106 protein-coding genes (1 of these 106 running past the window's edge) are annotated in these 114,647 nt (G+C 70.1%); 52 read left to right on the top strand and 54 right to left on the bottom strand.

Annotated features, from left to right (window positions below):
* Window positions 1-224, top strand: partial view of a hypothetical protein gene (locus ON26_RS12965; RefSeq protein WP_040796326.1) — the 3' portion only. The gene continues 106 nt to the left of window position 1, outside the view; the window shows 224 of its 330 coding nt (coding positions 107-330); its start codon lies off the left edge, out of view; it ends in the stop codon at window positions 222-224.
* Between the two features lie 16 nt (window positions 225-240).
* On the opposite strand, the gene ON26_RS12960 is transcribed toward ON26_RS12965, so the two are convergent.
* The gene (locus tag ON26_RS12960) at window positions 241-1,794 is read right to left on the bottom strand and encodes a succinic semialdehyde dehydrogenase (RefSeq protein ID WP_040796500.1); all 1,554 of its coding nucleotides are present in this window, start codon (window positions 1,792-1,794) and stop codon (window positions 241-243) included.
* Between the two features lie 109 nt (window positions 1,795-1,903).
* Here ON26_RS12960 and ON26_RS12955 point away from each other — a divergent pair, with 109 nt between their 5' ends.
* The 4 genes from ON26_RS12955 to ON26_RS12940 are packed head-to-tail and all read left to right on the top strand — an operon-like array spanning window position 1,904 to window position 5,508.
* On the top strand, window positions 1,904-4,156 hold the full coding sequence (locus tag ON26_RS12955; RefSeq protein ID WP_040796499.1) for a sensor histidine kinase: 2,253 nt from the start codon (window positions 1,904-1,906) through the stop codon (window positions 4,154-4,156).
* Window positions 4,153-4,548, top strand: a complete 396-nt coding sequence (locus ON26_RS12950) for a roadblock/LC7 domain-containing protein (RefSeq protein WP_040796325.1) — start codon at window positions 4,153-4,155, stop codon at window positions 4,546-4,548. The genes ON26_RS12955 and ON26_RS12950 overlap by 4 nt, the downstream gene beginning before the upstream one ends.
* On the top strand, window positions 4,545-4,919 hold the full coding sequence (locus ON26_RS12945) for a DUF742 domain-containing protein (protein ID WP_040796324.1): 375 nt from the start codon (window positions 4,545-4,547) through the stop codon (window positions 4,917-4,919). Before ON26_RS12950 ends, ON26_RS12945 begins: the two co-directional genes overlap by 4 nt.
* Window positions 4,900-5,508: a GTP-binding protein gene (locus ON26_RS12940; protein ID WP_040796323.1), complete on the top strand. Its 609-nt coding sequence runs from the start codon at window positions 4,900-4,902 to the stop codon at window positions 5,506-5,508. Before ON26_RS12945 ends, ON26_RS12940 begins: the two co-directional genes overlap by 20 nt.
* Window positions 5,509-5,629: 121 nt before the next feature.
* Here ON26_RS12940 and ON26_RS12935 read toward each other — a convergent pair whose 3' ends face one another.
* The 3 genes from ON26_RS12935 to ON26_RS12925 all read right to left on the bottom strand — a co-directional run bounded on the left by ON26_RS12935 (window position 5,630) and on the right by ON26_RS12925 (window position 8,132).
* Window positions 5,630-6,490, bottom strand: a complete 861-nt coding sequence (locus ON26_RS12935; RefSeq protein ID WP_040796322.1) for a TIGR03619 family F420-dependent LLM class oxidoreductase — start codon at window positions 6,488-6,490, stop codon at window positions 5,630-5,632.
* Window positions 6,491-6,590: 100 nt separating this feature from the next.
* The gene (locus ON26_RS12930) at window positions 6,591-7,010 is read right to left on the bottom strand and encodes an NUDIX hydrolase (protein WP_040796321.1); all 420 of its coding nucleotides are present in this window, start codon (window positions 7,008-7,010) and stop codon (window positions 6,591-6,593) included.
* Window positions 7,011-7,019: 9 nt separating this feature from the next.
* Window positions 7,020-8,132 carry a winged helix DNA-binding domain-containing protein gene (locus ON26_RS12925; RefSeq protein WP_040796320.1) on the bottom strand — a complete coding sequence of 371 codons (1,113 nt, stop codon included), beginning with the start codon at window positions 8,130-8,132 and terminating at the stop codon, window positions 7,020-7,022.
* 178 nt (window positions 8,133-8,310) lie between these two features.
* Here ON26_RS12925 and ON26_RS12920 point away from each other — a divergent pair, with 178 nt between their 5' ends.
* Window positions 8,311-8,949, top strand: coding sequence for a TetR/AcrR family transcriptional regulator (locus tag ON26_RS12920; RefSeq protein ID WP_040796319.1), 639 nt, complete (start codon window positions 8,311-8,313; stop codon window positions 8,947-8,949).
* Window positions 8,950-9,016: 67 nt separating this feature from the next.
* Here the strand turns inward: ON26_RS12920 and ON26_RS12915 are convergent, their stop codons facing one another.
* A complete protein-coding gene (locus tag ON26_RS12915) occupies window positions 9,017-9,700 on the bottom strand; it encodes a MerR family transcriptional regulator (RefSeq protein WP_245545835.1) in 684 nt (227 codons plus the stop codon).
* Between the two features lie 97 nt (window positions 9,701-9,797).
* Here ON26_RS12915 and ON26_RS12910 point away from each other — a divergent pair, with 97 nt between their 5' ends.
* Both ON26_RS12910 and ON26_RS12905 read left to right on the top strand, forming a co-directional pair.
* On the top strand, window positions 9,798-11,528 hold the full coding sequence (locus ON26_RS12910) for a GMC oxidoreductase (RefSeq protein WP_040796317.1): 1,731 nt from the start codon (window positions 9,798-9,800) through the stop codon (window positions 11,526-11,528).
* Between the two features lie 106 nt (window positions 11,529-11,634).
* Window positions 11,635-13,221, top strand: coding sequence for a GMC family oxidoreductase (locus ON26_RS12905; RefSeq protein ID WP_040796316.1), 1,587 nt, complete (start codon window positions 11,635-11,637; stop codon window positions 13,219-13,221).
* Between the two features lie 63 nt (window positions 13,222-13,284).
* On the opposite strand, the gene ON26_RS12900 is transcribed toward ON26_RS12905, so the two are convergent.
* Window positions 13,285-13,761, bottom strand: coding sequence for an HAD-IIIC family phosphatase (locus ON26_RS12900; RefSeq protein ID WP_040796315.1), 477 nt, complete (start codon window positions 13,759-13,761; stop codon window positions 13,285-13,287).
* Between the two features lie 248 nt (window positions 13,762-14,009).
* On the opposite strand from ON26_RS12900, the gene ON26_RS12895 reads away from it, so the two are divergent.
* Both ON26_RS12895 and ON26_RS12890 read left to right on the top strand, forming a co-directional pair.
* The gene (locus tag ON26_RS12895; RefSeq protein WP_040796314.1) at window positions 14,010-15,560 is read left to right on the top strand and encodes an acyl-CoA carboxylase subunit beta; all 1,551 of its coding nucleotides are present in this window, start codon (window positions 14,010-14,012) and stop codon (window positions 15,558-15,560) included.
* A gap of 297 nt (window positions 15,561-15,857) precedes the next feature.
* Window positions 15,858-17,954 (top strand): AMP-binding protein, encoded by a 2,097-nt coding sequence (locus ON26_RS12890; RefSeq protein WP_051027010.1) that lies wholly within the window; start codon window positions 15,858-15,860, stop codon window positions 17,952-17,954.
* A gap of 8 nt (window positions 17,955-17,962) precedes the next feature.
* Here the strand turns inward: ON26_RS12890 and ON26_RS12885 are convergent, their stop codons facing one another.
* Window positions 17,963-18,826, bottom strand: coding sequence for a Sco1979 family transcriptional regulator (locus ON26_RS12885; RefSeq protein WP_505769718.1), 864 nt, complete (start codon window positions 18,824-18,826; stop codon window positions 17,963-17,965).
* Between the two features lie 260 nt (window positions 18,827-19,086).
* Here ON26_RS12885 and ON26_RS12880 point away from each other — a divergent pair, with 260 nt between their 5' ends.
* The 3 genes from ON26_RS12880 (at window position 19,087) to ON26_RS12870 (ending at window position 21,242) form a co-directional block, all read left to right on the top strand.
* Window positions 19,087-19,614, top strand: a complete 528-nt coding sequence (locus ON26_RS12880; protein ID WP_040796313.1) for a DUF2599 domain-containing protein — start codon at window positions 19,087-19,089, stop codon at window positions 19,612-19,614.
* A gap of 65 nt (window positions 19,615-19,679) precedes the next feature.
* On the top strand, window positions 19,680-20,339 hold the full coding sequence (locus tag ON26_RS12875) for an NAD(P)H-binding protein (protein ID WP_040796496.1): 660 nt from the start codon (window positions 19,680-19,682) through the stop codon (window positions 20,337-20,339).
* A gap of 675 nt (window positions 20,340-21,014) precedes the next feature.
* Window positions 21,015-21,242 (top strand): hypothetical protein, encoded by a 228-nt coding sequence (locus tag ON26_RS12870; RefSeq protein ID WP_051027008.1) that lies wholly within the window; start codon window positions 21,015-21,017, stop codon window positions 21,240-21,242.
* 195 nt (window positions 21,243-21,437) lie between these two features.
* Here ON26_RS12870 and ON26_RS12865 read toward each other — a convergent pair whose 3' ends face one another.
* Both ON26_RS12865 and ON26_RS12860 read right to left on the bottom strand, forming a co-directional pair.
* The gene (locus ON26_RS12865; protein WP_040796311.1) at window positions 21,438-22,337 is read right to left on the bottom strand and encodes a Sco1979 family transcriptional regulator; all 900 of its coding nucleotides are present in this window, start codon (window positions 22,335-22,337) and stop codon (window positions 21,438-21,440) included.
* A gap of 133 nt (window positions 22,338-22,470) precedes the next feature.
* A complete protein-coding gene (locus ON26_RS12860; protein WP_373280940.1) occupies window positions 22,471-22,770 on the bottom strand; it encodes a DUF397 domain-containing protein in 300 nt (99 codons plus the stop codon).
* Between the two features lie 287 nt (window positions 22,771-23,057).
* Between ON26_RS12860 and ON26_RS12855 the strand changes: the two genes are divergently transcribed.
* Window positions 23,058-23,855: an SAM-dependent methyltransferase gene (locus ON26_RS12855; protein WP_040796309.1), complete on the top strand. Its 798-nt coding sequence runs from the start codon at window positions 23,058-23,060 to the stop codon at window positions 23,853-23,855.
* Window positions 23,856-24,163: 308 nt separating this feature from the next.
* Window positions 24,164-24,427, top strand: a complete 264-nt coding sequence (locus ON26_RS12850) for a hypothetical protein (protein ID WP_157171878.1) — start codon at window positions 24,164-24,166, stop codon at window positions 24,425-24,427.
* Window positions 24,428-24,477: 50 nt separating this feature from the next.
* On the opposite strand, the gene ON26_RS12845 is transcribed toward ON26_RS12850, so the two are convergent.
* Both ON26_RS12845 and ON26_RS12840 read right to left on the bottom strand, forming a co-directional pair.
* Window positions 24,478-25,566 carry an NAD(P)-dependent alcohol dehydrogenase gene (locus ON26_RS12845; protein ID WP_373280939.1) on the bottom strand — a complete coding sequence of 363 codons (1,089 nt, stop codon included), beginning with the start codon at window positions 25,564-25,566 and terminating at the stop codon, window positions 24,478-24,480.
* A 5-nt stretch (window positions 25,567-25,571) separates the two neighbouring features.
* Entirely contained in the window at window positions 25,572-26,063 is a 492-nt protein-coding gene (locus tag ON26_RS12840; RefSeq protein ID WP_051027046.1) for a DUF4334 domain-containing protein, read from the bottom strand.
* A 140-nt stretch (window positions 26,064-26,203) separates the two neighbouring features.
* On the opposite strand from ON26_RS12840, the gene ON26_RS12835 reads away from it, so the two are divergent.
* Window positions 26,204-26,767 (top strand): TetR family transcriptional regulator, encoded by a 564-nt coding sequence (locus tag ON26_RS12835; protein WP_040796306.1) that lies wholly within the window; start codon window positions 26,204-26,206, stop codon window positions 26,765-26,767.
* 88 nt (window positions 26,768-26,855) lie between these two features.
* Here ON26_RS12835 and ON26_RS12830 read toward each other — a convergent pair whose 3' ends face one another.
* A complete protein-coding gene (locus tag ON26_RS12830) occupies window positions 26,856-27,500 on the bottom strand; it encodes a TetR/AcrR family transcriptional regulator (RefSeq protein WP_040796305.1) in 645 nt (214 codons plus the stop codon).
* Window positions 27,501-27,662: 162 nt separating this feature from the next.
* On the opposite strand from ON26_RS12830, the gene ON26_RS12825 reads away from it, so the two are divergent.
* Window positions 27,663-29,078 carry an NAD(P)/FAD-dependent oxidoreductase gene (locus ON26_RS12825; protein WP_040796494.1) on the top strand — a complete coding sequence of 472 codons (1,416 nt, stop codon included), beginning with the start codon at window positions 27,663-27,665 and terminating at the stop codon, window positions 29,076-29,078.
* Entirely contained in the window at window positions 29,071-30,858 is a 1,788-nt protein-coding gene (locus ON26_RS12820) for a hydroxysqualene dehydroxylase (protein WP_040796304.1), read from the top strand. The genes ON26_RS12825 and ON26_RS12820 overlap by 8 nt, the downstream gene beginning before the upstream one ends.
* A gap of 72 nt (window positions 30,859-30,930) precedes the next feature.
* Here the strand turns inward: ON26_RS12820 and ON26_RS34530 are convergent, their stop codons facing one another.
* The 4 genes from ON26_RS34530 to ON26_RS12800 form a co-directional block, all read right to left on the bottom strand.
* Window positions 30,931-32,163: a phosphotransferase gene (locus tag ON26_RS34530; protein WP_083884040.1), complete on the bottom strand. Its 1,233-nt coding sequence runs from the start codon at window positions 32,161-32,163 to the stop codon at window positions 30,931-30,933.
* Window positions 32,160-33,260, bottom strand: a complete 1,101-nt coding sequence (locus ON26_RS12810) for a TIGR03857 family LLM class F420-dependent oxidoreductase (protein WP_245545834.1) — start codon at window positions 33,258-33,260, stop codon at window positions 32,160-32,162. Before ON26_RS12810 ends, ON26_RS34530 begins: the two co-directional genes overlap by 4 nt.
* Window positions 33,261-33,331: 71 nt before the next feature.
* Window positions 33,332-34,216: an SDR family NAD(P)-dependent oxidoreductase gene (locus tag ON26_RS12805; protein WP_085999000.1), complete on the bottom strand. Its 885-nt coding sequence runs from the start codon at window positions 34,214-34,216 to the stop codon at window positions 33,332-33,334.
* A gap of 117 nt (window positions 34,217-34,333) precedes the next feature.
* Complete coding sequence (locus ON26_RS12800; protein ID WP_040796490.1) at window positions 34,334-35,398, bottom strand: MCE family protein; 1,065 nt, start codon at window positions 35,396-35,398, stop codon at window positions 34,334-34,336.
* A gap of 180 nt (window positions 35,399-35,578) precedes the next feature.
* Between ON26_RS12800 and cyp51 the strand changes: the two genes are divergently transcribed.
* From cyp51 to ribA, 10 genes are all read left to right on the top strand, one after another.
* The gene (cyp51, locus tag ON26_RS12795; RefSeq protein ID WP_040796303.1) at window positions 35,579-36,937 is read left to right on the top strand and encodes a lanosterol 14-alpha demethylase; all 1,359 of its coding nucleotides are present in this window, start codon (window positions 35,579-35,581) and stop codon (window positions 36,935-36,937) included.
* 47 nt (window positions 36,938-36,984) lie between these two features.
* Window positions 36,985-38,010 carry a LacI family DNA-binding transcriptional regulator gene (locus tag ON26_RS12790; RefSeq protein WP_040796302.1) on the top strand — a complete coding sequence of 342 codons (1,026 nt, stop codon included), beginning with the start codon at window positions 36,985-36,987 and terminating at the stop codon, window positions 38,008-38,010.
* 134 nt (window positions 38,011-38,144) lie between these two features.
* Window positions 38,145-39,227 carry a pyrimidine utilization protein A gene (rutA, locus tag ON26_RS12785; protein ID WP_040796301.1) on the top strand — a complete coding sequence of 361 codons (1,083 nt, stop codon included), beginning with the start codon at window positions 38,145-38,147 and terminating at the stop codon, window positions 39,225-39,227.
* Between the two features lie 71 nt (window positions 39,228-39,298).
* Window positions 39,299-40,231: a carbon-nitrogen hydrolase family protein gene (locus tag ON26_RS12780; protein WP_040796300.1), complete on the top strand. Its 933-nt coding sequence runs from the start codon at window positions 39,299-39,301 to the stop codon at window positions 40,229-40,231.
* On the top strand, window positions 40,228-41,877 hold the full coding sequence (locus tag ON26_RS12775; RefSeq protein ID WP_040796299.1) for an amidase: 1,650 nt from the start codon (window positions 40,228-40,230) through the stop codon (window positions 41,875-41,877). The genes ON26_RS12780 and ON26_RS12775 overlap by 4 nt, the downstream gene beginning before the upstream one ends.
* Window positions 41,870-43,360: an MFS transporter gene (locus ON26_RS12770; protein WP_051027007.1), complete on the top strand. Its 1,491-nt coding sequence runs from the start codon at window positions 41,870-41,872 to the stop codon at window positions 43,358-43,360. The genes ON26_RS12775 and ON26_RS12770 overlap by 8 nt, the downstream gene beginning before the upstream one ends.
* A gap of 11 nt (window positions 43,361-43,371) precedes the next feature.
* Window positions 43,372-44,094, top strand: a complete 723-nt coding sequence (locus ON26_RS12765; RefSeq protein WP_051027006.1) for an isochorismatase family protein — start codon at window positions 43,372-43,374, stop codon at window positions 44,092-44,094.
* The gene (locus ON26_RS12760; protein ID WP_040796298.1) at window positions 44,091-44,612 is read left to right on the top strand and encodes an NADPH-dependent FMN reductase; all 522 of its coding nucleotides are present in this window, start codon (window positions 44,091-44,093) and stop codon (window positions 44,610-44,612) included. The genes ON26_RS12765 and ON26_RS12760 overlap by 4 nt, the downstream gene beginning before the upstream one ends.
* Window positions 44,609-45,094, top strand: a complete 486-nt coding sequence (locus ON26_RS12755; RefSeq protein WP_040796297.1) for a flavin reductase family protein — start codon at window positions 44,609-44,611, stop codon at window positions 45,092-45,094. Before ON26_RS12760 ends, ON26_RS12755 begins: the two co-directional genes overlap by 4 nt.
* On the top strand, window positions 45,091-46,371 hold the full coding sequence (gene ribA / locus ON26_RS12750) for a GTP cyclohydrolase II (protein WP_051027005.1): 1,281 nt from the start codon (window positions 45,091-45,093) through the stop codon (window positions 46,369-46,371). Before ON26_RS12755 ends, ribA begins: the two co-directional genes overlap by 4 nt.
* On the opposite strand, the gene ON26_RS12745 is transcribed toward ribA, so the two are convergent.
* The 6 genes from ON26_RS12745 to ON26_RS12720 are packed head-to-tail and all read right to left on the bottom strand — an operon-like array spanning window position 46,362 to window position 52,172.
* The gene (locus tag ON26_RS12745) at window positions 46,362-47,588 is read right to left on the bottom strand and encodes a cytochrome P450 (protein WP_040796296.1); all 1,227 of its coding nucleotides are present in this window, start codon (window positions 47,586-47,588) and stop codon (window positions 46,362-46,364) included. The genes ribA and ON26_RS12745 overlap by 10 nt on opposite strands.
* A gap of 11 nt (window positions 47,589-47,599) precedes the next feature.
* Complete coding sequence (locus ON26_RS12740; protein WP_040796295.1) at window positions 47,600-48,691, bottom strand: NAD(P)H-dependent amine dehydrogenase family protein; 1,092 nt, start codon at window positions 48,689-48,691, stop codon at window positions 47,600-47,602.
* A gap of 21 nt (window positions 48,692-48,712) precedes the next feature.
* Complete coding sequence (locus ON26_RS12735) at window positions 48,713-49,945, bottom strand: hypothetical protein (RefSeq protein ID WP_040796294.1); 1,233 nt, start codon at window positions 49,943-49,945, stop codon at window positions 48,713-48,715.
* A complete protein-coding gene (locus ON26_RS12730; RefSeq protein ID WP_040796293.1) occupies window positions 49,945-50,169 on the bottom strand; it encodes a ferredoxin in 225 nt (74 codons plus the stop codon). The genes ON26_RS12735 and ON26_RS12730 overlap by 1 nt, the downstream gene beginning before the upstream one ends.
* Window positions 50,166-50,966 (bottom strand): SDR family oxidoreductase, encoded by an 801-nt coding sequence (locus ON26_RS12725; RefSeq protein ID WP_040796292.1) that lies wholly within the window; start codon window positions 50,964-50,966, stop codon window positions 50,166-50,168. The genes ON26_RS12730 and ON26_RS12725 overlap by 4 nt, the downstream gene beginning before the upstream one ends.
* Window positions 50,967-52,172 (bottom strand): cytochrome P450, encoded by a 1,206-nt coding sequence (locus ON26_RS12720; RefSeq protein ID WP_040796291.1) that lies wholly within the window; start codon window positions 52,170-52,172, stop codon window positions 50,967-50,969.
* Between the two features lie 386 nt (window positions 52,173-52,558).
* Here ON26_RS12720 and ON26_RS12715 point away from each other — a divergent pair, with 386 nt between their 5' ends.
* The 6 genes from ON26_RS12715 to ON26_RS12690 all read left to right on the top strand — a co-directional run bounded on the left by ON26_RS12715 (window position 52,559) and on the right by ON26_RS12690 (window position 58,645).
* Window positions 52,559-54,022 carry a dihydrolipoyl dehydrogenase family protein gene (locus tag ON26_RS12715; RefSeq protein WP_040796290.1) on the top strand — a complete coding sequence of 488 codons (1,464 nt, stop codon included), beginning with the start codon at window positions 52,559-52,561 and terminating at the stop codon, window positions 54,020-54,022.
* Between the two features lie 243 nt (window positions 54,023-54,265).
* Entirely contained in the window at window positions 54,266-54,640 is a 375-nt protein-coding gene (locus tag ON26_RS12710) for a carboxymuconolactone decarboxylase family protein (protein WP_040796289.1), read from the top strand.
* 73 nt (window positions 54,641-54,713) lie between these two features.
* Complete coding sequence (locus tag ON26_RS12705) at window positions 54,714-55,574, top strand: TIGR03619 family F420-dependent LLM class oxidoreductase (protein ID WP_040796288.1); 861 nt, start codon at window positions 54,714-54,716, stop codon at window positions 55,572-55,574.
* Window positions 55,575-55,577: 3 nt separating this feature from the next.
* Window positions 55,578-56,816, top strand: coding sequence for a glycosyltransferase family 4 protein (locus ON26_RS12700; protein WP_040796287.1), 1,239 nt, complete (start codon window positions 55,578-55,580; stop codon window positions 56,814-56,816).
* 67 nt (window positions 56,817-56,883) lie between these two features.
* Window positions 56,884-57,615 carry a class I SAM-dependent methyltransferase gene (locus ON26_RS12695; RefSeq protein ID WP_040796286.1) on the top strand — a complete coding sequence of 244 codons (732 nt, stop codon included), beginning with the start codon at window positions 56,884-56,886 and terminating at the stop codon, window positions 57,613-57,615.
* A complete protein-coding gene (locus tag ON26_RS12690; protein ID WP_040796285.1) occupies window positions 57,602-58,645 on the top strand; it encodes a prenyltransferase in 1,044 nt (347 codons plus the stop codon). The genes ON26_RS12695 and ON26_RS12690 overlap by 14 nt, the downstream gene beginning before the upstream one ends.
* Before the next feature lie 51 nt (window positions 58,646-58,696).
* On the opposite strand, the gene ON26_RS12685 is transcribed toward ON26_RS12690, so the two are convergent.
* The gene (locus ON26_RS12685) at window positions 58,697-59,377 is read right to left on the bottom strand and encodes a class I SAM-dependent methyltransferase (RefSeq protein ID WP_051027004.1); all 681 of its coding nucleotides are present in this window, start codon (window positions 59,375-59,377) and stop codon (window positions 58,697-58,699) included.
* A 61-nt stretch (window positions 59,378-59,438) separates the two neighbouring features.
* Between ON26_RS12685 and ON26_RS12680 the strand changes: the two genes are divergently transcribed.
* Window positions 59,439-60,017: a TetR/AcrR family transcriptional regulator gene (locus tag ON26_RS12680; protein ID WP_040796284.1), complete on the top strand. Its 579-nt coding sequence runs from the start codon at window positions 59,439-59,441 to the stop codon at window positions 60,015-60,017.
* A 90-nt stretch (window positions 60,018-60,107) separates the two neighbouring features.
* Here the strand turns inward: ON26_RS12680 and ON26_RS12675 are convergent, their stop codons facing one another.
* Genes ON26_RS12675 through ON26_RS12625 form a run of 11 tightly spaced genes read right to left on the bottom strand, consistent with a single transcriptional unit; the run spans window position 60,108 to window position 73,021 of the window.
* Window positions 60,108-60,950, bottom strand: coding sequence for a sulfurtransferase (locus ON26_RS12675; RefSeq protein WP_040796485.1), 843 nt, complete (start codon window positions 60,948-60,950; stop codon window positions 60,108-60,110).
* Window positions 60,951-60,988: 38 nt separating this feature from the next.
* Window positions 60,989-62,362 (bottom strand): FAD-binding oxidoreductase, encoded by a 1,374-nt coding sequence (locus ON26_RS12670; protein WP_040796283.1) that lies wholly within the window; start codon window positions 62,360-62,362, stop codon window positions 60,989-60,991.
* Window positions 62,359-63,096, bottom strand: a complete 738-nt coding sequence (locus ON26_RS12665) for an alpha/beta hydrolase (protein ID WP_040796282.1) — start codon at window positions 63,094-63,096, stop codon at window positions 62,359-62,361. Before ON26_RS12665 ends, ON26_RS12670 begins: the two co-directional genes overlap by 4 nt.
* Window positions 63,093-64,112: a ketopantoate reductase family protein gene (locus tag ON26_RS12660; RefSeq protein ID WP_051027003.1), complete on the bottom strand. Its 1,020-nt coding sequence runs from the start codon at window positions 64,110-64,112 to the stop codon at window positions 63,093-63,095. Before ON26_RS12660 ends, ON26_RS12665 begins: the two co-directional genes overlap by 4 nt.
* Window positions 64,109-65,317, bottom strand: a complete 1,209-nt coding sequence (locus ON26_RS12655; protein ID WP_083884038.1) for an acyl-CoA dehydrogenase family protein — start codon at window positions 65,315-65,317, stop codon at window positions 64,109-64,111. Before ON26_RS12655 ends, ON26_RS12660 begins: the two co-directional genes overlap by 4 nt.
* Window positions 65,314-66,981: a dipeptide ABC transporter ATP-binding protein gene (locus ON26_RS12650; protein WP_040796281.1), complete on the bottom strand. Its 1,668-nt coding sequence runs from the start codon at window positions 66,979-66,981 to the stop codon at window positions 65,314-65,316. Before ON26_RS12650 ends, ON26_RS12655 begins: the two co-directional genes overlap by 4 nt.
* 1 nt (window position 66,982) lies before the next feature.
* Entirely contained in the window at window positions 66,983-67,870 is an 888-nt protein-coding gene (locus tag ON26_RS12645) for an ABC transporter permease (RefSeq protein ID WP_051027002.1), read from the bottom strand.
* On the bottom strand, window positions 67,867-68,946 hold the full coding sequence (locus ON26_RS12640) for an ABC transporter permease (protein WP_051027001.1): 1,080 nt from the start codon (window positions 68,944-68,946) through the stop codon (window positions 67,867-67,869). The genes ON26_RS12645 and ON26_RS12640 overlap by 4 nt, the downstream gene beginning before the upstream one ends.
* Window positions 68,947-68,979: 33 nt before the next feature.
* Window positions 68,980-70,587 (bottom strand): ABC transporter substrate-binding protein, encoded by a 1,608-nt coding sequence (locus ON26_RS12635; protein WP_040796280.1) that lies wholly within the window; start codon window positions 70,585-70,587, stop codon window positions 68,980-68,982.
* A gap of 32 nt (window positions 70,588-70,619) precedes the next feature.
* Complete coding sequence (locus ON26_RS12630; protein WP_040796279.1) at window positions 70,620-71,924, bottom strand: NtaA/DmoA family FMN-dependent monooxygenase; 1,305 nt, start codon at window positions 71,922-71,924, stop codon at window positions 70,620-70,622.
* A gap of 23 nt (window positions 71,925-71,947) precedes the next feature.
* Window positions 71,948-73,021, bottom strand: coding sequence for an LLM class flavin-dependent oxidoreductase (locus tag ON26_RS12625; RefSeq protein WP_040796278.1), 1,074 nt, complete (start codon window positions 73,019-73,021; stop codon window positions 71,948-71,950).
* Window positions 73,022-73,464: 443 nt separating this feature from the next.
* Between ON26_RS12625 and ON26_RS12620 the strand changes: the two genes are divergently transcribed.
* The gene (locus ON26_RS12620) at window positions 73,465-74,025 is read left to right on the top strand and encodes a CGNR zinc finger domain-containing protein (protein WP_040796277.1); all 561 of its coding nucleotides are present in this window, start codon (window positions 73,465-73,467) and stop codon (window positions 74,023-74,025) included.
* Window positions 74,026-74,097: 72 nt separating this feature from the next.
* Here the strand turns inward: ON26_RS12620 and ON26_RS12615 are convergent, their stop codons facing one another.
* On the bottom strand, window positions 74,098-76,116 hold the full coding sequence (locus ON26_RS12615) for an MMPL family transporter (RefSeq protein WP_051027044.1): 2,019 nt from the start codon (window positions 76,114-76,116) through the stop codon (window positions 74,098-74,100).
* Between the two features lie 282 nt (window positions 76,117-76,398).
* Here ON26_RS12615 and ON26_RS12610 point away from each other — a divergent pair, with 282 nt between their 5' ends.
* The 3 genes from ON26_RS12610 (at window position 76,399) to ON26_RS12600 (ending at window position 78,515) form a co-directional block, all read left to right on the top strand.
* Entirely contained in the window at window positions 76,399-76,590 is a 192-nt protein-coding gene (locus ON26_RS12610; RefSeq protein ID WP_040796276.1) for a hypothetical protein, read from the top strand.
* Between the two features lie 136 nt (window positions 76,591-76,726).
* A complete protein-coding gene (locus ON26_RS12605) occupies window positions 76,727-77,998 on the top strand; it encodes a PucR family transcriptional regulator (protein WP_051026999.1) in 1,272 nt (423 codons plus the stop codon).
* 82 nt (window positions 77,999-78,080) lie between these two features.
* A complete protein-coding gene (locus ON26_RS12600) occupies window positions 78,081-78,515 on the top strand; it encodes a CBS domain-containing protein (protein ID WP_040796478.1) in 435 nt (144 codons plus the stop codon).
* Between the two features lie 18 nt (window positions 78,516-78,533).
* Here ON26_RS12600 and ON26_RS12595 read toward each other — a convergent pair whose 3' ends face one another.
* From ON26_RS12595 to ON26_RS12540, 13 genes are all read right to left on the bottom strand, one after another.
* Window positions 78,534-80,288 carry a hypothetical protein gene (locus tag ON26_RS12595; RefSeq protein ID WP_169333715.1) on the bottom strand — a complete coding sequence of 585 codons (1,755 nt, stop codon included), beginning with the start codon at window positions 80,286-80,288 and terminating at the stop codon, window positions 78,534-78,536.
* A 192-nt stretch (window positions 80,289-80,480) separates the two neighbouring features.
* Entirely contained in the window at window positions 80,481-80,909 is a 429-nt protein-coding gene (locus tag ON26_RS12590) for a pyridoxamine 5'-phosphate oxidase family protein (RefSeq protein WP_040796275.1), read from the bottom strand.
* A 57-nt stretch (window positions 80,910-80,966) separates the two neighbouring features.
* The gene (locus ON26_RS12585; protein WP_040796274.1) at window positions 80,967-82,220 is read right to left on the bottom strand and encodes a bifunctional 3,4-dihydroxy-2-butanone-4-phosphate synthase/GTP cyclohydrolase II; all 1,254 of its coding nucleotides are present in this window, start codon (window positions 82,218-82,220) and stop codon (window positions 80,967-80,969) included.
* Window positions 82,217-82,714, bottom strand: a complete 498-nt coding sequence (locus tag ON26_RS12580) for a flavin reductase family protein (RefSeq protein WP_373280937.1) — start codon at window positions 82,712-82,714, stop codon at window positions 82,217-82,219. Before ON26_RS12580 ends, ON26_RS12585 begins: the two co-directional genes overlap by 4 nt.
* A complete protein-coding gene (locus ON26_RS12575) occupies window positions 82,711-84,012 on the bottom strand; it encodes an LLM class flavin-dependent oxidoreductase (RefSeq protein ID WP_245545833.1) in 1,302 nt (433 codons plus the stop codon). The genes ON26_RS12580 and ON26_RS12575 overlap by 4 nt, the downstream gene beginning before the upstream one ends.
* A complete protein-coding gene (locus tag ON26_RS12570) occupies window positions 84,009-84,923 on the bottom strand; it encodes an LLM class flavin-dependent oxidoreductase (protein ID WP_040796272.1) in 915 nt (304 codons plus the stop codon). The genes ON26_RS12575 and ON26_RS12570 overlap by 4 nt, the downstream gene beginning before the upstream one ends.
* 9 nt (window positions 84,924-84,932) lie before the next feature.
* The gene (locus tag ON26_RS34525; RefSeq protein ID WP_245545832.1) at window positions 84,933-85,385 is read right to left on the bottom strand and encodes an alpha/beta fold hydrolase; all 453 of its coding nucleotides are present in this window, start codon (window positions 85,383-85,385) and stop codon (window positions 84,933-84,935) included.
* A complete protein-coding gene (locus tag ON26_RS34520) occupies window positions 85,367-85,735 on the bottom strand; it encodes an alpha/beta fold hydrolase (protein WP_245545831.1) in 369 nt (122 codons plus the stop codon). Before ON26_RS34520 ends, ON26_RS34525 begins: the two co-directional genes overlap by 19 nt.
* Window positions 85,736-85,740: 5 nt before the next feature.
* Complete coding sequence (locus tag ON26_RS12560) at window positions 85,741-87,054, bottom strand: NtaA/DmoA family FMN-dependent monooxygenase (protein ID WP_040796271.1); 1,314 nt, start codon at window positions 87,052-87,054, stop codon at window positions 85,741-85,743.
* A 51-nt stretch (window positions 87,055-87,105) separates the two neighbouring features.
* The gene (locus ON26_RS12555) at window positions 87,106-88,650 is read right to left on the bottom strand and encodes a sugar ABC transporter ATP-binding protein (protein WP_040796270.1); all 1,545 of its coding nucleotides are present in this window, start codon (window positions 88,648-88,650) and stop codon (window positions 87,106-87,108) included.
* Window positions 88,647-89,672 (bottom strand): ABC transporter permease, encoded by a 1,026-nt coding sequence (locus ON26_RS12550; protein ID WP_040796269.1) that lies wholly within the window; start codon window positions 89,670-89,672, stop codon window positions 88,647-88,649. The genes ON26_RS12555 and ON26_RS12550 overlap by 4 nt, the downstream gene beginning before the upstream one ends.
* 23 nt (window positions 89,673-89,695) lie before the next feature.
* Complete coding sequence (locus tag ON26_RS12545) at window positions 89,696-90,841, bottom strand: substrate-binding domain-containing protein (RefSeq protein ID WP_040796268.1); 1,146 nt, start codon at window positions 90,839-90,841, stop codon at window positions 89,696-89,698.
* A 367-nt stretch (window positions 90,842-91,208) separates the two neighbouring features.
* Complete coding sequence (locus ON26_RS12540; RefSeq protein WP_245545830.1) at window positions 91,209-91,967, bottom strand: GntR family transcriptional regulator; 759 nt, start codon at window positions 91,965-91,967, stop codon at window positions 91,209-91,211.
* A 232-nt stretch (window positions 91,968-92,199) separates the two neighbouring features.
* Between ON26_RS12540 and ON26_RS12535 the strand changes: the two genes are divergently transcribed.
* The 8 genes from ON26_RS12535 (at window position 92,200) to ligD (ending at window position 101,087) form a co-directional block, all read left to right on the top strand.
* Window positions 92,200-93,564: an aminotransferase class V-fold PLP-dependent enzyme gene (locus tag ON26_RS12535; protein ID WP_245545829.1), complete on the top strand. Its 1,365-nt coding sequence runs from the start codon at window positions 92,200-92,202 to the stop codon at window positions 93,562-93,564.
* Entirely contained in the window at window positions 93,561-94,898 is a 1,338-nt protein-coding gene (locus ON26_RS12530) for a heavy-metal-associated domain-containing protein (protein ID WP_245545828.1), read from the top strand. The genes ON26_RS12535 and ON26_RS12530 overlap by 4 nt, the downstream gene beginning before the upstream one ends.
* Window positions 94,895-96,367: a type III PLP-dependent enzyme domain-containing protein gene (locus ON26_RS12525; protein WP_040796266.1), complete on the top strand. Its 1,473-nt coding sequence runs from the start codon at window positions 94,895-94,897 to the stop codon at window positions 96,365-96,367. The genes ON26_RS12530 and ON26_RS12525 overlap by 4 nt, the downstream gene beginning before the upstream one ends.
* Entirely contained in the window at window positions 96,367-97,695 is a 1,329-nt protein-coding gene (locus tag ON26_RS12520; RefSeq protein ID WP_040796265.1) for a pyridoxal-phosphate dependent enzyme, read from the top strand. The genes ON26_RS12525 and ON26_RS12520 overlap by 1 nt, the downstream gene beginning before the upstream one ends.
* A gap of 24 nt (window positions 97,696-97,719) precedes the next feature.
* Window positions 97,720-98,343, top strand: a complete 624-nt coding sequence (locus tag ON26_RS12515) for a TetR/AcrR family transcriptional regulator (protein ID WP_051026997.1) — start codon at window positions 97,720-97,722, stop codon at window positions 98,341-98,343.
* A 119-nt stretch (window positions 98,344-98,462) separates the two neighbouring features.
* Complete coding sequence (locus ON26_RS12510; protein WP_051026996.1) at window positions 98,463-98,864, top strand: cold-shock protein; 402 nt, start codon at window positions 98,463-98,465, stop codon at window positions 98,862-98,864.
* Between the two features lie 121 nt (window positions 98,865-98,985).
* Window positions 98,986-100,086 (top strand): ATP-dependent DNA ligase, encoded by a 1,101-nt coding sequence (locus ON26_RS12505; protein WP_218000572.1) that lies wholly within the window; start codon window positions 98,986-98,988, stop codon window positions 100,084-100,086.
* Window positions 100,083-101,087, top strand: coding sequence for a non-homologous end-joining DNA ligase (gene ligD, locus ON26_RS12500; protein ID WP_040796264.1), 1,005 nt, complete (start codon window positions 100,083-100,085; stop codon window positions 101,085-101,087). Before ON26_RS12505 ends, ligD begins: the two co-directional genes overlap by 4 nt.
* A gap of 25 nt (window positions 101,088-101,112) precedes the next feature.
* On the opposite strand, the gene ON26_RS12495 is transcribed toward ligD, so the two are convergent.
* The 3 genes from ON26_RS12495 to ON26_RS12485 all read right to left on the bottom strand — a co-directional run bounded on the left by ON26_RS12495 (window position 101,113) and on the right by ON26_RS12485 (window position 103,939).
* Window positions 101,113-101,814 (bottom strand): hypothetical protein, encoded by a 702-nt coding sequence (locus ON26_RS12495; protein ID WP_040796263.1) that lies wholly within the window; start codon window positions 101,812-101,814, stop codon window positions 101,113-101,115.
* Window positions 101,815-102,138: 324 nt separating this feature from the next.
* Entirely contained in the window at window positions 102,139-102,768 is a 630-nt protein-coding gene (locus tag ON26_RS12490) for a TetR/AcrR family transcriptional regulator (protein ID WP_040796470.1), read from the bottom strand.
* 25 nt (window positions 102,769-102,793) lie between these two features.
* Complete coding sequence (locus ON26_RS12485; protein WP_040796262.1) at window positions 102,794-103,939, bottom strand: acyl-CoA dehydrogenase family protein; 1,146 nt, start codon at window positions 103,937-103,939, stop codon at window positions 102,794-102,796.
* A gap of 211 nt (window positions 103,940-104,150) precedes the next feature.
* Here ON26_RS12485 and ON26_RS12480 point away from each other — a divergent pair, with 211 nt between their 5' ends.
* Window positions 104,151-105,599, top strand: a complete 1,449-nt coding sequence (locus ON26_RS12480) for an SDR family NAD(P)-dependent oxidoreductase (protein WP_040796469.1) — start codon at window positions 104,151-104,153, stop codon at window positions 105,597-105,599.
* 19 nt (window positions 105,600-105,618) lie between these two features.
* On the top strand, window positions 105,619-106,002 hold the full coding sequence (locus ON26_RS12475; protein WP_040796261.1) for a DUF2784 domain-containing protein: 384 nt from the start codon (window positions 105,619-105,621) through the stop codon (window positions 106,000-106,002).
* A 100-nt stretch (window positions 106,003-106,102) separates the two neighbouring features.
* Here ON26_RS12475 and ON26_RS12470 read toward each other — a convergent pair whose 3' ends face one another.
* Window positions 106,103-106,858 carry a thioesterase II family protein gene (locus ON26_RS12470; protein ID WP_040796468.1) on the bottom strand — a complete coding sequence of 252 codons (756 nt, stop codon included), beginning with the start codon at window positions 106,856-106,858 and terminating at the stop codon, window positions 106,103-106,105.
* A gap of 39 nt (window positions 106,859-106,897) precedes the next feature.
* On the opposite strand from ON26_RS12470, the gene ON26_RS12465 reads away from it, so the two are divergent.
* From ON26_RS12465 to ON26_RS12455, 3 genes are all read left to right on the top strand, one after another.
* Complete coding sequence (locus ON26_RS12465) at window positions 106,898-108,244, top strand: CoA transferase (RefSeq protein ID WP_083884035.1); 1,347 nt, start codon at window positions 106,898-106,900, stop codon at window positions 108,242-108,244.
* A 128-nt stretch (window positions 108,245-108,372) separates the two neighbouring features.
* Window positions 108,373-109,446 (top strand): nucleoside hydrolase, encoded by a 1,074-nt coding sequence (locus ON26_RS12460; protein ID WP_040796260.1) that lies wholly within the window; start codon window positions 108,373-108,375, stop codon window positions 109,444-109,446.
* Complete coding sequence (locus tag ON26_RS12455) at window positions 109,443-110,366, top strand: amidohydrolase family protein (protein WP_083884034.1); 924 nt, start codon at window positions 109,443-109,445, stop codon at window positions 110,364-110,366. The genes ON26_RS12460 and ON26_RS12455 overlap by 4 nt, the downstream gene beginning before the upstream one ends.
* Before the next feature lie 8 nt (window positions 110,367-110,374).
* On the opposite strand, the gene recD is transcribed toward ON26_RS12455, so the two are convergent.
* Together recD and ON26_RS12445 are read right to left on the bottom strand one after the other, a co-directional pair.
* Window positions 110,375-112,273, bottom strand: a complete 1,899-nt coding sequence (gene recD / locus ON26_RS12450) for an exodeoxyribonuclease V subunit alpha (RefSeq protein WP_040796259.1) — start codon at window positions 112,271-112,273, stop codon at window positions 110,375-110,377.
* Window positions 112,270-114,647 (bottom strand): 3'-5' exonuclease (locus ON26_RS12445; RefSeq protein WP_040796258.1); only part of this gene is annotated, 2,378 nt, incomplete at its 5' end. The genes ON26_RS12445 and recD, both read right to left, overlap by 4 nt.

Genomic DNA, 114,647 nt, shown 5'->3' with positions numbered 1-114,647 from the left:
GCGGCGGCGACACCCCGTGCGGCGAGTACGTCACCCAGGACGCCGACACCAAGCGCATCACGATCACCAAGTTCGTCAAGGAGCGCGACAACCTCTCCACCGAACCGTCCGGCACCGCGGTCGATCTCACGATCATGGCCGTCGACGTGTTGTGCTCGGGTCAGCGCAATGCCGAGACCCCGATCAAGAACGCCGATGTGGCGGGCATGATCATCAACAAGTGAGCCGCGGCGGCCGGGTTCAGCGACCCGGTAGGAAGCGCAGCGAGCGGGCGAGCGTCATGAGCATCCGCTGCCAGAGATCCGGCGGCACCAGCGGCGGGGCGTCGAGATTCAGCCACCGGGTGACCACGACGTTCTGCGGTTCGGTGTATTTCAACAGCCCCTCGGGTCCGTGCCTGCGCCCGACACCGGACTGGCCCATCCCGCCCATCGGCGCGGCCGTGGTGCCCCAGGCGGGCGCGTACCCCTCGTCGACACAGACGGTGCCCGTGCGCAGTCGCCGGGCGATCGCCTCGCCGTCGGCCGGGCTCGCGGCCCATACGCTCGCGTTGAGTCCGTACTCGGTGTCGTTGGCGCGTCGGATCGCCTCCTCCACATCGGCGACCGGGTAGATCGAGACCAGTGGCCCGAAGGTCTCCTCGCGCGCGCAGGTCATGTCGTCGCCGACTCCGTCGAGCACGGTCGGCTCGAAGAACAGCGGCCCCAGATCCGGGCGGGCCCGTCCACCCACGAGGATCCGCGCGCCCTTCGCGGTGGCGTCGGCCAGATGCGCGGTGACGGTCTCCAGCTGTGCCGCGGAGATGAGACTGCCGATGTCGGTGGAGAAGTCGTATGCCGCGCCGAGACGAGCAGCGCGGACCGCGGCGACGAACTTCTCGGTGAACTCCGCGGCCACCGGCTGCTCGACATAGATCCGTTCGATGGAGATGCACAGCTGCCCGGCATTGGAGAAACAGGCGCGTACCGCCGCGCGGGCGACGCGATCGAGATTCGCGCCCGCGGCGACGATCATCGGATTCTTGCCACCCAGTTCCGCGGAGAAGCCGACGAGCCTGCGTCCGCACTGCTGCCCGAGCGCGCGACCGGTGGCGGTGGACCCGGTGAACATCAGATAGTCGCAGCAGTCCACGATCGCGGCGCCTACCACCGTGCCGCGTCCCGGCACCACGGCGAGCAGATCGCGCGGCAGGCCGGCGCGATAGAGCAGGTCGGCGGCGGCCAGCGCGGAGTAGGGGGTGGTGCTGTCGGGTTTGACGACCACCGCATTGCCCGCGAGCAATGCGGGCAGCGCGTCGCCGATGGACAGCAGCATCGGATAGTTCCACGGCGCGATCACCCCGACCACGCCTTTGGGCTGGTGATACACCGCAGCGCGGTTCAGCAGCGGGAACGCCCCCGGCACGGGCTGCGGCGACAGCAGTTTCGGCGCGACGCGGGAAAAGTAGCGCGCGGCGAAGATCAGGCCCATGATTTCTTCCTGGGCCGCCCATCGGGCTTTTCCGGACTCGGCCTGGATCAGGTCCATCAGTTCCGCGCGATGTGCGACGACCAGCGCGCGGAAACGCTCGATCACCGTGGATCGAGCGCGGACCGGCCGGGTGGCCCACCGGGACGCGGCGGCGCGGGCCCGGCCGAAGGCCACGTCCACATCGGCGGCGGTGCCCACCGGGACTTCGCCGAGCGTCTTGCCCGTGAAGGTTTCGGTGATCGCGACGCGCTCGCGCTGGTCAGGGCTGTGCACGGCGGCGAGCGCGCCCAATCGGGCGAACTCGGCGACGGTCGGCGCGGGCATGGTGCCTCCTCGAGTGTCGCACAGCACAGTGATCATGACATGTCAATAGTAGTCTCGCTCACCGGGACCGGAATGACAGCCGTGTAGTGCGCTCAACTACGTTGTGCGGATGTTCAAGGCGAGACTCGGTGTGCGAGGCCGGATCCTTGCAATCGCGTTGGTCCCGAGTCTGACACTGCTGGTGATCGGCGTCGGAACCGCGGGCTATCTGGTCGATCAAGGAAGCGCGGCCCGCGATTGGGCCGACGAAATTCAAGCGGCGACGCCCGCCACCCGCGAATTCGTCGAGGCGTTGCAGCAAGAACGGCACTACACGGTCGCGAGTCTGACCGGCGACGCGGCAGCCGGGCCTGCCCTCACCGCCGCGCGGGTCCGCTTGGACGGCGCGGTGCGCGGCATGCTGGAAGCGACCGCCGACCTGAAAGTCGGCAACTCCAACGACGAGGAAATGGCGGCCTTCACCTCGATCATCGATCACCTCGGCCAGCTGCGCCAGGGCGTGGATGTCCGGCAGGTCCCGGTCCTCGACGCCTACGGGTTCTTCAGTCAGATCCTCGACCGGATCTCCACGGGCACGCGCACCGCGCAGGAGCAGGCGCCGGACGCCGAGATCGGCGTCGAGCTCAGCCGAGGGGTGCGGCTGCTCTACGCCGCCGAAGGCATGTCCCGCTCGAACGCGCTGGCGCTGGCGCTTGCGGCCACCGATGCGAAACTCGCCGATCTCCCCATGGAGGAGCTGGTCTACCAGATCGGCTACTACCACACCGAGATCAACCTGTTGGCCGCCGATACCAGCAGCGACCAGCAGGCGCAGGCGGCCGCCCTGCTGGCCTCGCCGGCCTGGCAGCAGGTGACCGCGGTCGAGAGTGCGATGCTGCGCGGCGACGATCTACCCGGAAGCGTGGTCGACTGGCAGGAAGCCGCCAACCAGCTCAACCGGGGGCTGCTCGACCTGTGGATCGGCCACAGCCTGCGGACCGAGAAACTGGCCGAGGAAACCTACGGTGCGGCCGCGCGCAATTCGTTGCTCACCGGCGGCGGCGTGCTCGCGATCAGCATCTCGGCCTTCCTCATCGCCCTGGCGCTGGCCAACCGGATCATCCGCAGGCTCAAGAAGCTGCGTGGGGAAACCCTCGCGCTCGCCGACGTCAGCCTGCCCGAGACCATGCGCAAGCTGCGCGACGGCGAAATCGTCGACGCCTCCGGCGAGACCCCGCACCTGGACTACGGCGACGACGAGATCGGTCAGGTGGCACAGGCTTTCGAGCACGCGCACGCGGCGGCCGTCACCGCCGCCGTCGACGAGGCCCGCACCCGGGAAGGCGTGAAGGCGGTGTTCCTCAACATCGCCCATCGCAGCCAGATCGTCGTGCACCGCCAGCTGGAGATCCTCGACGAGGCCGAAGCCAAGCAGGAAGACCCGTCGATGCTGGAGACGCTGTTCCGGCTCGATCACCTCGCCACCCGGGAGCGGCGCAACGCCGAGAACCTCATCGTCCTGGGCGGCGGCCTGCCGGGCAGGCAGTGGCGCAACCCGATTCCGCTGGTCGACCTGGTGCGCGCGGCGGTCGGTGAGACCCTCGACTACGCCCGGGTCCAGGTGCTGCGTATTCCGGATGTCAAGGTGCTCGGCTCCGCGGTAGCCGACCTCGGGCACCTCATCGCCGAACTGGTCGACAACGCGATCTCCTACTCGCCGCCGCAGTCGAAGGTGGAGCTGTCGGGCAGCGTCGTCGGACGCGGCGTGGTCGTCGAGATCGCCGACCAGGGCATGGGCATGCCCGCGGACGAGCTGACCAGGGTCAACGAGATGCTGCGCAACCCACCGGACTTCGGTGTCGCGCGTCTGTCCTCGGATTCCCGCCTCGGCCTGTTCGTGGTCGCGCGACTGGCGGTCCGGCACGGCGTGTCGGTGCGGCTGTCGGAGTCCAACTACGGCGGCGTCCGCGCGGTCGTGCTCATCCCGTCCGCACTGCTCGCCCCGGAGCCCTCCGCCGAGATCATCGACGAGCAGGCCCTGCCGGTGTCTCAGCCGCGCTACGAGCCCGCCCCCGATCTGCCCTCGGCCGAGCGCCCCGAAGCGTCGGTGGCCACGCTCGCGCCGCCGGCCGCTATCCCGCCGCGGACCGCGCCCGAGCGCCCGGTACCGTCGGCCTACACCCCCAACGGCAGGCCGGAGCTGCCCCGACGCAGGCGGCAGGAGAATCTGGCGCCGGAACTGACCCACACACCCACCACGGAGCCGTCCGCCGAGCGCGAACGTTCTCCCGAACAAGCCCGCGATCTGATGTCGGCCATAGAGAATGGAACCCGGCAGGGCCGCCGTGAGCGGCTCAACGATGGACAGGAAGGCCAACAGTGAGCACTGCCAAATCCGGCGACCTCGACTGGCTGCTCGACGACTTGGTGGACCGACTGGCCGGCGTGCGTTACGCGGTGGTGTTGTCCACCGACGGACTGCTGCTGGGCAGGTCGACCAAGATGAGCCGCGAGGACGCCGAACATTTCGCGGCGATGTCCTCGACGCTGTACGGACTCTCCCGCAGTGCGGGCAGCCGTTTCGGCGGCGGCGGCGTCCGTCAGGCGGTCATCGAACTCGACCGCGCGGTTCTGTTCGTCACCGCGGCGGGTGACAACGCCTGCCTGGCGCTGCAGGCCGCGGAGAACGCCAACCTCGGCATGGTGGCCTACGAGATGAACGTGACCGTCCAGCGCGTCGGCAACTATCTGTCCACCCCCGCCAGATTGTCATGACACGCGAGAGCGGGGCGTTCTTCGACGACGCGGCCGGACCGGTGGTCCGTCCCTACGCGTTGATCCGCGGCCGCACCATGGGCGCCGCCCATGATCTGGACATGCTGACGGTGGTCGTCACCACCGGAAAGGCTCCGGCCCTGCGCAGGCCGGAGCCGGAATACGGCATCATCGTCCGGCTCTGCGCACAGCCCCAATCTGTCGCGGAGGTAGCTGCACACTTGCAACTTCCTCTTGCGGTGACGAAGATTCTCGTCGGCGACCTGATCGGCGAGGGACAACTGATCTTCCGGGCCCCGATGCAATCGGAAACCGGCCCCGGCGATCTCGATGTATTGCGAGCGGTTTTGGATGGCATCAGAAAACTTTGACCCACGGGTCGATTCCGGATCTCAGCGTTTGGCCGCGTCGGTCAAAATTCTCATCGCTGGTGGTTTCGGCGTCGGCAAGACCACAATGGTTTCGGCGATCAGCGAGATCACGCCGCTACGCACCGAGGAACTCATCACCGAGGTCAGCACCGGTGTCGACGACCTCTCCGGTGTCGAGTCCAAGGAAACCACCACGGTGGCCCTGGATTTCGGTCGAATCACCATCGACCGCGATCTCGTTCTCTACCTCTTCGGCACGCCCGGCCAGGACCGCTTCTGGTTCCTCTGGGACGAGTTGTCCCGTGGCGCGCTCGGCGCGGTGGTTCTCGCCGATACCCGTCGGCTCAGCAATTCCTTCGCCGCGGTCGATTTCTTCGAGCGCCGTGGGCTGCCGTTCATCATCGGCGTGAACTGCTTCGACGGCGCGCCGCGCTACACCGTGGACGAGGTGCGCGACGCGCTGGATCTCGATCCGCACACCCCGGTCCTGCTGTGCGATGCCCGCAGCCGCGATTCCGCCAAGACCGTGCTGCTCACCCTCGTGCAACACCTCATCGAATTGGCGGGCCGCGCACCGGTCACCACCTGATCGCCGATCCGGCATCCGCTTTCACCTCTCGTGCGGATGCCGGTCGGCGCTCCTGTTTCCGGCTCGGAAAGCCGGATCACCTCCAGCCCGTCACCCGATCAGTAGGGTCGCGATTCCGGGATCACGATCGGCCCAGGCCGAATCGTTCGGCGAATGCCGACAGTTGGTCGTGTTGTTCGGCGGGGTCCTCGGCGGTCGCGCTCACCACCACACGGGTCACCCCCTGCGAGGCGAAGGCATCGAGCTGCTCGTCGGTCATATCGATGCCACTCCAGCGGGTGTATTCCAGTTCCTCCGGTTCCCGCCCCGCTTCTTTCGCGGTCGCCCGCACCAGATCCCATTGCGCGGCGCGATCCCACGGCATCAACGCACCACCCGCGAAATATCCGTCACCGCGTAGTCCGGCGCGACGGGCGGCCGCATTGCTCGAACCGCCGACGTGAATGGGCAGTGTCGTCGCCCGATACGGTTTGGGGAACTGCACGAGGTTGTCGAACGAGAAGAACTCGCCGTGGAAACTCACGCCTTCGGCGCCGCCGGCCCACAGCAGACGCAGCACATCGATCGCTTCGTCGGCGCGGCGACCGCGTGCGCGGAAGTCGACGCCGGTCGCGGCGGCCTCTTCCGGTAACGCTCCGAGTCCGACGGTCAGCAGTCGCATGCGCCCCTTCGACAGCACGTCGATGGTCGCCAGTTGTTTGGCGAGCACCACCGGATGCCGATACGGCAACAGCAGCACACCGGTGCCCAGCAGGAGACGTTCGGTGGCCGAGGCGATGTAGGCGAGCGTGTCGAGCGGATCGAGGAACGACAGGTCCGGTGGAACTTGGTTGCCGTGTAACTGCGCGCCAGGGAACAGCAGCAGATGCTCGGGTAGATACAGACCTTCGAAGCCGCAGTGCTCGGCGTGGCGCGCGTAGGCCACCAGCCGATCCGGATCGGCGCCGAAATGGGCACTGCTGTAACTGACGGAGAACTGCATCTGTGGTCCTCTCCGCGGATTCTGCCGCGCTGTCGGATGTCGACTGAGGGGAGAACCTCGTTGCGCGCCCGTCGATTCCCCGGACCATGCCGCGCCCGGCTCAGCGCAATTGCCCCGCCGCGTGCAAATCGTCGAACAGCAATCGGTCGACCGGCGGAACGAGTTCCCGGTCGGCGTAACCGAACCAGGTCAGTTCCTCGATCTCGCTGCTGGCGGCGAGGGTGCCGCGGTACTCGGCGGTGTAGCAGGCCATCCGAACCAGCGGCCCGCTTTCCGGCCCGTGCGCATATGCCTCGTAGCAGCCGGCCGGTGCGACGGTTTCGGGGACCAGCTCGATCGTCAGTTCTTCGCGGATCTCGCGCACCAGCGTCTGCAGATCCGATTCGGCCCCTTCGCGTTTGCCGCCGGGAATGAAGAAGACGTCCTTTCCGCGGGGGCGGCCGCACAGGATCCTGCCGTGCTCGATGTGCACCCACGCGACCGTGTCGATCAATGTCGCCGTCACCGGACTCTCCGCCATCGCCGCAGCCTATCGCGCCCCGACCCGCAGATCGGCGCGGCCCGTGGCACGAGCCAGCCGTTCGAGCGCGTCGTCGAAGCCCTTCGGCAAGGGCGCGTCGCCGAACATGGACACGATCACCTCGTCGCCATCGAATTCCCAGGTGCCGGTGATGCGCCCCGCGTCCACGACCAGCGGGGCGATCCAGCCCGCCGTGCGGCTGACCCCGCCACGATGGGCTTTCGGGAGCAGCTCGGTGTCGGCGGTTCCGGGACCGAGCACGTACTGGTCGAACGGTCCGAGGAGATGGACCTCGCGTGACGGCTCGACGGCGGCGAGTTCGCCGGCGTGCTCGGTGAGCAGGTAGGCGGCGCGTCCCTCGACCTCGACCGGAGTGAGCGCATCGCCGAGCGCGGTGAACCACGAGCGCACCACGGTCTTGCGCAGGCTGTTACGGGTCAGCCAGGCATCGAAGACCTCCGGCCCGGCGGGACCGTAGGCGCCGAGGTAGCCCCGGATCGCGACAGGTGCGGCGATCTCCGGCGCTACCGGATCCGACCAGCCGGGGATCAGCGCGTGCGGGCTGGTGAACGTCACCCGGTTGCCTTCGGCGGGGCCGTGACAGAGCACCCCCTGCCAGGCCAGCGGTTTGAGCAGCGCGCCCCAGCCGGACTTCAGCTCGGTTCCGAGATCGTGGAAGCCGGAGTCGGCCAGCAGCGCGTCGACGAGTTCGGCTCGGGTGAGCACGGCGCCCGCGAGAATCCGCCCGACCGCCTCGGCCAGCGCCGCCACCGTCTCCGGGCTCGCACCGAAGGTCTTCTGCCAGGACGGTTTCTCCCACGTCCGCGCCGAGGCGATCAGCGGAAGCACGGCCGCGGCGGTGGCGGGAGTCATCGCGTGCAGGGTGCCGCGCATCGCCCAGGTCTTCACCAGAGCCCCGCTCGCCAGCGCGGATTCGACCGCCCCGGCCACCGGCCGCGTGCTCCGCACCGCGACCGCCGTCTCCGCCGCCGACGCCACCTGCGCCTGCACCCCCGACAACCGGTCCGCCACCGCCACCGCGGCCCCCTCCCCCGCAACGGGTTCGGCCACGAACTGCCTACGCAATCGCCAGGCGAACACCTGATCCCACGTGACCCGCACCGCTCCTCCTGTCCCCGGCGTACAGCGCCCTCACGCTACCCGTGCGGACCGACAGATCCAGGGCGGCCGAAACGACCACGAACTCCGGAGCATCGACAGCCACAGCAGGCCGAACGACTAAGTGGTATCGGCGTACCATCGCTCTTCGTTCACGCAGCGACGAGAGAAGGGACAGCCGGTGCCACGCTTGGCCGACCACGACGCACGGCGACGCCAGATCACCGATGCGGCACGCCGGGTCATCGTGCGCGGCGGCCTGGACGCGGCGACCTTCCAGGCCGTCGCCGCCGAAGCCGGGATCTCGGTGCGCCTGGTGCAGTACTACTTCGGGACGAAGAGGGATTTCCTGCTGGGGACGCTGAAGTCCGTCATCGACGCGATGGCGTTGCGGTTCCTCGGACAGTTCGAGAGCCTCGGCACCGAGCCCGATCCCCGTTTCGCATTGCAGATGATCGGGCGCGCACTCCTGCCTCTCGACGACATACGCCGCGACGAGGCCCAGATCCTCGCCGCCTACCAGGCCGCCCGCCTGACCGGCTCCCCGACGCTCCCCGGCGAAACGCTCGCGCCTGCCCGGCTGCTGGAGCAGACGCTGGCCGAACACATTCGCCGCGCTCGCGGCCTCGCCCCCGGCTCGGACAGCCCCGAAGGCTCGGCCGCGGCCGATCGCGACGCCGAACTGCTCACCGTGGTGATCGCCGGGCTGTCGCAGGCGGTGCTCAGCGACTTCTACTCCCCCGAACGAGCCGCCGAACTGCTCGACCACACCATCGACCGGGTGCTCGACTCGGAGCGCCCGAGACCACGGGAGGACTGACCCGCCCCGGCATCGGCATCGGCATCGGACCCGCGCCCGTGTCCCTCCCGGTCTCGGCGCCGAGCGATCAGCTCTCCGATTCGCACACCGCGCGGTCGATCTCGTCGGCCAGCGTCGCGCCGGCGACTTCGCAGGCGGCGGCGCGGAAGCGTTCCCGGAACCGCTGGTGATCCGCGCCGATGCCCTCACCGCCGTAACCGGCGGGCAGGGCGTGGCGGAAGGTCGCGACGATCTCGTCGGCCAGTTCGGCGAGCCGGGCGCGGATCAGTTTGCGCAGCGCGCCGCTCAGGGCGATATCGGTGCCGAGGTCGTAGAGGATCAGCGCGCCCTTGAGCATGGGCTGATCGGGGATGCGCCAGCCCCCCTCACAGGGGGCGATGTACTGGGCGGCGACGAGTTCGTCCAGTATCTCGGCGCGCCGATCACCGAGCAGGGCCGTGAGCTGGTCGTCGTCGAGCACCACCGTCTGGTCGCGCGCGCCGGGATAGCGGGGATCGAGCACGGCACGCCAGTCGGCGGGAGCGCCCTGCTGACTCTGGGCATCGAACACTTCACGGATCGCCCCGAGCCGCAGGCCACGCGCCTGCATATCGGCGATCTCACCCAGCCGGGTCAGGTGCTCGTCACCGTAGACGACTTCCTTGCCCGCGCGAGCGGGCCTGGGCAGTACGCCGAGCGAGTGGTAATAGCGGATCGTCCGCGCCGGAACACCGCTGAGGTCGGCGAGCTGCGAGCGGCTGTAGCGGGACACGCTCGACAGCATAGAGGCAGCGACCGGCTTTCGTTGACAGTTGCAGCTGTCGGCGTTAGCGTAACGCGCGTCACTGCCGACCGATCGAGGAGAGCCCATGTCCCAGCGTGAAACCGACTTCGACGTGCTCATCGTCGGGTCCGGATTCGGTGGCAGCGTCACCGCGCTGCGCCTGGTCGAGAAGGGCTACAAGGTCGGCGTCCTCGAGGCGGGCGCGCGCTATGCCGACGACGAACTGCCCAAGACGAGCTGGGACATCCGCAAGTTCCTCTGGGCGCCCGCGCTCGGCTGTTTCGGCATCCAGCGCATCCACCTGCTGCGTGATGTCCTCATCCTCGGCGGCGCGGGCGTCGGGGGCGGCTCGCTCAACTACGCCAACACCCTCTACGTGCCGCCGGAGCCGTTCTTCCGCGACGCACAGTGGCGTGACATCACCGACTGGCGTGCGGAGCTCAGCCCGTACTACGAGCAGGCGAAGAAGATGCTCGGCGTGGTGCAGAACCCGCACATGACCCAGGTCGACGAGATCTTCAAGAAGGTCGCCGACGATCTGGGTTGCGGCGACACCTTCGTGCAGACCCCGGTCGGCGTGTTCTTCGGCGAACCGGGCGAGAAGGCGCCGGACCCCTACTTCGGCGGCGTCGGCCCGGAGCGCACCGGCTGCGTGGAGTGCGGCGACTGCATGGTGGGCTGCAAATACGGCGCCAAGAACACCCTGGTCAAGAACTACCTCTACCTCGCCGAGCAGGCAGGCGCGCAGGTCGTGCCGATGACGACGGTCACCGCGGTGCTCCCGCTGCCGGACGGCACGTGGACCGTCGAGACCAAGCGTACGGGCAAGATCATCGGCAAGCAGCCGAAGGCCTACACCGCCCGCCACGTGGTCATGGCCGCGGGCACCAGGGGCACCCAGCAACTGCTGTTCAAGATGCGCGACAAGGGCGTGCTGCCGGGGCTCTCGAACCGGCTCGGCGTGCTCACCCGCACCAATTCCGAGGCGATCGTCGGCGCCGCGACCAAGAAGCTGAACCCGGGCCAGGATTTCACCCAGGGCGTCGCGATCACCTCGTCGATCCACCCCACGCCCGACACCCACATCGAACCGGTGCGTTACGGCAAGGGCTCGAACTTCATGGCCCTGCTGCAGACCCTGATGGTCGACGGCGGCGGCAAGCTGCCGCGCTGGCTGAAGTTCGTGCTGCTGGTGCTGCGCAAGCCGCTCGACACGCTGAGCTTCCTGAGCACCAAGAACTGGAGCGAGCGCACCGTCATCTCGCTGGTGATGCAGAACCTCGACAACTCCATCACCACCTACACCAAGCGCGGCCTGTTCGGGCGCCGGTTGACCTCCAAACAGGGTCACGGCGAACCCAACCCGACCTGGATTCCGGTCGGCAACCAGGTGACGCGCAAGGTCGCCGAGGAGATCGGCGGCATCGCGGGCGGCACCTGGGGCGAGATCTTCAACATCCCGCTCACCGCGCACTTCCTGGGCGGCGCCGCGATCGGCGCCGATGCCGAGCACGGGGTCATCGATCCCTACCACCGCGTCTACGGCTACCCGACGATGAGCATCGTCGACGGTGCGGCGGTCTCTGCCAACCTGGGCGTGAACCCGTCGCTGACCATCACCGCGCAGGCCGAACGGGCCGCCGCCTACTGGCCGAACAAGGGCGAGCAGGATCAGCGCCCGGCGCAGGGCGAGCCGTACCGCCGGATCGCGCCCATCCCGCCGGTCCATCCGGTGGTGCCCGAAAGCGCGCCCGCCGCACTGGTTTTGCCTGTTTTCCCGGTGAAGCGCACCGAGCAGGACACTAGGCTGGCCTGAGGACTCACCGCGGCCCGGTTCCACGCCCCCCGCTGCGGCGAAACCCGCCGGGGGCGACCCCGGGTGCTCGTATCTTTGCCCCAAGCAGAAGATCGGAGTGGGAAACGTGGCCTCAGAACAGATCACCGCCGACTACGTCGTCGTCGGGACCGGATCCGCGGGCGCGGTCGTCGCCGATCGGCTCAGCGAGGACCCCGGCGTGGAGGTGGTCGCGCTCGAGGCCGGGCCCGCGGACAAGAACAAGTTCGTCCACATTCCGGCCGGGTTCTCCAAGCTCTTCCGCTCCGATCTGGACTGGGACTATCTGACCGAGCCCCAGCCGAATCTCGGTGACCGCCGGATCTACTGGCCGCGCGGGCGGATGTTCGGTGGCTCCTCGTCGATGAACGCGATGATGTGGGTGCGCGGCTTCCGCGCCGATTACGACGAGTGGGCGCTGCTGGCCGGCGAGCAGTGGGGCTTCGCCGCCGCGGTCGAGCAGTTCCGGCGCATCGAGAACGTCCAGGACGCCCAGTACCCCGATGAGGGCACCGGCGGCCCGCTGCACATCCAGCACCAGCGCAGCCCCCGCACGTCGACCGCGGCCTTTCTGACCGCCGTGCGGGAAGCCGGGTTCACCGTCGAGCCGCCGAATCGGCCGCAGCCCGAGGGCTTCACCCGGACCATGGTCACCCAACGTGACGGCCGGCGCTGGAGCACCGCCGACGGATATCTCCGCCCCGCGATGCGCCGCCGCAATGTGACCGTGCTCAGCGAGTCGCAGGCCACCAGGATCCTCTTCGACGGAACCAAGGCCATCGGCGTCGAATACCGCCGCGGCCCGGCCACTTTCGTGGTGCTGGCCCGCCGCGAGGTGGTGCTGTGCGGCGGCGCGATCAACAGCCCGCAACTGCTCATGCTCTCGGGCATCGGCGACTCCGACGAGCTGGCGCGCCAGGGTATCCCGGTCGTGCATCACGCTCCCGAGGTCGGCGCGAATCTGCAGGACCACCTGGTGGCCGGCATCGGCTACTCCTGCGAGGACACGCTCTTCGCGGCCGAGAAGCCGCTGGAACTGGTGAACTACCTGCTGCGCCATCGCGGCATGCTCACCTCCAATGTCGGTGAGGCCTACGGATTCGTGAAGAGCAGGCCCGAGCTCGACCAGCCCGATCTGGAGCTGGTCTACGCCCCCGCGCCGTTCTACAACGAGGGCCTGATCGAGCCCGCCGAGCACGGCAACATCCTGGCCACGGTGCTGCTGCGCCCTCGCAGCCGGGGCCGCATCAGTCTTGCCTCGTCCGACCCGCTGGCCAAGCCGATCATCGATCCGCGCTACCTGTCCGACAGCGGCGGCGTCGACCGGGCAGCCATCCTCGCCGGGCTGCGCACCTGCGCCGCGATCGCCGAAACGCCCGCGATGAAAGCGATTCTCGGCGATCTGATCTACCCGCCGAACGCCCCCGCCGACCTCGAAGCGACCCTCGAGCACACCCTCACCCACTACGCCCACACGCTTTACCACCCGATCGGCACCTGCCGGATGGGCAGCGATCCGGTCAGCGTGGTCGACCCCGACCTGCGGGTGCGTGGCGTCGAGAACCTGCGCGTGGCCGACGCCTCGGTGATGCCGCTGCAGGTGCGCGGGCACACCCACGCGCCGAGCGTCTTCATCGGCGAGCAGGCGGCCCGCTTCATTCGGTCGGCGAGCTAGAACCGATCGGCGAGCCGGGGCAGGACGAGCCGGGACGCGAACCGTGTCCCCGCTCGTGGGCGCTCAGATGGCCGGGATGCGATCGAAGCCGAGCGGCGGAGTCGGGTGCGGCCCCGAGCGGCCCACCGCCCGGAAATCCGGCAGCGCGGCGAGCACGTCCACATTGCGGGCGGCATAACAGCGCACCTGCGGCAGTGCGCGCAGCACCTCCGCGCGTTCCACCGGCTCGTCGTCGATGAAGGCGATGGTGTCCAGGCTCAGCCCCAGCGTGCGGGCGATCCGCACGATCGACGCCGATTTGCGGCCCCAGCCGATCTCCAGCGCGGAGAACATCTCGTAGAGGCCGTGCCGGTGGAGCTGGTCGAGGGTCATGTCGCGGTCGCTGCGGCTGGCCGCTGCGTGCCAGATGCCGCGTTCGCTCAGCGTCCGCAGGGTCCGCATGGCCGCGGGCCGCGGCGCGGTATTCGTCGCGTCGCTGACCACGCCGTCCCACAGCGTGTTGTCCAGTTCCCAGACCAGGCACCTCAGAGCCGGTCGCATCGCCTGCCCCCATCCGTCGTGAACACTGCAGCACCTGCCGTGGCGGGTGTGGCCGATGATACCGGCCGGTCCCTCGTCTCGGCGCCCTCCAGTCCCCACCCCGGGACCGGGTTCGTTGTGACGCCCCCCATGACAATCGATCCCGGGGTGTGCCAGGCGTCTCATCACAGATAGAGTCGAGCGCCGCACCTCCGTTCGGCCACTCGACGGATCGGGCGCCACGGCGAGTTCGAAGGACAAGACAACATATGAGCGGAACGCGAGACAAGCTGGATCAGCTGCTGGGGATCCTGGAGCTCGCCGAGGAACCTGCCGGCGAGGCCGGAATCGCGAAGCGCAAGGCCAAGGAGATACCCAGCGCTCGCGAGCGCGTGCGGCTGCTCTTGGACAAGGGCACCTTCGTCGAGATCGGCAAGCTGGTGCGCCAGCCCGGCGGCGGCGACGCCATGTACGGCGACGGCGTGGTCACCGGGCGCGGCGAGATCAACGGCAGGCCCGTGGTGGTGATCGCCCACGACCAGACCGTGCACGGCGGCTCGGTCGGCGAGATGTTCGGCCGCAAGGTCGCCAAGGCCATGGACTTCGCGTATCAGAACGCCTGCCCGGTCATCGCCATCAACGACTCCGGCGGCGCCCGCATCCAGGACGCGGTGACCTCGCTGGCCTGGTACGCCATGATGTGCCGCAGGCAGGAGGACCTGTCGGGCTTCGTGCCGCAGGTCGCCATCATGCTCGGCAAGTGCGCGGCCGGCTCGGTGTACGGACCGGTGAACATGGACGTGCTCGTCGCCACCGAGAAGTCCTACATGTTCGTGACCGGGCCCGAGGTGATCAAGGCGGTCACCGGCGAGACGGTCAGCGCCGAGGAACTCGGTGGTGCGGCGGTGCAGGCGCAGAACGGCACCGTGCACCATGTGGCGCCGACCGAGCAGGCGGCCTTCGACTGGGTCCGCGACTACCTGAGCTACCTGCCGTCGAGCTGCCTCGAGCAGGCCCCGGTGATCAATCCAGGCCTCGAGCCGGAGATCACCGCGCACGATCGCGAACTCGACTCGATCATCCCGGACTCGGACAAGGTCGGCTACGACATGCACGAGGTCCTGCTGCGGATCTTCGACGACGGTCAGCTGCACGAGGTCGCCGCGGCCACCGCGCCCAACCTCATCACGGCCTTCGCCCGCGTCGACGGCCGCAGCGTCGGCGTGGTCGCCAACCAGCCGCAGGTCCTCGGCGGCGCCCTGGACGCCCAGTGCTCGGACAAGGCCACCCACTTCATCCGGCTCTGCGACGCCTTCGGCCTGCCGCTGATCTTCGTGGTGGACACCCCGGGCGTGCTGCCCGGCGTCGAGGAGGAGCGCAACGGCGTCATCAAGCGCGGCGGCCGCTTCTTCCGCGCGGTGATCGAGGCGACGGTCCCGATCGTCACCATCGTCACCCGCAAGGCCTACGGCGGCGGATACGCGGTCATGGGATGCAAGCCGCTCGGCGCCGACATCAGCTTCGCCTGGCCGACCGCGCGCATCGCGGTCATGGGCGCGGAGAGCATGGTCGGCATCATCGGCCGCAAACGCCTGGCCGAGACGCCCGAGGAGCAGCGCCCGGTGGTGCGTCAGCAGATGATCGACTTCTACAACGCCACGATGGCGACCCCGTGGATCGCCGCCGAGCGCGGATACATCGACGGCGTGATCGAGCCGTCGCAGACCCGGCTGGAGATCCGCAAGGCGCTGCGGATGCTGCGCGACAAGAACCCCCGCCCGCGCAACAACCCGCGCAAGCACAGCCTGTTCCCGGTGTAGGAAGAACTACCGCGGCGTGGGCGATTTCCCCCTCGAGACTATGACTCGTCACAGATTTCCGGGAAGTCGCCCACGACAGTGGACCAACCGCTCACGGCAATGCCCGCCGGACCGGAGCGCATCACCTTGACCAGCGCGTTGTGCTGTCCCACAGACGATTCCGGCACCTCGATGGGCGACCGGACAAGGTGTGCGCGGAAATAACCGAAAACGCTTGACCGGATCGCCAACTGCCGGTTACAAATAGGTTTCCGCCGACCCGAACTGTTCGAACCGGCCGACGAGAATTGCACGCCGATGGTTACCGACGTCTTCGATGTGACCGCGGAACTTCCCGTTTCCCGCCAGTCGGTGTGGGACCTGCTCCGCGAACCGCAGACCTACCCGCGCGTCTTCTCCGGCATCGGCGCGTGCGATCCGCTGGAGCCGGTGGGCGGCCACGCCATGCTCCGCATGCGGGTGGGCACCGCGCACAGCGGGATACGCGTGCACACCGTGCAGCTGCGCATCCGACGGTGGTTCGAGAGCCTGGAACTGGTCTGCCCGGCGCAGGGCAGCTTCGCCTCGGTCCAGCTGCTCGGCGACGAACGGCGCACCCGCGTGGTGGTCACCCTCTTCGCGCCCGGACGTATGCATCCGGCCGTCGAGCAGGCCACCAACGCGGTGATCGTCGCCTGGGCCGAGCGCGGCCTGCGCAGGCTGGCCGACCTGGTGCGCGGCGCGCCCACCTCGGTGCTCGTCAACGGGGAGAACGCGCCGCTGCGCAGGCGCGCGGAGATTTTGCGGCATGTCGTCGGCGCCGGGGTGGTGCCCAGCCGCCCGGATGTCGGTATCAAGCAGTTGCGCACCCTCACCGCCTGGGGTTTCAATCTCGCGGGCGGATACGCGGCGGGATCGATCGCCGAGCCGGGCCGCACCGCGCTGGTCGACGCCGACGGCGAGCTGACCTACGGTGAGATGCACCGCCGCACCACCGCGATCGCGGCCGCGCTGGCCGAACTGGGCATGCGGGCGGGCGACTCGGTCGGGCTGCTGGCGCGCAACCATCGCGGCATGGTCGAAACCATGGTGGCCGCAGGCAAACTCGGCATCGATGTCGCGCTGATCAACACCGGCCTGCCCGCCCGCCAGATCGAGGACGTCGTCCAGCGCGACAAGCTCTCGGCGCTGTTCGTCGACGACGAATTCGACCCTCTGGTCCGGTATCTGCACTCCGATCTGCCGCGCTACAGCACCAAGGGGAATACCTTCCCCGGCAGACTCACCCTCGACGACCTGGCGGGCATGGGCCACACCCGCTTCCGCAAGCCGGCCAACCCGGGCAAGTTCATCGTGCTGACCTCCGGCACCTCCGGCACTCCCAAGGGCGCGCGCAGGCCCCAGCCCAAAGGTTTCGGCACCATCGCGGCACTGCTCTCGCGCATCCCGCTGGAGACGGGCGAGACCATGCTCATCCCCGCTCCCCTGTTCCACACCTGGGGACTGGCGGCCCTGCAGCTCAGCACCGCCCTGCGCGCGCGGGTGGTGCTGCCCAGCCAATTCGACGCCGAGGAATGCCTGCGCCTGATCGCCGAGCACAAAGTGCACACCATGATCGTGGTGCCGATCATGGTGCACCGCATCCTGGAACTGCCCAAGCACGTGCGATCCCGTTACGACACCTCCAGTCTCCGGGTGGTCGCGAGCTGCGGTGCGCCGCTGGCGGCGGGCACGGTGCTGGACTTCATCGACACCTACGGTGAAATTCTCTACAACGTCTACGGTTCCACCGAGGTCTCCTGGGCCACCGTCGCCGATCCGGCCGACCTGCTCGCCTCACCCGCCACCGCGGGCCGGCCGCCGCTGGGCACCAGGGTGGCGGTGCTCGGCCCCGACTTCGAGCCGGTTCCCGTCGGCGCCACCGGGCACGTGTTCGTCGGCAATCACATGCTCTTCGACGGCTATGTCAACGCCGCGCCGCCCGACGAGGCCGACGGCATGCTCGACACCGGCGATCTCGGCTATCTCGACGCCTCCGGCAGACTGCACATCGCCGGCCGCGACGACGAGATGATCATCTCCGGCGGGGAGAACGTCTTCCCGCGTCCGGTCGAGGAAGCGCTGTCGTTCCTGCCGCAGGTCCGCGAGGTGGCGGTGGTCGGCGTCCCCGACCGCGAGTACGGCCAACGACTGGCCGCGTTCGTGGTGAAAAGAGAAGGGGCCGGGCTGGATTCGGACATGGTGCGCACCTACATCCGCAACCGGCTGAGCCGCTTCTCGGTGCCGCGCGATGTCACCTTCCTCAGCGCGTTGCCGCGCGGGGACACCGGCAAGATCCTCAAGCGGCTGCTGGCCGGGCCCGGCGGCGAGCCCGCACAGCATCCGATCATCGGCACCATCGCGCCCAATCCCTGACGCTGCGCTCACCGCGCCCGGGGCTGGTCCACCGTCTCGGGCCCGCGGTGCCGCAGCGCGTCGAGCAGGCCGCGCGTGTACTGCGGCGGCGAGGCGTGCACCGAGAGCATATTGGCCACCGCCCGGTAGGCCGACAGGTCGGATTCCTTGTCCAGGTAGAGCGCGCCGGTCAGCTGTTGCAGGTACACGATGTCGGGCAGGTCGGACTCGGTGAAGCGCAGCATGGTGAAGCCGCCGTCGGTCAACGCGGGCCCGCCGACGTGATCGGCGAGTACCTGCAGAGTGATGTTCGGCCGCGAGATCGCCTCGATCAACCGGTCGAGCTGGCCGCGCCAGACCGCGGATCCGCCGATCGGCCTGCGCAGCGCCGACTCCTCCACGATCAGCCACACCTGCGGCGGGTCGGCGCGCTCCAGGATGTGCTGCCTGCGCATCCGCAGGGCCACCCGGCGTTCGATCGCATCGGCGGGCTCCTCCGGGTGGGCGAGGGTGAGCAGGGCGCGCGCGTAATCGGCGGTCTGGAGCAGTTCGGGCACCGCCCTGGGCTCGTAGCAGCGGATCAGCCGGGCGCCCTGCTCCAGGCCCAGGTAGGTGTCGAACCATTTGGGCAGCCAGTCCGAGTCACGATGCCACCAGCCCGAGGCATTCGCGCGGCGGGCGAGCTCGAGGAACTCGTCGCGTTCGGCCTCGTCGGATACCCCGTAGAGGGCGAGCAGATCGATCAGGTCCCGCTCGCGGAATCCGGTGCGCCCCAGCTCGAGTCGGCTGATCTTCGAGTGTGAGCCGCGAATCGCCTCGCCCGCCTGTTCTCTGGTGACGCCGCACCCCTCACGCAGTCGCCGCAGCTTGCCGCCGAGGATCATCCGAAGCACGGTTGGACCACCTTCGTGCGCGTTTTGTGTTGCCGGGAAACGGGATTCGTGACGGGACATGCCGAAGAGCCGACCTTCCGTGGAACGCATCCATAGAGTCTGCCATGCACGAGAGGCATGACTCCACAACTAAACCGGAGTGTCTTCCGTCATATTCCCCAACGCGAACGCCGCTCCCCCAGCCGATTCCGGGTTTGGCTACTCTGGGTTCGACGCGGTCGGGCGGCCGCCGTCCGGCGCGACGCGAGGAGGGACACACGGTGACACTCCGGCAGCGCATCAGCGGCCGGGCGCCACGGGCCCGGCTCGCGACACTCGGCCTCTGCGCCGCACTGGGACTCGCGGGATGCGGTGCGGATACGCCCTCCGCGCCCGCCCCACCGCCGACCACCACGACGCCGAGCACTCCACCGTCGGCCGCGCCGACACCGACCCGGTCCACGACGCCCCTCGCCCTACCGACCGTCGACCCCTACGCCGGTCAACCCCTGATCGAGCGCGTCGAGTGGACGACGGGGGAAGACGGCCCCAGGCTGCTGGTCTTCCCGACCCGGGCCGGCCGCGACACCACTTTTCCTGGCGCCGAGCAGCGCGCGTGGGCGGAGGTGCGCAGCTACTCCCCCGACGCCGATTCGCCGGGGATGTACGACCAGTTCGTCTGCCACTGGCACTGGGCACGGCTGGTGCAGCCCGACAAGCCCAGCTGGAACCTCGAGCCGTGGCGACCCGCCGTCGGGTATGAAGGAACGGTAGCGGCCTCCTGCAATCCGGGCGGTCCCGAGCGTTGAAGCACGCGGACCTTCCGCGCCGCGAGATCCTGCCCTACCACGAGCGCGACAGGAAGGAATCGACCATGGATGTGGCGATCGCGGGTGGACACGGCAAAATTGCCCTGCACCTGGCCGAGCAGTTGAGCGGTCAGGGCCATCGCGTGCGTGCACTGATCCGCAATCCCGATCACGCCGACGACGTGACGGCCACCGGGGCCGTCCCGGTCGTCCTCGATCTCGAGCAGGCGAGCGTCGACGAGTTGGCCGAGGCCATCGCCGGCGCGGACGCGGCCGTGTTCGCGGCCGGCGCCGGGCCGGGCAGCGGCGCGGCGCGCAAGTACACCGTCGACAAGAACGGCTCGGTGCTGCTCGCCGACGCCGCACAGCGGGCGGGGGTCAGGCGCTTCCTGCAGATCTCCGCGATGGGCGCGGGAGAACCGCCCACGGCGGGCGGCGACGAGGTCTGGCTCGCATACCTCGACGCCAAGTCCCAAGCCGAGGAAGACCTGCGGTCAAGGGAGCTGGACTGGACCATTCTGCGCCCGGGACGGCTCGTCGATTCCGCCCCCGCCGGATCGGTCACCCTCAGCACGGGCCGGGTCGGTCGCGACAGTATCGCCCGCGCGGACGTAGCCGCGGTGATCGCGGCCCTGCTGCCCGCCGCGAACACCGTGCACACCACCCTGGAGCTGGTCGAAGGCGCGACGCCTATCGCCGAGGCCGTCGCCGCCATTGTTAGCTGAACAATTGCCGAACTGATCTGCGTGGCAATGGGATCAGAACCTGGCAACCGGTCGGATTCAATGATCCACCGCCCGAGCGGATTCGTTTTCATCACGATTGCGTGTGCCTGCTCCCCTTCCATTGACAGAAGCGGTAGACCAAGAGGGCAAGGCGGACGAGACCACGCGGAACAGTCCGAATACACCGCGCGACTCGCCCTCCGGACACAACGGTGAGCACCGGCCCCGACCGTGCCGGCTCCCACCGACAGCACCACCCCACGCCCGGCCGGACCTGTCGGCACCCGACCCGACAGGCCACGAGCGGCGACAACACCGCCGCGCGACGGGCAGCGCTCGGTATCCACGCGGGGAAATTCGGCTGCAGTCATCCATAGCGCAACACCCGGTCGGCTCGGTCGGAACAGGCTGCGAATACACGAAAATCCAACTGCGTGAATACAAATGGACCTTGCAGATGTACTTGCATTTGCAAGATGCACGGTCCTAGACTCGGAATCGCACGACCAATCAGGGGACAACCAGGGGCGGCTGTTACGGCGAATCGGCGGCAATGTCGCCAGAGATTAGCCGCCGCCGAAAGTCAGGGGCGTTCAGATGAATCATTCACTCATTGACGGCCACGTCGGTCTCGTCGAACCCGTACGGGCCGTTCAGCCACCGAACGGTAGGACAATGAGCACACCGCCGGCCCACAGCGGGCACGCGAACACCAGGTACACGCGGGAGACCGCGGTCGCCTTCGTCATCGACGCGGTGGAGTCCACCGGCGCGGCGACCCGCAACGACTTCGACATCGACCGGATCGTCAGCACCGCACACGAGCTGGCAGAGGACTGGGATCTGAACTCCCTGCAGCCGGAGACCTTCTGGCGGATCGCGTCGAGCTGCATCAAGCCCTGACGACATCGCGCCCGCGTGCGCGATGTGCTCAGGCCGAGGCGATGCGTCGGACGACCTCATCAGCCGATCGATTGCTGCCCGGGGGTCGGGTGGGTGGTCATCGCTTCGGCCGGGTCCGCGCATCAGCCGGATGAAGCAGTCGTGGCCTGCCCGGGATCGATCCGGGCAGACCACGACTGTCTGTTCGTCAGCGGATCACAGGCGAGTGGCGAAATCCTTCAGCCACTGCAGCGAGGTGTCCGGAGCCATGGCCTGCACGCTCAGGCGATCCATCACCGAGCGGTACAACGCCAGGTCCTGCGGGCGTTCCAGGTACAGCGCGCTGGTCAGGTGCTCCAGGTACACCACATCGGGCAGTTCCGATTCCGTGAAGCGGAGGATGCTGAACGAACTGCCCGCGGCGGCATGCTCACCCGCCGAATACGGCAGGACCTGGACGGTCACATTGGGCAGATCGGAATACTCGATCAGATGCTCGATCTGTTCGAGGTGCACCCGCGAGCCACCGACCGGCCGATGCAGCGCTGCCTCGTCGATGACGGCCCACACGATCGGCGGATCGGTACGGCGCAGGATTTCCTGCCTGCGCCGGCGGACGGCCACCCGTCGGTCGGTGTCCGCGTTGTCACTACCGAGCGCGAGCACCGCCCTGGCGTAATCCGGCGTCTGCAACAGGCCGGGCACCAAGTGCGCCTCGTAGGTGCGAATCTTGCTGGCAGCCTGTTCCAGTCCCAGATACGTGCCGAACCACTGCGGCAGCAGATCGCTGTAGCGATGCCACCACCCCGGCTCGTTGGCCCGTCGCGCGAGATCGAGGAAGGCCTCGCGTTCGACGGTATCCGTGACACCGTAGAGAGTCAGCAGATCCCGGATGTCACGTTCCTTGAAACCCGTGCGCCCCAACTCGAGACGGCTTATCTTGGCGTGTGAGCCACGGATCGCCTCACCCGCTGCCTCGCGGGTGATATTGCAGTTCTCCCGCAGCTTTCGCAGTTGGCCGCCGAGCGCGATCCGCAACACGGTCGGACCACGTTCCGCGGCCGCCCGAGGCGCACGGCCGTCGTCGTTCGATTGCGCATTGGGTTCTGCGATCATTGAGCTCGTCTCCGATACTCGAGTTTGCCCACCAGTGTGTCACATGCGTCGTCGCGCCACATGCAGCCAAGGCGAATGCCCTGGCATCCGCTCGGCGTCGCAGGACTCACCGCATCGATCGCAATGTTACCTTTCAGTTAGTCAAATCGTCGAATTCCCCGGCCTTCGCGCCGCGAACGAACGCGTCGATCTCCGGGCGGGTGTAGAAGACGACCGGACCTTCGGGGTCGCGCGAGTTACGAAGGGCCACATGGCCGTCGGTCGCTTCGGCCAGTTCCACGCAATTGCCGCCGCTCGGGCCGCTGAACGAACTCTTGCGCCAAGCACCGGTGACACGGTGCGCCTTGTTTTCCGACATTTCCACTCCTCTGTGCGCAGTGCGAAGGATTCGTACGAGTCGGTTGTGCAGATGCAAACTCAAACGTTCTTGCATCTGCACCGCCGCGCGAACGATAGCACGGAGTTCACCGTGTGTGTTGTTGTGCGGCAATGTTTTTCGTACCTAACGGTCGGCTTTGTTACGCCGATCGAGACCTATCCGGAACGGCCGTGTTCGGCTATCGCATCCGACCCGCTCCGAGCGTGTGAATCTTGTACTGTCACAGGGCAACATCGGGATGTACCGACATCCGCGACACGCCCGCGCCGATTCTCCGACGCGCCGCAGCGGGATGGTGCGCCCACCACGAAGTACATCGCTCGTCTGAGGAGTCGTACGCAATGGCCGAAACCAACGCACCCTTGATCCGGACCGATATCCCGCACTCGGCGCGCATCTGGAATTACTGGATGGGCGGGAAGGACTACTACGAAATCGACCGGATCGCAGGCGATGCGGGCATCGAGGTCGATCCCGACATCACCACCATGGCGGTCCAGTCGCGCCAGTTCCTCATCCGCGCCGTGAGCTATCTGGTCGGCGAAGTCGGCATCCGGCAGTTCCTCGACATCGGCACCGGCCTGCCGACGATGCAGAACACCCACGAGGTCGCCCAGGGCATCGCCCCCGAGACCAAGGTCGTCTATGTCGACAACGACCCACTGGTGCTGACCCACGCCCGGGCGCTGCTGACCAGCACCACTCCCGAAGGCGTGACCACCTACGTGGACTGCGACTTCCACGACGCCGATCAGATCGTGGCCGACGCGCGCAATGTGCTGAACTTCAACGAACCGGTCGCCGTGATGTTCATGGGTGTGCTCGGTCATGCCAAGACCTACGACGACCTGCGCCGCATCGTGAACACCGTGCTCGACGCGGTGCCCTCGGGCAGCTACCTCATCATGTGGGACGGCACCATCGACAATCCCAACTACGTCGCGCTCTGCGAGAACTACGCCGAGACCGGCGGCGTCCCGTACACCGCCCGCACTCAGGACGAGATCCGCGCGGTCTTCGACGGCCTGGAATTCGTCGAGCCGGGCTTCACCTCCATCACCGAGTGGCGCACCGAAGCCACCCAGGTCGGCGCGATCCGGCCGATCTCGGCCTACGGCGGCGTCGCGCGCAAGCCCTGAGGCCCGCACCCGACCCGCACGAAATAGACTGCGGTAGAACAGAAGCCGCCGTCCGCACCGGACGGCGGCCTTCTTGTTTCCGAACCGTCCGGAATCCTTTCGGATGTACTTGCATCTGTAAGCGACAGATGCCTAAACTTCCGGCAAACATCAACCGGGGAGGTGCGCCGAACCCGCAGGCGCGACGTCGATTTCGGTGTCCCGTCCCGGCAGTGTCCCGCACAGGACCATGCCGGTCAGGACAGTGTCGACCAGGACAGCGGTGCGCGAGAAGCGCCTCCCCATCGCGAGAAGCGAGGGGCGGTCCGATGAGCCAACCATTGCGAACCCCGTACCCGGCCGGCATCGGTGCCGCGGCCGGTATGGGAACCGACGTGCTGCCCGCCCGCGCGGACACCCTGCGAGCCAGGATGTTCACCGAGATCGCCGCTGCCGACTGCACAACCGAGCCGGGCGGGCTGACCTACCGCCGCGCCCGGGACATCCTGCAGGTGCACGAGGTGCACGGACCGCGGTGCAGGCAGTGGCTGGCAGCGGCGGCCTACCTATCGGCGGGCCTGAACGACGAGTGAGGGCGGGGCGTCGGCGCTTCGCCACCGGCGCCCCGTTCCACGATGCGAATTCACCAGCGCAGCACGGGCTTCACGATCTTGCCCGTGCGCTGGTCGTCGAGCGCCACCTCGATCTCGGCGCTGGGGTAGACCGACACCAGCCGATCCAGTGGGAGCCGGCCGGCGCGGTACAGCTCGACCAATCGCGGGATGAACACCGACGGCACGGAGTCGCCCTCGAGGCAGCCGCGAATGCTCTTGCCGTTCATCACCAGGTCGCGCATGTCCACCGGCGGCACTCCCGCGCCCAGCCCCAGCGCGACGACCGTTCCACCGACCGCGAGCGCACGCACCGCGTCGCCGAGCACCGCCGGAATGCCGGTGGTGTCCACCGCGTAGGCCGCGCCCTCGCCGGTGAGTGCGCGGATACGCTCCGCGCTGTCGCACTCGGCGGGGTCGATCACCTCGGACGCACCCAGCTCGAGCGCGAGGTCGCGCCGCTGCGGCGAGGTCTCCACCACGATCGTGCGCACCCCCTCGGCGGTGTGCGCCGCCAGCAGCGCGGCCATCCCGACGGCTCCCGCACCGAACAGCGCGAGCCAGGAATCATGCTGCGGGGCGAGAACATTGAGCACAGCGCCGGCGCCGGTCTGGAATCCGCAACCGAGCGACGCGACGAGCGCGAGATCCACCGACGGATCGACCGTCACGGTGTTGTCCTCGGTGGACAGCGCGTAGCCCGCGAGGCTGGATTGGCCGAAGAAACCGTCGAGCACGCGGGCGCCGTCAACGGTGACTCGCGGGGACCTATCGGCGCGTCGGCCGAAAGTGTTGAGCGCGTCGGCCTTCAGACAGTAGGCCGGACGGCCCGCGGCGCAGTTCCGGCAGGCACCGCAGTGCCGGAAGGTCAGCACCACGTGATCGCCGGGACGCACCGTGGTGACCTCCGCGCCGACCTGTTCGACGATGCCGGCGCCCTCGTGACCGAGCAGTACCGGCCGCTGCGCCGAGCCCGCCGGGCGGGTCACCAGGTCGGTGTGGCAGATGCCCGAGGCCACGATCCGCACCAGGATCTCGTCGGCCCGCGGTCCGTCGATGTGCACCTGTTCCAGACTGAACGGCTCACCAGGATCGCGGGACAGGGCGGCAGTCGTGATGATGCTCATCAGGCCCCTCTCCGCTCCGGCAGGGATTCGCGCTCCAGCAGGAAGTAGAAGTGCTCGCCGCGACCGAGCACCAGCTCGCGCCTGCCGTTCATGATGCCCATCAGGGTGTTCTCGTCGAGCCATTTGAAGTGGTCGAAGACCGCGCGGCCGTCGTAGACCATGGTGGCGGTGACCTCGCCACGGAACTCGATGTTCCACAGCGTGGCCTCGCCCTGGCCGAGCTCGATATTCGAGAACAGCCCGCCCTCGTCGTCACGGCAGATCAGCGGCTTGGCGTCGTCGAGCGCCAGGAAGTGCTTGCCGTGCCAGCGGCTCGCGGCCAGCGCCTTGCACAGCGGATGGCCGGTCTGGAAGGCGGCGCCGCGCCACTGCCCCAGGATGTCCTCGGCCCGCGCGGTGGGCAGTTGCTCCCATAGCCGGTCGAGGTCGCGCGGCGAGACGCCCTCGCTCACCTCGCGTAGCACTCGCCAGTCGATTCGATCGGTCGTCACAGTCTTGCCTTTCACACATTTCCGCCCGCGCCGCCGCGGCATCCGCTGCCGCGGCCTCCGGATGTCCGGCGGCCGCCCCGGCGTCGTCCGTCCCGACGATATATCCGAACCAAATGGTTCGGCAAGCTAGGATCGGTGTCATGCGTGCAGCAGGAGAGGCCACCAGGGAGCGAATTCTGGCCGCGGCGAAGGCGGAATTCGCCGAGTTCGGCGTGGCGGGCGCGCGCATCAACCGCATCGCCACCGCCGCGCGGGCCAGCAAGGATCGCCTCTACGCCTACTTCCCGGGCAAGGACGAGCTGTACGCCGCGGTGATCGAGCGCTGGGCGGCGCAGACCACGGCGGAGACGGCGCTGTCGGCCGACGATCTGCCCGGTTATGTCGGGCGGCTGTTCGACCATTTCGTGGCCAATCCGGACAATGCCCGGCTACAGGCCTGGGCGGATCTCGAGCCGACCGTGCACGACGCCGTCGCCGAGGTGCTGCGGGCGGCGGTGGTGCCGAAACTCGCCGAGGTCCGACGGGGTCAGGCCGCAGGCACCGTGACCGCGGAGTTCCATCCGATCGCGTTGCTGCGCATCCTCACCGATATGGCCCGCACCTCGGCCACCCACGCCATGCAGACCACCGAGGCGTCCAGCAGGGCTGCCCAGCGCGAGGCCATCATGCTCGCGGCCCGCCGCTTGACCGAGCCCCGCGCCTGACACGCGGGATACACGGCGGCGCAGCAGGGATCGACGCACTCCGGGCGCAACATCGCGCAAGGCAGCCCTTGCCCTGTTCCGGCACGGATCAGCGGCCGGGCGCGTCACCGTAGACGACCAGCCAGATGGCCCGGCCGAGCGCACGCGCCATGGCCTCGTCGTCGGGGCCGGAGTCGGTCGCGAACGCCGTGGCGATCGAACGTTCCACCATCGAGGTCAGCACCACCGCGGTCGCGGCCGGGTCGATGTGCGGATCGACGCGGCCGGCCGCCCGCTCGGATTCCAGGCGCCTGCGCACGATCTCGACGAAGGCCGCCACCCGGCTCCGCCAGTAGCCGCCGACATCGCGGTCGTAGGAGGCGACTTCGGCCAGGGCCAGCAACAGGAAGCGGTGCTCGCGGAAGCCGGCGATCATGGCTCCGATCGCGCTGACGACCCCGGCCTGCTCGTCGGCATGCTCGGCCTCCCACCAGTACTCGGCCGCGCGGAACAGATCCGCGGTGGCCAGCTCGGCCATGCGAACGAGCAACCTGCTCTTGTCCGGAAAGTAGCGGTAGAACGTCGAGCGCGCCGAGCCGGAGGCCGCGGCGATCCGCTGTACGGCGATCTCGGTGAACGGCGTGCCGTCGGCGAGCAGTTCCTCGACCGCGGCCAGCACGCGCTGCTCGAACTCCGCGCGCCGATCGTCGTCCGGTTTGCGCGCCGTCTTACGGACCCGGGTCAGTGACGCCATCCGGCGCCCGTCGAATGCTCGGCGACCCGGCGCCGCCCCGATCGGCTGCATGACTGCATGCCGACCATTCTGCCCGTAGATGTGCGGTTGTTGACAATCGAGCGGAGCGACCTCACCATAATCGGACAGTGTGTCCGAGACTAGGTGACCGAGGCGGTTCGGATGGACGGCTCACTTGCCCCACCGGGCGAAGAAACCGAGGTCATCGTGGTCGGCGCGCGCTGCGCCGGGTCCGCGGCAGCAGTTGCTTTCGCCCGCAGCGGGCGGTCCGTGGTGGTCCTCGACTCCGCCGGATTCCCCTCCGACACCTTGTCCACCCACCTGCTGTGGCCCGCGACGGTCGCCGAACTGCGCGGAGTGGGGGCGCTGGAGCGAGTCCGCGCGATCGGCGCTCCCGAATTGCGGTCCGCCTTCGCGGCGGGCTCGGGGGTGGGCATCCACTCGGACTTCAATCCCGCCGACGGCATCGACTACGCGCTGTGTGTGCGACGCACCGGATTGGACGCCGCACTCGTGGAGACCGCGCGGGCGGCAGGCGCGCAGGTGCGCGAGAGATCGCGCGTGGAAGAGTTGCTCTGGGAAAGACAGCGCTGCGTCGGCGTCCGCTACACCGACAGTTCGGGCAGCCACGAACTTCGGGCGGCGATGGTGGTCGGCGCGGACGGCAGGCGCAGTACGGTCGCCCGGCTGACCGGGGCCGAGACACCGTGGCTGGCGACGCCGAGCGGTCGCGACTGCTTCTTCGCCTACTGGCGTGATCGCGCCGATTCGTGGCGGCACATCGCCGCCCAGTGGCGCGCGGGGCCGGATCTCGGCACCGCTTTCCCCTGTGACGACGGCTTGGTGCTCAGCCTGGTGCAGCCGCCCGTCACCGGCGAGAAGTTGCGGCCGGGCGTCGCCGAACGCCGCTACACCGAAGCACTGCAACGACTTCCCGGCTTGACGGAACGACTGACCGGCTGTGAGCGGGTCGGCCGGGTACGCTCGGCCACCGGGATCGAGTCCTACTTCCGGCACGCGGCCGGACCGGGCTGGGCGCTGGCCGGCGATGCCGGCCATTTCAAGGATCCGGTGACCGCGCAGGGCATTCGCGACGCGCTGCGCTACGGGCGCCTGCTGGGCGAGATGGCCGCGCCTGTACTCGACGATCGCGTCGAACTCGATGCGGCACTGCGTGATTGGGAACGCAAGCGGGTAGCCGAGTGCCTGGAGATCTTCCAGTGGACCAACCGGCTCGCCCGCGGCACGGCGATGAGCTCCCTCGAGATCGAGCTGTATCGCAAGGCCGCCACGGATCGCGAGCTGGCCTCGCAGGTCACCGAGATCTTCTCGCGCACCAAACGGCCCTCCGACATCCTCGGACCGGCCCGCAGCGTCGAACTCGCCGTCCGCGCCTTGCGCCATGCCTTTCCCGCGGTCGGCCCGGTCTGCGCCGATCTCGCCGGCGAGGCACGCGACCTCGTCTCCGACTGGTGGCAGGCCCGCGGCGTCGCGGCGGGCGGTCAGCTGCCGTGCTTCCCGGCCACTCCTGTGATCCCCCCTCCGACCACCGTCTGTTCAGGAGAGCGACATGGATGACAAGCGACCCGTTGCGGGCCCCACCCGCCGTGATGTACTGCGGGGCGCGCTGGCCGCGGGCATCGGCCTGGCCGCCACCGCGCCCGTCGCGAACGCGACGCGCGACCGGCGCACGCCCTGGCTACGCACCGGCGGCGGTCGCACGGTGGCCGTTTTCGGCGGCGGAGTCGCGGGGCTGTCGGCCGCGCACGAGCTGATCGAACGCGGCTACCAGGTCACCGTGTACGAACCGTCCCATCTCGGCGGCAAGGCGCGCAGTATGCCGGTGCCGGGCACCGCGGGCGGCGGGCGGCTCGACCTGCCCGGTGAGCACGGGTTCCGCTTCTTCCCCGGCTGCTATCAGAACATCCCGGAGCTGATGAGCCGCATCCCGTTTCCCGGCAACCCGAACGGCGTGGCCGACAACCTGATCCGGGTCGAGGGCACAGTGGCGGGATTCCGCGGCAGGCCGCCGATCTTCGTGCCGGTCGAGCTCGGCGCGATCGACCAGCTCACGCCGCAACGGTTGCAGAACAGCATCGTCGGCGGACTGAGCTTCATCCCCGAACTGCCGCCCGCGGAACTGGCGTTCTTCGGCAAGCAGATGATGATGTGGTTCACCTCTTGCGAGGAGCGGCGCTTCGGGCAGTGGGAGCACATGACCTGGGAGCAGGCCTTGCGCGCCGACGGCAAATCGCAGGCCTATCGCGACTACCTCGTCTCCGCGCTGACCAGGATCACCGTCGCCGCCAAGCCGCACATGAGCTCGGCCCGCACCATCGGCACCATCGGCGAGGCGCTGGTGCTCGCGGGCACCGGGTTGATCCCGGAGTACTCCGGCGGCATCGACCGGATCCTGAACCGGCCGACCAACGAGGCGTGGATCGACCCGTGGGTGGAGTATCTGCGCTCGCGCGGCGTGCGATTCGTCCTGGGACAGGGCGCGAGTCACGTCGAGATGCGCGGCGGCCTCGTCGGTTCGGTGCGCACCTCGGGACCGGCCGGATCGAACACGGTGACCGCGGACTGGTACGTGTGTGCCGCGCCGGTCGATCGCACCGTCCCGCTGCTGAACACCGCGATCCTCGACGCCGATCCGAGTCTGGCGGGGATGCGGCGCCTGATCGTGGACTGGATGGTCGGCATCCAGTACTACCTGCGCACTCCGACCGACCTGCCCGAGGGCCACATCGCCGCGCTCGGCACGCCGTGGGCGCTGACCGCGCTTCGGCAGGCTCCCATGTGGGTCGGTGATTTCGCGGGCAAGTACGGCGACGGATCGGTGCGCGAATGTCTTTCGGTCGACATCTCCGACTGGGACACCCCCGGCATCCTCTACGGCAAGACGGCCAAGCAGTGCAGCAAGGCCGAGATCGCGGCCGAGACCTGGGCGCAGCTGAAGGAGTGGCTCAACACCGGCACCGGCTGGCTGCGCGACGAGGACGTGCACTCCTGGCATCTCGATCCGGGCATCAGCTGGAACGGCGGCGCCATCGACAACGCCACTCCCCTGCTGGTCAATACGGTCGGCTCCTACGCCAACCGCCCGACCTCGCACTGCGGAATCCCCAACCTGTTCTTCGGCGGCGATCACGTGCGCAACCACATCGACCTGGCGACCATGGAGGGCGCCAACGAGTCCGGACGCACCGCGGCCAATGCGATCATGGACGCCGCGGACGATCCCGGGCCGCGGGCGCCGGTGTTCCCGCTGGTACGGCTGCCGATCTTCGAGGCGGCCAAGGCCGTCGACGCGGATCGGTATCGGGCAGGGCTGCCCCACGTGCTCGATCTGGTCTAGCTCCGGCCTGCCGGTACCTGCCCAACGGCCGACCCACCTCGGCCGCTGGGCATGTCCACGACGCCGATGTGGTCAGGCCGGTTCGGCGCCCAGGGCGGACAGTTCGCGGATGGCGGCGCAGCTGCGGCGGGTCATCGCGGCGAACATCTCGTCGCCGCGCGGGGTCGACGTGCCGAACGCCGCGCCGAACACCGCGATCAGCGGACCCTGCGGCAGGGCGAAAACGTAGTCCTGCCACGAGTGTTCGAGGGTGTAGCCCGTGACGCCGCGGGAGCACAGAGCCCGGTGGTACTGCTCGACCAGGTGACGCTCGTGCCTGCCACGCTGCTCGGGTTCCATCGAGGTGCCGATGAAGAACGCCAGGTCGCGGGCGGGTAGCGCCAGACCGAGGGTCTGCCAGTCGACGGCGGTCACGATCACCGGCCCGGCCTCGGGCTCTTCCGAGCGCATCGCGGGGATGAGGGGAATCGAACCCCTGCCCTCCTCGAGCTCCGCGCCCGGCAGGGATGGTGGCTGTTGGTCGCCCCTGCCGTCCGCGGAGCCGAGGGGACTCGAACCCCCTACTCCTGTGGGCCGGCAACCGGTGGAGAACAGCAGGTTGTCGAGGCGGTAGTCGCCGTGGACGAGAGCGAAGCGTTCGGGGCGGGCGAGCAGCCAGGCAGCACTGGTGTCGACGCAGCCGCGCAAGGTCGCGGCGTCGGCCGGGTCGAGGCGGTCGCCGATGCGGTCGAGGAAGGTGTCGAGGGCGGGGCCGTAGTACTCGGCCAGCATGTCGGCTTCCTCGGTGGTCGCCGGTGACAGGCCGTCTTCGTCGAGCAGCGCCGGGTCGCACCAGCGTGGCGCGTGCAGCGCGGCCAGATTGCGCACGGCGGCTTCGGCTTCGGTGACATCGCAGCCCGCGAGTTGGTCGCCCTGCCGAGCGGGTGCCATGTCTTCGAGCAGCAGGGTGAATTCGGCGCAGTCGCCGCGGCCGCGCGCGTAGTAGCAGTGGGGTGCGCGGACGGCGACGGTGCCGGTCAGGCGGGTGTAGAACAACAATTCCCGGCGGTAGGCGCCCGCCAGCATCGCACGGGCGACCGGATCCGAGGCGGGGAGTTTGGCCAGAATCGAACCGGGGACGCCGTCGCCTTCGAGGAAGACGCGATAGACGGTGCCGATCTGGCCGGTGCCGATCGCGACGGCGCGGGCGGCGCGGACCGGGCGACCGAGGGCGCCGCTCAGCCACGCGGGGGTGAGGTCGTCGGCGGTGAGGGCCAGGGCCGCGGGACCCGGCGCAGCGGAATCGGCGGCATCCGTCGATGTCACGGGATGCTCCTTCCCGGGTTGGCGGGCAATGCGGCGAATCGCTGCGCCTGCCGCTGTTCGTCCCATGCCGCGAGAACCGGGGCGAGTTCGGCGGGAGTGGCGCCGTGCAGGATGACGCCGTCGACGCCCGCCGCGAACTGGTCGGCGATGCGGGTGGCGCACCGCTCGGGGGTTCCGGTGGCCGAGGCCGCCAGCCACGATCCGGGAAGGAGGTCGCGCACGGCGCGCAGGGTGGGCCCGCCGGCCACGGCGTCGATCGCACCCGCACATCCGGTGACCATCGGGTCGGACCGGAAGCGGTGCAGCACTTCGGGATTCCATCCGTTGGCGCGCACGAGCACGTCACCGTAGCCCTGGAGGTAGGTGCCGAGGCGACCGGCGAGCTTGCGCAGCCGCAACGATTCGTCGATGCCGTCGTGCACGGTGACCAAGACCGACCAGATGCGGACCGACGCCGGGTCGCGACCGGCGGATTCGGCGGCCTCGCGCACGACCCGGACGGCGCGGGCGGTGGTCTCGTCGGTGAAGAAGGTGTGCAGAACGACGCCGTCGGCGATGCGGCCGGCCAGGCGCAGGGTGTTGTCGCCGATGGCGGTGAACACGATCGGGATGTCCTCGTCGAACTCCGGATCCAGTCGCAGCAGCGGGAATCTGCCCGCGGGGCCGTCGTGGCCGACGATGGTGCCTCCGCGCCACAGGGTTCGGTAGAGGCCGGCGATGTCGGTCAGTTGCGCCGAGGTCACCCGGGGCAGGCCGAGGACGTCGAAGTAGAGGTCGAAGCCGCGGCCGAGGCCCAGTGCGTAGCGGCCCTCGGTGAGGCGGTGCAGAGTGACCGCGGCGGCGGCGGTGACCACGGGGTGGCGGGTGTTGTGGTTGGTCGCCGCGGTGCCGATGCCGATGCGGGAACTGACCGCGCCCGCGGCGCCCGCCATCGCGATCGCCTCCTTGGTGTTGAACCGTTCGGAGAGGAAGATCGACCCGAAGCCCAGGTCCTCGGCTTCCCGCACCTCGTCCAGAAGGGTCCGCGCCGTCGTCACGTGACCCGCGAGGCCGTAGCAGCCGAGTTCGGGGAAACGTTGCCCGCTCGGCGCACTCACCACCGCAGCCTCGCGCCGCAAGTGCCGTGTGTCGGCCGTGTCCCGCGCGCCGTCCGGATCCCGGTCGGCGCTCATCGGCGTGCCCGGTCGGGCGTGATCATGCGTTCCAGCTCGTCGAGGTCCCACGGCGGGCTGTCGGTGTGGTCGCGGTAGCCGAGGATCGAGGGGGTGGGGCGATCGAAGCGGCCGACGAAATTGCCCGCGGCGATGAAGATCTGGCCGGTCACCGCACGGGCGCGCGGCCCGGCGAGGAACAGGTACAGCTGGGCGGCGTACTCGGCGGGCGGCGCGTCCAGCGCGCCCCGCGCGGACAGTTCGTCGAGCAGACCGCGCCGGTGCAGCTCGCGGATCTTCGCTTCGTAGTCCGGTCCGCTCGACAGCCGGGTCCGGGCACCGGGGCACACCACGTTGGCGCGGACGCCGTGCTCTTTCAACTCCGCGGCGACGGCCAGCGTCAGGCTGGTCACCGCTCCCTTGCCCGCCGCGTAGCCGGTGCCGCCGTAGTCACCGAGATAGGCGAAGGAACTGGTGTTCACGATCGACCCGCCGCCCTGGGCGACCATGTGCGGCGCGGCCGCGCGGCAGGTGGCGAAGACCGTCGTCAGGTGCGCGTCGAGCAGCGAACGCCACTGTGCCGCGGTCACGTTCAGGATCGAGGAGCCCTCGGGTTCGGCCGTGCCCGCGCAGTTCACCAGCACGTCGATCGCGCCGAACGCCGCGACACACGAGTCCACGGCGCGTTCGGCGATCTCCTCCTCGGCCGCCGATCCGGCGACGCCGACCGCGCGGTGACCGGCACCGGTCAGCCGGGCCACCGCTTCGTCCACGGCGGCCGGCTCGCGGCCGTTCACGACCACGCCCGCACCCGCCCGCGCGAGTGCGGCCGCGACCTCGAAGCCGATTCCCCTCGACCCGCCGATCACCACCGCCGCGCGCATCGATCCCGGTTCGCTCATTCGCGGGTCACACTCCTCGCCGCCACATACTCGCTGCCGCGGGGCTCCGCCGCAGCTGTCCGAAGCCGCGACCGGCGGTCGCGGCTGTCGTCGTTCACGTCCCTCCGCCCGTGGCGCTCATCGGCCGAGCAACTCGCCGAAGAAGACCTCGAAGACCGATTGCGGATCGTGGATCCAGCGGCTCGAGGTGGACGGCACGAACGGCATGCCCTCGTCGGTGTCGGTCACGACGTAGTCGGCGTGCGAACCCGGCACCCGGTCGACCAGTCCCGCGCAGCTCGGACCGCCGGTCGCGTTCACCTTCGGCAGGTCCTGTAGGTACTTGTACGGCTCGGCGCCGAACATGAAGTCGGTGTTGAAGGCCGCGCCGGGCTGGTTGCCACCGAAGATGGCCTCGCCCTGCGGCAATACCGAGACGACACCGTTGATCACGCACTGCAGGGCCGGACGGTATTGCTGCAGCAGCGCCGTGGTGGGGGCGAGCAGGGCCAGCGAGTCGGCGAGGTTCCGTTCGTTCTCGGTCAGCACGGTCCCCGCCGAGCCCGTGACGTTCAGCAGCACCCCGTCGAAGTCGGCGGTGCGCTCGGCGATCGTCGCCGAGGTGACGGTGGCGCTGTCGACCGTGCGGAGCAGATCCGGCGCGGTGTCGGCATAGAGGTCGGTGACCTGGGCGCTCGCGGCCAGATCGGCGCGCAGGGTGGGCAGCGTCGGATTCATCTCGCGCAGATAGGCATCGGCACCGTCCAGCAGTTCACCCAGCTTCTCACCGCGACCCTGCAGCGCTTGACCGAGGGCCGCCAGCGTCGCGTTCGACTTCGAGGGCTCGATGCGCGACAAGATCGTCGACAGCCGCTGGAACAGGGTGTTGAACTCCACGGTGACCGAGTCGGCGCGGATCAGCGCCCCTTCGCTCAGCGGAGTGGACGACGGCTGCGGCGGGTCGACGAAGTTGATGTACTTCGCGCCGAACACCGCGGTGGAACGGATGTCGACCAGCGCGTTCTCCGGCACCGTGCGCATCAGCGCCGGATCGAGCGCCAAGGTCAGGCGCACCCGGTCCACGGCCACCTCGGCGGTCTCCTGGAACCGCCCGGTGAACGCCGACAGCGCCAGCAGCACCACGGCCACGCCCGCAGCGACGAACGCCAGACCGGCCACTTTCAGACGGAGGATCCGCCACAGACCGCGCAGGTCGGAGTGCCGTTTCGGGTGAGTGCGCTGGCGTGGGTCCACTGTTCACCTCTCGCGAGACTGCCGATGCGCGGTCGAGGCGCGACTCTTGCCGGGTTCCAGTTCGTCATAGTACTGTCCAGACACGTGTCCATCACGCGAATTGGACAGGTATCTGTGGAAGGAATTCCGATGACTCTGGTGAAACCACAGCGGGTCTCCGGCGGGGAGCACGAACACGGGCACCTCGAGGAGTTCCGCACCGACCCGATCGCCCTCATGCGGCGCGTCCGGGACGAGTGCGGCGACGTCGGCGCGTTCGAGCTGGCGGGCAAGCAGGTCATCCTGCTCAGCGGCGCCGAGGCCAACGAGTTCTTCTTCCGCGCCGGCGACGAGGACATGGATCAGGCGGCGGCCTACCCGTTCATGAAGCCGATCTTCGGCGACGGCGTGGTCTTCGACGCGAGTCCGGAGCGCCGTAAGGAGATGCTGCACAATTCGGCCCTGCGCGCCGAGCAGATGCGCGGGCACGCGAGCACCATCTCCGCCGAGGTCGAGCGCATGCTGGCGACCTGGAGCGAGGAGGGCGAGATCGACCTGCTCGAGTTCTTCGCCGAGCTCACCATCTACACCTCCTCGTCGTGCCTGATCGGGGTGAAGTTCCGCAATGAACTCGACGAGCGGTTCGCCAAGCTCTACCACGAGCTCGAGCAGGGCACCGACGCCCTGGCCTATGTGGACCCCTATGCCCCGATCGAGAGCTTCCGCAAGCGTGACGAAGCGCGTGCCGCGCTGGTCGAACTGGTGCAGCAGATCATGGATCAGCGCGCGGCCGACCCGCCCACCGACAAGGCCGACCGCGACCTGCTCGACGTGCTGGTCTCGGTCCCCGGCGACGACGGCGGCCCGCGCTTCTCGGCCAGCGAGATCACCGGCATCTTCATCTCGATGATGTTCGCGGGCCACCACACCACCTCCGGGACCGCGGCCTGGACGGTCATCGAACTGCTGCGCCATCCCGAGCTGCTGAGCCGGGTGACGGCCGAGCTCGACGAGATCTACACCGACGGCCAGGACGTGAGTTTCCATGCGCTGCGCCAGATCCCGCTGCTGGAGGCGACGCTCAAGGAGACCCTGCGGCTGCATCCGCCGCTCATCATCCTGATGCGCGTGGCCCAGGGCGATTTCGAGGTGTGCGGGCACCACATCACCAAGGGCGATCACGTGGCCGCGACACCGGCGATCTCCAACCGGCTGCCCGAGGACTTCCCCGATCCGGACGCCTTCGATCCGGGCCGCTACATCGACCCGAACCAGGCCGATCTGGTGAATCGCTGGACCTGGATCCCCTTCGGCGCGGGCAGGCACCGCTGCGTCGGCGCGGCGTTCGCGCTCATGCAGCTCAAGGCGATCTTCTCGATCCTGTTGCGGGACTGGGAGTTCGAGATGACACAGCCCTCCGAGAGCTACCGCAACGACCACTCCAAGATGGTCGTGCAGCTGGCCCAGCCGTGCCGGGTCCGCTACCGCCGCCGCGCCGCGACCGCCTGACGGCCCGCGCCCGCCCGGGCGTGAGCGCGCCGACCTAGACTCCGAGCGTGCGCAACAGGACGGTGACCAGTTACGACGTCGCGCGGCGGGCGGGGCTGTCGCAGTCGACGGTGTCGCGCGCCCTGCGCGACGACCCGCGCGTGACCCCGGAGACCAGGGCGCGGATCCGGGCGCTGGCCGAGGAGATGGGCTACGTCCCGCACATCACCGCGCGCAGCCTGATCACCCGGCGTTCGGCCGCGATCGCGGTGATCAGCGGCGATATGCGCAATCCGTCCTATCCCACACTGTTCAACGCCTTGCAGGACCGGTTCGCGCGTGACGACTACCGGGTGCTGATCATGAGCGACCGGACCGAGAGCAGCAAGCAGGACGGCGATATCCGCGCCTTGCGCGGCGGCCTGGTCGACGGCGTGGTCTTCATCTCCTCCCGGTTGGACTCGCCGGTGGTGCCGGAACTGATCGACGGCGGCATTCCGCTGGTGATCCTCAATCGCGATGTGGACGGCAGCCAGGCGGGCCGCGTGGACCGGGTGACCTCCGACAATGTGCGCGGCGGCGCGCTGGTGGCCGACCACCTGCTCGATCTCGGGCACCGACGCATCGGCCTGATCACCGGCCCGCTGGACAACTCCTCGGTGAAGTTGCGCGAGTCCGGTCTGCGCGACCGGCTGGCCGAGCGCGGTGCCCCGATCGATGAATCCCTGGTGGTGCGGGGGCCGATCCACGCCGACACCGGCATCGCGGGCGCGACCGATCTGCTGACCCGGGGACAGCCACCCACCGCGGTGTTCTGCGCCACCGACTTCGTCGCCTACGGCGCGCTGGACGCGGTGAAGCGGCTGGGCTTGTCGGTGCCCGGCGATCTGTCCGTCGTCGGCTACAACGACCTCGACATCTCCGCGTGGGCGATCTTCGACCTGACGACGGTGCGTCAGCCGCTGGCCGAGATGGCCTATACCGCGGCCGAGCTGCTGCTGGCCCGGATCGACGGCGCCGCGGGCGCCCCGGTGCATCGGAACTTCGCCGTCGAGTTGGTCGCGCGCGGCAGCAGCGGTCCCGCAAGCAGATAGTTACCTGAGGCAACGATCCCGTTACAACCGTGCACTTTTCCGGAAACGCGCCCTGAATACATTCGAAGTCATGACGCGGAGGCAGTGCCGCACAGCGTCACAGGCAACGATCCCGCATCCGTCTGGAGGACGACATGGACATCGGCGTATTCATTCCGATCGGCAACAACGGCTGGCTCATCAGCAAGAGCGCACCGCAATACCAGCCCAGCTTCGAACTGAACAAGACCATCGTCACCAAGGCCGAGGAATACGGCCTCGACTTCGCGCTGTCGATGATCAAGCTCAAGGGCTTCGGCGGCGAAACCGAGTTCTGGGACCACAACCTGGAGTCGTTCACGCTGATGGCGGGACTGGCCGCGGTGACCGAGCGCATCAAGTTGTTCGCCTCCACCGCGATCCTCACCCTGCCGCCCGCCCTGGTGGCCAGGATGGCCTCGACGATCGAGTCCATCGCGCCGGGCCGGTTCGGCGTCAACATCGTGACCGGCTGGGCGCCTGCCGAATACACGCAGATGGGCATGTGGCCCGGCGACGAGTACTTCGGCTACCGCTATGCCCAGGCCACCGAGTACGTGACCGTCATGCGCCAGCTGTGGGCCGACGGGGTCAGCGATTTCAAGGGCGACTACTACACGATGGACGACTGCGTGCTCTCCCCGCGGCCCGCGGCGGGTGCGGTGCCGATCGTGGCGGCGGGCCAGTCCAAGAACGGCATGAAGTTCGCCGCCGAGATGGCCGATTTCAACTTCGTGATGGGCGTCGGCGTCAACACCCCCACCGCGATCGCCGATACCACCTCGGAACTGGTTGCCGCCGCCAAGACGACCGGTCGCGATGTCGGGGCACTGGCGCTGTTCATGATCATCGCCGACGAGACCGACGAGGCGGCCCAGGCGAAGTGGCAGGACTACCACGACAACGCCGACATGGAGGCGCTGGCCTGGATGTCGGGTCAGTCCGCGCAGGACGTCACCGCGGCCGACGGATCGACGGCCAAGACGATCTCGGCGCCCGAGGGCGCGGTGAACATGAACATGGGCACGCTGGTCGGTTCGTACGCCACGGTGGCCGCGATGCTCGACGAGGTCGCCGCGGTGCCCGGCATCAAGGGCATCATGCTCACCTTCGACGATTTCGTCGCGGGCATCGACGCCTTCGGCACCCGTATCCAGCCGCTGATGACCAGCCGCACCACCGGCGAGATCGCGGCGTGATCCCCCCGGGGGAGCGGGCCGGGCGCCCGTTCCCCCGACCACTCTCATCCGCATTCCAGGGAAGGCGCCCCATGGCCACAACGACTGTCGCGCTCGTCCAGGCGGGCGGCATGACCGACGATCTCGCGGGCAATCTCGCCGTGCTGAGCGAGCTGATCACCGCGGCCGCCGCACCGGACGCCTCCGGCGCCGTCCCCGACCTGGTCGTGCTGCCGGAACTGAGCACCACCCCCTACTTCTGCGGGGGCGACGGGACCGATCGCGGCGACTGGGCGCAGCCTGTGCCCGGTCACACCACCGAGGTCTTCGGCGCGCTCGCCCGCGAACTCGGCTGCGCCATCGCCTTCGGCATGTTCGAACGCGCGGCCGACGGCACGACGTACAACTCCGTGGTCGTGATCGACGCCGAGGGACATCCGCTCCGGTGGGATGCCCCCGACGGCTCGACGCTGCCCGCCTATCGCAAACTCTCGCTCCCACGCTCCCTCGTCGGCGACGTGCGGATCGACGAGAAGCGATACTTCAGCCCCGGTCCCGCACCGGCCACGGTCGAACTCGGCGGCGTGCGGTTCGGCTGCGTCATCTGCTACGACCGCAGTTTCCCCGAGAACTGGGCGGTGGCCCGCGCTCTCGGGGCGACGGTGATGCTCGCGGTGGTCTCCTCCCTGGGCACCAGGGAGGCGCTGTTCCTGGCCGAATTGCAGTCCCGCGCAATGGAATCGCAGATGTGGGTGGTCGCGGTCAATCGCGCGGGTCCCGAGACGCTCGACGGCGCGACCGTCGACTACTTCGGGCTGTCCTGCGTGATCGCCCCCGACGGCACCGTCGTCGCCCAGGCCCCCGCCCATCGCGCCGGCCCGATCCTGCGCTGCCGACTCGACCTCGACGCGGTGTCGGCCGCGCGCGCGGGACTGCCGCTCGGCCGGGACCGTCGTCCGGATGTGGTGCGCCTGCTGGCCGACCTCACCGCGAACGCGGCGACACGCCCCGGGCAGGCCGCATGAGCGCCGTCGACTATCCCGATCTGACCAGAGCAGCGGTCGGCTCGCTCGCCGAGTTGCTCCCCCGCGCACGGGCCGACATGACCCCGGTGCTGGATCGTGCGCGCACCCGGCCGCTCCCGGCGTCCCCCGCGAGTCGGGGAACCGAGCCCGCCGATTCGCCGCACCTGCTCGCCGGGCTGCCGGTCCCCGATCCCGCTGTCGTGGCTCCGGCACCGGCGCCTGCCGATCGACCGCCGCACCTGCTCGGCGTGCTCGATCTGCTCGACGCCTTCGCGCACGGCACGATCACCCCCTCCCAGCTCCTGGCGCACCTGCGGCGGCGATGGGCCGACAGTGCCCTGACCGGCGGCGCGATCCTCGCCGTCGTCGGCGGTGCGGACGAGGCCGCGGCCACCGCGGATCTGCGGTGGCGCGCGGGCACGCCCCGGCCGCTCGAGGGTATTCCGTTCGCGGTCAAAGACATCATCGACGTGGCCGCCACGCCGGTGACCGCGGGCTCGCTGACCACCGGCGACCGGATCGCCGCGGCCGACGCCACCGTGGTCGCCAGGTTGCGCGCCGCCGGCGCGATTCCCGTGCTGATCGCCGCCACCACCGAATTCGCCTGTGGCGCACCGCGTAACGCCCGCTACGGAACGGTCACCAATCCCTGGGACCGGGACCGCTGGACGGGCGGCTCGTCCACCGGTTCGGCGGGCGCGCTGGCCGCCGGGCTGGTCCCCCTCGCCCTCGGCTCCGACACCGGTGGCTCGATCCGCGTACCGAGCGCGTTCTGCAATCTGACCGGCATCAAACCGACCTACGGCCTGGTGCCGCGCACCGGGGTCGCTTCGCTGTCGTGGACCCTCGATCACGTCGGCCCGATGGCGCGCAGCGCCGCCGATCTGCGGACGGTGCTCGCCGTACTCGCCGGACCGGACGGCAGCGATCCGTGCACCGCGCCCGCGCCCGTCGCCGCGGCCCTCGGCCGCCATCTCACGACCGGCGCAACACCGGGGCCCGCTCGCCTGGACGGGGTCACCGTCGGCATCCCGGGTAGCTGGTTCACCGACCTGTGCGACGGCGGCGTGCTGGCCGCCTGGCAGGCGACCGTCGAGACGGTCCGCGCTCTCGGGGCGCGCGTCGTCGCGCTCGACATTCCCGACATCGCGGCCATCGACGACGCCTTCCTCGTGGTGCTGACCAGCGAACTGGCCGCCAATCAGGAGGCCGCGCTCGCCGACTTCGCCCGCTTCGACATCGGCACCCAGGTGCGGATCGCCCGGGGGACGGTGCCCTCGGCCGTCGACTATCTGCGCGCCCTTCGCCTGCGTGCTCCGGCCCAGCGGGCAGCGCTCGCGGCGTTCGACACGGCGGGCGCGGACGTGCTGCTGACGCCGGGAATCGGCGCGACCGCGCCGCGACTGTCCGACGCCACCGTGGACATCGACGGCGCCCGTTACCCCATGCAGTCGATCATCGGCCGCAACACCGCCGTCTTCGACTACCTCGGGTTCCCGGCCGTCATGCTGCCCGCCGGATCCTCCGGCGGACTGCCGGTCGGGGCGCAACTGGCGGGCAGGCCGTGGGCCGATGACCTCTGCCTGCGCGTCGCGGCCGCCGTGCAGTCGGTGACCTCCCATCACGAGCGGCACGCCGATGTCTGAGCAGCAGGCGAACGCGGTCAGGCCGTGGCGGGTGTTCGCCGCCGCGAGCTTCGGCGTGGTCGCGATCTTCATCAACATGAGCGGCCTGACGGTCGCGCTACCCACCATCGCACGCGAACTGGACGCCTCCCCCGCGCACTCCACCGCGATCGTGCTCGGCTACATGCTGGTCACCACCGCGCTGATCCTGGTCTTCGGCCGGATCGCCGACCTCGTCGGCCGCCGTCCGCTCTATCTCGCCGGGATCGGGTTGTTCACGGTGGCGACCGCCCTGTGCGCGCTGTCGTTCTCGCCCTGGATGCTCATCGCGGCGCGCGTGCTGCAGGGCGTCGGCGCCGCGGCGTTCGTCACCAACAACACCGCGCTGCTGACCGACACCTTCGCGCCCGGGCAGCTCGGACGCGCGCTCGGCTGGAACGCGACCATCGCCGCCCTCGCACAGGTGATCGGCCCGGTGGTCGGCGGCGTGGCGACCGCGATCGCCGGGTGGCGCGGACTTTTCCTGCTGACCCTGCCATTCGGCCTGATCGCGTTGATCGCCTCGGCGCTCGTCGTTCCCCGGGCAGCCGGGCAGCGCGGCGCCGGGGAACGGTTCGACGCGGTCGGGGCGGTGTTGTCGACGGTCGCGCTGTCGGCGGCGGTGCTGGCACTGTCCGCCGATGTCCCGGTCTCCCCCTGGCTTAGCTCAGCGGTGGCGCTGGGAGCGGCCGCCGGGTTCGTCGCGGTGCAACTACGCCGGCCCCATCCGCTGGTGGACGTGCAGTTGTTCCGCAACCGCGCGGTCACCCTGGTACTGGTCGCCGCCCTGCTCAATGCCGTGGCCACCTACGCGACCGTCATCATGATCTCGCTCTACGGCCAGGGCGGCGGGCTCGATCCGGCGCAGGCGGGGCTGCTCGTCGTGCCCATCGCCCTGGGCACCGTGGTCGCCGCGGCGGCCACCGGGCGGCTCATGCAGCGCTTCGCCCCGCGCGAGCTGGCCGCGATCGGCATGGGCCTGAACGCGATCGGCTCGGTGGGTGTCGCGCTGAGCCTCGCCGACGACGCGACGACGCTGTGGCCGTTGGTGCCGTGGCTGGCGGTACTCGGCGCGGGCACCGGATTGTTCATGACCCCGAGCACCAGCGCGCTGATGCTGACCGCCCCCGCGCAACGACGCGGCATCGCCAACGGCCTGCGTTCGACTCTGCAGAACGTCGGCTACCTGTTCAGTTCGGCCATCGCGCTGGCCGTGGCGACCGTCGGGCTCGACGAACAGGCCAGGCGCGCGGCCTTCGGCGGGACGCTCAGCGGCGTGGACACCGCGCAACTGGCAACCTTCGTCGGCAATCTGCGGCTGGTCGGGCTGCTGTTCGCCGCCATCTCGGTGCTCGGGCTGATCGTCTGCCTGTTCTTCCCGCGCCGCGGTCGGATGCCCGCGCTCGTCGTCGCCGACTCCGCACCGGAAACGACCGGTGTCCCCGAAACCACCGCCCGTCGATAGGAGTTCCGCCGATGTCCCCCACCGATGATGCCGTACACACCGGCGCGCTCGCCCGCGGTCGCGCGACCGACGACCTCGACGCCGACTACGCCGCCGCGGGCTTCGGCGGGCAACTGGGAGCCGGTCACTGCCCCGCACTGGTCCTCGTCGATCCCGCCCGCGCCTACATCGACCCGGAGTGCTCGCTCTACGCCGGTGCGGAGGAACCGGTCGAGGCGATGCGGGCCCTGCTCGCAGCCGCCCGCGCCGCCGGCATCCCGGTGATCGTCACCGAGGTCCGGCTGCGCGCGGACGGCGCCGACGCGGGGGTGTTCTTCCGTAAGTCCCCCTCGCTGCGCGCGTTCTGCGCGGGCAGCCCGTACGCGGAGTTCATCGACGGACTCGCACCGCTGCCGAACGAACTGCGCCTGACCAAGCACTATCCGAGCGCCTACTTCGGCACCACCCTGCAATCGCATCTGTCCGCGCTGCGGGTGGACACCGTGCTCATCGCCGGGCTGTCCACCAGCGGATGCGTCCGGGCCACGGCGCTGGACACCATGCAGCACGGCTTCGTGCCGATCGTGGTGGCCGATGCCGTCGGCGACCGCGACCGGCGCGTCCACGAAGCCAACCTCTTCGACATGGCGGCCAAGATGGCCGACGTGTGGTCGCTCGCCCAGGCGAGAACCTATCTCGCCGGCCTGTCCACCGATTCCGCGCCCGCTGCGGCGGGCAGAAAGGTAGTCGCATGAGAACCGTAGTCGTCGCGGGTAATCCCAAACCGGCGTCCCGCACCCTCGACGCCGCGACGCTGGTCGCCTCCGCGATCACCGGATCACCGCCGGACGCGGTCGTCGACGTCATCACCCTCGGGGCCGGTCTGCTCGGCTGGGGTGACGAGGGCGTGGCCGAGGCCGTGCGCATCGTGCGCGAGGCCGACCTGGTGATCGTGGCCAGTCCGACATTCAAAGCCACCTACACCGGGGTGCTCAAGCTGTTCCTCGACCAGTTCCCCACCGGTGACGGGCTGCGCGACGTGGTGGTCGTTCCGCTCATGCTCGGTGCCGGACCCGCCCACGCGATGGCGCCGGACCTGCTGCTCAAGCCGGTACTCGTCGAACTCGGCGCCATCACTCCCGCGCCCGGCCTGTATCTGGGCGATTCCACCTACACCACCGACGACCGCATCACCGCATACGCCGAACGCTGGGCTCCGGTCCTGCGTGCGGCCGCCACCGCACAGCGGGCACAGACGGAGGCACGAACATGACCGGATTCGACAGTCGCGGCCTGCGCAGGGCCTTCGCCCACGTCCCCGCCGGCGTGGTCGCCATCTGCGCGCACCGGGACGGCGCCCCGATCGGCATGGCCGCCAGCACCTTCGTCCCGGTTTCGCTCGACCCGCCGCTGGTCGCGTTCTGCGTACAGAACACCTCCACGACCTGGCCGAAGCTGGCCGAGGTCCCCCGGCTCGGCGTCAGCGTGCTCAGCGACGGACACCATCTCGCCGCCCGCGCGCTCGCGGCCAAGGAGGGCGATCGCTTCGCCGGGCTCGACATCGACACCCGGCCCGGCGGCGCGGTGTTCGTGAACGGGACCGCCGTGCGCATGGAGGTCAGCGTGCAGCGTTCGATCCCGGCGGGCGACCACGCCATCGTGGTGCTGCGCGTCGAGGAGTTGCACGCCGACGAACAGGTGGAGCCGATCGTCTTCCACCGCAGCGCTTTCCGCCGATTGGAGGTGGCCTCGTGAGCCGGGTGGCGGCCGCGCTGGCGGCGCTGCGGGCGGGCAGGCCGGTGCTCGTCGCCGACGACGAGGACCGCGAGAACGAGGGCGATGTCATCCTTCCCGCCCACGATGTGGGCGCGGAGTGGATCGCCTGGACGGTGCGCCACACGACCGGCCTGCTGTGCGCGCCGATGACCGGCGACCGCGCCGACGCACTCGGCCTGCCCGCCATGGTCGCGACGAACCAGGATCCCCGGGGCACCGCGTACACGGTCACCGTGGACGCCGCGCACGGCGTCACCACCGGGGTGAGCGCCGCCGATCGCGCCACCACCCTGCGCGCACTGGCCGATCCGGCCACCACCCGCCGGGATCTGATCCGTCCGGGTCACATCCTGCCGCTGCGTGCTCGACCGGGCGGGGTCCTCGAACGGCCGGGGCACACCGAAGCCGCGGTCGACCTGTGCCGGCTCGCCGGGCTGCCCGAGGTCGGCGTCATCGCCGAATTGGTCGCCGAAGACGGCACCATGATGCGGATGCCCGGTATCGAAGAGCTCGGCGCCCGGTTCGCTCTGCCGGTGCTCACCATCGCCGAACTGGTGGCCTACCGGCGCGCCCGGCCGGTCCCCGTCCACGCCGTCGCGGCGCCCGCCCGCGTCACCCGCGCGGACGAGAGCACGCTGACCACCCGGTTCGGCATGTTCCGGGCGGTCGGCTATCGCGACAACGAGACCGGCGCCGATCACATCGCCCTGTGCGCGGGCGAACTCGGCGGCGATCCGCTGGTCCGGGTGCATTCAGAATGTCTGACCGGCGAATCGTTCGGCTCCCAACGGTGTGAATGCGGCCCGCAACTGGACGCGGCGCTGGCGCGGATCGCCGAGGAGGGCGGTGTGCTGGTGTACCTACGCGGCCACGAAGGCCGCGGCATCGGACTGCTGGAGAAGCTGGCCGCCTACCGGCTGCAGGACCAGGGCTACGACACCGTCACCGCCAACCTGGCCCTCGGTGAACCGGCGGACGCCCGCGAATACGGCGGCGCGGCCGCGATGCTGCGCGATCTGGGGGTGAGCTCGGTGCGGCTGCTCACCAACAACCCGGACAAGGTGGCCGGCCTGCGATCCCACGGTGTCGCGGTGACCGAGCGGCTGCCCCTGGTGGTCGGCCGGGCACCCGCGAACGTCCGGTACCTCGACACCAAGCGCCGCAAGATGGGGCACCTGCTGCCCGCGGCGACCAGCGCCCGGATCGCCGGTCCGGCGGGCGAGGACGCCGAACAGGAGGCCTCGGGCTACTCGTAGGCCACCTGCCAGCTCTTGATGCCGTTGATCCAGCCGTTGCGCAGCCGGACCGGCGCGGACAACTCGCGCAGGTTCGGCATGGCGTCGGCGATGGCGTTGAACATCAGGTCGATCTCGAGGCGGGCGAGGTTGGCGCCGACGCAGTAGTGGGTGCCGGTGCCACCGAAGCCGACGTGCGGATTCGGATTGCGGCCGATGTCGAAGGCGAACGGCTCCGCGAAGCCGTCTTCGTCGAAATTGGCCGAGCCGTAGAACAATCCGACCCGCTGACCCGCGCGGATGAGCTGACCGCCGAGTTCGACGTCGCGGGTGGCGGCGCGCTGGAAGACCGTCACCGGCGTCGCCCAGCGCACGATCTCGTCGGGTGCGGTGCGCGGGCGCTCGGCCTCGAATCGCTCCCACTGCTCGGGGAAGTCGACGAACGCCTTCATGCCGTGGGTGATGGCATTGCGGGTGGTCTCGTTGCCCGCCACCGACAGCAGGATGACGAAGAAGCCGAACTCGTCGGAGGCCAGCGCTTCGCCGTCGATGTCGGCCTGGATCAGTTCGGTGACGATGTCGTCGGCGGGACAGGCGCGGCGTTGCTCGGCCATGTTCCAGGCGTAGCCGAGGACTTCGGCCGAGGCCATCGCCGGATCACCGAATTCCGGGTCGTCGTAGTTGAGCATCTGGTTCGACCAGTCGAAAACCTTGCGCCGATCCTCCTGGGGTACGCCGAGCAGTTCCGCGATCGCCTGCAACGGCAGCTCGCAGGCGACCTGTTCCACGAAATCGCCGCTGCCCGCCTTCTTCGCCTCGTACACGATCCGCTCGGCGCGTTCGGTGAGCGCGGCGCGCAGGCTCTCGACCGCGCGCGGGGTGAAGCCCTTGGAGATGATGCGGCGGATCTTGGAATGCTTGGGCGGATCCATGTTCAGCAGCAGCGCGCCGGTCTCGTTCATCTGGGCCGGGGTGATGTCGCCGGGCAGCCGGATGATCGAGCCTTTGAGCTGTGAGGAGAAGACCTCCGGGTTGCGCGAGATCTCCTTGATGTCGGCGAGCTTGCTCACCACCCAGTAGCCACCGTCGTGGAAGCCGCCGGAGTCCTCGTCGGATTGGGCGTTCCACCACACCGGCGCGGTGCGGCGCAGCATGGCGAACTCGGCCACCGGCCTGCGGTCTCCCCAGAGTTCGGGATCGGTGAAGTCGAAGCCCGCCGGCAGCAGCGGTGAGCTCATGCCTGTCTCGCTCAATTCGGTCTCCTGGAATGTGTGGCGATGCTGGGATGCGCGAATCCGCCGAGCAGAGGCAGGTCGCGATAGGTGCGCACACCCGGTTCCGCCGCGACCACCGCGGGGACCGAGTTCACGCAGTGCATGGCGGTGGCCACGATGCCGGGGTGGCGGGTCAGCGCGGCCGCGGCACTCTCGGCATGCATGCCGGTGATCACCGCGTGCGCGCCGGGGTCGCCGACGATGCGGATGTCGTAGCGTTGTCCGGCGGGACCGAACTCCCAGGCCGGGTCGAGGTCCTTCTCCCCCATCAGCCAGTTCACGCCGACGGTCACCACCGGATTCCCGTCGACGGTGCCCTGCCACCGGATGCGCTGTGCGGCAACGCGTCCGGGCTGGATCGGGCCGATCGGCGAGTCGATGGGCGCGGTGGCGACGGCGACCTCGTGCACGGTGCGCAGGTCGTCGTCGAGATCGATGCCGAGCATCTCGCCGACCAGCCGCACCGACTGCCCGTAGCCGCCCGCCAGCATGCCCGCCATGAATCCGCCGGTGGCCTCCGCCGGCGTGGCGCCGAAGCGCATCCAGTCGCGCACCACGTCGGGCGCCGCGTAGGTGCGGATGTCGGAGTATTCGTGCGCGTGGACCTCGGTGATCGAGCCGGAGAAGGCCGAGAGCACGATCGGCAGTTCGTCGGTCATGCCGCCGGGATGGATGCCGGTGCCGTGCAGGCTGACTCCGGCTTCCCGGCAGACCGCGTCGAACTTCTCGCGTTGCCTGCCCGGCGGATGGAACCAGCCGAGCGGGGTGACGATGTTCTTACCCGAGGCAAGGATGGCCCGCATGACCGCGGTGTCGGCCTGGAGCGGACTGTAGATCACGCAGTCCGCGGGCACGGCCAGCAACGCCTCGGCGTCGGTGGTGGCGCGCACGCCGGTGTCGGCGCGCCCCACCAGCGCGCCGGCGTCCACGCCGTTCTTGTCCGCGCTGTGGACCCAGACCCCGACCAGGTCGAGGCCGGGGTGGTCGAGCACGGCCTCGATGGCGGCCCGGCCTACTCCCCCGGTGGCCCACTGGATCACCCGGATCTTGTTGCCCGTCTTCGACATTCGACTCCTACCGGTCGACGCTCACAGCACGGTGAGCGGCAGCGGCTTCCCGCGATCTGCGAAGGTGAAGTCGGCGCCGGTGCTGAACCGGGTGACGGCCACCTCCGACGCCTCCTGGAAAGGCTTGTCGGCCGGCGCGAAGTCGATCGTGAGACCGTCGGCCGCTCGAGCGGCGGTCGCGACATAGCGCGGGTTCACGCCACGGGCGAGAGCGTTCAGCGGGGCGAGATCGTCGACCTCGAGCACGGCGAGCCAGGTGCCGTCGGCCTGCGCGCCGCTCTCGGCCGGGATGTGCAGACACACGCCCTCGCCGTCGCGGGTCACCTCGATACCGGTGTAGGCGACCGGGTTCAGCGCGGGATGGACCGCGAGCACCGCCGCCAGCCCGGCACCGTCGTCGCCGACGCCCAGGCAGCGGCGCAACCGCTCGGCCGTGAGGCCGGCGATCCCGGTGAACTGCTTGCGCACGATGTCGATCGCCTCGGCCTCGCCGGTCCTGGCGCGCACCGCGATGCGGAAGCCCAGCGTCAGCAGGTGCTGTTGCAGGCACACCTCCTCGGCGATGCGCGCCAGCGCCGAATGCGAGAAGTCGCCGAAGCGCAGATCGCTGAGCAACGGGCCGGAATAGTCGCCCTGCCCCTCGTCGTCCGGGTCGATCGGCTCCAGAACCGTCTGCGCGGCAGCCGAATCCGCCAGCAGGTCGGAGTTCGGCGGGATCGGCGGCGGCTCGTGCGCGGCGTCGATGGTCACCGTCCACGCGCACACCGGTTTCCGGTCGGCGGGGACCCGCGGCGGGCGGTGCACCGGGCGGACCCGCGCGTGCGGATTGGTCGCCAGGGCGGTGGCGTCGAAGGTGGGGTCCTCGATGTCGTGGCACATCGCCACGACGAACTCCTCGCCCATCGGCTCCACATCGGCCAGCGCGCCGCAGTGGTCCAGCCAGAACTCGCCGTGATCGTGGTCGTGGACCCGGTACCGGAAGTCCATGAACTGCGGCGGGGCGCCGATCTCGAGCTGCATGCCCTTGAAGATGGTGTCGACGCCGTCACCCACGAAGTTCAGCGCGCGCTGCATACGCCGGGTGTAGACGGGGCTGGCGGTCTGCCATTCCTCGATCGCCACGCCCGCCATGCCCTCCCGGCCGAAGGCTGCGATGGTGTACGCCATGCCGCAGCGGTCGATGAGGTGCCCGCACAGCAGCAGTTCGGGCACCAGCGCGGCCAGGGTCTCGCGAGACAGCGACCGGAAGGCCATCACTTCGCGCCTTTCGGGTGGGCGTCGGACTCGTCGTCGACGAGCGAGAGCGCTTGGGTCGGGCAGTAGCGGATCGCGTTCGCGACGTCCTCGCGCCGGTCCGGACCGGGCGTTGGATCGAGGATCTCGACCTGTCCGCGCTTGGGCACGGTGAAGATGCCGGGCGCTTCGGCCTGGCAGGCGGCGTGGCCCTGGCACAGATCCAGGTCGACGACGATCCTCACGGCGCGTCCCCGGTGGCGGGACGCGGCTTGATCGGCGCCTCCGGCTGGACCTCGACCAGCACCAGATGCGCCCCGCGCGGAGCGCTGACCACCGCGACCACCGCGTCGGCCAGCTGCGAGGCGCGCAGGAAGTACGGGTGCCGGGCGAAGCCCCACTCCTGCCAGGCCTCCAGCATCGGCCCGACCTTCTCCGCGGGCGAGGTCAGGCCCATGCCGGTCTGGGTCGGGCCGGGACGCACCAGGGAGGCGCGGATGCCGGTGCCCTCCAGCTCCATCCGCATCTGCCGCACCATCGCCTCGACACCGGCCTTGGCCGCGCTGTAGGCGCCGGTCTGCGGACGCGGCAGGTCGGCGCAGTCGGAGCTGATCAGCACGATGTCGCCGCGCTGACGCTCGAGCATGCCCGGCAGCACCCGATGCACCATGCGATGCGCGCCGACCAGGTGCACCTGCACCTGCTTCAGGAAATCCGCCGGGTCCATCTCGCCGACCGAGCCGAACTCGATGTCGCCCGCGCCGGAGACCAGCATCTCGGTGGGCCCGTGGGCGGCCTCGGCGGCGGCGACGAAGGCGTCGACCGAATCGCCGTCGAGCACATCGAGCTTGTGCGCGAGGGCGGTGCCGCCGTCGGCCCGGATCTTGCCGGCCAGTTCCTCACACAGCTCCACCCGGCGCGCGCCCAGGGCGACCGGATGGCCGAGCTGGGCCAGCGCCACCGCGGTCGCGGCGCCGATGCCCGAGGACGCGCCGGCGATCAGGGCGGGGCGGACCGTCGGGTTGGGTTCGAAACGAGGCATTCAGCGCACCTCCACGGTGATCGGCAGATGGGCGAAGCCGCGCACATTGGTCGAGTGCACCCGCTCGACGCCCGCGCTCACGACTTCGTAATCGCGCACCCGCGTGACGAATTCACGCAGCGCGACATCGGCCTCCAGTCGCGCCAGGTGCGCGCCGAGGCAGAAGTGCACGCCCGCGCCGAAGCTGGCCAGGGCGCTGGTGTCGGTCCGGTCCAGCCGGTAGCTGTCGGCCTCGTCGAAGGCCGCCGAATCCCGGTTGGCCGAGCCGATGAGCAGCAGCACCTTCGAGCCGGCCGGGACGACCCCGCCGTGCAGTTCGATGTCGACCGTGGGGCAGCGCGCCACCATCTGGCTGGAGGTGTCGTAGCGCAATGTCTCCTCCACCCAGTCCGGCACCCGCTCCGGATCGGCGACGACCTTCGCGAACTCGGCCGGGTTGCGCGCCGCCCAGTACACCGCGTTGCCGAGCAGCTTGGTGGTGGTCTCGTTGCCCGCGACCACCATCAGGAACATGAAGCCGATGATCTCGTCGTCGGACAGCGAGTCGCCGTCGATCTCGGCATCCAGCAGCGCCGAGGTCAGATCGTCGGTCGGCCGCACCCGCCGGTCCTTCACCATGTCGGCGTAGTAACCGACCAGACGCAGCGAGGCGTCGATCGCCGCGTCGGGTACGTCGAGCACGCCGTCCTCGCGGTGCACCACCAGATCGGCCAGCCGCCGGACCTCGGCGCGATCGGACTCGGGCACGCCCATCAATTCCGAGATCACGTCCATCGGGAGCTTGCCCGCGAAGTCGTCGATCCAGTCGAGGCTGCCGCGCTCGAGCGCGGGGCCGAGGTAGTCCAGGGTGATCTCCCTGATCCGTGTTTCCATCTCGGCGACACGGCGCGGGGTGAAGCCCTTGTAGACCAGCTTGCGCATGCGCATGTGCCGCGGATCGTCCATCGCGAGGAACGACATCGTGCGGTGCGCGTGCGGGCCCCAGGCGGCGGGGTCGAGCGAGACGCCGTTGGCGCTGGAGAACCGGCCCGCGTCGCGGAAGGCCGCGGTGACATCCGCGTGCCGGGACAACGCCCAGAAGCCCAGCTCGGGGTTGTGGTACAGCGGCGCCTCGGCGCGCAGCCGGGCGTAGATCGGGTACGGATCCTCGTGGAACGAGTAGTCGTAGGGATCGAATGTCAACGGTTCCACCGACGCCGCGGTCATCGCACGGACCCCCATTTCGGTAACAGGTTCTTCCCGCCGGGCATCCCCGTGACGCACCGTGGAGACAGATAGCTGGACATGTGTCTGGACAGTACCATCGACACCATTCCATAACAATGGGCACCGCGAACGATTCCATGAAACCCCTCGCCGCGCCGCCACGCATGACATTCGCCGCAACCGGTCACGGACGCCTGGATCAGAACACGTTCCCGCTCGATGCCCGGCCTCGCGGACGGTCGCGCCGCGCGTCACCCGGCACATCGCGAGGCCGCGGACTACGGTTGTTGCGCTGCCTTCACGACCCCGACAGCAGGGGCCGGTGCGCGCCGGACTCCTCTCGACGCGCCACCGGCCGCTGACCACTCCGTCCCGAAAGCGCAGTCATGACAGACGAAATCGCCCGGAGCTGTGACGTCATCGTGCTCGGAGCGGGCCCGGTGGGCGAGAACGTCGCCGACCGGACTGCCGCCGCCGGCCTCAGCACCGTCGTCGTCGAATCCGAACTGGTCGGCGGCGAGTGCTCGTACTGGGCCTGCGTTCCCAGCAAGGCGCTGCTGCGTCCGGTGCTGTTGCGCGCCGAGGCCGCCCGCATGCCAGGAGTGGACTCGATCCTCGCCGGCCCGGCCGACGCCGACGCCGTGCTCGCGCACCGCGACAGCATGGTCGCCGACTGGAACGACCAGGGCCAGGTCGAATGGCTCGAGTCCGCGGGCGTCGCACTCGTGCGCGGCACGGGCCGGATCGCCGGGCCGCGGCAGGTGACGGTCGAGACGCCCGAGGGGCGGATCCGGCTGACCGCCCGCCATGCCGTCGCGGTGTGCACCGGCTCGCGCGCCGCTGTGCCGCCACTGCCCGGACTGGACGGCGTGCGGATCTGGACCAGCCGCGAGGCGACCAGCGCGCGCCATGTGCCGAGCCGCTTGGTCGTGGTCGGCGGCGGTGTCGTCGCCACGGAGATGGCGACCGCGTGGCGCGGCCTCGGTTCACGGGTCACCGTCGTCGTACGCGGCGACCGGTTGCTCCCCCGCATCGAGCCCTTCGCCTCGGATCTGGTCGCCGAGCGGCTCCGGGAGGCGGGGGTGAGCCTGCGGTTCGGCACGACTGTCAGCTCCGCGGAACGGGCGGGCGGGGCGGGCGATCGCATCGACGTCACCCTCGGCGACGGCACCCACCTCATCACCGACGAACTGCTCTTCGCGACCGGGCGGGCACCGCGTACCGACGACATCGGCCTGGAGACCGTCGGCCTCACCCCGGGCAAGTGGATCGACACCGACGACACCTTCACCGCGACCGGGGTCGACGGCGAATGGCTGTATGCGCTGGGCGATGTCAATCACCGGGTGCTGCTGACCCACCAGGGCAAGTACCAGGCGCGCATCGCGGGCACGGTGATCGCCGACCGGGCGCGCGGACGCGCCGTCGACACCGCCGACTGGGGACCGCACGCGGGCACCGCCGACCGGCTGGCCGTACCGCAGGTCGTGTTCACCGATCCGGAGATCGCCGCCGTGGGCCCCACCGCCGAGGACGCCGAGCGCGCCGGGCTCGAGGTCGACGTCGTCGATTACGACCTCGGCAGGGTCTCGGGCGCGATCCAGTACGACCCCGGCTATCGCGGCCGCGCCCGACTGCTCGTCGACCCGCGCCGTCGCGTCGTCGTCGGGGCCACCTTCGCCGGGCCCGGCGTGGCCGAGCTGCTGCATTCGGCCACCGTCGCGGTCACCGGCGAGATCCCGCTCGACCGGCTCTGGCACGCCGTACCGTCGTTCCCGACGATCAGCGAGATCTGGCTGCGGCTGCTGGAAACCTATCGCGACGAACGATATTCGCGGGCAGGCGCCTGAGTGCCGGGCGAGCCGCGCCCGCGACCCACCCGCGCGCCCTCCCGCCGGGGTACGGTGAACACGCAAAACAGGAACACGTTCTTGCGATCCACGATCGAATCGGACTATATTCCGAACACCTGTCCAGACAGTTCGGAAGGGCCCGCCGCGGTGGCCGCGGCAGACCGTTCGCACGATCGAGTTCGAGGAGCCACGCATGCGGCGTTCTTCCCACAGCACCGTCTTCGTGCCGGACACGCGGTCATGAGCGGGACGCAACCGGCCGAGCAGCAGTCCGAGACGAGGGCGCGCGGGCTGGCGAAGATGGGCGAGGTCTACGGCTTCGACTTCGCCGACGGTCCCGACGAGCTGTTCGCGATCACCGCCGACCACCTCTTCGCGGGGATCTGGTCGCGCCCCGGACTCACCCTGCGCGACCGCAGGCTGCTGCTGCTCGGCGCGCTGGCGGCGGGCGGGCTGTTCGATGTCGCTGGGATCCAGGTGGGGGCGGCCCTGCACAACGAGGAACTGAGCCCGGAGCAGTTGCGCGAGGCCGCCCGGTTCCTCGGCGAGCACCTCGGTTCCGAGCCCGGCGCGGGGCTCGACGCGGTCGTCTCCGCCGCACTCGAGAAGGCCTGACCCACCTCTCCGCCCGGCCGATCGACTCATTCCGCCTCCGGGCCGGGGATCACGCACAGACAAGGCAGCGATCATGCGCTACGGCATCGTCCTCTTCACCAGCGACCGCGGTATCACCCCCGCCGCGGCGGCACGGGCCGCCGAGGACCACGGCTTCCACTCCTTCTACGTCCCCGAGCACACCCACATCCCGGTCAAGCGCGAGGCCGCGCATCCCGGCACCGGCGATTCCTCGCTGCCCGACGACCGCTACATGCGCACCCTCGACCCATGGGTGGCGCTCGCGACGGCCGCCGCGGTCACCGAGCGCATCGAGCTCGCCACGGCGGTCGCGCTGCCCACCGAGAGCGATCCGATCACCCTGGCCAAGACCATCGCCTCGCTGGATCACCTCTCCGGCGGCCGCGTCCTGCTCGGCGCCGGATTCGGCTGGAACACCGACGAACTCACCGATCACGGGGTACCCGCGGGCAAGCGCCGGACCGTGCTGCGCGAATACCTGGAGGGCATGCGCGCGCTGTGGCGCGACGACGAGGCCGAGTACTCCGGCGAGTTCCTGTCCTTCGGCCCGAGCTGGGCGTGGCCGAAGCCCGTGCGCAAGAACGTGCCGGTACTGATCGGCGCGGGCGGCACCGAGAAGACCTTCCGGTGGATCGCGAGGTCCGCCGACGGGTGGATCACCACACCGGGCGAAACCGACATCACCGACCGTCTCGCACTGCTGCAACAGATCTGGCGCGAAGCGGGCCGCGAGGGCGCACCGCGGGTGGTGGCGCTGGACATCAAGCCGGACGCGCAACGCCTCGCGGATTGGGCCGCTGCGGGGGTGACCGACGTACTGTACGGTTTGCCCGATAAGCCCGAGGACCAGGTGCGGGCCTACCTCGAGCGCCTCGCCGCCAAGCTGGCCGTACCGGCCGGGGAAGGACACTGAACCGTGCGTATCGCCCTGCTGTCCTACCGGAGCAAGACGCACTGCGGCGGACAGGGCGTCTACGTCCGTAGGCTCAGCGCCGGCCTGGCCGAGCTCGGTCACGAGGTGGAAGTCTTTTCCGGACAACCGTATCCGGAACTTCTCGATCCCCGGGTGCGGCTGACCGAAGTGCCCAGCCTCGATCTCTACCGTGAGCCCGACCCGTTCCGCACGCCCCGGCTCTCGGAGATCCGCGACCGCATCGATGTGCTCGAGGTCGCCACCATGTGGACCGCGGGGTTCCCCGAACCCCGCACCTTCAGCTTGCGCGCCGCGCGGTTGCTGGCCGGGCGGGCGCACGAGTTCGACGTGGTGCACGACAACCAGTGCCTCGGCAGTGGACTGCTCGCCATCGCCGAACATCTGCCCGTGGTCGCGACCGTGCACCATCCGATCACCCGCGACCTCGCCGTCGACCTGGCCGCCGCGCCGCTGCGCCGGAAACCGTTGGTGCGCCGGTGGTACGGCTTCCTCGGCATGCAGAAGCGGGTGGCGCGGCGCATCCCCGAGCTGGTCACCGTCTCCAGTTCCTCGGCCACCGACATCGTGGCCGACTTCGGCGTGGATCCGGCTCAGCTCAGCGTGGTGCCGCTGGGCGTGGACACCGAGCTGTTCGCCCCGCGCCCGCAGCCGCGCGTGCCGGGCCGGATCGTCGCGGTCGCCAGCGCCGACAAGCCGCTCAAGGGCGTCTCGCATCTGCTGCGCGCCTGCGCGCGGCTTCGGGTGACGCACCGGATCGAGCTGCAGCTGGTCGCCAAGCTCGAGCCGGAAGGGCCGACCGAGAAGCTGATCGCCGAACTCGGTCTGTCCGATATCGTCACGGTACGCTCCGGGCTCAGCGACGACGAACTCGCCGAGCTGCTGGCCTCCGCCGAGATCGCCTGCATCCCTTCGCTGTACGAGGGCTTCTCGCTGCCCGCCGTGGAGGCGATGGCCAGCGGGACGCCGCTGGTGGTGAGCCGCGCGGGTGCACTGCCGGAAGTCGTGGGCGAGCCCGGCGAGTGCGCCGACCTGATCACCCCCGGCGACGCCGAGGAACTGACCGCCGCGCTGGGCGCGCTGTTCGACGCGCCGCTGCGCCGGGCGGAGATGTCCCGGGCCGGGCGCGCGCGGGCGCTGTCGGTGTTCAGCTGGGAATCGGTCGCCGCGCAGACCACCCGGATCTATCAGCGCGCCATCGACCGCGCGCAGGGCGCACCGTAATCGGACGATTCGAGCACATCGCAGTTCCATCTCATCTCACCACTTCAGGGCACACAGGAGGATCACCGTGCTGACCGTTGACTTCGACCGACTCCGCATCGCCCCCGGCACCCGGGTGATCGACGTCGGTTGTGGTGCGGGCAGGCATTCGTTCGAGGCCTACCGGCGCGGCGCCGACATCATCGCCTTCGATCAGAACGCCGAGGATCTCGCCGGTGTGCAGACCATGTTCGAGGCGATGGCCCGCGAAGGGCAGGCGCCCGCGGGCGCGCTCGCGCGGACCGTGCGCGGCGACGCGCTGGCACTTCCCTACCCGGACAACCACTTCGACATCGTCATCGCCTCGGAGATCCTCGAGCACGTCCCGGCCGACGACCAGGCCATCGCCGAGCTGGCGCGGGTGCTCAAGCCCGGCGGCGATCTGGTGGTGACGGTGCCGCGCTGGCTGCCCGAACGGGTGTGCTGGGCGCTGTCGACCGAGTACCACAGCAACGAGGGCGGCCACGTGCGGATCTATCGCGCCGACGAGCTGCGCGACAAGATCGCCGGGCGCGGATTGCGTTTCGTGCGCAGCAGCCACGTGCACGCCCTGCACGCGCCGTACTGGTGGCTCAAGTGCGCGGTCGGGGTGAACAACGAGAACAACCCACTGGTGCGGGCCTATCACCGGATGCTGGTGTGGGACATGATGTCGCGGCCCGCGCTGACCCGGGTGGCCGAGAGAATGCTGGATCCGCTCATCGGCAAGAGCGTCGCGCTGTACTTCGCCAAGCCGGCGGTGCAACGTGCGGTCGTCTGACCTCCCGAGCGTCCCGCTCGCGCTGACGCGCAAACAGTGCCTGCGGACCGGGGAGTCGATCGCGGCCGCCCAGGAACCCTCGGGCGCCATCCCGTGGTTCCCCGGCGGCCACACCGATCCGTGGGATCACGTGGAATCGGCGATGGCACTGACGATCACCGGGTTCCGCGACGAGGCCGAGGCGGCCTACCGCTGGTCGGCCTCGACCCAGCGACCGGACGGCTCGTGGCCCCGGCAGTTCCGGGCCGGGGTGATCGAGGACGCCAATTCCGAGACCAATTTCTGCGCCTACCTCGCGACCGGCGTCTGGCACCACACGCTGTGCACCGGCGACCTCGGCTTCGCCGCGCAGATGTGGCCGACGGTGCGCGCCGGGATCGAGCACGTGCTGTCGCTGAGCGGGCCGGACGGCCAGATCCCCTGGGCTGGAAGCGAAGACGGCCCGATGGCCGAAGCGCTGGTCACCGGATGCTCGAGCATCCACCACAGTCTCGGCTGCGCCGTCGCGCTGGCGGAGGCGCTGAACGACCCGCACCCGGAGTGGGCGAGCGCGCAGGCGCGGCTCGGCGAGGCACTGCGGTCCCGGCCCGAGCTGTTCACGCCGAAGGACCGGTACTCGATGGACTGGTACTACCCGGTGCTCGGCGGCGCGCTGCGCGGACCGGCCGCGGTGGCCCGGCTCGAGGCCCGCTGGGACGAGTTCGTGGTGGGCAATATCGGCATCCGCTGTGTGGCGGACCGGCCGTGGGTGACCGGGGCCGAGACCTGCGAACTGGTGCTGGCGCTGGACGCGATCGGCGACGCCGACCGGGCGCACCGGTTGTTCGCGGCCATGCAACACCTGCGCGAGAGCGACGGATCCTATTGGACCGGGCTGGTTTTCGCCGACGGCAAGCGCTGGCCCGAGGAGCGGACCACCTGGACGGCGGCGGCCGTCGTGCTCGCCGCCGACGCGCTCTCGCGGACCACGCCCGCCAATGGGCTCTTCCGCGCGCTCACCTTGCCGGTGCCGGTGGGCGTCGGGGTCTGAGTCCCCCGCCCTACGAGCCGGCCGCCACCCAGGCCTGCCTGCGGCCCTCGCTCAGCGGACGCGCTCGAGGACCCGTAGCGATCCGGTGGCACCCACCTCGCGGAAGTCGCCGCTGTCGAGAGCGCGACGGTAGATGTTGTAGGGCGGGCGGCCGCCGTCGGCGGGGTCGGGGAAGACGTCGTGGATCGCCAGCGCCTTGCCGACGGCGATGAATTTCGCCCAGCCGGAGTAATCGTTCTGGGCGGCTTCTTCGGTGTGGCCGCCGTCGATGAACAGGAAATCCAGCGGCGCGCCCCAGACCGAGGACAGTTGCCGTGAGGAACCGACGAGCGCCACCACGGTCTCGCCGAGTCCGGCGCGCAGGATGGCGCGGCGGAATTCGGGCAGGGTGTCGAAGCAGCCGGTTTCCTGGTCGACCAGGCTGGTGTCGTGGTACTCCCAGCCGGGCTGGTGCTCTTCGGAACCACGATGGTGGTCGACGGTGTAGACCACCGAACCGCGCGCCCGCGCCGCCGCGGCCACCAGAATGGTGGACTTGCCGCAGTAGGTGCCGATTTCGACGACCGGACCGCCGGCGCTGTAGCGCGATACCGCGTCGTGCAGCGCCCGCCCCTCGTCTTCGGGAAGGAATCCCCGGACATCGCGGGAGATCTCGAACAATTCGCTGTCGGACAACCCCGCGTCCGGCTGTGCGGATGCGGCGCCGGGCTGGGATGCGACCTGCTGCGTCATTAACCGACCGTGCTTCCTCGAATATTGCTGTTCAAGAACGCCGATAGTAGCATCTAGACACATGTCCGAACGCAATTCCAAGACCCTCGAGGCGACTCGGCGGCGACTCAGTGGCAAACAGGCGGACACGGTCGAGAAATTGACCAAGGCCGCGCTCGCCGTACTGGGGCGGGAGGGCTACAGCGGCATGACCATCCGGATCGTGGCGGCCGAGGCCCGGGTCGGAGCGGCCACCGCCTACACCTACTTCTCCTCCAAGGAGCATCTGGTCGCGGAGATCTTCTGGCGGCGACTACAGGCCTCGCCGAGCCCGGTGGCGCCGGAGGCCGAGCGCACCGCGCGGGTGGTCGCGGAACTGCGCGATATCGCCCTGCTGGTGGCCGACGAGCCGGAATTGTCCGGCGCGGTGACCAGCGCGCTGCTCGGGCGCGATCCCGACGTGCAGCACCTGCGCACCCGCATCGGGCTGGAGATCCGCGCGCGCATCAGCGCCGCGCTCGCGCCCGACCCGGACCCCGAGATCATCGAGTCGCTCGAACTGATCTACGCCGGGGCCCTGATGCGCGCCGGGATGGGGCACGAGTCCTATACCGACATCGCCGATCGGATCGAACGCTCCGCGTTGCGCGTCCTGCGCTGAAATCCCGCCGCGCCGGACCGACCCCCGATCCGGCCGCGCCGGGCGCGACGACCGCCGGACTCGCGGCGTGGCACCCGGCTCCGGAAGGACCTACTCCCCCGTCGCGACCGGGTTGGCCGGGTCCGAGGACCACTGCGACCACGAGCCCGGGAACAGCGGCAGTTCGATGCCCGCGGCGTCGGCGGCGGCCACCAGAACCGCCGCGGTGACGCCGGATCCGCAGTAGGCCCCGAGCGGGTTCCCGGCGTCCACCCCGCGCTCGGCGAACCGCTCGCGCAGCTTCTCGGGGTCGACGAAATTGCCGTCGTCGTCCAGCACGCCGGTGGACGGCAGGTTCGCCGCGCCGGGGATGTGCCCGGCGACGGGGTCGACCGGTTCGAGCTCGCCCCGGAAGCGTTCGGGCGCACGGGCATCCAGCAGGACGCCCTTCTCCGCGACCTGCTCGGCCTCGGCGGCGGTCAGCGTGGGCAGGGCGCCCGCGTACAGATCCTCATGGGCGACAGTGACATTGCCGGTGCGGTCGGCCGCGCGACCGGACTGGACGGATCCGCCCGACTCCAGCCAGCCGCCCAGCCCGCCGTCGAGGATGCGCACGTCGGTCAGACCCGCGGCGCGCAGCACCCACCAGGCCCGCGAGGAGCCCGCGCGGTTCCAGTCGTCGTAGGCGACGACGGTGTCGCCGTCGTCGATTCCCCAGCGCCGCAGCGCGGCTTGCAGGTCGCTCCCGGAGGGCAGCGGATGGCGGCCGCGACCGGTGACGGAGTGGTCGCTCAGCTCCGTTTCGAGGTCGACGTACGCCGCGCCCGGGATGTGACCGTCCGCGAAGGCCTCCCTGCCGTCGGGCTGGGCCAGCGCCCAGCGGACGTCGAGCAGCCGCACGGGGGTGTCGGTGGCCAGCAGATCGGCGAGTTCGGTGGCGGTGATGATGGTCATCGGGTTCCTGTCTGTCTGGGCGGTGCGGTGGCCGGTGCTCATATCGCCTTGCCGGGGTTGAGGATTCCGGCCGGATCGAACACCGACTTGAGCGATCGGTGCAGTTCCAGCGCCGTGTCGCCGAGGTCGTCGGCCAGCCACGGGCGCTTGAGCACACCGACGCCGTGTTCCCCTGTCAGTGTGCCTCCCAGGCGCAGTGCGAGGGCGAACACCTCACCGACCGCGGCCTGCACCGGTTCGGGCACCGGATCGGCCGGGGCCGCGTCGGTCAGCACGATCGGGTGCAGATTGCCGTCGCCCGCGTGGGCGAAGGTGAAGATCCGCACCCCGGTGCGGCGCGAGATCTGCTCGATGCCCTCGACCGCGTCCGCGAGCCTGGTCCTGGGCACGGCGATGTCCTCGATGAGGACGCGGCCGTGGCGTTCGATGGACGGCAGCGCGAGCCGGCGCACCTGCAGCAGCCGTTCGGCCTCGGTCTCGTCGGCAGCGGTCTCCAGGCGGATCGCACTGTGACGCAACAGTTCGCGCACGCGCTCGGCCTCGCCCTCGGCGCCCGCGCCGTCGGTCTGGATCAGCAGGAAGGCGCCACCGTCCGCGCCGAGCGAGGTGCCCTGCGCTTCGTCGATGGCCACCAGCGTCGCGTGGTCCAGCAGTTCCAGTGTCGAGGGGGTCAGGCCCGCGCGCAGCAGCTCGCCCACCGCCTGGGCGGCGGCGGACACGGTGGTGAAGGTGGCGGTCATGGTCGCGCTGCCGACGGGGCGGGGCGCGAGCTTCACCGTCGCCTCGACGATCACGCCGAGGGTGCCCTCCGACCCGACGAACAGGCTGGTCAGGTCGTAGCCGGTGACGCCCTTGGCGGTGCTGCGGCCGGTGTGCAGCCTGCGACCGTCGCCGAGGACCACATCGAGGGCCAGCACCGCGTCGCGGGTGACGCCGTACTTGACGCAGCGCAGCCCGCCGGCGTTGGTCGCGATATTGCCGCCGAGGGTGGAGATGGCGGCGCTGGCCGGGTCGGGTGCGTAGCGCAGGCCGTAGCGCCCGGCGGCGGCGTCGAGTTCGGCGGTGATGACGCCGGGTTCGACGCGGGCGATGCCGTTGTCGGGATCGATCTCGAGAATCCGATTCATCCCGGACACGTCGAGCACGATCTCGCCCGTGCTCGCGACCGCGCCGCCGGCCAGGCCGGTGCCCGCGCCGCGGGTGACCACCGGTGTGCCCGATCGGCTCGCGTGCGCGAGCGTGGCGACCACATCGTCCACCGAACCGGCCCGGACGACGAGGTCGGGCACGCCGTCCGGGATGAGGCCGGACCGGTCGGTGCGGGCGGCGGCCAGCACCGACGGTTCGATGGACCAGTCCGACACCGACCCGACGAGCCCGGCCAGGTGCGCGGGCACCGCCGCGACCGTCATCGTCCGGTGTCGCCGCTGCGCACGATCACCGGCAGGTCGGCGCCGAGGCGCAGGCGTTCGAGGAAGAGCACCACCGTCGCGGCGACCGAACGGTGGGTGGCGTCGTTGAGCACGTCGTGACGGCCGTCCTCCACGACGTGGACGGTCGCGTTCGGCAGCGCGCGGTAGTACTCCAGCGCGCGGTCGACGGGGCTGATGGTGTCGGTGCCGCCGTGCAGGGCCAGCACCGGCACGGCCGGCGCGGCGGGGGCGAGGTCGGCCGCGGTGATCGCCTCGGGCAGCGAGGCGTAGCTCTGCGCGCCGACGGACCGCAGCACGCCCTGGTGGGTGGGGCAGCCGGTGCGGGCGAGGATCTCGGAGTCCCAGTCGGCCGTCGGAACCTGCTGATCGACCGGGACCCCGGCGACGACGACCGCGTCGACGAGCCCGTCGGTCGAGGCGGCGGCCAGCGCACGCAGCGCGCCGATATCGGAGCCGACCAGCACCAGCGGCGCGACCGCCCACGGATCCTTCGCCAATTCCTCTACCCGCGAGATCAATTCGGCGGTGTCGGCGGTATCGACGACCGTGACCCGGTAGGCATCGGCGGCCAGCCGCGAGCCGAAGCGGTTGTAGACCTCGGCGGTCTCACCGCGGCCCGGCACGATCACGAGGGTGCCGCGCGGATTGAGGCCGGTCGGCTCGTGCCAGCGGGCGGCGGTCGCTTCGGCGGCGGTGTCGGTGGTGAGGGTCACGAGTGGGCCTTTCCGGTGGTGGCGGCCGACTCGGCCGCGGTGAGGACTTCGGTGGTGGTGCGGGTTCCCGGCTTCTCGCCCGCCAGCGCGGATGCGCCGAGGACGGCCTGGATCGCCGCGTTGAACGGGACGGCGACGCCGTGCAGGCGTCCGAGCAGCACGATTTCCCCGTTCAGGTAATCGGTTTCGGCCGAGACGCCACGAGCGAAACTCTGCCAGGTGGACTGCTGGCCCGGCTGGATGCCGGAGTCCGGATCGAGCGCGAAGGCCGAGAGATCTTCGGTGCGCTCGGCCACGGTGTCGGCCACGGCGATGCCCGCGGCCGCGAGGACGGCGTGGGTCTCGGCGACGAGCGCGTCCTCGATGCGGGTCTTCTCCTCGGCCTCGCCCGCCAGCACCTCGACGGCATTGCGGACGTTGTGCACGATCTTGGCGGCCTTCCAGCGCACCACGTCGTCGCTGATCTGCACGATGTACTCGGCGGCGCGCAGATCCTCGGCGAGGGCGGCCAAGCGGTCGTCGGAGCCGGTCGGGTAGCGCCCGATGGTGAGCACGCCGACCGGGCCGGCCGCGCCGGAGACGACCTCGCCGACGACGGTGAAGCGGGCCGGGGTCAGCAGGGAGGCGCCGTAGACGACGGCGAAGCGGCGCAGCGCGATGCGTTCGGCGTCAAGACCGTTCTGCAGGGTGATGACCGGCAGGTCGGCGGCGGTGCGGCCGGGGGCGTCCGACAGCGGCTGCCAGGCCCAGTCCCGCACGGCGGTGTCGAGGTCCTGGACCTTCGGGGTGAAGACGAGGACGTCGTCGGTGGTCAGGGTGACCTCGCCGGGCGCGGCGGCGGTGGCCAGCGGGACCGTGGTAGCCGCGCCGCGACGGTGGTAGGTCAGGCCGTGTTCGGCGAGATGGGCGATCTGCGCGCCGCGGCCGACGAGCACGTAGGGCAGGCCGTGCAATTCGAGCTGGGCGGCGAGGCCGGCGCCGACGGCGCCCGCGCCGATGACGACGTAGCGGGTCATGACTTCTTCTCCGAAGTGGTCGAGGGGGTGGCGGTCGAGGGGGCGGCAGCCGGGGCGATCGAAGCCTTGGCCTGCTTGCCGAGGAAGGTGGTGACCGTGTCCTCCTGGGGGAAGTGCACCCGGGCGGAGTACACGTCGCGCAGGTGGCGTTCGAGCGGATTGGCGCGGCTGAGACCGGGATTGCCGATCAGCCCGACCATCTGCTCGACGGTGCCGATCGCGGCCCGGTTGGCGACGGTCTTGGCGCTCCAGGCCACCGCCTTGGGCACCGCGATGCCGCGATCCGCCTGGTCGGCAAGGGATCTCAGCAGGGCGACGCTGCTGGTGAGCTGGATGTCGATCTCGCCGATGGCGGCTTCGAAGCGCGGCAGCTCCAGCAGCGAGTGGCCGAGGTTGGCGGGGCGGCGGGCGTCGAGGAAGCCGATGAACCAGCGGCGGGCGGCGTGCGCGGCGCCGAGGTAGATCGCGGGCAGCGCGGTGCCGGGGCCGAGGTTCTGGTCCTGCGGTTTGCGATCGGCCAGCGACTGCAGGCCGAAGGCGAACTCGTCGGGGACGAAGACGCCGTCGAAGGTGACGCCGTGGCTTCCGGTGGCCCGCATGCCGGTGTTGTCCCAGCTGTCGTCGATGGCGATACCGGGCTGCCTGGCATCGACGGTGAAGGAGCCGACCCGCGGATCCGCTTCGTCGGTGGTCGCCATGACGATCATCCAGCGCAGTCCCGCCGCACCGGTGGAATAGATCTTGTGGCCGGTGATCTGCCAGCCGCCGGGCACCTTGCGCGCCGTGGTGGCCGGGGCGCCGCCGCGCGAGGGGGTGCCCAGTGCGGGCTCGACCTGCAGGGCGTTCAGCAGCGACGGGCCGTCGACGGAGTCGGCGAGAACCTGCTCGTAGAGCGCAGGCGGCAGCGCGTCCTCGGTGGCCTGCCTGGCGTGGATGGCCAGGGTCATGGCGGTGATGAGCGCGACCGACGGGTCGCCCTCGCCGAGGGCGAGCATCAAATCGACCGTGCCCGCGTGGCCGAGTTCCGCTCCGCCGAAACGCTTGCCGACAGTCGCGGTGAGAATGCCCGCCTCGTGCAGGACCTGGATGCTCTCGGCCGGGAACGCGCCGGTGCGGTCGTACTCGGCGGCGCGCTCGGCGAGCGCGGCGGTGACGGCGGGCAGCGCGGACGGATCATAGGGCCGGAGCGTGGACGCGACGGTCACGAGAGCACCTTTCGGGAGTGGCGGGCGCCGGGCACGGCGGCCAGCAGTGCCCGGGTGTAGTCGACGGCGGGGGTGGTGTAGACGCGGTCGGCGGTGCCCGCTTCGACGAGGCGGCCGCCGCGCATGACGACGATCTCGTCGCTGACCTGCCGGATCACCGCGAGGTCGTGGGAGATGAAGATGTAGCTGACGCCGAGTTCGGCCTGCACCCGAACCAGCAGCTCCAGGATCTGCGCCTGCACCGACACGTCGAGTGCCGAGACGGCCTCGTCGAGCACCACCAGCGACGGCTCGCTGGCCAGTGCCCGGGCGATCGCCACCCGCTGGCGCTGACCGCCGGACATCTCCACCGGCTTGCGCTCGGCGAACGCGGCGGGCAGGCCGACCAGGTCGAGCAGTTCGGCGACCCGGCGTGCACGGCCGGCGCGATCGCCGATGCCGAAGGCACGCAGCGGTTCGGTCAGGGTTCGGCCGATGGTGAATCGCGGGTCGAGCGAGGCGAACGGGTTCTGGTAGACCAGCTGTACGTGACGACGCAGCTCGCGCAGTTCCTTGCCGCGCAGGCGGGTGACGTCGCGCCCGTCGAATTCGACTCGCCCGGAATCGGGGTCGGTCAGCCGGGTGACGATACGGGCGAGCGTGGACTTGCCCGAGCCGGATTCGCCCACGACGCCGAGGGTGCCGCCGCGCGGCACCGCGATGCCGACATCGTCGACAGCCTGGACATCGCCGCCGGAACCGCTGTCACGAAACGCTTTACGCAGATCCGTGGCCACCAGGATCGCGCTGTCGCGGCGCGTCTTCGCCGGCGCCTCGCCGGGCACGCGTGCGCGGACGGCATCGCCCGCCCACACCAGCCGGCCGGAGGCCACATCGGGCACGGCCGCGAGCAGCTTGCGGGTGTAGGGGGCCGACGGCGCGGCCAGGATCTCCTCGGGTGCGCCCGACTCGACGACGCGCCCGGATTCGAGCACCACGATCCGATCGGACCGGTCCCCCGCCACGCCCAGGTCGTGGGTGATGAGCAGGATGGCGATGCCGAGCTCGCTGCGCAGTTCGTCGATGTGGTCGAGGATCTGCTTCTGGATCGTGACGTCCAGCGCGCTGGTGGGTTCGTCGGCGATGATCAGTTCGGGGTCGTTGGCCAGCGCGGTCGCGATGAGGGCGCGCTGGCGCATACCGCCGGAGAGCTGGTGCGGGTACTGGCGCGAGCGCAGCTCGGGCCGGTCGATGCCGACCTTGCCCAGCAGCTCGGTGATCCGCTCGCGCAACACCTCTTTCGGGACGCGCCCCTTGTGCAGGGTGATCGCCTGGGCGATCTGCTCGCCGATGCGGCGGGTGGGGTTGAGCGAGACCGCCGGATCCTGGGGAACGAAGCCGATCCGGGCGCCGCGGATGGCGCGCCACTGCTTGTCGCCCAGGGCGGTGAGGTCGGCGCCGTCGAAGCGGATGCTGCCGCCCTCGATCCGGGCCCGGTCGCCGAGCAGGCCGAGCACGGCGTGCGCGGTGGTGCTCTTGCCCGAGCCGGATTCGCCGACGATCGAGACGAGTTCGCCCGCGGCGATGTCGAAGTCGACACCGGACACGGCACGGAAGGACTCGGTGCGCGAGATCCGGTAGCCGACCTGCAGGCCGGACACCGACAGAAGTGGTTGCGTGGTCATGTCACCGGTCTTCCAGGAAGCGGGCGATGCGGTTGGCGGAGAGCACGACCGCGGCGATGACCAGGCCGGGGAAGGTCGTCATCCACCAGGCGGTGGCCAGGTAGTCGCGGCCGCCGGACACCAGCGCCCCCCATTCGGGGGTGGGCGGCTGGGCGCCGAAACCGAGGAACGACAGGGCCGAGACCGACAGGATGGCGGTGCCGAACTCGAGGGCGGTCAGCGCGAGCACAGGGCCCCTGGCATTGGGCAGCACGTGCGCGAACAGGGTGTAGGACCAGTGCGATCCGGAGGCCTTGGAGGCTTCGATATAGGGCAGCGCCGAGATCTTCAGCGTCTCCGAGCGCATCACCCGGGCGAAGCTGGCGATATTGGCGATGCCCACCGCGATGGCGACATTGATGGTGCCGAAGCCGAGTGCGGTGACCACGGCCAGCGAGAGCAGCAGGCCGGGGACCGCGAGCATGACCTCGATGATCCGCATGAGCCAGTCCTCGACCAGCCCGCGCACGAAGCCGGCGATCAGGCCGATGCCTGCACCGACGACGATGCCGACCAACACCGCGACCAGGGTCGCCTGCAGGGTCAGTGCCGAGCCGTGCACGACGCGGGCGTAGCTGTCGCGGCCGAGATTGTCGGTGCCGAACCAGTGTTCGGCGCTCGGCGGGGACAGGCGCTGCGACGGGACGCCGTTGATCGGGTCCTGCGAGGCGAAGACCTCGGGCAGGAACGCCCAGGCGATCACCAGGGCGATCACCGCGAAGGAGATCACCAGGCCGGGCTGCCGGAACAGGCCACGCCAGAATCCGTCGCCCGAGCGGCGAGCGGGTTCGCCCGCCGACAACTCGGCCTCGCGCGCACTGTCCTCGGTTTTCACCAGAAGCGCGGTCATGATGCGGTCCTTTCGGCGACCTGGTGGACGGGAGCGAACGTGTCGGCGGAGAGCTTCTCCACGACAACGCCTTCGGCGGTGGTCGCGGCCCTGCGCCGCACCCGTGAGCCGATGCGCGGGTCGAGCAGCGGGTAGAGGATGTCGACGGCGATGCCCAGCACCACGAAGACCGTGGCGGCGAAGGTGACCACCGCGAGCACCACCGGGATGTCCTGGGCGTTGACCGCCTCGTAGGTGATCCGGCCGAGCCCCATCCGGGAGAACACCGTTTCGACCACCACCGAGCCGGCCAGGATATTGCCGACGATCATGCCGACCATGGTCAGCAGCGGCAGCGCGGCATTACGCAGCGCGTCGGTGAACAGGGCGTGCGCCCGGGAGGCGCCCTTGGCCCTGACCACCTCGATATAGGGCTCGCGCATCGTCGTCGCCAGGCTCTTGGCCAGGATCTGGGCGACGAATGCCGCGGTCGGGATCGCCAGCGTCACGGCGGGCAGGGTGAGGCCGTTGATCCCCTTGCCGCCCAGCGGCGGAAACCAGCCGAGTTCGAAGGCGAAGTACTGGATGAGCAGCAGGCCCACCCAGAACGAGGGCACCGAGACACCGGCGGCGGGCAGCGACAGCAGTAGTTGCTGCAGCGGCCGCAGCCGGGTCAGGGTGGCCGCCAGCGCGATACCGACGCCGAGGACCAATCCGATGGCCAGGGCGAACGCGCCCAGCACCGCGGTCTCCGACAGTGCGTCACCGATCAGGTCCGTCACCGGCCTGCCGGTCTGGATGGAGATGCCGAAATCGCCGCGCACCGCGTTCCACAGTGCGTGCAGGTACTGGATCAGCGGAGGTTCGTCCAGGCCGTACTGCCTGCGCAGTTCGTCCAGGGCCGCGTCGTCCGCAGTGGCGAATTCCGTACCGCTGCCCGAGACCATCAATCGGATCGGATCGCTGGGCAACAGGTACAGGACGACGAACACGAGGGTGAACGCGGCCCAGAGCACGAACAGTCCCTGCAGGAGTCGGCCGCCGAGGAACCAGAGCCAGTCACGTACAGCGGTCGTCGACACCGGGCCGCGAGTCATCGTTCTCGTCCTTTCTTCTCACCGAACTCGGCGTCAGCGCTGGAGCCAGGCGTCGTACAGCGACAGCTGCGCGCCGGGCTCCCACCTCAGGCCGCCGAGGGAGCCGGAGTACCCGTGTGCGACCGACTGCTCGCTGAGCAGGATCACCAGCGCGTGCTCGGTGATGTAGCGGGCGGCATTGTCGACGGCGACCTGACGGTCCTCCGGACGCGAGGCGGCGGCCTGCTGCTCGAGGTAGGTGTCGAGTTCGGAGGGCTGCAGGCGCAACGGGTTGTTGCGCTTGGTGGTGAAGTGCATGGTCAGCGCGGCCGGATCGGCGCGGGTGAAGCCGTAGGGCACGAAGTCGTACTGGCCGGTGTCCAGCGCGGCGAGCATCTCCGCGCGCGAGACGGTGCGGATGATCAGTTCGACGCCGATGCGCTGGAGCTGCTGGGCGACCAGTTCGTAGGTGTCGGTGCCGATGCCGTGCCCGTTGAGCACGGTCAGGCTGAGGCGTTTGCCGTCCTTGGCCCGGATGCCGTCGGCGCCGGGCAGCCAGCCCGCACCGTCGAGCAGCCGCTTCGACTCCTCGGGGTCGTACTTGATGTACTGCGAGAAGTCCGTGTAATGCGGTGTCGTGGAGGACAGGACGCTGGTCGCGATGTTGTAGCGCGGCAGCAGGACCGTAGCGCGGTACTCCTCCCGGTCGATGCCGAACTGGATCGCCTTGCGCACCGATTCGTCGGACAGGATCGGCGAGCTGTTGTTGGTCAGGTATTCGAAGACCGTGCCCGGGTTGTTCGTGGTCAGCACGCCGAAACCGGTGGTCTTCAGAACGTCCTCGTCCTGCTGGGGCACCTGGTTGATCAGATCGACCTCGCCCGAGCGCAGGCTGCCGACCCGGACGCCGGCCTCCGGGATCACCCGGTACTCGATCCGGTCCAGGTACGCCTCGCCCTCGTGCTCGGCGTTCGCCGACGGCCATGCGTAGCCGGCGCGCTTGGTGAGCACGACCTCCTGGGTCGGCGTGTAGTGGTCGAGGACGAAGGCGCCGGTGGCCGAGATCTGGCCGAGGCACCGCTGTTCGGGCGGCAGCTGGTAGGTCGAGGGCGAGAGCACCGCCATGTTCACCGTCGACAGCGCCTGCAGGAAGCTGGCATTGGGCTGGTCGAAGCTCACCCGGATCTTGTCGGGCGCGACGACCTCGGTGCCCAGGTAACCCTCGAGGTAGCTGGAGGCGTTGAACGCGCGGCCGCCCAGGGCGTCGACACCGTCGAGGAAGGCCTTCGCCGCCGCGGCGTCGAACACCTCGCCGTTGCTGAAGGTGACACCGGAGCGCAGGCCGAAGTCGAAGACCGTCGCGTTGTCGTTGACGACCCACTCGGTCGCCAGCCACGGCACGATCTCGCCGGTCTCCGGGTCGGCGTCGACCAGCGAATCGCCGACCTGTCGCAGGATGTCCCTGGTCGCAGTGAGATCGGTCTGATTGGGGTCGACGCAGATCGGGTCGAGACCGGTGCCGACCTTCAACGTCCCGCCGGACACCGGGTCACCGGTCGGTCCGATCGAGGACGAGCCGTCGTTGGACGAGCAGGCGCTCAGGGTGAGTGCCGCGAGCACCGACACGGCGGCCCACCGTTCGACGCGTCTTTTCCTAGCCACAGTTCGGCCTTTCGCAATGAGTGTGGTGGTGGTCAGTGATGACCGAGGACGTTGAAACGCAGGGTGTCGCCGGCATACTCGGTCTGGAAGAGTCCACGGCGTTGCAGTTCGGGGACCAGGTGGTCGGTGATGACGCGGTAGCCACCGAAGTGCTGCGGCGAGATGACGAAACCGTCGACCGAGCCCTCCTCGAAGCGCTCCTGGATCCGGTCGGCGATCTGCTCGACCGAGCCGACCGGATCCCAGTGGCCCGAGGCGGCGCGATTGTTGTGGTAGACCAGCTCGCGCAGCGTCTTGTCGCCGTTGAGAACCCAGCGGCGGTACATCTCGTAGCGCGAGCGCCTGCCCTGGACGGCTGCGACATCGGGCAGCCGGTGCAGCGGGATCGGCTTGTCCGGGTCCAGATCCGACAGGTCGACGCCGCCGAAGCCGGAGCTCTCGAAGTTCTTGCGCTGGGCGTCCCAGTCCGCCGTGGTCGCCAACTCGGCGAGCCGTCCGGCGGTGTCACGGGCCTGCTCCTCGGTGCGTTCGATCACCGTGTACAGCCCGGGCAGGATCTTGAGGTCGTCGGGGTCACGGCCGGCGGCGGCCACCCGGCCCTTCATGTACTTGTAGAACTCGAGGCCCTCGTAGCGGTCGGGCTGGGAGGTGAAGATGGCGTCGGCGTGGCGCGCGCCGAAATCCACGCCGGCGGTGGAGGAACCGGCCTGGAACAGGAACGGGTAGCCCTGCGGGGCGCGGTCGATGTTCAGCGGGCCCTCGACGCTGTGGTGCTCGGAGACGAAGTCGGTGCGGCGCACCTTGGCCGGATCGACGTAGACGCCGTTCTCCCGGTCGACGATGCGCGCGTCGGCATCCCAGCTGTCCCACAGCGCCTTGGTGGCCGCAACGAATTCCTCCGCGCGCGAGTACCTTTCGTCGTGCGGCGGCAGCTCGATGCCGAAGTTGCGCTCACCCGCCGACGAGGTCACGATGTTCCACCCGGCGCGGCCCTTGGACAGGTGATCCAGCGAGGCCATCTGGCGGGCGAGATTGAACGGGGCGTTGAAGGTGGTCGACGAGGTGACCACCAGGCCGATGCGCCGGGTCACCGCGGCCAGCGCGGACAGGAAGGTGACCGGCTCGAACAGGCCCATCGGGCGCTCCAGCGAGGTGCCGACGCCATCGGACAGGAACAGCGAGTGGATCTTGGCGGCCTCGGCGGCCTGCGCGATCTCGGTGTAGATGTCCAGGTCGAGGACGCGCTCGGCCGGGCTGCCGGGCAGCCGCCAGGACTGGTAGTTGGTCCCCATCCCGAGAATCTGCAGAACCAGGACGAGTTGTCTCTTGTCGCTCATGAAAGTGTGCTCGTTTCCGAATCTCAGGCCGGGGCTGCGGCGGAAGCCAGTTCCTCGCGCAGCAGTGGCAGCAGATACTTGCCGTAGTCGACGACGTCGTTGAGGTTGTCGTAGCCGCGAATCGAGATGAGGTCGGCGCCGAGGGCGACGTAGTCGAGGATGGCGGCGGTGACGGTCTCCGGAGTGCCGACCAGCGCGGTCGAGGCGCCCTGGGCGTTGGTGGCCGCGGCGGTCGGGGTCCACAGGGCCCGGTCGTGCAGCTCACCGGCCTGGGCGGCGGCGAGAAGCCGCTGGGAGCCGACGTTTTCGGGCAGGTTGGCCGGGGTCGCGCCCTGGTTGTGGCGCTGCAGCGCGGCGAGGATCGTGTGCGCCTTCTCCCAGGCCTGGTCCTCGGTGGGGGCGATGATCGGGCGGAAGGTGACCCAGATGCGCGGCTTGTCCGGGCGGCCGGCCAGTTCGGCCTGCTCGTGGATGGCCGCGATCTGCTCGGCGGTCTGCGCCAGCGGTTCGCCCCACAGGCCGAAGATGTCGGCCGAGGAACCGCCCACCCGGTAGGCGTCGGCCGAGGAACCGCCGAGCGAGATCGGGATGGTGCCGTTCACCGGGCGCAGCTCGGAGACGAAATCGTCGAACCGGTAGTGCGTGCCCGCGTAGCTCCACGGTTCCGACTCGGTCCAGGCCCGGCGCAGGATCTCGATGAACTCCCCCGACCTGGCGTAACGCTCGGACTTGCTCAGGTAGTCGCCCTGGCGAGCCTGCTCGGCATCGGTGCCGCCGGAGATGATGTGCACGACCGCGCGGCCACGGCTCAGATGATCGAGCGTGCTCAGCGCCTGCGCGGCCGCCACCGGGTGAATGATGTTGGGGCGCAGGGCCACCACGAGCTTGATGCGCGAGGTGAGCTGGCTGAGCGCGTCGGCCACGCCGAAGGCGCTGAAGCTCTTGGAGCCGTAGGGCACCAGCGTGTAGTCGAAGCCGGCCTCTTCGAGCGCGTCGGCGTAGCGCCGCAGGTAATCGACATCGATGTCGGCGCCCGGCTTCGGGTACAGATCCGAGGAATCCCGGACGTGTACCTGACTGATGAATTCGACAGCCATGTCTTCTATCTCCGTAATCTGGGCGCGTTCGTGCAGCCCGAAATTGTCGAGGGGGGGTTCAAGGGGGCACGCCGGCTCGGGCGGATCACAACGATCGCCGCGGAGCCCGGCTCACGCGAGGAATCCTCAGCGGCAGCAGCGGCAGAGGCGACAGCAGCGACAACGCTCGGCCGTCGCCGAGGCCTTCCGCTGCTCGGTCATCCACATCTGCACGGGGACAACCATGCCGTCGCCGAGCGTGAGCTGTCAAACCACTCACGTGGATTCGATCGTCATGATTAATAACGCAGACGAGCGCGCCGATCTGCGGCAATCTTGACCGAATCTGTCGCCATCTCCGCCGGATACGGGGCGCGGCGACATCGCGGATGTGTGTGGGAGGGAGCGTGCCGACCGTGAAATCACCGGTCGTCGAGACGAAGGACCGGCGTCGATCAGGCTTCATGTTCAGATCGGACCAGCTCTGCCTGAACTTCGTCGCCACCGTCGCCAAGCGCGACATGAACGACACCGAGCGCCTGGTCACCGGCGAGGATCTGCAGACCTGGCTCTACGTGGCCGGCCTGCCGCCCGCTGTGGGTCCGGTCACCGACGAGCAGCTGTCGGCCGCGCGGGAGCTGCGCGAGGCCGTCAACAACCTGACCCGCGCCCGCGTCGACGGACTGCCGCCCGCCCCCGGCTGTATCGAGGTGATCAATCGGGCGGCGGCCGTGGGCACACCGCACGCCGTGCTGTCGGTCGACGGCACGACGGCCGTGCCCGCCGCGCCGGCCCCGCTGGCGGAGATCCTCTCGATCATCGCGCGCGATGCCATCGACCTGTTCAGCGGTGAGTACCGCGATCGGGTGCGCCGTTGCCTCGGCCACGACTGCTCGCTGTACTTCGTCGACCGCTCACGCCGGGGCGCGCGGCGCTGGTGCGCGATGGCGGCGTGCGGGGAGAAGGCCAGTTCGGCGGCGTATCGGCGGCGCCAGACCACCTCTCCGGCGGTATCGAGGAACTGACCCTTCGACGACGAAGGCCCCGCACGGACCGTCGCGAAGACGATGGCCGTGCGGGGCCGTTCGCTGTCGTGCCTACTTCGAGGCGTCGGTCAGCTGCGCCTCGACGCTGCCGGATTCGGACTCGTCCAGCTTCGCCGGCCACCAGATGCGTGGACCGACGAGAGCGAACAGGGCGGGGACGACGACGGTGCGGACCACGAAGGTGTCGAGCACGATGCCGATGCCGACCACGATGCCGATCTGGGTCAGGGTGATCAGCGGCAGCACGCCGAGCACGCAGAACACCGCCGCGAGCACGATGCCAGCGCTGGTGATGACCGGACCGGTCGCCGAGACCGCGCGCACGACGCCGCGCGCGGTGCCGTGTCCGGGCGCTTCCTCCTTGGCTCGGGTCACCAGGAAGATCGTGTAGTCCACGCCGAGCGCGACCAGGAACAGGAAACCGTAGAGCGGGACGGTGGTGTCCAGCGCCGGGAATCCGAAGATGTGCTCGCTGGCCAGGCTGCCGAGCCCGAGCGCGGCCAGCGCGCTGAGCACCGTGACGCCGATGAGCACCAGCGCGGCGGGCACCGCCCGCAACAGCGCGAGCAGCACGAGGAAAACCACGACCAGGATCAGCGGGATGACCAGCAGCTGGTCACCACTCGCGGCCTCGGATGTATCGAGCTCCTTGGCGTCGCTGCCGCCGACCAGCGCGTCCGCGCCGGGCAGAGCGGACAACTGCGCGCGCAGATCCTCGATGATGTCGAACGCCTCCTCGGAGGACGGTGCGGCGTCGAGCACCACCGCCCACCGGGCCACGCCGTCGTGCGGCGGGCCGGTGCGCACCGCCTGCGAGACGCCTGCCTCGCGGTCGAGCACGCCCTGTACGGCGGCCTCGGCCTCCACGCGCGCGAGCACGACCGTGGGGTCGGAAGCACCGGAGGGGAAGTGCGCGGCCAAGGTGTCGAGGGCGTCCACCGATTCGGCGCGCACCCGGAACTGATCGGACTGCGACAAGCCGACCGTGGCCCCGAACAGGCCGGTCGCGCAGAGCAGCAGGACCAGCAGCGTGCCCACCGCCACCGGCAGCGGCTTACGCACCACCCGGTCGGCGATGCGGTACCAGGTTCCGGAACCGGCGTTGTCGGTGCCGTCGACGGCGGGGACGAACGGCCAGAAGATCCTGCGGCCGCAGAGCGCGAGCGCGGACGGCAGCGCGGTGAGTACGAACAGCGCGGCCATCAGCAATCCGGCCGCCGCCATCAGGCCGAGACTGCGGGTACTCGGCAGGGCGGCCAGCAGCAGGGTGAGCAACGCCAGCACGACGGTCACATTGCTCGCCAGGATCGCCGGCGCGCACCGGCGCACCGCCTCGCGCAGCGCGTCGCGATGGTTCTCGTGGCGGTGCAACTCGTCCCGGTAGCGCGAGATCAGCAACAGAGCGTAGTTGGTGCCCGCGCCGAAGACGAGCACGCTGGTGATGCCCGAGGTCGAGCCGTCGAAGGTCAGATCGGTGGCCTTGGCCAGCAGTGTGCCGAGGCTGGAGGCGGATCGGTCGGCGACCCCCACCACCAGCAGCGGCACCAGCCACAGCACCGGCGAGCGGTAGGTCAGCACGAGCAGGATCGCCACCACCAACGCGGTGACGGCCAGCAGGGTGACATCAGCGCCCGCGAAGGCATTGGCGGCGTCGGCGCCGAAGGCGGGTCCGCCGGTGATCTGGGTGCGCAGCCCCTCCGGCGCGCGCTCCTCGGCGACCGTGCGCAGACGCTTGATCTCGTCGTTGAGCGGGGAGCCGCTGAGTTCGCCCGACACCGGCACCTGGCCGAGTGCGACCATCCGGTCCTCGGAGACGGTCAGCTGGGCGGGTGGGCCGCCCCCGCTCGGCACGCCCGATTCGGCGCGGATGCTCGCGACCGCCTCGGTCGCCGCCGCCAGTTCCGATTCGGTGAGCTGTCCGCCGTCGACGCGATCGAACACCACGATCGCGGCCGTGTTCTCGCCGCCGGGGAACTCCTTCACCATCTGCTGCACCCTGGCCGATTCGGCGTCGGCGGGCAGTGAACTCGGGCCCGCGCCCGCGGAGTCGTTCGACCCGGCCAGCCCCATCAGGGCTCCGGAGAAGAGGAAGACGACCAGCAGTACCAACCATGACCGCCGGCCGGTGACAGCCGCGGCAAACCGATCACCGATATTCACGACGATCACTCTGTCAGACCCACCTGAGAGTTTCGTTCATGGCCCCGCGCCATGTCATCGCGTGTCCGGGCCGGTCGGTGAAACCTGTTTGCGCACACAAATGTTCGTTCAGATGCACTTGCACGCGGAGATAGGTCAACCTTAGTATTCCTGGATACAGGGGAGCTTCACACCCGTGAGAAGGCCAGGCGCATGGATCAGCCACTTCACCGTTCACCGCGTACCGAGCGTGCCCGTCGTCTGGGCATCGCCGATATCGCCGCCGCCTACGGCACCGAGGCCCTACAACGCCGGATCGCTCAGTTACACGAGGCCGGTCAGCACTACGCCGCCCTGGCGATCGAGCGGGAGATCCGCAGCGCCACCGTCGCCGAAGCCGGCTGATCGCGCGGCGCACCGCGACCGGCCGGACGCTTCCGATCTCACCGAAGCGGCCCACGACCGGCATTGTTTTCCTATAGTGAGGCTCGATTCGGGCCCGCTGGTCGCGTGTCCGAGGTGGTAGTGGGAGCACACACCTATGAGTATCGCCGCGCCGGACCGTCCGCCGGAATCATCAGCGGGCCGGGACGGCGGCGCACCGCCTCCGGTCGCGCTCACCGGCGCCGACCGGACACCCGGTCCGCGCTCGTCGAGCACATCCCGGCTCATACCCTCCGGCGCCGGGCGCTCGATCGACGGATCCTCCGGGACGGCAGCGGGCTCCCGGTCCGCGGCGGTGGCCGAGATCGCCCGGCTCTGCCGCGCGGTCGCCGCGCGGGCGTTCGAGGACGGGAAGGCCCCCACCGAGACGGAACTGGACTCGCTGGGCGAGGCGGCCCTCCGATGGGCCGGTGCGGCACTGCCGTTGAGTACGGTCCTGCGGGCGTGCCAGGAGGGTCTGCGCACGGCGCTGGACTCGGCCACCGCACGCACGGCAGCCGAGGACGCGGGCGGGGTACGCGACGCGACCGATCTGATGCTCGAACTGCTGCGGGCGGTCACCACCGTGGTCTGCGACGCCTATGTCGGCCACGACCAGGACCTGGCGCGGGAGCACCGGGCCGCGGGGCAGGCACTGGCTTCGGCGCTGCTGAGCGGACAGGTCGGCTCGGCGGTGGCCCGGCACAGCGGACTGCCGATCGCGGAGTCGTATCAGGTGATCGCGCTGGCCGCCCCCACCGGCGCGCTCGACGGCGCGAACGGCCCCTACCCCGCACCGGCCGCGGCCGGACGCGGGCTGCAGCCGGCGGTGACGGCCGTCTTCGGCGCCCAGGTGCCCGCACTGCTGTCGCCCACCGGCGGGACACTACTGCTGGCGCGCGGCGCGGGCGGACGCGAACTGACCGCCGAACTGCTCGCGGAGTTGTCCGCCGTGGCCGGGCTCGCGCTGTCGGCCACGGCGATCCTCGCCGACGCCGGGCACATTCCGGAGGCCGCCGAACAAGCCCACGAGTTGCTCGAGCTGGCCCGCATCGCCGGGCGCGGCCCCGGCTTCTACCGGCTCGACGACCTCGCGATGGAGTATCAGCTCACCCGCGACGGGCCCGCGGGCAGGCAGCTGATGCGCATGCTCGATCCGCTCGACACCTACCCCGAACTGCTCGACACCGCGCGCGCCTACCTGCGCAACGATATGAACCGCAGGCTCACCGCGCGGCAGTTGTTCGTGCATCCCAACACCGTCGACTACCGGCTGCGCCGGATCGGCCGGCTCACCGGCATCGACCTGGCCACCGCCGCGGGCATCGCCCAGGCGACCGCCGCCCTGCTCGCCCGCGACCTGTACCACGCCGGGCGACGACGCCGCTGACCGGCACCCGATGCCGTTTCGTGCTGGTCAGCGAGGAAAAGAGGCGGGATGCTTGAATCCCGTGAGTCTGGATGGTGAACAGATGCGTATAGCGGAGATCCTGCGTAGGAAGGGCAGCCAGGTCGCCACCGTCGGGCCGGCCACGACGGTGCGCGAACTGCTCGGCATCCTGGCCGAGCACGATATCGGCGCGGTGGTCGTCTCCCCCGGCGACGGGGTGATCGCGGGCATCGTGTCCGAGCGCGATGTGGTGCGCGGGCTGCACCGACACGGTGCGGCCCTGCTGGACACCCCGGTCGGCACCCTGATGACGACCCGGATACAGACCTGCGCGCCCGACGACCATGTCGACGGTCTGCGTGTGGTCATGACCGAACATCGAGTCCGGCACGTGCCGGTCGTCAGCGACGGCAGATTGGCGGGCATCGTCAGCATCGGCGATGTGGTCAAGAGCGCCATCGACGAACTCGCCACCGAACGTCAACTGCTGGTGGACTACGTCGAGGGCGGATACTGATCCCGCCGCGGATGGCCGTCACGATCCCGCCCGGGGCGTCGGCACGACCACCCCGAGCGGCCCGTTGCCGACGCACAGCCGGAGCCCGGGGGTCAGGGTCCGCACGCGCAGGGCCTCCCCCGCACCGAGCAGCCGGACGAACACCCGGTGCAGACCGGAGCGGACCGGAATCCGCACGGCATCGGCACTGCCGTCGAGGCCGAGTTCTACCTCGCCGTCGATGTCGGCGAAGTAGTTCAGCTGCACCGTCCATTCCCAGTCCATGAGCGCCCCACCCAACAGCAGTTCCACCGGCGCGTCGGCGACGCGGTGACCGCAGCCGGGGACAGGGCCCTGTCCGAGGGTCCGGGTTCCGGTGACCTCGGCGGGCACGAGCTCGCCGGAATCGTCGAATACGCGCAGCACTTCGGTGTAGCGGCCGAACGCCGGGCGTTCGGTCAGCGGACCGAAGACGTGACTCACCATGTTGTGCGGATAGGCGACCGGCAGCAGGATGTGGATCGCCACCGGGTGATCCAGAAGCGGGGTGTCCCGGTCGGCGGCGAGCGCCGCCCGCGCGTTGTCGAGATAACCGACCGTCGGGTTGTCACGCCAGCGCTGGGCGAAGGTCGCGGTGGAACACACGCTGCTCACGATGAACGCGGCGACCACGGCGGCGACCAGGACGGGGCCCGGTCGCGGCAGGCGGTGTTCCGTCGGCCTGCGCGGCGCGCGGGCGATGACGGCCCACCCGATCGCGATGACGACCGCGCTGTCGGCGATGTAGCGCAGGGTCTGCGCCAACTCGGCCGCCGTGCCCGGGCCGGTGCGCACCAGGATCATCGAGGCCTCCGACAGCGCGAGGTAGCCGAGCAGTATCGCCCAGACGGCGGCGGTGCGTTGCCGGTTCCGCAGCGACCAGGCCGGCGCCGCGGCCACCGCAAGCCATCCGAGGACGACCAGCACGGCCGGCGGGGTCGCCCACGGTGGACTCGGCGGCCAGCGCTCCCACACCCACGGGCCGCCCGCCAACGTCGGCACCAACCCCAGCGAGGTGGCGTGGTGCACGAGCTCGGCCGCCTCGGACAGGGTGGGCGCCGCCGGCCGGGAGTCGGTGACGAGCAGGTACCCGACCGCCCACGAGGCGACCACCACCACCAGGGGCATCCACAACGCGCGACCGCGCACGAACGCCGTGCGCAACGGTCGCGGGAGGCCGTCCACCCGGTGGATCGCCGCCACGACCGTGAACGCCACCAACGGCACGAGCACCGACTTCTCGAAGAACGCCAGCGACATCGCCGCGACCACCGTGCCCGACACGGCATATCGGCGACACCCGCTGCGGCACAACAGGATGGCGTCGCCGGTCACCCAGGCCAGCCCGATCTGCAGCGGCAGCGAATTCAGGGCGGCCGCCCACCACGCGAACGACGGCAGGGTGAGCGGTGCGAACAGATAGAAGGCCAGCGGCGGCAACAGGACCGGTCTCGTACCCAGCACCAGGCGCAGCACCCGCAGCACCGCCAGCGAGGCGAGCGCCTGTCCCGCGAGCAATGTCGCCGCGGGGACCGTCCAGTTCAACGGCGCCAGGTGTGTGGACACCCAGGCGAGCGCGAACGCGGCGGGCATGAAATGACCGTCGTGATCGTAGAGCAGGAACTCCCGTGACAGCAGCGGCCACTGTCCCGACCGGCCGATCAGGATGAGATCGTCCCAGTAGAAGTCGCCGGAGAACGCCACCGCCGCGCGGATCGCCAGTTGCAGCGCGATCAGACCTCCCGCGACGGCCATCACCTGCCGGGTGGACAACGGCCGTCGCGGTGACGACGCGCGAAGCCCGGATTCGGCGAGTTCCTCGGTGACCGTCGCCGGAGCCGCCCGCACGCACACGCCCCTTCCCCGGGCCGGGATCCACCGAACCCGTTGCACCACATCGGCTTTGCGGCACATTACGCGCCCGGTGGGCGCGCGGCCCGCCCGGTGTCAGTTGTCCGGGATCGACCCGAGATCGGCGGACAGCCACCGCTCGGGCTGCATGGACACCACGACCTGCGGACCGAAGCCCTCGGCCATCTGCAGATAGGCCTCGACCTTGTCCGGCGGCACATAGCGGGCGACCATCTCCCGATGCCGGGCCTCGGTCATCGGCGCGACCTCGGCGACCGGGCCCTCGACGCTGACATAGCGCACGGTGGGCGTCTCCTGGTGCACCATCAGCGAGAACCGGCCCGCTTCCCGGATATGACGCATCTTGGTCGAGTCGGGACCGGTGAGCACCCAGGCCCGGCCACCGGGTTCGTACTGGTACCAGATCGGCACGACCAGCGGGCCGCGCCCGGCCACGGTCACCGACAGCGCCGCCACATGCGGCGCGGCGAGGAATTCCTGACGTTCTTCCTGGCTCAACGGCATGGGCGCGAGTGTAGGCACCGGGTACGACATCCCGGCGCACACACGCGGTGAGCGGCGCTAACTGTTCGGGCCGCCGCTCACGTAACACCCGGCCACCGGCTGCGGCGGCAGCAGGTGGCCCATGCGTCTGCGTTTGGTTTCCAGGTAGCGCACGTTCGCCGCGGCGACGCCCACGTGCAGGGGTACCCGGCCCGACACGGCGATCCCGTTGGCCGCCAATCCGTCGATCTTGGCCGGGTTGTTGGTGAGCAGCCGGACCGAGCGCACCCCGAGGTCGTGCAGAATCGCCGCCGCGCCGCCGTATTCGCGGCCGTCGGCGGGTTCGTCAAGTTCGAGATTGGCCTGCACGGTGTCGAGGCCGTCGTCCTGGAGCCGGTAGGCGGCCAGCTTCTTCAGCAGTCCGATGCCGCGACCTTCGTGGCCGCGCAGGTAGACCAGCGCGCCGCCGTCGCGGGCGATGTTCTCCAGCGCCGCGTCGAGCTGCGGGCCGCATTCGCAGCGTTGCGAGGCGAACGACTCGCCGGTCAGGCATTCGGAGTGCACGCGAACCACCATGTCGTCGGCCGGTTCGCCCGCCACCAGGGCGACATGCTCGGCGCCGGTCGAGAGGTCCAGATAGCCGATCGCGCGGAAGGCGCCGAAGCGGGTCGGCATGACCGTCTCGCCCGCGCGCGCCACCCGTCCGGAGGGGACCACCGGGGCCGGGAGCGGATGCCGGGCGCGGTGGGCGATCAGCTCGGCCACGGTGAGCACGGGCAGATCGTGGCGCGCGCCGAGCGCCTCGATGCCGGGCATCCGCATCATCGACCCGTCGTCGGCGACGAGTTCGGCGATCACCCCGACCTGGGGCAGGCCGGCCAGCGCACACAGGTCGACCGCGGCTTCGGTGTGGCCGGGGCGTTCCAGTACACCGCCGGGCCTGGCCCGCAGCGGCAGGACGTGACCGGGGCGGATGAGGTCGCGCGCGGTGGCCGTGGGGTCGGCGAGCACGCGCAGGGTCGTCGCGCGGTCGGCGGCGCTGATGCCGGTGCTCACCCCGCGCGCCGCGTCGACGGTGACGGTGTAGGCGGTCTGCTTGGGATCCTGGTTGTCGGCCACCATCGCGGGCAGGTCCAGTACGTCGGCGCGCGCGCCCGTCATCGGCGCGCACAGCAGTCCCGAGGTGTGCCGCACGGTCCACGCGATCCATTCCGGGGTGGCGTGCCGGGCGGCGAGCACCACGTCACCCTCGTTCTCCCGGCCCGCGTCGTCGGCCACCAGGACCGGGCGCCCCACCCGCAGTGCGGCCAGCGCCGCCTCGACCCGGTTCACGACGCCAGCTTCCGGAAGGCACTGCGGTGGAACACGATCGGCTCCACACCCGGCTCGGACTCGTCGCAGTGCAGTTCGTGCACGCGCAGCACGACGATCGCGTGGTCGCCTGCCGGCACCTGCTGCTCCACGGAGACGTCCATGCGCACTGCACAACCGGAGACGAAAACCGCTCCCCCGTCACGGGTTTCGGTCTCGATACCGGCGAACCGGTCGCCGTCCCGTGCCGCGAGTACCCGAGCCGCCCCGCCGTGCGCGGCGCTGAGCACGCTGATGCCCAGACGCCCGCCGGCCGCGAGCTTCGGCCACGTGGCCGAACTGTTCTGCACGCAGAAGGCCACCAGCGGCGGGTCCAGCGACACCGGGACGAAGGTGCTGGCGGCCATGCCGAGGCGTTCGCCGCCGCGGTCGGCACAGATGGCGACCACCCCGGAGGGAACGTGGGCGAACGCGCGCCGCAGTGTGGCACCGTCGAGGTCTACCGAGCTCATCATGACTCCGTTCGGTCGAGTCGCGCCGGCGCGCCGTTCCGCGCCGCGCGGCTCGCGGTGAGCCGATCCCGGAAGGTGCCGGGTTCGTAGTGGGTGCGGGCGGCGCCCCGGCGCTGCAGTTCGGGCACCAGGCCGTCGAGCACCTCGTCGAGGTAGTGCCGGGTGATGATGCCGCCGCCGCCGTGGAACAGCAGGAACCCGTCGCCACCGACGAACTCCATCGCCTCGGTCATCCGGTCGGCGACCGCGGCGGGGGTGCCGACGAGTTCGAGCGAGGTGGATTCGCCTGTGCCGCCGAGCACTTCGCGCAGCGAGGAGCCGGCGGTGAGGCGCTTCATGGTGTCGAGAATGCTCTGCGCGCCGTTGGTGGTGGCGTCCGCGGGGAGGGGGCGGTCGAGATCGTATTCCGCGAAGTCGATCTCGGAGATGTTGGACAGCTGCACGATGCGGCGCAGGAAGTTGTCGCCGTCGGGCGAATACATCCGGTCGCGCTTGGCGCGGGCCTCGGCGTCGGTCTCGCCGAGGATCGGGGTGACCATGAACAGCACCCGGCAACGGTCGGGGTTCCCGCCCGCACGTTCGACGCGTTCGCGGATGCCGTCGCGGTAGGCCTTCATCGCGTCCAGTCCGACCGGCACCGCGACGATGAGATCCGCCCAGTCCGCGGCGAAGTCCATACCGGCCGACGACCCGCCCGCCTGGCACAGCACCGGGCGCCGCTGGTTCACCGGCGGCGCGGCGGGGCCGCGCAGCCGGTAGTACGTGCCGTCGTAGGACACTTCGCCCGCACCCGACCACAGCGCGCTGGTGGCGCGCAGGTAGTCGTCGGCGCGCAGGTAGCGTTCGTCGTGTTCCCAGAGCTTGTCCAGGCCCACGTTCTGCGCGGCCAGGTCCTCGAACGAGGTGACGATATTCCAGCCGGAACGGCCGCCGCTGAGCTCGTCGAGCGTCGCCTGCATGCGCGCCAGCCGGTCCGGCGGGTACAGGCTGGTGCTCATGGTGGTGACGATGCCGAGCCGCTCGGTGGCCTGGGAGATCGCCGCGGCCAGCGGCAGCGGGTCGTGTTTGGGCGCTTTCACCGTCGCCTTGAACTCGGCGACCATGTCGCCGCCGAAATTCTCCGGCACCACGCTGGAGTCCTCGAGCATGATGAAGTCGATGCAGCTGCGCTCGAGCGCGCGGGCCATGTCGAGGTAGAACGATCCGTCGGTCCAGGCCCGCGGATCCGGTCCGGACCACGGACGATTCCAGCCGGTCGGCATGTAGTTGACGAACCATCCGAGTGTCATCGGGGTGTTCACAGGTGCACCTCTGTTCCGGGCTCGCAGGGCACGAAATCGAAATCGCTCGCGGGCAGCGCCAGGCGGTCGCGCAGCAGCCCGCCGCGGGCGGCGGCGAGCGCGGGCAGCACCTCGTGCAGGACGCGGCCGAACATTGCGCCGGGGCCGATGCCGTGGAAGGCGTAGCCGTCGGCGGCGGTCTCCGGCGGGGACAGCGCCTGGCCGGGGCCGAGGCGCAGCAGCACGTGGGATGCGGTCTCGGCGGCGGCGGCGACCTCGGATTCGCGCTCGACCAGCACCACATCGGCGGTGTCGGAGGCGGCCGTGCCGAGGATGCCGGAACCCGCTGCGGCGGAGACGAATTCCGCGACCCGCACCGGCCTTCCCTGGGGCGGGCGCGGGGCGTTGAGCGGACCGCGGGTGGCGTAGTAGGGACCGCGGTAGCCGGGCACGTGCACGCAGTCGGCATCGACATAGCGGCCCGCCGCCACATCGGCGACGATCGCGTGCGGCTCCCAGGAGTTCCACAGTGCCGCGGTGGCCGCCAGGTAGTCGGCCAGGGCTTCCTCGCGCTCGCGCGCCCCGGCTTCGTCCGGGCTCCAGCGGCCCGAGTCGTCGACGCAGACCGCGCCGGTGTCCTCGGCCCCGACGAACCATCCGGCGCGCCCGCGGGTCAGCGCGTCCAGGGTGTTCAGCGCGCGAGCGGTGAGGAAGGGCGGCTGGCTCCAGGGCGAGATCTCGGCGATCAGGCCGATGCGCGGTGCCCGGTGGGCGGCGGCTGCGGCCACCAGCAGCGGTTCCGGGCCGCCGCGCGACTCGGCGGGCAGCACCACCGCGTCGGCGCCCGCGAGGTCGAGTTCGACGATCGCGCGCACCATGTGCTGCGCGCTCGCGGGTTCGAGCAGCCACAGCACAGTCGGTCGAGTCGGCATGCGAGCTCCTCAGATCGTTGACAGGAAGGCGATGTAGGGATCGAGCACCGCCCGTGGGTTCTGGTCGAGGACGTATCCGCCGCCGGCCAGGGGCACGTAGTGCGCCTGCGGAAGCGCTCGTCGCGTCGCGGGGACGTAGGGGTGCAGGATGTCGGAGCTGCCGCACAGCAGCAGCGAGGGCGCGGTGACCCGGCCGAGGACCGACATCATGTCGGTGCCGAAGACCGCGAGATAGGCCTCGTGCCAACGGGTTCCGGCCCGGAGTTTGTCCACCACCTCCCGGTGCCGAAGCACCGCATCCGGCGCGAACGCCGGGTCGGCATCGATGGTGCCGACCTGGCGCCACGCCTCGGCCAGGTGCGTGCCTTGCGGATCCAGCGTCATGGCGCGTACCCCGGCCTGCCAGCCGAGCCGGTCCGGCTCGTCCATGGCGACCGCGCCGATCATCGCCAGGCTCGCCACCCGGTCGGGCGGGTGGCGGCCATGACGCCGGCGATGGCGGCGCCGGTGTGGTGGCCGAGCAGGTGCACCCGCCCGGCATCCACGCTGTCGAGCGCGGCGAACATGTCCGCCGCCCAGTCGTTCAGGTCGTAGGGGCGGTCCGGGGTGAACGACATCCCGAATCCCGGTGTGTCCGGCGCGAGCAACCGGTAGCGTGCGCCGCACCCGGCCGCGAGCATCTCCGCGGCGAACCGCTCGTACATCACCGAGGACGCGGCGGTCTGGTGCAGCAGGAGGATCAGATCGTCGCCGTCGCCGGCGAGGCGGACGTGGATCTGCCCGCGCGGGGTGTCGAGGTAGGTGCGGCGCATCGCGATCACCCGAACGAGCGCAGGTTCTCGCGCAGCGTGTCGTGCGCGTAGTCGGTGCGCAGCAGGCCGCGGCGCTGCAGGGCGGGCGCGACACCGTCGGTCATCTCGGCGATCGACTGGCGGCTGATCGGCTGGCCGTAGATGAGGAATCCGTCGCCGCCGACCTCCTGCATGAACTCGTCCATCTGCGCGGCGATCGAGTCCGGCGTGCCGACCATCTCGGTGGTCTGCACCCGCATCCCGCTGAAGCCCTCGCGGATGGTCCGCCCGCCCAGTTGCGCGCGCCACACCTCGAGCTGGCTCTGGTGGCCGTTGGTCGAGACATCGTCGGGGATCGGCTGATCGGGATCGAACTGGGAGAAGTCGATCTCCATCGTGGCCGCGAAGTGCGCCATCTGCACCTCGAAGTTGTGCTCCTTGCGGGCGTACCAGGCCGCGTTCTTCTCCTTGGCCTCCTGCTCGGTCTCGCCGACGATCGGATACACGACCGGGAACACCTTGATGTCGTCGGGATTGCGGCCGAACTTCACCGCGCGAGCGCGGATGTCGTCGCGATAGGCCTTGGCGCCCTCGATGCCGTTCGGGATGGTGAGGATGATGTCGGAGTACTTCGCGGCGAAGTCACGGCCGCGCGGCGAGCCGCCCGCCTGGCAGAACACCGGTCGTCCGCCGGGGCCCGGCGGCAGGTTCAGCGGACCGCGGGACTTGTAGAAGGTGCCCTCGTGGTGAATCGGGTGGACCTTCGTGTGGTCGGCGTAGTAGCCGGTCTCCGGATCGGCGAGGATGGCGCCCTCTTCCCAGGAGCCCCACAGCTTCATCGCGACCTCGACGAACTCCTCGGCCATGTCGTAGCGCAGGTCGTGCTCGGGCAGCTTGTCCATGCCGTAGTTCTGGGCGGCGAGGTCTTCGCTGGAAGTCACGATGTTCCAGCCGATGCGGCCACCGGTCAGATTGTTCAGCGTCGCGAACTGCCTGGCCAGCTGGTAGGGGTGATAGAAGGTGGTGGAGGCGGTGGCGACGATGCCGATGTGCTCGGTGGCCGCGGCGAGCATGGCGGCCGCCGCCACCGGATCCATCTTGGGGGCGTAGCGGGCGTGCTTGAGCTCGATCTCGGCGGTGCCGCGGTAGATGTCGCTGACCATCAGCGAGTCCTCGATCATGAGGAAGTCGAAGCCGGCGCGCTCGAGGTTGCGCACCATGTCGGTGTAGAAGCGGCCGTTGAAGTAGTTGGTGGTGGCATCCACGCCGCTGTAGGGGGTCTTCCATTCGGGGGCGGCGAGATTGCCGAACCAGCCGAGACGGAACGGTGCTGCGGGCATGTCGGGTCCTCTTCTCTTGCGGGGTGGGACGGTTGTCGGGCGGCAGCCGGATCAGGCCGCCGCGGAGGGGCTTTCGGCGGGCGCGGACTCGCAGGCCTCGAGCAGGGCGGCCTCGGTGAGTTCGGCGCCGCGCAGTTCGGCGACCAGGCGGCCGTGCTGGAGCACGAGCACCCGGTGGCACACGGCGGCGAGCATCTCGTGTTCGCCGGAGAACACCAGGACCGCACTGCCCTCGGCGGCGGCCGTGGTGGCGTCGGCGAGCAGTTCCTTCGCCGAGCCGGGATCGACGCCCTGGGTCGGCTCGTCGAGCAGCAGCACCTTCGGGTCCAGCTGCAGCCACTTGGCGAAGACGATCTTCTGCTGGTTGCCGCCGCTGAAGGCGGTCATGGGCAGATCGGGGCGGTTGGGATGCACGTTCACCCGGGTCATGAGCGACCGGGCGCGCTCGCGAATCGCCGTGTGCTCCAGCCCTTTCCAGCGCCGGTAGCGCTTCACCACCGGCAGCACCACGTTCTCCTCGGCGGTGCCGGCGGGCCAGCAGCCGTCGCGCAGCCGGTTGCCCGGCACGAGCACCATGCCCGCGCCGATCGCCGTGGCGGGCTTGCCGGGCGCGAGGTCGGCGCCGTCGAGCCGGACGGTGCCCGCGACGGGCCGCTCCGCGCCTGCCAACAGCATCGGCACCTCTTCCTGGCCCATGCCGGCCAGCCCGGTGACGCCGACGATCTCCCCGGCGTGCGCGGTGAGATCGATATCGGCGACCCGGCGGCCGGTGAGGCCGCGCACCAGCAGGCGCGCTTCGCCGGGCTCGCGATCCGGCGGCGCCGGATAGAAATCGTCCATCCGGCGGCCGAGCATGTGCGCGACGAGTTCGGCGCGGGTGGTCTCGGCGATGTCGACCTCGGCCACCCGCCTGCCCGCGCGCATCACGGTGGCGCGGTCGCAGACCTCCATCACCTCGGCGAGCCGGTGGCTGATGAAGATCACCCCGGAGCCGGCGTCGGCGACCCGGCGCATCAGCGCCAGCAGCCGGGCGGCCTCCGGGCGGGGCAGCGCGGCGGTGGGCTCGTCGAGGATGAACAGGTGCCCCTCGGCATCACCGTCCATCAGGCGCATGGCCCGCACCACGGCGAGCAGCGCCCGTTCGGCCGGGCTGAGTGTGGACACCTCGGCATCGAGCGGGAAGTCGAAACCGAGGCGGCCCATCAGCTCCCGGTAGATCGCCTTCTCCCGGCCGGTGCGCACCGGCGCCAGCAGACGGGTGCCGTAACGGGCGTTGGCGCCGAGGTTCTCCAGCACGGTCATGCCCTCCACCAAGCCGATGTCCTGGTGGATGACGGCGATGCCGTGGGTGTGCGGATCGGCCGGCGGCAGCGGCAGCGGCCGTCCGAACACCTCGACCGCACCGGCATCCGGGGTGACGATCCCGGTCAGCGACTTCACCAGAGTGCTCTTGCCGCAACCGTTCTGGCCGAGCAGCGCGTGCACCTCGCCGGCCCGCACGGTGAGGTCCACCCCGTCCAGGGCGACCGCGCCGCCGTAGGACTTGCGCAGGCCCCGCACCTCGAGCGCGGTCCGCGCGCCGGGCGCCGCGGTCACGACCGCGCTCCCGCACGACGGCGGCCGACCAGCTTGGCCGCGGTGACCGAGATGATGAGCGCCAGACCGTAGAACACATTCGTCACCCAGGTCTGCGCGCCGAGCAACTGCAGTGCGGTGATGCCCACGGTGAGCAGGTACAGCGCCGCGACGGTGCCCCAGGCGTTGAAGCGGCCCACGGTGATGGCGGTCGCGCCGAGGAAGGCCGCCGCGAACGGCTGCAGCATGTACTGCGCGCCGACACTGGGATCCACCGCGCCGAAGTAGCCGACGAAGCAGATGCCGACGAACGCGGCGAGCAGGCCGGAGACGATGTACGCGGCGATCCGGATGCGGTCGACCGAGATGCCCGCCAGCCGCGCGGCGTCACGGTTGCCGCCGATGAACACGGTGTAGCGGCCCAGCGGTGTGCGCTGGTAGACGTACCAGAGGAGCACCACCAGCACCCAGGCGTACCAGGTGATCATCGGCAGGCCGAGCAGCTGGGAGCGGGAGAAGTTCACGAACCCGTCCGGCACGCCGGAGACGATCCGGCTGTCGGTGATCAGATACGCGAATCCGGCCAGCGCGGTGTAGGAGCCGAGGGTGGCGACGAACGAGTCGACCCCGACTTTCACCACGATCAGCGCGTTCACCGCGCCGACGATCGCGCCGAGGGCGAAGGCCGTCAGGATCGCGACCGGAGCCGGATACCCGTCGGCCGTCATCACCGCGACCACCGCGGCACTGGCGACCATCGTCTGCGCCACCGAGAGGTCGAAGTCGCCGAGCCGGAGCACGATGGTCGCGATCAGCGCCAGCAGCAGCACCAGCGACTGGGCGTTGAGCATCGTGGTGAACAGCGAGGCGGTGCGGAACTGCGGGAGGGTTGCCGTGCACAGCAGGACCAGCAGGGCCAGCGCCCCGACCAGTGCCCAGCGTTCGAAGGCGCCGCCGAAGCGGGAGGACGCCGAGGCGCCCTTCGCCGGCGACGACGCGGGCATCGCGGCCGCGGCGTCCGCCGGAGTGATGGTGGAGGTCATGTCGCGTCTCCTTGTTGCCGCTGCTACTGGGTCTTGCCCCATGCGGCCTGGAAGGCTGCCTGGTAGTCGACGAAGTTCGGGAAGATCCGCGCGGCGCTCGCGTCGGCGACATTGGTGCTGTCCACCACGCGGGTGGGGATGACGTAGCCGGGCGCGGGGGCGCCGACGATGGCACGGGCCAGGTCGTCGACGGCGAGCCAGCCGATCCAGCCGGTCGGCGGCATGGCAACGGTCATGTCCTGGTTGCCCTTGGACGCGATGGCCTCGAGATTGGCCGACAGGCCGTCGCGGGCGAGCACCTTGGCCTTGGAGTTGGCCGCGGCGAGGACGGGATCGACGTAGGTGACGGCGCTGTCCCAGACCGGGAAGACATAGTTGATTTCGGGATTGCGCTGCAGTGTGGCCTGGAGTTTGCTGCCCACGGCGGTGGCGACATTGGCGACGTCGACATCGAGGATGGTGACCGTGCAGTCCGGGCATTCCTTTTCGATCTGCGTCTTGGCGCCCGCGGCGGTGTTCTCCCACACCGCGACCGACGAGGAGGAGAGGATGGCCACGTCGGCGGCGCAGCCGCTGTCGGAGAGCATCCAGTCCGCGGCCGCGACGCCGTCGGCGGTGTAATCGGAGGTCAGGTTGCCGTACATGCCGGACGGCACCGGGGCGGTGGCGTCGCTGTTGAGCATGTTCTGCACGGGAATGCCCGCGGCGGCGGCCTTGGCCAGCGCCGAGGAGACCACGGCCGGATCGATGCCGACGAGGATGATGCCTGCGGCCTTCTGCGCGATCGCCTGCTCGATGCCCTCGTTGAACCGGTTGGTCATGCCCTGGCCGTCGTAGCGGACCAGCTTCATGCCCGCGGCCGCCACGGCCTCTTCCACGCCGTCGGCCATGTCGACGGAGAACTGGTTCATCGTGACGGTGACGAACCAGAGCGTCTTGCCTTGCAGCGCGGCCAGATCCAGCGGCGCGGTGGGCACGACGGCTTCGACATCCTTCATGGCGGCCGCCAGGCGGGTGTCGGCCTTGCCCACGCATTCCGCGGCCTGCGCCGTCAGCGTGCGCTCGACCGTCTGCGCGGAACCGGCATCCGTCGCCGAGGTACAGGCGGTCATGGTGAGTGTGACGCCGAGCACGAGCGCGCCGGCTGCTGCCAGTTCGATCGGTTTCATGAGTTCTCCGATGCTTCTTCGGCTCGGGGATGCGGGGCACCGCCGGGCCGACCGACGAGGGGGTTCCGTGACGACTTCTGTCACTTCGTCCGGTGACATCGGTCAGTCAACGGGGGGCCGATTGCGCCTCGACGTCCGCGCATTTGCGCATCGATTGCGCCGGGTAACGTTCGATGTCGGAACGACCCGAAACCGGAAAGTCCTGGTAGAGCCCGCCGGGGGGGCGTGACACAGATCTCTCGCGGTGCATCGGCCGGGAAAAACGCCCCGCTCGGCGCGATTGCGCCCGGAATACGCACGGCAGGAATCTCCCCGGACACGCAAAATGCCGACGCCCGGGGAGCGCCGGCACCGGTGTGGAGCGTGGTCAGGCGACGACGAGGCCGCCCGGGGACTCGGGTTCACGCCCCAGCGGGAAGGAGACACGGTCGGCCCGGTAGTGCGAGAAGGTGTACTCCTGCACCGTGCCTTCGGCGTCGCGCAGGATCTGTTCGCGCATCAGCACCGGCGAGCCTTCGCGCACGCGCAACAGCGCGGCGGTCTCGCTGTCGCAGGCCACCGCGTCGATGACGGTCTCGACGTCACCGAGCGGCACGCCGTAGACGAGTGCGAACGCATCCGCCAGGCTCGGGCAGCTCTGCCACGAGCGCGGCTGGGTATAGCGGCTGCGGTAGTAGGCGATCCGCACGCCGAGCGGTTCGGATCCGTCGCCGGTGATGTGCTCGAAGACGTGCTCGACCAGTCCGACCTGGTCGTCGCTGGTGCCGAGGTGGGCGCGGATGGCCGGCGTGGACGGCACGATCCGGTTGTCGGTGCGGCGGACCGCGAAGCCGGGCGGGGTCCGCCAGGGCAGGATGTCGTCGACGGGCACCTGGAAGTAGTCCCGCCGCACCCGCGTCCCGGTGCGCTGCCTGCGCTCGACCAGCCCTTCCAGTGCCAGCTGCCGCAGGGCCTCGCGCACCGGGGAACGCGGAATCCCCATTGCCTTGACCAGCCGTTCCTCGACGAGTTGCTCGTCGTTCACCAGGAATCCGGAACGGATCAGCGAGCGAATCAATTCGTACGCGCGGCGCGTCTGATTCGACGACCCTGCAGCACGGTCCACCCTGCTGGAGAACTCGCTCACCTGGCCTCCTCCGATCTCGACGCTCACAGCGGATTCCTATCAGCGAGATGTTGACGCCATGTTTCGCCGCGAGGCGGATCACATCGGCGAGGATTGCCGACCGGCCACGCGGACGGCGGCACGAGAAGGCCCGCGCGTGCCGAAAAACGCTGTCTGCCAGAAACCTTCGAGTGCGCGGTGATCGATGCGTATCGTTGATCGAGTCCGCCCGGTGGTCGGAGGGAGGGTCGCGGTGGGGACTTCCATGCCCGGATCTGCGCTGTCCACCGGCTCGCCGCCACCCGACGTCCGGGCCCTGTTCCCCGCGCTCGCGACCCCCGAGGTCTACCTCGACAGCGCAGCAACCACGCAGAAACCCCGGTCGGTGATCCGGACGGTCACCGACCACCACCGCCGCGCCACCGCGAACGCCGGTCGCGGATCCTATCCGTGGTCCTCGCGGCTGGCGACCCGGATCGCCGAGATCCGCGCGCACACGGCCCGATTCATCGGGGCCGCGGGATCCGACGAGATCGTATTCACCTCCGGCGCGACCGCCGCGCTCAACGCCGTGGCCCTGTGCTGGGCACTGCCCGAACTCCGCGACGGTGATCGGATCCTGTTCAACCCGCTGGATCACGCCTCGAATGTGCTGCCCTGGCATCATCTGCGCACTCTGCTCGCCCGGGCGGGCCGCCGGATCGAACTCGTGCCCTATCGCACGACTCCGCGGGGCACCGCCGATGTCGACGACATCGTGGCGGCGGCCGGCCCGCGCACCCGGCTGGTGACCCTGTCCCACCTGCACCACGTCTACGGCGGGCTCACCGATGTGGCCGCGCTGCGCGCCCGGCTCGCCCCCGAGGTGATGCTGTGCCTGGACTGCAGCCAGAGCGGCGGGCACCTGCCGGTCGACGTACGCGCGCTCGGTGCGGACTTCGCCGTCTTCGCCGCCCACAAGATGTTCGGCACACCGGGGACGGGCGTGCTCTACTGCGCCCGGCGGGTCCACGATCGCCTGCTGCCCTTCCTTCCGGGCGGCGACACCGGCGTGCGGCTGACCGACTCCGGCCTCGAATCGACCGGGATGCCACGCCTGCTCGAAGGGGGCACCCCTGACATCCCCGGCATCCTGGCGCTCGGCAGCGCGCTCGAGGTGCTCGACTCCCTCGACCGGCGGGTGATCGCCGAGCACAATCGGATGCTCACCCGGCGGATCGTGGACCGTCTGCGCCCCATCCCCGGCATCCGGTTCCTGCCCGGCGCGGCTCACGAGTTCCCCTGGGACGGTCCGGTCACCGGTTCGGCGCCGCACGCCACCCCTCAGCCCGCGCCGTCTCGGCCGACGCCGGCGCAGCCGCACGCTCGGCCGTCGTCGACACTCCCCGCGGGTTACGGGATCGTGTCGTTCACCCTCGACGGGATCGGCTCCCGCGATCTCGGATTCGTCCTGGCCGAGCACGGCTTCCTGGTGCGCACCGGCGCCCACTGCGTGCCGTCCCGCACGCCGGACAGCGCGGACGACTCGGTCCGGGTGAGCACCCACATCTACACCACGGTCGAAGAGATCGACCGGTTCACCACCTGTGTCGCGTCCATCGCCGAGGAGATCACGTGAGCAGCAGTGCCGTACCCGACAATCGCGCCTGCCCCGGCGACGCGGATTCCCGGGCAGACACCGTTTCCGTCCGTGCCGAACTGCCGCGCTACGACCGCCGGGCGGCCGCGCAGGTCCTCGCCCGGCTGGCCGAGCCCGGCCTGTTCGGCACGGCGCGCGTCCCGGACGGGCCTGTCGACATCGAGTGCACCACCACGACAGTGCGTTCCGAGCCGAACAGTCACCTGACCGCCTCCCAGCGGCTGTACCTGGAGCGCTTCATGCGCCCCTGCAGGCCCGACCAGGTCACCACCGCCACCCACCGGCTGACCTGGACCGACAGCGACGGCATCCCCAATACCGGGCATTATCGCGCCGACGGACTCGGTCCGATCGTGCCGGTGGCCGCCAGGGAAGCCGTGCTCGTGCTGTGGCATGCGCTGGCAGCGGACTCGGCGCTGGCCGACCGGATCGCGAACCTGGACGCGCGTGCGCACGCGCTGCTGCTCGGCACCACCACCGATCACGATCCGCTCGAGATCCTCCGGGTCGGGGTCGAGGCGGCGGCCCGCACGCTCGCCCAGCACGCGCTGCTGGTGCGGCGCAGCCCATACCGCTCACCGGCCGAACTGGCTCGTGGCCTGCGCGATTCGGGCATCTTCACGGCGGTGGCGACCCGCTGGTACTGGGAGCTGCAGGCCTCCACCTACCGGCGCGGCATGATCCCGGTGACCCTGGCCTGCCAGCCCGACGGCAGCGTCCGCTACACCGCCGACACGGTGGCGACCCTGCGTGCCATGAAGGACGCCACCATCGCCGAGGCACACACCGTCATGCGCCGCGCCACCACCGTCGAGGGACTCTCGGTGGCCGAGGCCATCGCCAGGTACCACGAGGATCTCGACCTCATCTCCCGCCAGTACGCCCTGCTCGCGCCGGGTACCCGCCCGTCCTGCCCGGCCGCCGTGCCGCATCGGCTGGAGGGCAGGCATTACACGCTGCTGCCGCTGGTGGTCGATCGCTTCGTCGACACCTTCTGCGCGGTGGTCGAGCGCTGCCACCTGACCGAACGTCGCGCCGATCCCGGCGCGCTGCCGGACACTGCGATCGACGCCGAGGACCGGGTCTTCCACGTGCCGGACATGAGTTGCCGGCACTGCGTGCGCACCATCACCGCGACGCTGGAGTCCATGGGCGTGCCGGTGCTCGACATCGATCTGGCGAGCAAACGCGTGGTCGCGGAATTCCGCAGTCCCCGTAACCGGGCGCGCGCCTTCGATGTGCTGCGCGACGGCGGCTACAACCCGGTCGCCGCCCCCGCGCCGGGCACATCGGCCGCCGCGAATGCGATATGAGTGCCGAACCTCCCGCCCTGCCCGCACTGGTGTCACCGCTGGTCCGCGAGTTCCTGGCCGACCGGCGCGCGCTCGACGCCGCCCTCGCGCGCACCGGCACACCCGTGCACCTGATCTTCCCGCAGGTTTTCGCCGAGAACGTCCGGGCCGTGCGCGCGGTACTGGAGAAGGCCGGTGCGCGCCACCGAATCTGCTACGCGCACAAGGTGAATCAGTCCAGGGCACTGGCGCGGGCGGCACGGCGCGCCGGTATCGGCATCGACGTCGCCTCCCCGGAGGAACTCGACAGCGCGACAGCCGCCGGATTCGCACCCGCCGACATCGAGATGACCGGCCCGAAAGGCGAGGCCGCGATCCGCCGCGCGCTGCGCGCGGGTGTCACCACCAATGTCGACAATCTCTGGGAGCTCGGCCTGATCGACCGGATCACCCGGATGGATCGCACGACCGGGCCGCCCGCGCCGGTGCTGTTGCGGGTCGGGGAACTGCCGGGAACGCCCGCCAGCCGCTTCGGCATCCCGCTCGCCCGGATCGACGAGGCGCTGACGGCACTCGCGGCCCCCGGCTCACGAATCGAACTGCTCGGCCTCGCATTCCACCTGGACTCCGGTGCGGTCGACGACCGGGTGCGCGCCGTGCAGGCGTGCCTGAGGCTGCTCGAACGCGCGCACGCGCGGGGGCTCGCGCCGACGGTGATCGATATCGGTGGCGGGCTGCGGCAGGTCTTCACCGCCGACGCCGACCGGTTCGACGCCTACGTGCGCGCGCTGCGCGACGGTCTGGCCGGTCGCGCCGCACCACTGACCTGGGCCGGCCAGACCTTCGGCTATCACGTCGAAGCCGGTATGGCGCACGGCACTCCGGTGTTCCACAAGTACGGCAACACCGTCACCGCGCCCGCCATGCTCGCCGAACTGCTGGGCGCCGCACTGCCCGAGCACGATCACCGTCCGCTGGCCCGGGTACTCGCCGACAATCTGCTCGAATTGTGGCTGGAGCCGGGGAAGGCGCTGGTCGACCACGCGGGGATCACCGTCGCCGGGGTCGAGTTCACCAAGGAACTCGGCGACGGCACGCCCCTGGTCCACCTCGATATCAGCCGCGACGCGGTGACCCCCGCCGACCAGGAGGTGATGGTCGATCCGCTGGTCGTGCCGAGGTCGGGACCACTCACCGGACCGCGGGCCGGCGTGTTCTTCGCGGGCAGGCTGTGCCTGGAGCGCGACATGGTGACCACGCACCGGGTGCACCTGCCCGGTCTGCCGCGACCGGGCGACCTGATCGTCTTCCCGAATACCGCCGCCTATCACATGGACCTCTCGGCGGCCTCGGCCTCGATGCGACCGCCGCCGCCCAAACTGGCCGTCGTCCGCACCGAGCGCGGCTTCCGGGTGCACGCGGACACACAGCCCGAGCCGGCGCCGCGGGACGACATCGCGGCGGTGCGCGAGTTCTCGAAGGAGACCTGATGCGCTACGACCACATCACCGAACTCGTCGGCAACACCCCGCTGCTGCGCCTCGATCCCGCGCGGCACGGCCTGGCCCATGTCGAGTTGTTCGCGAAGCTCGAGTCGCACAATCCCTTCGGCTCGGTCAAGGACCGGGCCGCCGCTGCCATGCTGCACGACGAACTGCCCCGCCTGCGCGCGCAGGGCCGCACGCTCATCGAGGCCTCCAGCGGCAACACCGCCAAATCGCTGCGGGTGCTGGGCGCGATGGAGGGCATCGGGCTGCGCGCGATCACCAACCGGATCAGGGTGAGCGAGGTGCGCGATCTGCTGCGGCTGCTCGGCACCGAGATCGTGGAGCTGCCCGGCCTGTCCGAATGCCCGGACCCGACCACCCCGAACGACGTCTACGCCGTCATCGAGTCGACCTCGGCCGCCGAACCGGCCGCCTTCCATCATCTCTCGCAGTACACCAACGAGAAGAACGTCGAGGCCCACTGGGCGGGCACCGGCCGCGAGATCCACGACGACCTCGTCGCGAGCGGGATCGATCGGGTCGACTATCTCGTCGGCGGTCTCGGCACCACGGGGTCGACCCGCGGCGCGGCGACCTACCTGCGCAAGAGCAATCCGGATCTGCGCACCATCGGGGTGGTTTCCGCACGCTCGGACTTCATCCCCGGCATCAGGTCCGAGACCGAGATGTGGGATGTGGGCTTGTTCCAGCCGGATTTCTACGACCGGATCGTGGCCGTCGAATCCGCCGACGCCATCGAGGCCACGCTGACCCTGGCCACCACCCACGGCGTGCTGGCCGGGCCGACCAGCGGCGCCGCTTATGCGGCGACCACGGATTCCCTTCGCGCGCTGGATCTTTCCGGCCGCGACCCGGAAGATCCGGTGATCGCGGTGTTCATCGTCTGCGACCGGCTCGAGCCGTATCTGTCCTATCTGCGCAAGCGCCGCCCGGACCTCTTCGGGGGATCCGAGCGCCCGGCGCCGCCGACCGAGGCCGAACTCGCCGCGGTCCCCCGGATCTCGCCGGCCGAACTCGAGCGACGTGATCGCGCCGAACGTCTCACCGTCGTCGACACCAGGGGCGCGATGGCCTACCGGATCGGGCACGTGCCCGGCGCGGTGAACATCCGTGACGACCAGCTCGACGACATGCTCGCCCAGGGCGTGCCCTTTCCCCGTTCCCGCCCGATCGTCTTCGTCTGCCCGGTCGGCGAGATCGCCCTGCGCTTCGCGGGGCTCGCCCGCCGCGCGGGGTACGACGCGGCCGTCCTGGACGGCGGCGTGATCGCCTGGCGCGATGCGGGCCTGCCACTGGAACGGGGCGGATGAGGCGCAGGCACTACTCTGGTTGCGGTGCAGACAGGCCAGGATTCAGAGAGCGCCGGTCCCCGCATCTGGGGTGGGACGACGCTCACCGAGCGCAGAGAGGCGCGCCGCGCGGCACTGCTCGACGCCGCGCTCGACCTGATCGGCGAGGCGGGGGCGGCCGGGGTGACCATGCGCGCGGTATGCAGGCGCGCCAATCTCACCGACCGCTATTTCTACGAGAGTTTCAGCAGTCGCGACGAGCTGCTGGATGTGCTCTATCGCAGTGTCGCCGAGGAATTCCTCGGGCCGATGACCGCCTTCACCGACGCCGACGATCCCTCCCGCGACCGGGCGCTCGCCGAGATCCTGGTCGACAAGGTGCTCTCCGATCCGCGGAAATCACGGCTGTTCCTGGTCGAGCCGTATTCCAGCACCGGGCTGGGCCAGACCACCATCGCGGTGATGCCCGCATTCACCCGGCTGATCCAGGACCATCTGTTCGTCCACATCGACGATCCGGTCCGGCGCAGGCTGGCCGCGGTGAGCATGGCCAGCGGAAATGCGGGCATGTTCTCCGCCTGGTTGAACGGTTCGCTGCGCGCGACCCGCGAACAGATCGTCGAGCATTGCGTCGCGACCCTCACCGCTTACCGGACGATTTACCGCTGATCGCCGACCCGCCGGGGAACCGAATCCGCCCCTCGTCGAACGACAACGCCGGAAATGGCAAGTTAGAGTTGCCCGATAGCTAGAGTTGGCGCATAGCTGACAGCGGCGGCGAGGAGCGGGTGTTGGTGTCCATCGGGAAATTGGTGTCGTTCGACAGTTCGCGCGGGTTCGGATTCATCCGGCCGGAAGACGGCGGGCCGGACGTGTTCGTCCATGTCAACGACATCGGACTGGACGAGGACGAACTACGCCAGGGCCGGGTGTTCGAATTCGATATGACCGAGGGCGATCGCGGGCCCAAGGCGATCAATCTCAGTGCCGTCGGCGGTGCGCCGAGTTCGCCGCCGCGCTCCAGGAAGGACCGCTCCTCCGGCAGCGGTGGTCAGCTCTCGGCGGACGAGCATCGGCGGCTGATCACCGAACTGCTGCTCGACGCCAGTCCCGCGCTCACGGCCGGGGAGATCCTCACCATCAGAGAACGGCTCACCGCCTTCGCCGACGAACACGGCTGGCTCGACTAGCCCGGCGAGATCCACGGACTTGTCGGACCGTCGGCCTACGATCGAGCCGACCCGCGGGGTGCGATGAATTCGCGTCCGCCACGGCGTCGTCATGGGTGAGGACCGGACCCGAGGAGGAAACGTGGACCTGCCGGTGATGCCACCCGTCAAACCCATGCTGGCGAAATCCATGCCGTCGGTGCCGCGGAGTCCCGGTCTGTACTACGAGCCGAAATGGGACGGATTCCGCTGTGTGGTCTTCCGCGACGGCGCGGAGATCGAACTCGGTTCCCGCAACGAGCGCCCGCTGACCAGGTATTTTCCCGAGCTCGCCGAATTGCTGCGCAAGGCGCTGCCCGCGCGCTGTGTGCTCGACGGCGAAATCGTGATGGTCACCGAGCACGGCCTGGATTTCGACGTTCTGCAGAACCGGCTGCATCCAGCCGCGTCGCGGATCGAAAAACTGGCCGCGGAGACCCCGGCCAGTTTCGTGGCCTTCGACCTGCTAGCCCTCGATGAGGAGGACCTCACCGGCGCGCCGTTCTCCGAACGCCGCAGCAGACTCGAATCCGTCCTCGGCGCGGAGGTCGACCGCGTGCACCTCACGCCGATCACCCGTGATCCCGAGGTGGCACAGGACTGGTTCACCCGGTTCGAGGGCGCGGGTTTCGACGGGGTGATGGTCAAGAGCGGCGACCAGGCCTACCAGCCGGACAAACGGGTGATGTTCAAGGTCAAGCACGAACGCACCGCCGACTGCGTCGTGGCCGGTTTCCGGATGCACAAGGACGGCCTCGGCGTCGGCTCACTGCTGCTCGGGCTCTACGACGACGAAGGACGCCTGCACCACGTGGGCGTGGCCAGCAGTTTCACCGCCGCCCGGCGCGCGGAACTGGTCGGCGAGCTCGCGCCGCTGCGGGAGAACGCGTTGGAGAACCACCCGTGGCGGGAATGGGCCGACGCCGCCGCACAGGCGGCCGTTCAGGCGGGGACCGAGGCGAAGATGCCGGGCGGGCTCAGCCGGTGGAGCGCGGGTAAGGATCTGTCCTGGACGGCGCTGCGCCCCGAACTCGTCGCCGAGGTCCGCTACGAGCACGTGCAGTCCGGCCGGTTCCGCCACGGCGGCAGACTGGTGCGGTTCCGGGCGGATCGGACGCCGGAGTCGTGCACCTACGCCCAGCTCGAGCAGGTCGCCCCGGCCGAGCTGACCGCGATCTTCACCGAGACGGCGGCCCGCGGATGAGCGCGAAGGAGAGCGTGGAACTGGAGGTCGACGGGCGGACGCTGACGATCAGCAATCCGCACAAGGTCTACTTCAGCAAGCGCGGCGAGACCAAGCTGGATCTGGTCCACTACTACCAGGCCGTGGCCGAGCCGCTGCTCGGCGTGATCGGGAACCGGCCGCTGTTGCTCGAACGCTATCCCGACGGCGCGTCCGGCAAGTCCTGGTTCCAGAAACGGGTTCCCGCCTCGGCCCCGGACTGGCTGCACACCGTCGAGGTCACCACCCCGAACGGCACCACCAGCGACGCCCTGGTCGCGCACGATCTCGCGCACGTGCTGTGGGCGGTCAACCAGGGCTGCCTCGGCTTCCACGTCTGGCCCAACCGGGCCGACGATCTGACGATCGCCGACGAACTGCGCATCGACCTCGACCCCTCCCCCGGCATCGGGTACCCCGATCTGGTCGACGCGGCCCGGCTGACCAGGGCGCTGTTCGACGAACTCGGCATCGAGTCGGCGGTGAAGACGTCCGGCTCCCGTGGTCTGCACATCTACGTGGCGCTGGCGCCGCGCTGGGACGGCTACCAGGTGCGCGCGGCTGCCGTCGCGCTCGCGCGGGAACTCGAACGCAGGCACCCGGAGCAGATCACCGCGCAGTGGTGGAAAGAGGAACGCGGGCAGCGGGTGTTCGTCGACTTCAACCAGAACGCCCCGCACAAAACAGTGTTCGGGGCCTGGAGCGTGCGGCCCAAGGTCGGCGCGCAGGTCTCCACTCCGCTGTCGTGGGACGAGCTCGACAGCGTCGCGCCGGAGGAATTGACCATCGCCACGGTGCCGGGCCGGCTGGCCGAGTTCGGTGATCCGTGGGCCGGCCGCGCGCCGCAATCGATCGAGGCGCTGCTGGAGATGTCCGAACGGGACATGGCGTCGGGGTTGATGGACGCGCCGTGGCCGCCGCAGTATCCGAAGATGCCGAACGAGCCGCCGAGGGTGCAGCCGAGCCGGGCGAAGAGCGAGTAGGACGATCGGTCCGGCGGCGCCGGGGTCAATTGGTCCAGCGGACCCAGGCACCCGAGCTGCCCTGGCTCTCGCACACCAGCGCCCGGCCGTCGGCGGTACGACCCGACTTCGAGATCGTCTCGTCGCAGGTCTGGCCGGGTTCGTAGACGCCGGTGCCGATGTTGTACGGCCCCGACCACTGGTGGCCGTTGCCGGAACCCGAGGCTTCCAGGCACAGCAGGGTGCCGCCGTCGACGCCGGTGCCGAGCATGCCGAGCTGGCTCGCGGTGCAGGCCGCGCCCTTGCGGACGACCGGCGCTTCCTCGGTCGTCGTCGCCGGGGTGGGCCGCGCGGACGGCAGTTCGGCGGGCGGGGACCCGGCCACGGTGGTCTGATCGGCCGTGGTCGTGGCGCCGGCCGTGGTGACCGTCGTGCCTTCGACGCCCGCCGGCGTGTCGGTCAGCGCGCTGCCCGACAGCACGACCACCGCGGCCACGACCGCGGCTTCGGCGATACCGATCAGCACGGCGAAGGTGGCCATCGCCCGGCCCTTCGGATGACCGAAGGCGATGAGCCCGAACACGATGGCGACCGGGAACAAGGCGAGCAGCGCGGCGACGAGCGCGATCACCGCATAGGGATTGACGACGGGACGGGCATCGGGAATGAACGGATCCTCGGGTTCCTGGTCCTCCGGCCAGGCCTGGGGCCACGCTTCGCTGTCGCGCCATTCCCGCGTCCGTGCCATCGGCGGTCCCTCTCGCATTTCCAACTCTCGCGCGGCACCCCGGAAGCGGCGAACCCCACAGCTACCGGGAAACAATAGTGGCCGGGCGAGAATGCGCGACCGGAATGCGTCAGGTATCGGCGCCACGGTGAGTAATGCCGGTCACACCTGCGTGCGGTGTGAATATGCCGAAATACGACCGGGATACGACAGCCGCCGCATTCACCCCACCTCGAATTGCACCCGGCAAACTCCCGGCGATATACCGGCCGGCACGAACAAGGCCGGTGGGTGCGCCCCGAATTATCGGGCCACACCCACCGGCCGCGTGTTCGCCGAGGCGGGTCAGGAAACGTGGCGCGTCTTCGCCATGGTTTCGCTGACCAGTGCCCACAACAGGTCGGCGAGCAGATGGTGCACCTGTTCGCGGGTCAGGTTTCCGCGGGTGATCCATTCGCGCCCCGCGGCTTTCACCAATCCGCCGTAGGCGCGCACCATCGCCCGCGATTGCGGACTGTGCGCCGATTCCGCGAGGCCGACCATGCACAGCGTGCGCTCGGCCGCCGCGTCGTCGGCCTCGTCCAGGATCTGCTGGACCTCGGGATCGTCGCCGACACCCTCGTGGCTGGTCACTTTCACCCAGGTGCTGCCGTGTTCGGCGATGGTGTCGAGCAACCACCGGACGCTCGCGTCGACCCGCTCGCGCGGGGTGCCGGTCGGCACCACCATGTCGTCGCCCCTGGGCAGGGTCACCATCCGGCGGACCACCGCCAGATAGAGGTCGCGCTTGTTGCCGAAATAGTGATTGATCAGCCCGCGGGCGACCCCGGCGCGCGCGGCGAGTTCGGCGGTGGACACGGCCGCGTACGGCCGTTCACCGAACATGTCGATCGCGCACGCCAGGATCTGCGCACGGCGTTGGTCGGGTTCGAGACGTTTGCGGCGCGCGGGTGGCTCACCGGATCCGGAACGGATCGGCGACTCGGAGCGGCCGGACACTTCAGAGCGACCGGGCAATGAGATCCTTCATCACTTCGTTGCTGCCCGCGAGGATGCGCAGCACGCGGGCGCCGGTGTACAGCTCCGAGATCGGATACTCGGTCATGTAGCCGTAGCCGCCGAAGAGCTGCAGGCAGCGGTCCACCACGATGTTCAGCTGATCGGTGATCCAGTACTTGGTCATCGCGGCGGTGGGGATATCGAGTTCGCCGCGCAAGTGCTTGACGATCGACTCGTCGAGGAAGGTGCGCGCGACCTTGGCGATGGTGGCGCACTCGGCGAGCTCGAACTTGGTGTTCTGCATCGAGTACAGCGGCTTGCCGAAGGCCTCGCGGCCCTTGGTGTAGTCGACGGTCAGCTGGACGGCCTTCTCCATCATCGGCACCGCGATGACGGCGGTGACCAGGCGCTCCTGGGCGAGCAGCTGCATCATCTGGTAGAAGCCCTGACCTTCGGCGGTGCCGAGCAGGTTGGCGGCGGGCACCCGCAGGCCGTCGAAGAACAGCTCGGCGGTGTCCTGGCCCTTGCCGCCCATCTTGCTCAGGATGCGGCCGCGCTTGAAGCCGGGGGTGTCGTCGCTCACCTCGGCGAAGATCAGCGAGACGCCGGCCGCACCCTTGGTCGGGTCGGTCTTGGCGGCGATGATGATGCCGTCGCAGAGCCAGCCGTTGGTGATGAAGATCTTGGAGCCGGTGATGACGTACTCGTCGCCCTCACGCACGGCCCTGGTCTTGATGTTCTGCAGGTCCGAACCGGTGCCCGGCTCGGTCATGCCGATGGAGAGCACCATCTCGCCGCTGGCGGCCTTGGGCAGGACCCGGCGCTTGAGTTCCTCGGTGCCGAACTCGGCGATATAGGGCGCGATGATCGAGCTGTGCACGGGCATGCCCAGGGCGCCGTCGCCCGCGTAGGTCTGCTCTTCGATGATGGCGGCCTCGTGGGCGAAAGTGCCTCCGCCGCCGCCGTATTCGGTAGGCACCGCGGTGCACAGCAGACCGAGTTCACCGGCCCGGTTGTACAGCTCACGGTCGGGGTGCCCCTGCGCGACGAACTTCTCCTCGTGCGGGACGACCTCCTTCTCGAAGAAGTTCCGGGCGAGTTCGCGTACCGCCTCGACCTCGTCGTCACTCCACGCGGCGCGTGCCATGCTCACGATCCTTTGCTCGATGTGGCCCGACCTCGACCGCCGGGACCCCGGCATCAGGTTCCCAGCACTATTGGCGAGTTGTCAACAGCGCGTCGAACGCGCCGGAATGCGGAAAGTCGGCGTTTGCGACAATGGATTGCTCACGTTCCCCCGGTGGCCGGCCCGATCCGCCGCGTTCCACCCCCGTTCACGAAGGATGTCCGAAGACCCGATGGCCGAGAACAGTATCGATCCCGACGAGCTGGCCACCTGTCTACGGGTTCTCGATCGGGCCGCCGAACTCGACAAGGAACACCCGGATTCGATCGCCGTGCAGCGCGCGGTCGGGCACATGTTCAAAAGGCTCAAGCAGCGCAGGCGCGAGGAAGCGCGGCGCCGGGTCGCCGAGAACGACAAGGCGGTGGTGGCGGCCACCGCGACCGGCTCGCCGAACCGCATCGACGACGAGACCGCGGGCATCCCGCTCAGCTCCACTGCCGCGGGCGCGAGCGCGGGAACCCTCATGCGGTCGCGGCCCTGCTACATCTGCAAGCAGCACTACACCCGGGTCGACGCCTTCTACCACCAGCTGTGCCCGGACTGCGCCGCCGAGAGCCACGCCAAGCGCGACGCGCACACCGACCTCACCGGCCGCCGCGCCCTGCTCACCGGCGGGCGCGCCAAGATCGGCATGTACATCGCGCTGCGCCTGCTGCGCGACGGCGCGCACACCACCATCACCACCCGCTTCCCCAACGACGCGGTGCGCCGCTTCGCCGCCATGGAGGACAGCGCCGACTGGCTGCACCGGCTGCGCGTGGTCGGTATCGACCTGCGCGACCCGGCCCAGGTGATCGCGCTGGCCGACGACGTGGCCGCGCAGGGCCCGCTGGACATCCTGATCAACAACGCCGCCCAGACCGTGCGCCGCTCGGCGGGCGCCTACAGCGCGCTGGTCGAGGCCGAGTCGGCGCCGCTGCCCGCGGGCGCGCTGCCCGATGTGGTGACCTTCGGCAAGACGATGCAGGCACATCCCGGCGCGCTGACCGCCTCGCTGTCACCGTCCCTGCTCACGGCGCCTTCGCTCACCGCCGCCGATGTCGCCGAGCTCGCGCTGGTCGCGGGATCGGCCACCCCCGAACGTATTTCGCGCGGCGTGGCCATCGACGCGGGCGGGCTGGTGCCCGATCTGGCGCATACCAACAGCTGGGTGCAGACCGTCGGCGAGGTGGATCCGACCGAGCTGCTGGAAGTACAGCTGTGCAATTCGGTGGCGCCGTTCATCCTGGTGTCGCGGCTGCGCCCGGCGATGGCGGCCGCGCCCGCGCGACGTAAGTACATCGTCAATGTCTCGGCGATGGAGGGGCAGTTCAGCCGCGGTTACAAGGGTCCCGGACATCCGCACACCAATATGGCCAAGGCGGCGCTGAACATGCTCACCCGCACCAGCGCCGGGGAGATGCTGGAGACCGACGGCATCCTGATGACCGCGGTGGACACCGGCTGGATCACCGACGAACGGCCGCACTACACGAAGGTGCGCCTGGCCGAGGAGGGCTTCCACGCGCCGCTGGACCTCGTCGACGGCGCGGCCCGGGTCTACGACCCGATCGTGCAGGGCGAGAGCGGCGTCGACCTCTACGGCTGCTTCCTCAAGGATTACCGGCCCTCCCCCTGGTGAGCGCGCCTACCCTGGGCATGTGGGCTTCCGTCTGCTCGCCGACCTCACCATGTGCGCGCATTTCGCGTTCTTGGGCTACCTCGTGTTCGGCGGATTCCTGGCGTGGTGGCGGCCGTGGGCCTTCTGGCCGCATCTGGCGACCGCCGTCTGGGGACTCGGCTCCGTGGTCGTCGGCTACGACTGCCCGCTGACGTATCTGGAGAACTGGGCGCGCCGATCGGCGGGGACGGCGGAGCTGCCATCGAGCGGGTTCATCGACCACTACCTCACCGGCATCGTCTATCCCGAGAACTCGGTGGGACTCGTCCGGCTGCTGGTGGCGGCGGTCGTGCTCGTCTCGTGGGCCGGCGTTCTGGTCCGGTTCCACCGCCGATCCGACCGGGCGCCGGTCGCGCCCCGGTGAGGCGCGCCCTCCGGCTCGTCGTGCGCGGCCATCGCAATCGCCCCGACCCGACCGTGCCCGGGCCGAGGTCCGGGTCGCGGCGGCCGTTCCTGCTCGTAATTCAGCGCAAGGTGCGGGCGACGAGTGCGGCGACGTCGTCGGGCCGCTCGTCGAGGTAGAAGTGCCCGCCGGGGAAGGTCTCGCGCTGGAACGCCGCGGCGGTGAAATCGCGCCATTCGTCGGCCTGTTCGACGCTCATGGTCGGGTCCTCGGTACTGACCAGGGCGGTGATCGGGCAGCGCAGCGGGTCGGCTTCGCGCCGGGCGTAGGTTTCCACGGCCTGGTAGTCGCCGCGGACGGCCGGCAGCACGATCTCGGCCAGGCCGGGTTCGCTGCGCAGCATGGCGATCGGGGCCGGGTCGGCGGCCAGGCGTTCGAGATCGGCGATCAGGTCCTCGTCCGGAGCCAGGTGCAGCCTGCGCGGTTCGACGAACGTCGGGGCGGGGCGGCCGGAGACGAACAGCCGGGACACCGTGCGCCCGGCGGACTCCAGCCTGCGCGCGGTCTCGTAGGCCACGGTGGCGCCCATGCTGTGCCCGAAAAGGGCGAGATTCGGCACCACGGACTGCGCCAGCAACTCTTCGGCGATCCGATCGGCCAGCGCGTGCAGATCGGTGACCGGAGCCTCGCCCAAACGATCTTGGCGGCCCGGGTATTGCACGGCGAGGACCGCGATGCCCGGACCGACCCGGTCGGCCAGATTCCGGTAAGCGGTGGCCGAACCACCTCCCGGGGCAAAACACACCAGGTGGTGGCGGGGCGAGGGTTCGATTCGCAAGGCGCGCAGCCATTCGGTGGCCGCGATCGCACTCTCCACGTCGGTCTCCTTCTGCTTGTAACCGCTAGTCTCGGACTGGTGAACGCGCACAATCGGCTGGTCCACGAGTACGAATCCGGAATCGGCGTCCCGGCTTCCGGCATTATCGATTCGCCCGATCCCGGCAGCAATCTCGCTGCGACACTGCCGGTGTGGACGCTGGCCGCGGGATCGGTGGCCGCCGTGGCGGCCGCAGCCAATCGTATGCGCGACGCGCACGGCCTCGCTCCCGTCGCCCACCGGATCGACCCCGAGCGCATCACCGCCGCCTTCTCCAGTGACCATCTGCTACGCGTGGACGGCAAGCCGGTTCAGAGCTGGGCCGACCTGTCCGGGTTCTTCCCGACCTTCGACGGCTGGGTCCGCACGCACGCCAACTACCCGCACCACCGAGCCAGACTGCTCACCGCCCTCGGGCTGCCCGAGGACATCCCGTTCGACATCGCGGTCGCGCAGATCGCCATGAGCCGCGCCTCCGATATCGAGGACAATGCCGCCGCGGTGGGCGCGGTCGCGGTCCGGGTGCGCACCGAGGACGAGTGGGCCGCCACCCCCCAGGCCGCCGACGCCGCCGCGGGCCCGCTGGTGTCGATCGAACAGCGCGAGGACCGCGCGGGCACCAGGCTGCGCTCCGACGCCACCCCGTTCCAGCCGCTGCGCGGCGTGCGGGTGCTCGACCTGACCCGGGTGATCGCCGGGCCGGTCGCCACCCGCACCCTCGCACTGCTGGGTGCGGAGGTATTACGCATCGACGCGCCGTGGCTGCCCGAGTTGCCGTGGCAGTTCGCCGATACCTGTCAGGGCAAGCATTCGGTGCTGATGGACATGCGCAGTCATGCCGTCGCCTTCCACGATCTGCTCTCCCAGGCCGATGTGCTGGTGACCGGCTACCGGCCGGGCGCGCTGGAGAGCGCGGGACTGATCACGGCCGTCCGGCGCGGCCTGATCCACGCCAGGATCAGCGCCTGGGGCGAGACGGGTCCGTGGAGCGGCAGGCGCGGCTTCGACAGCATCGTGCAGGCCGCCACCGGCATCGCCGTGCTCGAGGGCGCGCCGCAGGTGCCCGGCTCGCTGCCCGCACAGGCCATCGACCACGCCACGGGATACCTGCTCGCCGCCGGTGTCATCGACGCGCTCGCCGCGCACACCTACGACGGCGTCGGCCGCGATGTGCGTGTCTCGTTGGCGCGCACGGCTTCCTGGCTGTTGAGCTCCCCCGGCCGGACGCTGAAACATCCCGCGCCCGCGATGCCGAATCCGCACGCGGTCGTCGCCCACGGGAACCTGCTCACCGCCGCGCCCGCGCTCGCCGAGTACCCGGACTACGCCTGGCCCGCTCCGCAGATGGGGTCGGGCACCCCCGCCTGGCCGGTGCGCACCCGCTGAGCCGCCGGGCCCGGTGACGCTCGGTGACGTCGCGAGCCGGACGCCGACCGTGCGGACGGGCCCCAGCGTCGAGAGCGCCGGAAGGGAGCCGGGGACGCCTGCGGGAAAGCGGCGATTAGGCTCGGTGCGTGCGGCAGAAGATCATCGTGGACGTCGATACCGGGATCGACGACTCGCTGGCGCTGCTCTACCTGCTGGCGTCACCCGAAGCCGAGTTGCTCGGCATCGCCTCCACGGCGGGCAATGTCGGGGCCGCGCAGGTCGCCGCCAACAATCTGGCGTGGCTGGAGGTGTGCCGGGCGCCGCAGATCGAGGTGGCGCTCGGAGCGGAGCGGCCGCTGGCGATCGAGCTGCGCACCACCGAGGACACCCACGGGCCGCAGGGTGTGGGGCACGCCAGGCTGCCGGTGTCCGGACGCGCGCTGTCGGCGCGGTCCGCGGCGCGGATGTGGGTGGACACGGTGCGGGCGCACCCCGGCGAGATCGTGGGGCTGTGTACCGGTCCGCTGACGAATCTGGCGTTGGCGTTGCGGCTCGAGCCCGGGCTGCCGCAACTGTTGCGCCGGCTGGTGGTGATGGGCGGGGCCTTCAATCATCCGGGTAATACGACGCCGACGAACGAGTGGAACGTGCACGTCGATCCGGAGGCGGCCAAGGAGGTCTTCGACGCCTTCTCCGCCGCGCCTGCCGACCGCAGGCCGCTGATCTGCGCGCTGGACATCACCGAGACGATCGAGATGCATCCGCGCCACCTGCGCGCGCTCGCCGAGCGAGCGGGCAGCAGCCCGGTCGAGGAGCCCGCGCCCGGCGACCCGCCAGGACAGCCGTCCGCGGCGAGCAATCCGATCATCCGGCACCTCACCGACGCGGTCCGCTTCTACTTCGAGTTCCATCAGGCCTACGACCAGGGCTATCTGGCGCACATGCACGACCCGTTCGCCGCGGCCGTCGCGCTGGACCCGACGCTGGCGGTGGTCCGCCCCGCGACGGTGGACGTCGAACTCACCGGGACGCTGACCAGGGCCACCACGGTCGCCGACTGGGCGGGCATGTGGGGCAGGCCGTTCAATGCCGACATCGTCGTGGGCACCGACCCCGAAGCGTTCTTCGCGCGGCTCGTCGCCCGGGTCGGCGATTTCGCGGCGGCGTTGTATCCGCCCGCGCGGCACACCGTACCCGCTTCGAGTCCGGAGGTCTCATGACCGGTCACCACCATCACGGCGAGTATTCGGCGGCGAGCGACTACGTCGGCGACATCGCGTTCCTGGCCGGGTTCCGGGAACGGCTGGCACTACCCGGCATCATCGATGTGCACACCCATTTCATGCCGGAATCGGTGCTGAACAAGGTGTGGGCGTACTTCGACTCGGTCGGCCCGCTGGTGGGCAGACAGTGGCCGATCACCTATCGCGACGAAGAGCAGGTGCGGTTGAAGACCCTGCGCGGTTTCGGCGTTCGGGCGTTCACCTCGCTGGTGTACCCGCACAAGCCGGACATGGCCGCGTGGCTCAACGACTGGACCGCCGAGTTCGCCGCCCGCACCCCCGACTGCCTGCACACCGCGACCTTCTACCCCGAACCGGAGGCCGCCGCCTACGTCGCCACGGCGATCGAGCGCGGGGTGCGGGTGTTCAAGGTGCACATCCAGGTCGGCGATTTCGCACCGAACGATCCACTGCTCACCCCGGTGTGGGGACTGCTCGCCGAGGCGGGCGTGCCGGTGGTGATCCACTGCGGGTCGGGCCCGGCGCCGGGCCGGTTCACCGGCCCCGCGCCGATCGCCGAGCTGCTGAGCCGGTTTCCCGCGCTGCGGCTGATCGTGGCGCATATGGGCACGCCGGAGTACAGCGCGTTCCTCGATCTCGCCGAGCGGTATCCGTCCCTCTCGCTCGATACCACCATGGTGTGGACCGACTTCAGCGAGCAGGACGCGCCCTTTCCGGTCGCCGAGTACGACCGGCTGCGCGCGCTGTCCGACCGCATCCTGTTCGGCAGCGACTTCCCCAATATCCCGTACCCGTACGCCCACGCGGTACAGGCCGTCGAGCGGCTCGATCTCGGAACCGAGTGGCTCCGGAAGGTGTTCTGGGAGAACGGCGTCCGGATGTTCGGGCTGAGCTGACACCGCGCTCAGGCGATTACCCGCCGGGCGAGCCCGCTGGCTCGCAGCACGCGCCGTCCCACCGCGGCGCGGATCGCCTCCTCGGTGCCGATGACGCGGACGTGCCCCCGGGCGCGGGTGATGGCGGTGTAGAGCAGTTCCCTGGTGAGCAGGGTGGATTCCGGTTCGGGCAGGACGATGGAGACGGTGTCGTACTGACTGCCCTGGCTGCGGTGGATGGTCATCGCGAAAACGGTCACCACGGAGGGGAATTGGGTGGGGTGCACCAGGTAGGGATCGCTGCCGCGCAGCAGGGCCGCGCGCAGTGAGCCATCGGGCATGGTGACGATGACGCCGGTGTCGCCGTTGTAGATGCGGGCCTCGTGATCGTTGGCGGTGACGAGCAGCGGCTGGCCCGGATACCACGGGGAGGACGCGCCGTCCGGGCCCGCGCCGACGGCGGCCGCCCACTCCCCCGCCATGCGGTCCCAGCGTTCCACGCCGAAGGGGCCGCGGCGGTGCGCGCACAGCAGCCGGTGCGATTCCAGCGCGGCCAGGGCGGCCCCGGAGTCACCGGCGCGGGCGGATTCGGAAACGGCACGGGCGGCGCGCGCCACGTCCGCGCGGACGGCGTCGATCTCGTCGGGCGCGCACAGGGAAAGATCGGCGCCGCCCGAGCGGAGCAGGTCGAGGGCGCGATCGGCGTCGCCCGCCCGGACCGCAACGGCGAGTTCGGCGATGTGACCGCCGAAGCGCCTGCCGCGGGTGAGGCGCACGATGCCGCCGCGCATCCTGGTCCGCTCGAGCTCGGTCAGCCCCTCCGGATGCTCGGCGGCGTCCGGCGGCGGGGCGCCGAGGATGTCGTCGAGTGCCGGATTGGGCGCGCCCGCGACGGGTCCGGCGACCAGATCGGCGAGCACGGCGCCCGCGTCGACCGAGGCGAGCTGATCGGGGTCGCCGACGAGGACGAGCCGGGTGTCCGAGCGCAGGGCCGACAGCAGGCTGCTCATCATCGTCAGCGAGACCATGGAGGTCTCGTCGACCACCACCACGTCGTAGGGCAGGCGGTTGAACTCGTTGTACCGGAACCGGTTTCCGCGTCCTCGCTGCCAGCCGAGCAAACGGTGCACGGTCGCGGCGGTCAGTTCGGGCAGGCCGAGCGCGCCCGCCTGTTCGCGCACCGCCTCCTGGAGACGGGCGGCGGCCTTGCCGGTGGGCGCGGCCAGCGCGATGCGCAGCGGCGCGGCTTTCGGATCGGCCCGCCGATGCGCCTCGAGCAATGCCAGCACGCGGGCGATGGTGTGGGTCTTGCCGGTGCCGGGGCCGCCCGCGACGACCGTGGTCCAGTGCGTGGCGGCGAGGGCGGCGGCCAGACGCTGCCGGTCGGGGGCGCCGCCGTCGGCCGTGCCGAACAAGCGATCGAGTTCGCGGCGCGCCACCACCGCGTCGACCACGGGATGGCTCGCGGCGCGCTCGGTGAGCACCCGGCGGATCGTCTGTTCCTGCTGGTAGTAGCGGTCGAGGTAGAGCAGCGGTCCACCGTCCTCGCCGGGCGCGGGGGGTACCACCCGCAACGGGCACAGCGGCCCGGCCGGACCGCCGCACACCAGTGGGCTCACCCGTAGTGCCTCGACCACGGCCTCGATGTCGGGCCACGGCAGCGTCGCCGGGTCCACGCCCTGACCGACGTCCCAGTCCTCGTCGGCGTCCACGCCGATCTCGCGCATCCGGTCCAGTTCCAGGCACACCGATCCCGAGCGCACCGCGCGCACGGCCAGCGCCGCCGCGAACAGCACCAGTTCCGATTCCTCCCGCCCGAGCCTGCCGAGCCGGACCGCGACGTGCACATCGGCCGCGGAGAGCACACCGGCCTCGTTGAACACGCGCAACAGACCCGTGCCGCGCTGGGCCACCTGGATCGCGGTCATCGCCCACCTTCCGCCGAGCCCGCCAGCAGATCCGACAGCGCGACGACCAGTTCCACGGGCGGATGCCAGTCGAAGACGCCGTGGCCGGGCGGGGTGTCCGGGCCGATCATGCCGCGGACGAAATGGTACTGGCAGCCGCCGAGATGGCGGGCCGGCTCGTAGCCGGGCAGCCGCCAGCGCAGATAGCGGTGCAGCGCGACCGAATACAGCAGCGCCTGCAGCGGGTAGTGCGAGCGCAGCATCTCGGCGGCCATCCGGGGACGGGTGTAGTGGTCGACGGTGAGGCGGTCGATGCCGAGGCGGTTGGTCTTGTAGTCGACGATGACGAAGCGCGGTCCGTCGGCGCCGGTGACGCGCAGCACGGCGTCGATGCTGCCGGTCAGGTAGCCGCGCAGGGCGCGGTCGTCGAGCCCGGCGAGCAGGTCGGCGTAGGGGTGGAGGTCGGCGGCGGGGGCCAGGTGGGTGCGCAGCAGATCGGCGATCGCGCCGAGCGTGGCCGAGTGCGCGGTCGGCCGGTCACCGCCTGCCAACGGCAGCTCGAATTCCAGCTCGCACAGGCGATCCCGTGGGGTGAGGTCGGCCAGGCAGCCGAAGCCGAGCGGGGTGCGCAGCACCGCGAGCAGGGCGGTCGCCAGGATGTCGACGTCGAGTTCGGCGAGCAGTTCGGCGGCGGTCTCCCGGCAGCGCCGCCGGACCTCGGCGGCCAGGTCGGCGGCGGAGGTGTCGACGCGTTCGAGAACCGCGTGCACGAGGGTGCCGAATTCGGCGCCGTAGGGCAGATCGTTCATCAGCGACGGCGCGGCGGCGGGGTCGGGGTCGAGTTCCACGAGCGCGGGGGTGGCGGGTTCGTCGCCGGGACCGCGCGGATCCTCGGGTTCGGTGTCGGTGACGAGCTCGTGCGCGCCTTCGGTGAGTGCCGAGTAGGACGTGCGCCGCCACTGCAGGTCCAGGACGCGGTCGAAGCGGGCGGCGGCCAGATCGGCGGTGTCGGGCTCGACGCGGACGCGGCGCGGGGTGACGGATTCGGCGGTGTCGACGGCGGTCACCGAGATCACCTCCGACGCGGGCGCGGCCCAGGCGGTGACGGCGCCGACGACCCGTTCGTCGGCGGGCACGGTGGCGCGTTCGGGCACGTCGGGGCCGCGATCGGGGCGGCCGAGCAGCATCCGGTGCAGCGGTCCGCCCGCGGTGGTGGCCGAGGGCGCCCACCAGGCGACGACCTGGCACATGGCACGGGTCAGCGCCACGTAGAGCAGGCGCAGTTCCTCACCGGCCTCCTCGGTCTCGCAACGCTGCCTGCGCCGGGCATAGCCGCGGGCTTCCTGGCCGCCGACATCGAGGACGCGCGCGCCGTCGTCGTCGTGGAACAACAGGGTCGGCGGTTTCGGGTTCTTGGCGTTGTCCCATGCGAACGGCAGGTAGACGATGGGGAATTCGAGCCCCTTGCTGGCGTGCACGGTGGCGATCTGCACGGCGGCGGCATCGCGGTCGAGGCGGCGGGAGCGGCCCGCCACCGCGCCGGAGGCGGGGTCGCGCACCCGGTCGGCCAGCCAGCGGGTCAGCGCGGTCAGGCCGTAGCCCTCGGTGGCCGCCACCTCGTCGAGCAGTTGGGCGATGTGACGCAGATCGGTGAGGGTGCGTTCGCCGTTCTCCACGGCCAGCAGGCGCGGGGCCAGCCGGGAGCGGTCGGCCAGTCGTTCGAACAGGGCCGCGAAGCCGGTGCGCGCGAACAACCGGGCCGCCTCGCGCAGCTGAGCGCTGAGCGCGCCCACCAGATCGGCTCCGCCACTGTCGATCTCAGCGGCGGTGCAGCCCAGGATGGGCGTGCAGGCGGCGAGCCGGACGCGATCGGAGCGGTGCGGCTGTTCCAGCGCGCGCAGCACCCACAGCCAGTCCACCGCACTCGCCGTGGCGAAAACGCTACTGCCGCCTGCCAATACGGACGGAATGCCGACCCGGTCCAGCGCATCGCGCACCAGCGAGACATGGGAGCGCTTGCGTACCAGCACGGCGACATCGCCCGCGGTCACCGGGCGGCGCACGGCCGCCGCGCCCCGGCCGACGGTCACCTCGGCGCCCGATTCCAGCAACCGGACGAGATCGGCGGCCAGATCGCGCGCCACGGCGGCACGCTGGCGGTCCACCTGGGGGAAACCGTTCTTCAACGGGCCCGCGCCGGTGCGGGGCAGACAGCGCAGGCGCAGCGGCACGATCTGGTCGGACGGTCCGGACAGCCTGCTATCCGCCCGCGTCGCGGCCACCGGATACACGCTGATCTCCGGATGACCGAGCGCGGCGCCACCGAGCAGGTGGTCGAGCGCGCGCAGCAGGCCGGGATCGCTGCGCCAATTGCGGGTCAGTTCCTTACGGCTGT

The sequence above is a fragment of the Nocardia higoensis NBRC 100133 genome, from assembly GCF_000308595.1.
Lineage (GTDB): Bacteria > Actinomycetota > Actinomycetes > Mycobacteriales > Mycobacteriaceae > Nocardia > Nocardia higoensis.
Note: the sequence above shows the minus strand (reverse complement) of the source record. Positions and strands in the feature narration are given on the sequence as shown.

What these genes read in the sequence shown, in the direction of transcription:
- ON26_RS12930 (WP_040796321.1), bottom strand. Translation starts at nt 7,010, where the DNA reads ATGGCGGAGAGTCCGGTGACGGCGACATTGATCGACACGGTCGCGTGG.
- ON26_RS12610 (WP_040796276.1), top strand. Translation starts at nt 76,399, where the DNA reads ATGGATCAGCCACTTCACCGTTCACCGCGTACCGAGCGTGCCCGTCGT.
- ON26_RS12835 (WP_040796306.1), top strand. Translation starts at nt 26,204, where the DNA reads ATGCGTGCAGCAGGAGAGGCCACCAGGGAGCGAATTCTGGCCGCGGCG.
- ON26_RS12630 (WP_040796279.1), bottom strand. Translation starts at nt 71,924, where the DNA reads ATGAGCGACAAGAGACAACTCGTCCTGGTTCTGCAGATTCTCGGGATG.
- ON26_RS12485 (WP_040796262.1), bottom strand. Translation starts at nt 103,939, where the DNA reads ATGGCACGCGCCGCGTGGAGTGACGACGAGGTCGAGGCGGTACGCGAA.
- ON26_RS12805 (WP_085999000.1), bottom strand. Translation starts at nt 34,216, where the DNA reads ATGAGCGAACCGGGATCGATGCGCGCGGCGGTGGTGATCGGCGGGTCG.
- cyp51 (WP_040796303.1), top strand. Translation starts at nt 35,579, where the DNA reads ATGACTCTGGTGAAACCACAGCGGGTCTCCGGCGGGGAGCACGAACAC.
- ON26_RS12945 (WP_040796324.1), top strand. Translation starts at nt 4,545, where the DNA reads ATGACACGCGAGAGCGGGGCGTTCTTCGACGACGCGGCCGGACCGGTG.
- ON26_RS12910 (WP_040796317.1), top strand. Translation starts at nt 9,798, where the DNA reads ATGTCCCAGCGTGAAACCGACTTCGACGTGCTCATCGTCGGGTCCGGA.
- ON26_RS12705 (WP_040796288.1), top strand. Translation starts at nt 54,714, where the DNA reads ATGCGCTACGGCATCGTCCTCTTCACCAGCGACCGCGGTATCACCCCC.
- ON26_RS12675 (WP_040796485.1), bottom strand. Translation starts at nt 60,950, where the DNA reads ATGACCATCATCACCGCCACCGAACTCGCCGATCTGCTGGCCACCGAC.
- ON26_RS12685 (WP_051027004.1), bottom strand. Translation starts at nt 59,377, where the DNA reads ATGACGCAGCAGGTCGCATCCCAGCCCGGCGCCGCATCCGCACAGCCG.
- ON26_RS12480 (WP_040796469.1), top strand. Translation starts at nt 104,151, where the DNA reads ATGGCCGAGAACAGTATCGATCCCGACGAGCTGGCCACCTGTCTACGG.
- ON26_RS12525 (WP_040796266.1), top strand. Translation starts at nt 94,895, where the DNA reads ATGAGTGCCGAACCTCCCGCCCTGCCCGCACTGGTGTCACCGCTGGTC.
- ON26_RS12725 (WP_040796292.1), bottom strand. Translation starts at nt 50,966, where the DNA reads ATGCCTCGTTTCGAACCCAACCCGACGGTCCGCCCCGCCCTGATCGCC.
- ON26_RS12605 (WP_051026999.1), top strand. Translation starts at nt 76,727, where the DNA reads ATGAGTATCGCCGCGCCGGACCGTCCGCCGGAATCATCAGCGGGCCGG.
- ON26_RS12735 (WP_040796294.1), bottom strand. Translation starts at nt 49,945, where the DNA reads ATGGCCTTCCGGTCGCTGTCTCGCGAGACCCTGGCCGCGCTGGTGCCC.
- ON26_RS12765 (WP_051027006.1), top strand. Translation starts at nt 43,372, where the DNA reads ATGTCCCCCACCGATGATGCCGTACACACCGGCGCGCTCGCCCGCGGT.
- ON26_RS12780 (WP_040796300.1), top strand. Translation starts at nt 39,299, where the DNA reads ATGGCCACAACGACTGTCGCGCTCGTCCAGGCGGGCGGCATGACCGAC.
- ON26_RS12895 (WP_040796314.1), top strand. Translation starts at nt 14,010, where the DNA reads ATGAGCGGAACGCGAGACAAGCTGGATCAGCTGCTGGGGATCCTGGAG.
- ON26_RS12745 (WP_040796296.1), bottom strand. Translation starts at nt 47,588, where the DNA reads ATGAGCTCACCGCTGCTGCCGGCGGGCTTCGACTTCACCGATCCCGAA.
- ON26_RS12520 (WP_040796265.1), top strand. Translation starts at nt 96,367, where the DNA reads ATGCGCTACGACCACATCACCGAACTCGTCGGCAACACCCCGCTGCTG.
- ON26_RS12955 (WP_040796499.1), top strand. Translation starts at nt 1,904, where the DNA reads ATGTTCAAGGCGAGACTCGGTGTGCGAGGCCGGATCCTTGCAATCGCG.
- ON26_RS34520 (WP_245545831.1), bottom strand. Translation starts at nt 85,735, where the DNA reads ATGCGCCGCACCTACCTCGACACCCCGCGCGGGCAGATCCACGTCCGC.
- ON26_RS12625 (WP_040796278.1), bottom strand. Translation starts at nt 73,021, where the DNA reads ATGGCTGTCGAATTCATCAGTCAGGTACACGTCCGGGATTCCTCGGAT.
- ON26_RS12670 (WP_040796283.1), bottom strand. Translation starts at nt 62,362, where the DNA reads ATGACGGTCGCGGCGGTGCCCGCGCACCTGGCCGGGCTCGTCGGGTCG.
- ON26_RS12940 (WP_040796323.1), top strand. Translation starts at nt 4,900, where the DNA reads ATGGCATCAGAAAACTTTGACCCACGGGTCGATTCCGGATCTCAGCGT.
- ON26_RS12600 (WP_040796478.1), top strand. Translation starts at nt 78,081, where the DNA reads ATGCGTATAGCGGAGATCCTGCGTAGGAAGGGCAGCCAGGTCGCCACC.
- ON26_RS12645 (WP_051027002.1), bottom strand. Translation starts at nt 67,870, where the DNA reads ATGACCGCGCTTCTGGTGAAAACCGAGGACAGTGCGCGCGAGGCCGAG.
- ON26_RS12640 (WP_051027001.1), bottom strand. Translation starts at nt 68,946, where the DNA reads ATGACTCGCGGCCCGGTGTCGACGACCGCTGTACGTGACTGGCTCTGG.
- ON26_RS12890 (WP_051027010.1), top strand. Translation starts at nt 15,858, where the DNA reads ATGGTTACCGACGTCTTCGATGTGACCGCGGAACTTCCCGTTTCCCGC.
- ligD (WP_040796264.1), top strand. Translation starts at nt 100,083, where the DNA reads ATGAGCGCGAAGGAGAGCGTGGAACTGGAGGTCGACGGGCGGACGCTG.
- ON26_RS12820 (WP_040796304.1), top strand. Translation starts at nt 29,071, where the DNA reads ATGGATGACAAGCGACCCGTTGCGGGCCCCACCCGCCGTGATGTACTG.
- recD (WP_040796259.1), bottom strand. Translation starts at nt 112,273, where the DNA reads ATGACCGCGATCCAGGTGGCCCAGCGCGGCACGGGTCTGTTGCGCGTG.
- ON26_RS12720 (WP_040796291.1), bottom strand. Translation starts at nt 52,172, where the DNA reads ATGACCGCGGCGTCGGTGGAACCGTTGACATTCGATCCCTACGACTAC.
- ON26_RS12900 (WP_040796315.1), bottom strand. Translation starts at nt 13,761, where the DNA reads ATGCGACCGGCTCTGAGGTGCCTGGTCTGGGAACTGGACAACACGCTG.
- ON26_RS12775 (WP_040796299.1), top strand. Translation starts at nt 40,228, where the DNA reads ATGAGCGCCGTCGACTATCCCGATCTGACCAGAGCAGCGGTCGGCTCG.
- ON26_RS12570 (WP_040796272.1), bottom strand. Translation starts at nt 84,923, where the DNA reads ATGCCGACTCGACCGACTGTGCTGTGGCTGCTCGAACCCGCGAGCGCG.
- ON26_RS12715 (WP_040796290.1), top strand. Translation starts at nt 52,559, where the DNA reads ATGACAGACGAAATCGCCCGGAGCTGTGACGTCATCGTGCTCGGAGCG.
- ON26_RS12710 (WP_040796289.1), top strand. Translation starts at nt 54,266, where the DNA reads ATGAGCGGGACGCAACCGGCCGAGCAGCAGTCCGAGACGAGGGCGCGC.
- ON26_RS12870 (WP_051027008.1), top strand. Translation starts at nt 21,015, where the DNA reads ATGAGCACACCGCCGGCCCACAGCGGGCACGCGAACACCAGGTACACG.
- ON26_RS12855 (WP_040796309.1), top strand. Translation starts at nt 23,058, where the DNA reads ATGGCCGAAACCAACGCACCCTTGATCCGGACCGATATCCCGCACTCG.
- ON26_RS12660 (WP_051027003.1), bottom strand. Translation starts at nt 64,112, where the DNA reads ATGACCCGCTACGTCGTCATCGGCGCGGGCGCCGTCGGCGCCGGCCTC.
- ON26_RS12865 (WP_040796311.1), bottom strand. Translation starts at nt 22,337, where the DNA reads ATGATCGCAGAACCCAATGCGCAATCGAACGACGACGGCCGTGCGCCT.
- ON26_RS12770 (WP_051027007.1), top strand. Translation starts at nt 41,870, where the DNA reads ATGTCTGAGCAGCAGGCGAACGCGGTCAGGCCGTGGCGGGTGTTCGCC.
- ON26_RS12755 (WP_040796297.1), top strand. Translation starts at nt 44,609, where the DNA reads ATGACCGGATTCGACAGTCGCGGCCTGCGCAGGGCCTTCGCCCACGTC.
- ON26_RS12650 (WP_040796281.1), bottom strand. Translation starts at nt 66,981, where the DNA reads ATGACCACGCAACCACTTCTGTCGGTGTCCGGCCTGCAGGTCGGCTAC.
- ON26_RS12825 (WP_040796494.1), top strand. Translation starts at nt 27,663, where the DNA reads ATGGACGGCTCACTTGCCCCACCGGGCGAAGAAACCGAGGTCATCGTG.
- ON26_RS12740 (WP_040796295.1), bottom strand. Translation starts at nt 48,691, where the DNA reads ATGTCGAAGACGGGCAACAAGATCCGGGTGATCCAGTGGGCCACCGGG.
- ON26_RS12545 (WP_040796268.1), bottom strand. Translation starts at nt 90,841, where the DNA reads ATGAAACCGATCGAACTGGCAGCAGCCGGCGCGCTCGTGCTCGGCGTC.
- ON26_RS12590 (WP_040796275.1), bottom strand. Translation starts at nt 80,909, where the DNA reads ATGCCGTTGAGCCAGGAAGAACGTCAGGAATTCCTCGCCGCGCCGCAT.
- ON26_RS12680 (WP_040796284.1), top strand. Translation starts at nt 59,439, where the DNA reads ATGTCCGAACGCAATTCCAAGACCCTCGAGGCGACTCGGCGGCGACTC.
- ON26_RS12760 (WP_040796298.1), top strand. Translation starts at nt 44,091, where the DNA reads ATGAGAACCGTAGTCGTCGCGGGTAATCCCAAACCGGCGTCCCGCACC.
- ON26_RS12875 (WP_040796496.1), top strand. Translation starts at nt 19,680, where the DNA reads ATGGATGTGGCGATCGCGGGTGGACACGGCAAAATTGCCCTGCACCTG.
- ON26_RS12455 (WP_083884034.1), top strand. Translation starts at nt 109,443, where the DNA reads ATGACCGGTCACCACCATCACGGCGAGTATTCGGCGGCGAGCGACTAC.
- ON26_RS12615 (WP_051027044.1), bottom strand. Translation starts at nt 76,116, where the DNA reads ATGGGGCTGGCCGGGTCGAACGACTCCGCGGGCGCGGGCCCGAGTTCA.
- ON26_RS12860 (WP_373280940.1), bottom strand. Translation starts at nt 22,770, where the DNA reads ATGCAAGAACGTTTGAGTTTGCATCTGCACAACCGACTCGTACGAATC.
- ON26_RS12495 (WP_040796263.1), bottom strand. Translation starts at nt 101,814, where the DNA reads ATGGCACGGACGCGGGAATGGCGCGACAGCGAAGCGTGGCCCCAGGCC.
- ON26_RS12620 (WP_040796277.1), top strand. Translation starts at nt 73,465, where the DNA reads ATGTTCAGATCGGACCAGCTCTGCCTGAACTTCGTCGCCACCGTCGCC.
- rutA (WP_040796301.1), top strand. Translation starts at nt 38,145, where the DNA reads ATGGACATCGGCGTATTCATTCCGATCGGCAACAACGGCTGGCTCATC.
- ON26_RS12935 (WP_040796322.1), bottom strand. Translation starts at nt 6,490, where the DNA reads ATGCAGTTCTCCGTCAGTTACAGCAGTGCCCATTTCGGCGCCGATCCG.
- ON26_RS12580 (WP_373280937.1), bottom strand. Translation starts at nt 82,714, where the DNA reads ATGATGAGCTCGGTAGACCTCGACGGTGCCACACTGCGGCGCGCGTTC.
- ON26_RS12550 (WP_040796269.1), bottom strand. Translation starts at nt 89,672, where the DNA reads ATGACCTCCACCATCACTCCGGCGGACGCCGCGGCCGCGATGCCCGCG.
- ON26_RS12850 (WP_157171878.1), top strand. Translation starts at nt 24,164, where the DNA reads ATGAGCCAACCATTGCGAACCCCGTACCCGGCCGGCATCGGTGCCGCG.
- ON26_RS12960 (WP_040796500.1), bottom strand. Translation starts at nt 1,794, where the DNA reads ATGCCCGCGCCGACCGTCGCCGAGTTCGCCCGATTGGGCGCGCTCGCC.
- ON26_RS12830 (WP_040796305.1), bottom strand. Translation starts at nt 27,500, where the DNA reads ATGGCGTCACTGACCCGGGTCCGTAAGACGGCGCGCAAACCGGACGAC.
- ON26_RS12595 (WP_169333715.1), bottom strand. Translation starts at nt 80,288, where the DNA reads ATGGCCGTCGCGGGAGGTCTGATCGCGCTGCAACTGGCGATCCGCGCG.
- ON26_RS12560 (WP_040796271.1), bottom strand. Translation starts at nt 87,054, where the DNA reads ATGCCCGCAGCACCGTTCCGTCTCGGCTGGTTCGGCAATCTCGCCGCC.